This is a genomic window from Maritalea mobilis, assembly GCF_019800885.1.
Classification (GTDB): Bacteria; Pseudomonadota; Alphaproteobacteria; order Rhodobacterales; family Rhodobacteraceae; genus Roseibacterium; species Roseibacterium beibuensis.
Genome location: NZ_JAHVKE010000001.1, coordinates 277,412 through 391,610, shown reverse-complemented (window position 1 = coordinate 391,610; position 114,199 = coordinate 277,412). Strand labels below are relative to the sequence as shown.

The 114,199-nt window shown below is 65.0% G+C and carries 99 protein-coding genes and 6 tRNA genes (2 of these 105 cut by a window edge); 50 read left to right on the top strand and 55 right to left on the bottom strand.

The features are described 5' to 3' along the window. The 11 genes from lpxA to pyrH all read right to left on the bottom strand — a co-directional run. Window positions 1-693 carry the 5' portion of an acyl-ACP--UDP-N-acetylglucosamine O-acyltransferase gene (lpxA, locus tag KUV65_RS01935; RefSeq protein WP_374107063.1) on the bottom strand. It extends 111 nt beyond the left edge of the window, so the window shows 693 of its 804 coding nt (coding positions 1-693); its start codon is at window positions 691-693; the stop codon falls past the left edge of the window. Next, window positions 690-1,169, bottom strand: coding sequence for a 3-hydroxyacyl-ACP dehydratase FabZ (gene fabZ, locus KUV65_RS01930; protein WP_222187176.1), 480 nt, complete (start codon window positions 1,167-1,169; stop codon window positions 690-692). Before fabZ ends, lpxA begins: the two co-directional genes overlap by 4 nt. A 116-nt stretch (window positions 1,170-1,285) precedes the next feature. Continuing rightward, window positions 1,286-1,867 carry an OmpH family outer membrane protein gene (locus KUV65_RS01925; RefSeq protein WP_222187175.1) on the bottom strand — a complete coding sequence of 194 codons (582 nt, stop codon included), beginning with the start codon at window positions 1,865-1,867 and terminating at the stop codon, window positions 1,286-1,288. Window positions 1,868-1,988: 121 nt separating this feature from the next. Next, entirely contained in the window at window positions 1,989-4,352 is a 2,364-nt protein-coding gene (gene bamA, locus KUV65_RS01920) for an outer membrane protein assembly factor BamA (RefSeq protein WP_222187174.1), read from the bottom strand. Between the two features lie 221 nt (window positions 4,353-4,573). Continuing rightward, window positions 4,574-4,711, bottom strand: a complete 138-nt coding sequence (locus KUV65_RS01915) for a hypothetical protein (RefSeq protein ID WP_222187173.1) — start codon at window positions 4,709-4,711, stop codon at window positions 4,574-4,576. 109 nt (window positions 4,712-4,820) lie between these two features. Next, window positions 4,821-6,149 carry an RIP metalloprotease RseP gene (gene rseP, locus KUV65_RS01910; RefSeq protein ID WP_222187172.1) on the bottom strand — a complete coding sequence of 443 codons (1,329 nt, stop codon included), beginning with the start codon at window positions 6,147-6,149 and terminating at the stop codon, window positions 4,821-4,823. A gap of 3 nt (window positions 6,150-6,152) precedes the next feature. After that, window positions 6,153-7,331, bottom strand: coding sequence for a 1-deoxy-D-xylulose-5-phosphate reductoisomerase (gene dxr, locus KUV65_RS01905; protein ID WP_222187171.1), 1,179 nt, complete (start codon window positions 7,329-7,331; stop codon window positions 6,153-6,155). A gap of 2 nt (window positions 7,332-7,333) precedes the next feature. Beyond that, complete coding sequence (locus tag KUV65_RS01900) at window positions 7,334-8,131, bottom strand: phosphatidate cytidylyltransferase (RefSeq protein WP_222187170.1); 798 nt, start codon at window positions 8,129-8,131, stop codon at window positions 7,334-7,336. Window positions 8,132-8,138: 7 nt separating this feature from the next. After that, window positions 8,139-8,894: a polyprenyl diphosphate synthase gene (gene uppS, locus KUV65_RS01895; protein ID WP_374107062.1), complete on the bottom strand. Its 756-nt coding sequence runs from the start codon at window positions 8,892-8,894 to the stop codon at window positions 8,139-8,141. A gap of 26 nt (window positions 8,895-8,920) precedes the next feature. Next, on the bottom strand, window positions 8,921-9,487 hold the full coding sequence (gene frr / locus KUV65_RS01890; RefSeq protein ID WP_222187168.1) for a ribosome recycling factor: 567 nt from the start codon (window positions 9,485-9,487) through the stop codon (window positions 8,921-8,923). A gap of 179 nt (window positions 9,488-9,666) precedes the next feature. Then, window positions 9,667-10,419, bottom strand: coding sequence for a UMP kinase (pyrH, locus tag KUV65_RS01885; RefSeq protein ID WP_222187167.1), 753 nt, complete (start codon window positions 10,417-10,419; stop codon window positions 9,667-9,669). A gap of 119 nt (window positions 10,420-10,538) precedes the next feature. Here pyrH and miaA point away from each other — a divergent pair, with 119 nt between their 5' ends. The 9 genes from miaA (at window position 10,539) to KUV65_RS01840 (ending at window position 20,860) form a co-directional block, all read left to right on the top strand. After that, the gene (miaA, locus tag KUV65_RS01880) at window positions 10,539-11,432 is read left to right on the top strand and encodes a tRNA (adenosine(37)-N6)-dimethylallyltransferase MiaA (protein WP_222187166.1); all 894 of its coding nucleotides are present in this window, start codon (window positions 10,539-10,541) and stop codon (window positions 11,430-11,432) included. Between the two features lie 53 nt (window positions 11,433-11,485). Continuing rightward, complete coding sequence (locus KUV65_RS01875) at window positions 11,486-12,292, top strand: AraC family transcriptional regulator (RefSeq protein ID WP_222187165.1); 807 nt, start codon at window positions 11,486-11,488, stop codon at window positions 12,290-12,292. Between the two features lie 265 nt (window positions 12,293-12,557). Continuing rightward, window positions 12,558-14,201 carry an ABC transporter substrate-binding protein gene (locus KUV65_RS01870; RefSeq protein ID WP_222187164.1) on the top strand — a complete coding sequence of 548 codons (1,644 nt, stop codon included), beginning with the start codon at window positions 12,558-12,560 and terminating at the stop codon, window positions 14,199-14,201. Window positions 14,202-14,357: 156 nt separating this feature from the next. Beyond that, complete coding sequence (locus KUV65_RS01865) at window positions 14,358-15,443, top strand: ABC transporter permease (protein WP_222187163.1); 1,086 nt, start codon at window positions 14,358-14,360, stop codon at window positions 15,441-15,443. A 285-nt stretch (window positions 15,444-15,728) separates the two neighbouring features. Further along, window positions 15,729-16,880 carry an ABC transporter permease gene (locus KUV65_RS01860; RefSeq protein ID WP_222189538.1) on the top strand — a complete coding sequence of 384 codons (1,152 nt, stop codon included), beginning with the start codon at window positions 15,729-15,731 and terminating at the stop codon, window positions 16,878-16,880. A gap of 2 nt (window positions 16,881-16,882) precedes the next feature. Next, on the top strand, window positions 16,883-17,338 hold the full coding sequence (locus KUV65_RS01855; protein WP_222187162.1) for a hypothetical protein: 456 nt from the start codon (window positions 16,883-16,885) through the stop codon (window positions 17,336-17,338). A 48-nt stretch (window positions 17,339-17,386) separates the two neighbouring features. Then, on the top strand, window positions 17,387-19,474 hold the full coding sequence (locus KUV65_RS01850) for a dipeptide ABC transporter ATP-binding protein (RefSeq protein WP_222187161.1): 2,088 nt from the start codon (window positions 17,387-17,389) through the stop codon (window positions 19,472-19,474). A 128-nt stretch (window positions 19,475-19,602) separates the two neighbouring features. Continuing rightward, window positions 19,603-20,523, top strand: a complete 921-nt coding sequence (locus KUV65_RS01845) for an MBL fold metallo-hydrolase (protein WP_222187160.1) — start codon at window positions 19,603-19,605, stop codon at window positions 20,521-20,523. Between the two features lie 124 nt (window positions 20,524-20,647). Further along, complete coding sequence (locus KUV65_RS01840) at window positions 20,648-20,860, top strand: DUF6732 family protein (RefSeq protein WP_222187159.1); 213 nt, start codon at window positions 20,648-20,650, stop codon at window positions 20,858-20,860. Window positions 20,861-21,164: 304 nt separating this feature from the next. Here the strand turns inward: KUV65_RS01840 and KUV65_RS01835 are convergent, their stop codons facing one another. From KUV65_RS01835 to pdxH, 5 genes are all read right to left on the bottom strand, one after another. Then, window positions 21,165-24,839 (bottom strand): vitamin B12-dependent ribonucleotide reductase, encoded by a 3,675-nt coding sequence (locus tag KUV65_RS01835; protein WP_222187158.1) that lies wholly within the window; start codon window positions 24,837-24,839, stop codon window positions 21,165-21,167. A 574-nt stretch (window positions 24,840-25,413) separates the two neighbouring features. Further along, a tRNA-Pro gene (locus tag KUV65_RS01830) sits at window positions 25,414-25,490 on the bottom strand. Between the two features lie 51 nt (window positions 25,491-25,541). Beyond that, window positions 25,542-26,027, bottom strand: coding sequence for a DUF192 domain-containing protein (locus KUV65_RS01825; protein WP_222187157.1), 486 nt, complete (start codon window positions 26,025-26,027; stop codon window positions 25,542-25,544). Then, complete coding sequence (locus tag KUV65_RS01820; protein WP_222187156.1) at window positions 26,024-26,539, bottom strand: cold-shock protein; 516 nt, start codon at window positions 26,537-26,539, stop codon at window positions 26,024-26,026. Before KUV65_RS01820 ends, KUV65_RS01825 begins: the two co-directional genes overlap by 4 nt. 170 nt (window positions 26,540-26,709) lie before the next feature. Beyond that, entirely contained in the window at window positions 26,710-27,330 is a 621-nt protein-coding gene (gene pdxH / locus KUV65_RS01815) for a pyridoxamine 5'-phosphate oxidase (RefSeq protein WP_222187155.1), read from the bottom strand. 155 nt (window positions 27,331-27,485) lie between these two features. Between pdxH and fabI the strand changes: the two genes are divergently transcribed. The 3 genes from fabI to KUV65_RS01800 all read left to right on the top strand — a co-directional run bounded on the left by fabI (window position 27,486) and on the right by KUV65_RS01800 (window position 29,503). Continuing rightward, window positions 27,486-28,298, top strand: a complete 813-nt coding sequence (fabI, locus tag KUV65_RS01810) for an enoyl-ACP reductase FabI (protein WP_222187154.1) — start codon at window positions 27,486-27,488, stop codon at window positions 28,296-28,298. 3 nt (window positions 28,299-28,301) lie between these two features. Continuing rightward, window positions 28,302-28,823, top strand: coding sequence for a xanthine phosphoribosyltransferase (gpt, locus tag KUV65_RS01805; RefSeq protein ID WP_222187153.1), 522 nt, complete (start codon window positions 28,302-28,304; stop codon window positions 28,821-28,823). A gap of 263 nt (window positions 28,824-29,086) precedes the next feature. Beyond that, a complete protein-coding gene (locus KUV65_RS01800; RefSeq protein WP_222187152.1) occupies window positions 29,087-29,503 on the top strand; it encodes a hypothetical protein in 417 nt (138 codons plus the stop codon). A 9-nt stretch (window positions 29,504-29,512) separates the two neighbouring features. On the opposite strand, the gene aroB is transcribed toward KUV65_RS01800, so the two are convergent. Together aroB and KUV65_RS01790 are read right to left on the bottom strand one after the other, a co-directional pair. Continuing rightward, a complete protein-coding gene (gene aroB, locus KUV65_RS01795; RefSeq protein WP_222187151.1) occupies window positions 29,513-30,631 on the bottom strand; it encodes a 3-dehydroquinate synthase in 1,119 nt (372 codons plus the stop codon). Continuing rightward, complete coding sequence (locus KUV65_RS01790; protein WP_222187150.1) at window positions 30,628-31,227, bottom strand: shikimate kinase; 600 nt, start codon at window positions 31,225-31,227, stop codon at window positions 30,628-30,630. Before KUV65_RS01790 ends, aroB begins: the two co-directional genes overlap by 4 nt. Before the next feature lie 92 nt (window positions 31,228-31,319). Between KUV65_RS01790 and KUV65_RS18035 the strand changes: the two genes are divergently transcribed. From KUV65_RS18035 to KUV65_RS01765, 6 genes are all read left to right on the top strand, one after another. Continuing rightward, entirely contained in the window at window positions 31,320-31,454 is a 135-nt protein-coding gene (locus KUV65_RS18035; RefSeq protein ID WP_259554099.1) for a hypothetical protein, read from the top strand. A gap of 25 nt (window positions 31,455-31,479) precedes the next feature. Beyond that, entirely contained in the window at window positions 31,480-32,991 is a 1,512-nt protein-coding gene (locus KUV65_RS01785) for a hypothetical protein (RefSeq protein ID WP_222187149.1), read from the top strand. A gap of 3 nt (window positions 32,992-32,994) precedes the next feature. Continuing rightward, entirely contained in the window at window positions 32,995-33,945 is a 951-nt protein-coding gene (locus KUV65_RS01780; RefSeq protein ID WP_222187148.1) for a site-specific tyrosine recombinase XerD, read from the top strand. An 84-nt stretch (window positions 33,946-34,029) separates the two neighbouring features. Beyond that, window positions 34,030-35,358, top strand: coding sequence for an HlyC/CorC family transporter (locus tag KUV65_RS01775; protein ID WP_222187147.1), 1,329 nt, complete (start codon window positions 34,030-34,032; stop codon window positions 35,356-35,358). 117 nt (window positions 35,359-35,475) lie between these two features. Further along, entirely contained in the window at window positions 35,476-37,890 is a 2,415-nt protein-coding gene (locus KUV65_RS01770; protein ID WP_222187146.1) for a GcvT family protein, read from the top strand. A 54-nt stretch (window positions 37,891-37,944) separates the two neighbouring features. Next, window positions 37,945-38,541 carry a nucleotidyltransferase family protein gene (locus KUV65_RS01765; RefSeq protein ID WP_222187145.1) on the top strand — a complete coding sequence of 199 codons (597 nt, stop codon included), beginning with the start codon at window positions 37,945-37,947 and terminating at the stop codon, window positions 38,539-38,541. Between the two features lie 62 nt (window positions 38,542-38,603). On the opposite strand, the gene KUV65_RS01760 is transcribed toward KUV65_RS01765, so the two are convergent. The 4 genes from KUV65_RS01760 to KUV65_RS01745 form a co-directional block, all read right to left on the bottom strand. Further along, window positions 38,604-41,618, bottom strand: a complete 3,015-nt coding sequence (locus KUV65_RS01760) for a Hint domain-containing protein (protein WP_222187144.1) — start codon at window positions 41,616-41,618, stop codon at window positions 38,604-38,606. Between the two features lie 845 nt (window positions 41,619-42,463). Then, a tRNA-Leu gene (locus KUV65_RS01755) sits at window positions 42,464-42,548 on the bottom strand. A gap of 52 nt (window positions 42,549-42,600) precedes the next feature. After that, the gene (locus tag KUV65_RS01750) at window positions 42,601-43,971 is read right to left on the bottom strand and encodes a TRAP transporter large permease (RefSeq protein WP_222187143.1); all 1,371 of its coding nucleotides are present in this window, start codon (window positions 43,969-43,971) and stop codon (window positions 42,601-42,603) included. After that, the gene (locus KUV65_RS01745) at window positions 43,968-44,588 is read right to left on the bottom strand and encodes a TRAP transporter small permease (protein ID WP_222187142.1); all 621 of its coding nucleotides are present in this window, start codon (window positions 44,586-44,588) and stop codon (window positions 43,968-43,970) included. Before KUV65_RS01745 ends, KUV65_RS01750 begins: the two co-directional genes overlap by 4 nt. 166 nt (window positions 44,589-44,754) lie before the next feature. Between KUV65_RS01745 and KUV65_RS01740 the strand changes: the two genes are divergently transcribed. Both KUV65_RS01740 and KUV65_RS01735 read left to right on the top strand, forming a co-directional pair. After that, complete coding sequence (locus tag KUV65_RS01740) at window positions 44,755-45,369, top strand: exopolysaccharide biosynthesis protein (RefSeq protein ID WP_222187141.1); 615 nt, start codon at window positions 44,755-44,757, stop codon at window positions 45,367-45,369. 74 nt (window positions 45,370-45,443) lie between these two features. Next, window positions 45,444-45,929, top strand: coding sequence for a disulfide bond formation protein B (locus KUV65_RS01735; protein ID WP_222187140.1), 486 nt, complete (start codon window positions 45,444-45,446; stop codon window positions 45,927-45,929). Window positions 45,930-45,948: 19 nt separating this feature from the next. Here the strand turns inward: KUV65_RS01735 and KUV65_RS01730 are convergent, their stop codons facing one another. Next, the gene (locus KUV65_RS01730; protein ID WP_222187139.1) at window positions 45,949-46,218 is read right to left on the bottom strand and encodes an usg protein; all 270 of its coding nucleotides are present in this window, start codon (window positions 46,216-46,218) and stop codon (window positions 45,949-45,951) included. 196 nt (window positions 46,219-46,414) lie between these two features. Here KUV65_RS01730 and gyrA point away from each other — a divergent pair, with 196 nt between their 5' ends. The 8 genes from gyrA to gluQRS all read left to right on the top strand — a co-directional run bounded on the left by gyrA (window position 46,415) and on the right by gluQRS (window position 55,361). Beyond that, complete coding sequence (gyrA, locus tag KUV65_RS01725; protein ID WP_374107051.1) at window positions 46,415-49,189, top strand: DNA gyrase subunit A; 2,775 nt, start codon at window positions 46,415-46,417, stop codon at window positions 49,187-49,189. 435 nt (window positions 49,190-49,624) lie between these two features. Further along, on the top strand, window positions 49,625-50,494 hold the full coding sequence (locus KUV65_RS01720; RefSeq protein ID WP_222187138.1) for a LysR family transcriptional regulator: 870 nt from the start codon (window positions 49,625-49,627) through the stop codon (window positions 50,492-50,494). Between the two features lie 118 nt (window positions 50,495-50,612). Further along, the gene (locus tag KUV65_RS01715) at window positions 50,613-51,011 is read left to right on the top strand and encodes a hypothetical protein (RefSeq protein WP_222187137.1); all 399 of its coding nucleotides are present in this window, start codon (window positions 50,613-50,615) and stop codon (window positions 51,009-51,011) included. A gap of 202 nt (window positions 51,012-51,213) precedes the next feature. Beyond that, window positions 51,214-51,930, top strand: coding sequence for a hypothetical protein (locus KUV65_RS01710; protein ID WP_222187136.1), 717 nt, complete (start codon window positions 51,214-51,216; stop codon window positions 51,928-51,930). Window positions 51,931-52,013: 83 nt separating this feature from the next. Continuing rightward, on the top strand, window positions 52,014-52,466 hold the full coding sequence (locus KUV65_RS01705) for a hypothetical protein (RefSeq protein ID WP_222187135.1): 453 nt from the start codon (window positions 52,014-52,016) through the stop codon (window positions 52,464-52,466). Window positions 52,467-52,538: 72 nt separating this feature from the next. Continuing rightward, window positions 52,539-53,894 (top strand): methylenetetrahydrofolate--tRNA-(uracil(54)-C(5))-methyltransferase (FADH(2)-oxidizing) TrmFO, encoded by a 1,356-nt coding sequence (gene trmFO, locus KUV65_RS01700; RefSeq protein ID WP_222187134.1) that lies wholly within the window; start codon window positions 52,539-52,541, stop codon window positions 53,892-53,894. A 22-nt stretch (window positions 53,895-53,916) separates the two neighbouring features. Then, the gene (locus KUV65_RS01695; protein WP_222187133.1) at window positions 53,917-54,522 is read left to right on the top strand and encodes a class I SAM-dependent DNA methyltransferase; all 606 of its coding nucleotides are present in this window, start codon (window positions 53,917-53,919) and stop codon (window positions 54,520-54,522) included. Continuing rightward, window positions 54,519-55,361 (top strand): tRNA glutamyl-Q(34) synthetase GluQRS, encoded by an 843-nt coding sequence (gluQRS, locus tag KUV65_RS01690; RefSeq protein ID WP_222187132.1) that lies wholly within the window; start codon window positions 54,519-54,521, stop codon window positions 55,359-55,361. Before KUV65_RS01695 ends, gluQRS begins: the two co-directional genes overlap by 4 nt. Window positions 55,362-55,435: 74 nt before the next feature. Here the strand turns inward: gluQRS and hisI are convergent, their stop codons facing one another. Next, complete coding sequence (hisI, locus tag KUV65_RS01685; protein WP_222187131.1) at window positions 55,436-55,807, bottom strand: phosphoribosyl-AMP cyclohydrolase; 372 nt, start codon at window positions 55,805-55,807, stop codon at window positions 55,436-55,438. 69 nt (window positions 55,808-55,876) lie between these two features. On the opposite strand from hisI, the gene KUV65_RS01680 reads away from it, so the two are divergent. Next, window positions 55,877-56,332, top strand: coding sequence for an iron-sulfur cluster assembly scaffold protein (locus tag KUV65_RS01680; RefSeq protein ID WP_222187130.1), 456 nt, complete (start codon window positions 55,877-55,879; stop codon window positions 56,330-56,332). Between the two features lie 412 nt (window positions 56,333-56,744). On the opposite strand, the gene recG is transcribed toward KUV65_RS01680, so the two are convergent. The 4 genes from recG to sciP all read right to left on the bottom strand — a co-directional run bounded on the left by recG (window position 56,745) and on the right by sciP (window position 62,436). Beyond that, on the bottom strand, window positions 56,745-58,853 hold the full coding sequence (gene recG / locus KUV65_RS01675) for an ATP-dependent DNA helicase RecG (RefSeq protein WP_222187129.1): 2,109 nt from the start codon (window positions 58,851-58,853) through the stop codon (window positions 56,745-56,747). Next, window positions 58,846-61,140 carry an NAD-dependent DNA ligase LigA gene (ligA, locus tag KUV65_RS01670; RefSeq protein WP_261331564.1) on the bottom strand — a complete coding sequence of 765 codons (2,295 nt, stop codon included), beginning with the start codon at window positions 61,138-61,140 and terminating at the stop codon, window positions 58,846-58,848. Before ligA ends, recG begins: the two co-directional genes overlap by 8 nt. 187 nt (window positions 61,141-61,327) lie before the next feature. Next, window positions 61,328-62,038: a response regulator transcription factor CtrA gene (gene ctrA, locus KUV65_RS01665; RefSeq protein ID WP_222187128.1), complete on the bottom strand. Its 711-nt coding sequence runs from the start codon at window positions 62,036-62,038 to the stop codon at window positions 61,328-61,330. Window positions 62,039-62,157: 119 nt separating this feature from the next. Further along, the gene (gene sciP, locus KUV65_RS01660; protein WP_222187127.1) at window positions 62,158-62,436 is read right to left on the bottom strand and encodes a CtrA inhibitor SciP; all 279 of its coding nucleotides are present in this window, start codon (window positions 62,434-62,436) and stop codon (window positions 62,158-62,160) included. Window positions 62,437-62,579: 143 nt separating this feature from the next. Here sciP and mnmA point away from each other — a divergent pair, with 143 nt between their 5' ends. Beyond that, window positions 62,580-63,740, top strand: coding sequence for a tRNA 2-thiouridine(34) synthase MnmA (gene mnmA / locus KUV65_RS01655; protein WP_222187126.1), 1,161 nt, complete (start codon window positions 62,580-62,582; stop codon window positions 63,738-63,740). A gap of 173 nt (window positions 63,741-63,913) precedes the next feature. On the opposite strand, the gene yecR is transcribed toward mnmA, so the two are convergent. The 13 genes from yecR to KUV65_RS01590 form a co-directional block, all read right to left on the bottom strand. Then, window positions 63,914-64,168 carry a YecR family lipoprotein gene (yecR, locus tag KUV65_RS18250; RefSeq protein WP_374107061.1) on the bottom strand — a complete coding sequence of 85 codons (255 nt, stop codon included), beginning with the start codon at window positions 64,166-64,168 and terminating at the stop codon, window positions 63,914-63,916. A gap of 163 nt (window positions 64,169-64,331) precedes the next feature. Further along, window positions 64,332-64,408 (bottom strand) — tRNA-Asp (locus KUV65_RS01645). Between the two features lie 12 nt (window positions 64,409-64,420). Continuing rightward, window positions 64,421-65,071 carry a lysoplasmalogenase family protein gene (locus tag KUV65_RS01640; RefSeq protein WP_222187124.1) on the bottom strand — a complete coding sequence of 217 codons (651 nt, stop codon included), beginning with the start codon at window positions 65,069-65,071 and terminating at the stop codon, window positions 64,421-64,423. Between the two features lie 106 nt (window positions 65,072-65,177). Then, a tRNA-Asp gene (locus tag KUV65_RS01635) sits at window positions 65,178-65,254 on the bottom strand. A 108-nt stretch (window positions 65,255-65,362) separates the two neighbouring features. Next, entirely contained in the window at window positions 65,363-66,340 is a 978-nt protein-coding gene (locus KUV65_RS01630; RefSeq protein WP_222187123.1) for a DMT family transporter, read from the bottom strand. 22 nt (window positions 66,341-66,362) lie between these two features. Then, a complete protein-coding gene (locus KUV65_RS01625; RefSeq protein ID WP_222187122.1) occupies window positions 66,363-67,172 on the bottom strand; it encodes a hypothetical protein in 810 nt (269 codons plus the stop codon). A 59-nt stretch (window positions 67,173-67,231) separates the two neighbouring features. Next, the gene (locus KUV65_RS01620) at window positions 67,232-68,170 is read right to left on the bottom strand and encodes a pirin family protein (RefSeq protein ID WP_222187121.1); all 939 of its coding nucleotides are present in this window, start codon (window positions 68,168-68,170) and stop codon (window positions 67,232-67,234) included. 152 nt (window positions 68,171-68,322) lie between these two features. Continuing rightward, the gene (locus KUV65_RS01615; protein WP_222187120.1) at window positions 68,323-68,721 is read right to left on the bottom strand and encodes a DUF4870 family protein; all 399 of its coding nucleotides are present in this window, start codon (window positions 68,719-68,721) and stop codon (window positions 68,323-68,325) included. Window positions 68,722-68,892: 171 nt separating this feature from the next. Then, window positions 68,893-68,968: transfer RNA gene (locus KUV65_RS01610), tRNA-Val, on the bottom strand. 43 nt (window positions 68,969-69,011) lie between these two features. Continuing rightward, entirely contained in the window at window positions 69,012-69,599 is a 588-nt protein-coding gene (locus KUV65_RS01605; protein ID WP_222187119.1) for a histidine phosphatase family protein, read from the bottom strand. Between the two features lie 76 nt (window positions 69,600-69,675). Then, a tRNA-Val gene (locus KUV65_RS01600) sits at window positions 69,676-69,750 on the bottom strand. Between the two features lie 93 nt (window positions 69,751-69,843). Continuing rightward, entirely contained in the window at window positions 69,844-70,191 is a 348-nt protein-coding gene (locus KUV65_RS01595; RefSeq protein WP_222187118.1) for an HU family DNA-binding protein, read from the bottom strand. 286 nt (window positions 70,192-70,477) lie between these two features. Continuing rightward, window positions 70,478-71,275, bottom strand: coding sequence for a polysaccharide deacetylase family protein (locus tag KUV65_RS01590; RefSeq protein ID WP_222187117.1), 798 nt, complete (start codon window positions 71,273-71,275; stop codon window positions 70,478-70,480). Between the two features lie 289 nt (window positions 71,276-71,564). Here KUV65_RS01590 and KUV65_RS01585 point away from each other — a divergent pair, with 289 nt between their 5' ends. The 3 genes from KUV65_RS01585 (at window position 71,565) to KUV65_RS01575 (ending at window position 72,679) form a co-directional block, all read left to right on the top strand. Then, complete coding sequence (locus KUV65_RS01585) at window positions 71,565-71,996, top strand: tail fiber domain-containing protein (RefSeq protein ID WP_222187116.1); 432 nt, start codon at window positions 71,565-71,567, stop codon at window positions 71,994-71,996. Window positions 71,997-72,200: 204 nt separating this feature from the next. After that, on the top strand, window positions 72,201-72,422 hold the full coding sequence (locus tag KUV65_RS01580; protein WP_222187115.1) for a hypothetical protein: 222 nt from the start codon (window positions 72,201-72,203) through the stop codon (window positions 72,420-72,422). A 38-nt stretch (window positions 72,423-72,460) separates the two neighbouring features. Beyond that, the gene (locus tag KUV65_RS01575) at window positions 72,461-72,679 is read left to right on the top strand and encodes a hypothetical protein (protein ID WP_222187114.1); all 219 of its coding nucleotides are present in this window, start codon (window positions 72,461-72,463) and stop codon (window positions 72,677-72,679) included. 114 nt (window positions 72,680-72,793) lie between these two features. Here the strand turns inward: KUV65_RS01575 and lon are convergent, their stop codons facing one another. Next, complete coding sequence (gene lon / locus KUV65_RS01570) at window positions 72,794-75,193, bottom strand: endopeptidase La (RefSeq protein WP_222187113.1); 2,400 nt, start codon at window positions 75,191-75,193, stop codon at window positions 72,794-72,796. A gap of 338 nt (window positions 75,194-75,531) precedes the next feature. Here lon and KUV65_RS01565 point away from each other — a divergent pair, with 338 nt between their 5' ends. Further along, window positions 75,532-77,232, top strand: a complete 1,701-nt coding sequence (locus KUV65_RS01565; RefSeq protein WP_222187112.1) for a hypothetical protein — start codon at window positions 75,532-75,534, stop codon at window positions 77,230-77,232. A 56-nt stretch (window positions 77,233-77,288) separates the two neighbouring features. Here the strand turns inward: KUV65_RS01565 and tgt are convergent, their stop codons facing one another. Continuing rightward, window positions 77,289-78,419 (bottom strand): tRNA guanosine(34) transglycosylase Tgt, encoded by a 1,131-nt coding sequence (tgt, locus tag KUV65_RS01560; protein ID WP_222187111.1) that lies wholly within the window; start codon window positions 78,417-78,419, stop codon window positions 77,289-77,291. Between the two features lie 43 nt (window positions 78,420-78,462). After that, complete coding sequence (locus tag KUV65_RS01555) at window positions 78,463-79,533, bottom strand: hypothetical protein (protein ID WP_222187110.1); 1,071 nt, start codon at window positions 79,531-79,533, stop codon at window positions 78,463-78,465. Window positions 79,534-79,753: 220 nt separating this feature from the next. On the opposite strand from KUV65_RS01555, the gene rimK reads away from it, so the two are divergent. The 5 genes from rimK (at window position 79,754) to KUV65_RS01530 (ending at window position 83,186) form a co-directional block, all read left to right on the top strand. Continuing rightward, window positions 79,754-81,148: a 30S ribosomal protein S6--L-glutamate ligase gene (gene rimK / locus KUV65_RS01550; RefSeq protein WP_222187109.1), complete on the top strand. Its 1,395-nt coding sequence runs from the start codon at window positions 79,754-79,756 to the stop codon at window positions 81,146-81,148. A 99-nt stretch (window positions 81,149-81,247) separates the two neighbouring features. Continuing rightward, the gene (locus tag KUV65_RS01545) at window positions 81,248-81,610 is read left to right on the top strand and encodes an SUF system Fe-S cluster assembly protein (protein WP_222187108.1); all 363 of its coding nucleotides are present in this window, start codon (window positions 81,248-81,250) and stop codon (window positions 81,608-81,610) included. A gap of 125 nt (window positions 81,611-81,735) precedes the next feature. After that, window positions 81,736-82,419, top strand: a complete 684-nt coding sequence (locus tag KUV65_RS01540) for a DUF3307 domain-containing protein (protein WP_222187107.1) — start codon at window positions 81,736-81,738, stop codon at window positions 82,417-82,419. A gap of 52 nt (window positions 82,420-82,471) precedes the next feature. Beyond that, complete coding sequence (locus KUV65_RS01535; protein ID WP_222187106.1) at window positions 82,472-82,861, top strand: HesB/IscA family protein; 390 nt, start codon at window positions 82,472-82,474, stop codon at window positions 82,859-82,861. Further along, on the top strand, window positions 82,818-83,186 hold the full coding sequence (locus KUV65_RS01530; RefSeq protein WP_261331562.1) for a TfoX/Sxy family protein: 369 nt from the start codon (window positions 82,818-82,820) through the stop codon (window positions 83,184-83,186). The genes KUV65_RS01535 and KUV65_RS01530 overlap by 44 nt, the downstream gene beginning before the upstream one ends. 39 nt (window positions 83,187-83,225) lie before the next feature. On the opposite strand, the gene KUV65_RS01525 is transcribed toward KUV65_RS01530, so the two are convergent. After that, the gene (locus KUV65_RS01525; protein ID WP_222187104.1) at window positions 83,226-84,134 is read right to left on the bottom strand and encodes an isopenicillin N synthase family dioxygenase; all 909 of its coding nucleotides are present in this window, start codon (window positions 84,132-84,134) and stop codon (window positions 83,226-83,228) included. 86 nt (window positions 84,135-84,220) lie between these two features. Between KUV65_RS01525 and tpiA the strand changes: the two genes are divergently transcribed. After that, window positions 84,221-84,970, top strand: a complete 750-nt coding sequence (gene tpiA / locus KUV65_RS01520; protein WP_222187103.1) for a triose-phosphate isomerase — start codon at window positions 84,221-84,223, stop codon at window positions 84,968-84,970. 69 nt (window positions 84,971-85,039) lie between these two features. Here tpiA and KUV65_RS01515 read toward each other — a convergent pair whose 3' ends face one another. Further along, window positions 85,040-86,320 (bottom strand): pre-peptidase C-terminal domain-containing protein, encoded by a 1,281-nt coding sequence (locus KUV65_RS01515; RefSeq protein ID WP_222187102.1) that lies wholly within the window; start codon window positions 86,318-86,320, stop codon window positions 85,040-85,042. 150 nt (window positions 86,321-86,470) lie between these two features. Next, a complete protein-coding gene (locus KUV65_RS01510; RefSeq protein WP_222187101.1) occupies window positions 86,471-87,544 on the bottom strand; it encodes a tartrate dehydrogenase in 1,074 nt (357 codons plus the stop codon). A gap of 144 nt (window positions 87,545-87,688) precedes the next feature. Here KUV65_RS01510 and KUV65_RS01505 point away from each other — a divergent pair, with 144 nt between their 5' ends. The 4 genes from KUV65_RS01505 (at window position 87,689) to KUV65_RS01490 (ending at window position 93,481) form a co-directional block, all read left to right on the top strand. Beyond that, window positions 87,689-88,603: a LysR family transcriptional regulator gene (locus KUV65_RS01505; RefSeq protein WP_222187100.1), complete on the top strand. Its 915-nt coding sequence runs from the start codon at window positions 87,689-87,691 to the stop codon at window positions 88,601-88,603. Between the two features lie 164 nt (window positions 88,604-88,767). Beyond that, the gene (locus tag KUV65_RS01500; RefSeq protein WP_222187099.1) at window positions 88,768-89,772 is read left to right on the top strand and encodes a TAXI family TRAP transporter solute-binding subunit; all 1,005 of its coding nucleotides are present in this window, start codon (window positions 88,768-88,770) and stop codon (window positions 89,770-89,772) included. Between the two features lie 136 nt (window positions 89,773-89,908). Further along, complete coding sequence (locus tag KUV65_RS01495) at window positions 89,909-92,212, top strand: TRAP transporter permease (protein WP_222187098.1); 2,304 nt, start codon at window positions 89,909-89,911, stop codon at window positions 92,210-92,212. 105 nt (window positions 92,213-92,317) lie between these two features. Continuing rightward, a complete protein-coding gene (locus tag KUV65_RS01490) occupies window positions 92,318-93,481 on the top strand; it encodes a cytochrome P450 (RefSeq protein WP_222187097.1) in 1,164 nt (387 codons plus the stop codon). Here KUV65_RS01490 and KUV65_RS01485 read toward each other — a convergent pair. Together KUV65_RS01485 and uvrA are read right to left on the bottom strand one after the other, a co-directional pair. Then, entirely contained in the window at window positions 93,471-94,391 is a 921-nt protein-coding gene (locus tag KUV65_RS01485; protein ID WP_222187096.1) for a patatin-like phospholipase family protein, read from the bottom strand. The genes KUV65_RS01490 and KUV65_RS01485 overlap by 11 nt on opposite strands. A gap of 139 nt (window positions 94,392-94,530) precedes the next feature. Continuing rightward, a complete protein-coding gene (gene uvrA / locus KUV65_RS01480) occupies window positions 94,531-97,395 on the bottom strand; it encodes an excinuclease ABC subunit UvrA (protein ID WP_222187095.1) in 2,865 nt (954 codons plus the stop codon). 183 nt (window positions 97,396-97,578) lie between these two features. Here uvrA and KUV65_RS01475 point away from each other — a divergent pair, with 183 nt between their 5' ends. Next, on the top strand, window positions 97,579-98,199 hold the full coding sequence (locus KUV65_RS01475) for a hypothetical protein (protein ID WP_222187094.1): 621 nt from the start codon (window positions 97,579-97,581) through the stop codon (window positions 98,197-98,199). Here the strand turns inward: KUV65_RS01475 and KUV65_RS01470 are convergent. Further along, window positions 98,196-99,320: an MFS transporter gene (locus tag KUV65_RS01470; RefSeq protein WP_222187093.1), complete on the bottom strand. Its 1,125-nt coding sequence runs from the start codon at window positions 99,318-99,320 to the stop codon at window positions 98,196-98,198. The two genes, KUV65_RS01475 and KUV65_RS01470, sit on opposite strands and share 4 nt — an antisense overlap. A 171-nt stretch (window positions 99,321-99,491) precedes the next feature. Between KUV65_RS01470 and KUV65_RS01465 the strand changes: the two genes are divergently transcribed. Continuing rightward, window positions 99,492-102,755, top strand: a complete 3,264-nt coding sequence (locus KUV65_RS01465; RefSeq protein ID WP_222187092.1) for a VWA domain-containing protein — start codon at window positions 99,492-99,494, stop codon at window positions 102,753-102,755. A gap of 61 nt (window positions 102,756-102,816) precedes the next feature. Here KUV65_RS01465 and lpdA read toward each other — a convergent pair whose 3' ends face one another. The 5 genes from lpdA to KUV65_RS01440 form a co-directional block, all read right to left on the bottom strand. Then, complete coding sequence (gene lpdA, locus KUV65_RS01460) at window positions 102,817-104,214, bottom strand: dihydrolipoyl dehydrogenase (RefSeq protein ID WP_222187091.1); 1,398 nt, start codon at window positions 104,212-104,214, stop codon at window positions 102,817-102,819. 115 nt (window positions 104,215-104,329) lie between these two features. Continuing rightward, window positions 104,330-104,902 carry a DUF924 family protein gene (locus KUV65_RS01455; RefSeq protein WP_222187090.1) on the bottom strand — a complete coding sequence of 191 codons (573 nt, stop codon included), beginning with the start codon at window positions 104,900-104,902 and terminating at the stop codon, window positions 104,330-104,332. 60 nt (window positions 104,903-104,962) lie between these two features. Then, a complete protein-coding gene (locus tag KUV65_RS01450; protein ID WP_222187089.1) occupies window positions 104,963-106,258 on the bottom strand; it encodes an MFS transporter in 1,296 nt (431 codons plus the stop codon). A gap of 54 nt (window positions 106,259-106,312) precedes the next feature. Further along, on the bottom strand, window positions 106,313-107,368 hold the full coding sequence (gene queA / locus KUV65_RS01445; RefSeq protein ID WP_222187088.1) for a tRNA preQ1(34) S-adenosylmethionine ribosyltransferase-isomerase QueA: 1,056 nt from the start codon (window positions 107,366-107,368) through the stop codon (window positions 106,313-106,315). Next, window positions 107,365-110,577: an AsmA-like C-terminal region-containing protein gene (locus KUV65_RS01440; RefSeq protein ID WP_222187087.1), complete on the bottom strand. Its 3,213-nt coding sequence runs from the start codon at window positions 110,575-110,577 to the stop codon at window positions 107,365-107,367. Before KUV65_RS01440 ends, queA begins: the two co-directional genes overlap by 4 nt. A 269-nt stretch (window positions 110,578-110,846) precedes the next feature. On the opposite strand from KUV65_RS01440, the gene KUV65_RS01435 reads away from it, so the two are divergent. The 4 genes from KUV65_RS01435 to KUV65_RS01420 all read left to right on the top strand — a co-directional run. After that, the gene (locus tag KUV65_RS01435; protein ID WP_222187086.1) at window positions 110,847-111,308 is read left to right on the top strand and encodes a peroxiredoxin; all 462 of its coding nucleotides are present in this window, start codon (window positions 110,847-110,849) and stop codon (window positions 111,306-111,308) included. A 92-nt stretch (window positions 111,309-111,400) separates the two neighbouring features. Continuing rightward, complete coding sequence (locus KUV65_RS01430) at window positions 111,401-112,228, top strand: ferritin-like domain-containing protein (protein ID WP_222187085.1); 828 nt, start codon at window positions 111,401-111,403, stop codon at window positions 112,226-112,228. A gap of 209 nt (window positions 112,229-112,437) precedes the next feature. Next, window positions 112,438-113,778: a DUF5930 domain-containing protein gene (locus tag KUV65_RS01425; protein WP_222187084.1), complete on the top strand. Its 1,341-nt coding sequence runs from the start codon at window positions 112,438-112,440 to the stop codon at window positions 113,776-113,778. A 109-nt stretch (window positions 113,779-113,887) separates the two neighbouring features. Further along, window positions 113,888-114,199, top strand: partial view of a bactofilin family protein gene (locus KUV65_RS01420; RefSeq protein WP_222187083.1) — the 5' portion only. It continues 156 nt past the right edge of the window; 312 of the gene's 468 nt are visible here — the first part of the coding sequence; its start codon is at window positions 113,888-113,890; the stop codon falls past the right edge of the window.

Genomic DNA, 114,199 nt, shown 5'->3' with positions numbered 1-114,199 from the left:
AAACGCCCCCTCGCCTTGGGCCAGCGCCTGAAACGCAGCGCGCAGCGCGGTGATGTCGGCGCGGTCTACGCCGCGCCGCTTGAGACCGACGAGGTTGAGCCCATCGAGCCCCCCGCGCGGCCCCTGCACGAGGCCATAGGGGATCACGTCATTGGTCACCATCGTAACCGCGCCGATGATCGCGCCGCGCCCGATGCGCACCCATTGGTGCACGCCCGACAGGCCGCCGATGATCACGTCATCGTCGATCACGCAATGCCCCGCCACCGAGGCATTGTTCACAAGGATCACGCGGTCGCCAATCCGTGCATCATGGGCGACATGGGCGCCCGCCATGAACAGGCCGTCATCGCCGATCCGCGTCTCGCCGCCACCGCCCTCGGTGCCGGTGTTCATCGTCACGCCTTCGCGGATGCGGTTGCGCTTGCCGACGACCAGGCGCGTGCGCTCGCCCGCGTATTTCAGGTCCTGCGGGATGTCACCTATGTTTGCGAAGGGAAAGATCGTGCTGCCTTCGCCGATCTCGGTCCAGCCCGTGACGACGGCATGGGATTTCAGCGTGACCTGCGCATGCAGCGTCACTTCGGGACCGACAACGCAGAAGGGGCCGATGCGGCACCCTGCCCCGATCGTTGCGCCCTCCTCGACAACCGCCGAGGGGTGGATTTCTGCGCTGGGGTCGACGGCCATCACGCCGCCTCGGTCGGAAGATCCATCATCGCGGTAAACTCGCATTCCGCGGCCACCTCGCCCTCGACCGTGCCGCGCGCCGCGAATTTCCAGACCTTGCCGCCGGGCTTGCCGCGCGTGACCTCGATGGCCAGTTCCAGCACGTCGCCGGGGCCGACCTTGCGGCGGAACTTGCACTTGTCGATGCCCATGAAATAAACGAGCAGATCCTGGTCGGCGAGGTTCGAGCTGACCCCCACCATCACCGCGGCCGTCTGGGCCATCGCTTCGACGATCGTCACGCCGGGCATGATCGGCACGCCGGGGAAATGGCCTTGGAAGTGCGGCTCGTTATAGGTGACGTTCTTGATCCCGACGGCGGATTCGAAGGGCACGATATCGCGCACCTTGTCGATCAGCAGGAACGGATAGCGATGCGGCAGGATCCGCTGGATCATTTCGATATCAGCGATGGTCGGGGTCTCGGCCGTGCTCGTCATCGGCGGCTCTCCTCAAACTCGGGTCTCGGGCCGCAGCGGCGCCGGGTGGCGCGCATCAAGGCCAATGTCAGCCGGGGCTTAGCAACTTGGATGGGCCACGACAAGCACGGCTGCGCCTAGTCGGTCCCCTCTGCGCCCGACGGGGCGTCAGGGTCGGTTTCCAGTTCGACCGGCGGCGGCACGTCGGTGTCCTCCTGCGGGAGTACCGGGCTGTCCGGCGCCACCGGATACACGCCATCTACCGAGATCAACGGTGCGTCCCCGCCTTCCCCGAGTTCGCTGTCAATCCGCACGATGGCTGCGGCGGTGATATCCACGCTTTCGGCAGACAGGAGCACCGCGCGGCTGTCCATCAGGACGGCGGCGCCGCGGTCACGGACCAGTTCCAGCAGGATCGGAAAGCTCAGCTCGAAAAAGCGGCTTTGCGCCGCTTCGGCTTGAGCCTGCAGATCCCGTGCCTTGGCGGCCTGTGCGGCGCGAATTTCTTCGACACGGGTGTCGAATTCATCGGCCAGGGCCCGGAATTCCTCGGGGGCCATGGTGTCGCGCAACTCCGTGAGGTCGAGTTCCTCTTCGGTCAACTGTGCTTCGATGCGCCGGTTTTGCGCGGACAGGGCCGAAGACGCCGCCTCCAACTCGCGCTGGATGCGCTGCCCGAAGCGCGTGCCTGACACCAGTTGTTCCTGATTCAGGACCACCACCCCACCTTGCGGGGCGGGTGCTGCGCTTTCCTGGGCCGCCAGCGGGGCGGCCCAGAAAGCAGCGGCCGCCAAGATGGCGGCCGAGGCTGTTTTCGCAATAGGCCCCATGTCGTGCCGGTCAGAACCGCGCTTCGACCGAGAAATCGAAGGCTTGCGTTTCGTCGGTGTTTTGCTCGCCGAAGGCGTGGCTGAAGTTGAAGCGCAGCGGACCAAGGATGCTGTCCCAGAACAGCGACACACCGACGGCCTGGCGCCAATACAGATCGTCATCGACAGGGGTGTTGCCATCAATACCGCCACCGGTGTTGTCAAGGCCCCAGACGGTCCCGATATCGTAGAACACGCCCCCGGTGATGCCGTATTCATCGGGTAGCCCGATCGGGAAGCCAGCCTCGAACCGGGCCACAGCCATGTAGTTGCCGCCAAGCGCCTCTTCAGTTTCGGTATCGTATGGTCCGATGCTGCGGGACTCGTAACCGCGCATCTGACGCGAACTGAGGAAGAACCGGTCGGTCAGGCGGCTGTCACCGTCGAGAGAGAACAACGCGCCTGTTTCAAAGCTGGCCCGCAGGTTCACCTCTTCGCGCATCACGGATGTCTCGGCGATGGCCAGGGCGGTGGCGCGCAGGAATTCGGCATCACCGCCGAGGCCCGCGTATTCTGCCCCTACCCGCAGCAAGACGCCGGCATTGGGGTTCAGACCCACGTCACGGCTGTCATAGGTGTAGCTCAGGCCGATGATCGACGCGAGACGATCGCCCTCGTCGGCCTGAATGATAGCCGAGGTCTCAGTCACATCGTTGATCGAGATATCGTCCCACTCAAGATCATAAGACAGGCGCAGACGTCCCATCTCGCTCACCGGGAAGCTGACGGAGGTTCCCAGCGAGACCCGCTCGGTGTCATAGGTCAGATCGTCGTCATCGGTGACCGTGTAGCCGGCGGACAGACCAAGCCCCACATCGCGCGCCATGAAATTCGGCTCGATGAAGGAGAAGTTCACGCTTTGGGAATCCGCGACCGTACTGAACCCGAAGGCCAGGCGCTGTCCCCGCCCGAGGAAATTGCTTTCCGCGAAGTTCACGGCAAGGCCCGGCCCGCTATCGGTGGAGTAGTTGGCTGTGAAGCCAAGCGACCCGGTCGGCTGTTCCTCGACATCGACATCCACCACGACCTGTTGCGGCGAGCTGCCCTGGCGCCCCTCAACCTGCACGTCGGAAAAGAAGCCCGTGGCGCGGATGCGTTCGGCGGCCTGGCGGATCGCGCGGGGGTCGAACGGGTCGCCTTCCACCGTATCGAACTGGCGGCGGATCACCCGGTCAAGCGTTGTGGCGTTACCTTCGATGTCGATGCGCTCGACGAACACGCGTTCACCGCGCGAGATCACGAACTCGACATCCAGTGTCAGGCTGGCGGGGTTGCGCGTGATGCGCGGCTCGATGCGGACGAAGCGCAGGCCCTGTTGCGTCGCAAGGTTCTCCATCCGGCTGATCGCGTTGTCGATGGTGCGCGGGCTGTAGGTCGCCCCTTCGCGCGTCCGGATCACAGAGCGATACTCGTTGGCGTCGGCCTCGGGGATCTCGGACACGACCGAGACACGCCCGATATCGAAGCTCTGCCCTTCGCGGATGTTGAAGGTGACGAAATAGGCACCGCGATCACGCGAAAGTTCCGGCGTCACGGACAGGATCTCGAAATCGACATAGCCGCGATCAAGGTAGAAATTCGTCAGAAGCTCGCGGTCCAGCGCGATGCGGTCGTCGATGAACGTGTCCGACCGGATGATGGCACGGAAGATCCCGGCCTGCGTGCTTTCGAGCACCTGGCGCAAGCGGCGGTCGGAATATTCGCGATTGCCGACGAAGGCGATCCGCTCGGTTTCCACGACGCGGCCTTCGCTGACCTCGAACACCAGATCGACGCGATTGTCCTCGCGGCGGATAATAACGGGGTTCACCGTCGCGGTCAGGCGACCGGACTGACGGTAAGCGTCTGCAATGATCGCGGCATCCGCCTCGGCCACGGCGGGCGAGTAGACACGGCGCGGCGCCGACTCGATCTGGGCCAGCAGATCTTCGTCATCGAGACGACGGTTCCCCTCGATCGCGATCCGGTTGATCGCCGGGTATTCGCGCACCTGGATGACGAGCGTGTTCCCACGCGGCAGGATCTCGACCTCCTCGAAGAGGCCCGTCGTCTGCAACCGCTGCAACGCGTCGTTGACCTGTGCGGCGCTAACCGCGGTGCCGGGCTCGATCCCTGCATAGGCGAGTATCGTATCCGACTGGATCCGCTGGTTCCCTTCGACAAGGAAATTCGAGAACCGGAAATTCTGTGCCTGCGCCGTCACAGGAGCGAGGGCAACCGCCATCGCAATGGCCGTGGCCCCGATCGAGAAGGCTGGGATTCGAGGAGAGGCATCCTTCTCGACGAAAAGTCGGGAAACCAAGACGGCGATCAAAACGCGGACATGCCGGATCATCGAATCCAACCCCTAGAATTCTTGCAGACACGAATTGCCTAGCTACTAGGCGAAGGCTTGTCAAAACGATGGTGAGCAGGGATTGGGTCTGGGCGTGTCTTTATCACAACCTGTGGCCGTAGCGGCACGAAAACAGCCCCGCACGGACGTGTCCGAACGGGGGGACTTGACGTGTTTTCAGAAACTTCGGCGCTGAAACCGGGCGAGTCGCCCGACCTCGATCAGATGACCTGAAGGAGGGACACCGCCCAGCCGGCGAGGGTCAACGCGGCGACGATCAGAACGGGCACAAGCAGCCGGTCCGTGTTGAGACGAACGAACAGGGACAGCCCGCGATAGCTTTCGCTCATGAGTTTCATGACGCCCTCCTTCTGACGATGCGTTTACAGAGGGTTAATGGTCTCCGAACGTGGCACGATTGTGGCCTCGCGACGACGATTTAGCGAATGGCGGGCGGGTCCCCGACGCTTACGGACAGAACAGATCGTTGGTCAACGCGAACAGCATCAGGGACAGAAGCAGGGTAAGACCCGCCGTCATGAAGATGCGCAACGCCTTGTCCGACGGCGGCTTGCCCGCCACGGCCTCGTAAGCGTGGAAGACCAGGTGGCCACCATCGAGCACGGGGATGGGAAACAGGTTCAACAAGCCCACTGCCGTCGACAACACGGCAATGAACCAGATGAAATCGTCGAGGCCCTGGCTCGCCGCCGCGCCGCTGGTCTCGGCGATGCCGATGGGACCTTGCAGATTGCACGACGAAATCGCGCCGGTGATCATGTGCCAAAGCCCGGACAGAGACGAGCGGATGACAAAGATCGTCTGCTCGGCGCCGGCCATGAGCGCGCTTCCCGGCCCGACGCGTTCGGTCACCGGATCGAAGATCAGGCCGCCGGTGATGCCGATCAACCAGCGGGTTTCGAACCCGCCATCGGCCAGCGGCAGATCGGTGCGGCGCGGTGACAGGGTGATGTCGAGCGTGTTCCCCGCGCGCCACACGGTCAGGTCCAGCGGATCGCCGGCCGAGGCATCCACCGCTTCGCGCAGCTGGGAAAAGGCGTGGACGGCCACCCCGTCAATCGCCTGGATCACGTCACCTTCCTCGATCCCCGCGGCTATGGCGGCGGATTGCGGCGTGACCGACTGCACGATGGGCAGCAGCGGGAAGGAGGCGGTCACGGCCACTTCGTCTCCGCCCCTTTCGACGATGTAGCCGACGGTCGGGGTCGGCTCCAGGGCGCGGGCGACCGTGTAGACATCGGCCAGCGTTTCCACCGGCTCACCTTCGATCGACAGGATGCGATCGCCCTCGTCCAGGGTGACCATCTCGGCGGGCAGTGCGGCGGGTGTCCCCACGATGGGTGCCTCGACGGGCCGCCCGGCAATCATCAGGACACTGGCGAAAATCGCGATGGACAGGATGAAGTTGAAGACCGGCCCGGCCGCGACGGTCGCGGCCCGCGCCCACAGCGGCGCCCCGTGCATGGACCTGCGCCGTTCGTCGACATCCAGTGCGTCGATGGCCGCCGCGTCCTTGCCGCTGGCTGCGTCGGAATCGCCCAGGAATTTCACGTATCCGCCGAAAGGAAGCGCCGCGACCTGCCACTTCGTTCCGCGCCTGTCGACACGGCTGAACAGGACCGGCCCGAAGCCAAGCGAGAACACCTCTGCATGGATGCCCGACCAGCGCCCGACGATGTAGTGGCCGTATTCATGGATCGCCACGATGATCGAAAGCGCCGCGATGAACGCGATCAGGGTGAAGGCGAACCCGCCGAAATCGGGAATGAACTCCATGACTCAGGCTGTCTCCTTCTGTCTGATGCAGGACCACGCACGGTCTCGTGCCATGTGGTCCACTTCCAGCACCTCCTCAAGGGTAGATGGGGGAATTGTGAGGCTGAATTCCGTCGACATCGCGTCAAGGGTGGCCTCGACGATGCCGGACATGTCCATGAACCCGATCCGGCCCGCGATGAAGCCATCGAGCGCGATTTCCTTGGCGGCGTTGAAGATGCAGCCCGCACGCCCGCCGGTTTCCATGACAGCCTGCGCAATGCCGAGGGCGGGGTAGCGCCGCAAATCCGGGGCGCGGAATTCCAGTGTCGCGATCTGCGCAAGGTCGATGCGGTTGACGGGCAGCTCGCGCCGCTCGGGCCAGTTCAAGGCGTAGCCGATGGCGTGGCGCATGTCGGGCGCGCCCAGATGCGCCATGAGCGCGCCGTCGGTGAAGCCGACAAGGGCGTGGACGATGGATTGAGGATGCACCACGGCCTCGATCTTCTCGGGGCCGACGCCAAAGAATTCCTTGGTTTCAATCAGTTCCATCGCCTTGTTGAACATCGACGCGCTGTCGATGGTGATGCGCTGCCCCATGTCCCAATTCGGATGGGCGCCGGCATCGGCCACGGTGGCCTGGGCCAGCGCCTCCAGCGGCCAATCGCGCAAGCCCCCGCCAGAGGCGGTGATGATGATCCGCTCGACGGCGTCCATCTCCTCGCCCACCAGCGCCTGGAAGACGGCGGAATGTTCACTGTCGACCGGCAGGATCGTGGCGCCATGCGCGCGCGCCTCGGCCAGAAGAAGCGGGCCTGCAGTGACAAGGCTTTCCTTGTTTGCCAGGGCCAGCGTCGTTCCGTGACGCAAGGCGCGAAACCCCGGTGCCAGGCCCGCCGCGCCGACGATGGCCGACATGATCCAATCGGCGGGCCGGTCTGCGGCCTCGATCAAGGCCCCCTGCCCGGCTGCGGCCTCGACGCCCGATCCGTCCAACGCGGCGCGCAGGTCTTCGAGGCGATCCTCGAAACAGGTGACGGCGAGATCGGCGCCCAGCCGTTTCGCATCCTCGGCCAGTTGCGCGATATTCGCGCCGCCGGTCAGAGCGACGACGTCATAGGCATCCGGGTCGCGCGCGATTAGATCGACCGTGTTCTGCCCGATCGAGCCGGTGGCCCCGAAAATACTGACCCGACGCACCATGACTACATCCCTCCGGGAACGGGCGGAAACTGCGTCAGGCTTTCCACGATCAACAGCACCAGCGCCGCCCCCAACATTCCGTCGAAGCGGTCCCAAAGACCGCCATGTCCGGGCAGAAGGGCCGAGCTGTCCTTGACCCCGGCGCGGCGCTTGACCGCCGATTCCGCAATATCCCCCATCTGGCTGGCCATCGACAGCGCCACCGAGACGCCGATCAACTCGATGCCCGAGTTCGTGACCGCCATGAAGGCCCAGCCTACAACAGCCGCGCCGATCCAGCCCGCCGTCGTTCCCGACCAGGTTTTCTTGGGGCTGACGCGGGGCCAGAACTTGGGGCCGCCGAAAATGCGCCCGGCGAAATAGCCAAAAATATCCGTCACGGCGACCACGAGCACCAGCCAGAGCATCCATGTGACGCCGAACTCGTCGCGGTGGATCATCAGGCCGAAACTGGCCAGCATGATCAGAACCGTCAGCACCAGGAACAGCGTGCGGTTGCGGTCGAGCACGCCGATCCCCGCGATCCCCGCCAGCATCAGAAGCGGAAGACCCAGCCCCACCGGCAGCAGCTTGGCCGCCAGAAGCAGGCCCGCCGCCAAACCACCAAGCATCAGCGACCGCTTGGGGCCGGCATCCAGCATCCGCGCCAGTTCCCAGATCAGAACGGCCACGATCCCGACGACCAGCAGGCTGAACCACGGATGCCCCGCCCAGACCGCGGCCAACCCGACGGCCGCGATCAGCACACCTGTGACGAGACGGGTCAGAAGGTCGGAGAAACTGTCGCGCGACAGCGACATGGGCGCCTCAGACCGGCACTGCGCCGAAACGACGCTCGCGCGTGCCGAAGCGTTCCAGCACTTCGGCGAAAACCTCGGGGGTGAAGTCGGGCCAGAGCGTGTCGATGAACTCGTATTCCGAGTAGGCCGACTGCCACAGGAGGAAATTAGAGATGCGCGCCTCGCCGCTGGTGCGGATCACAAGGTCCGGGTCGGGCAGGACATGGGTATCGAGATAGCGCGGGAAGGTCTCGTCGCAGATCTTGCGCGGGTCGAGCTTGCCCATCTTGACGTCATTGGCCAGGCGCCGCGCCGCGCGGGTGACTTCGTCCCGGCCGCCGTAGTTCAGCGCGATTGTCAGGTTGGTGCCGGTGTTCTCGGCCGTCATCAGTTCGAGCCCGTCCATCAGATCGACCAGTGTCGGCTCCAGCCGGACGCGATCCCCGATGAACCGCACGCAGACGTTTTCCTCGAACAGCGACTGTGCCTCGCGGCGGATGTAGCGCTTGAACAGGCGCATGAGCCCCGCGACCTCGGTCTGGGTCCGCTTCCAGTTCTCGGTCGAGAAGGCGAAGACGGTCAGGTAATCCACCCCCAACTCGGGACAGGACCGCACGATTTCCTTGACGCGCCGCGCGCCGGCGTGATGACCGATCAAACGCGGGCGATTGCGCATCTGCGCCCAACGGCCATTGCCGTCCATGATGATGGCCACATGCGTGGGCGATGTGTCGGTCATGGCTTGGGATCCTGTCCTGAGAGGGCTCGGGCGCGTGGTGGGCAGCCGGGCTGACTGCCGAAAGCAAGCGCTCAGACCTGCATGATCTCTTGCTGCTTGTTTTCCAGCGCCTCATCGACCTTGGCGATATGCGCATCGGTCATTTCCTGCACCTCGGCTTCCCAGAGCTTCTGGTCATCTTCCGACATGCCGGCAGCTTTGGCCTTCTTCACCTGGTCCATGCCGTCGCGCCGCACGTTGCGAATGGCCACGCGGGCGTGCTCGGCATATTGCGCGGCCACTTTGGTCAGTTCGCGGCGGCGTTCCTCATTCAGCTCCGGGATCGGGAGCATGATGATGGTGCCATTCAGCTGCGGGTTGATGCCAAGGCCGCTTTCGCGGATGGCTTTCTCGACCTTGCCGACCATCGACTTGTCCCAGACGTTGATCGTGACCATGCGCGGTTCCGGGACGTTCACGGTTCCGACCTGGTTGATCGGGGTCGGCTGGCCATACGCTTCGACCATCACGGGGTCGAGCATCTGCGAGGATGCGCGGCCCGTCCTGAGGGACGCGAATTCCGTGCGCAACGCGGCCAATGCACCGTCCATGCGGCGCTGCAGGTCATCGGTGTCGATCTCGAGTTCATCCTCGGCCATGGTGTCTGCCCACTCCTCTTCAGGCTCTTTGCCCGGGGTGATAGCGCGCCCCGGGAAAAACTTCCAGAACTCGATTGTAGCTCGGTGAACGGAAACGGAAAACGCCCCGCGATGGGGCGCGGCGGTCACAGGCCTTTAAAGCGAGAGAGCAAAACCGCCGCGTGAGGCAGCGTGGTGGCTCAATCCCCAACGCGGGTGTACGTGCCTTCCCCGGCGAGGATGCCCCGGAACCCGCCCGGCTCATCGAGGCTGAAGACGATGATCGGCGTCGAGTTTTCGCGCGCCAACGCGATGGCCGAGGCGTCCATCACGCCGAGATGCTGGGCCAGCACCTCGTCATAGCTGATTTCCTCGTAGCGCTTGGCGTCTTCGTGCTTCTTGGGGTCCTTGTCATAGACCCCGTCCACCTTGGTGCCCTTGAAGATCGCCTCGCATTTCATCTCGTTGGCGCGCAGCGTGGCGGCGGTGTCGGTCGTGAAATACGGGTTGCCGGTTCCGGCGGCAAAGATCACCACGCGCTTTTTCTCGAGGTGGCGCACGGCGCGGCGGCGGATATAGGGCTCGCAAACCTGGTCCATCGGGATGGCGCTGATGACCCGGGTGAAGACCCCCATCGATTCCAGCGCCGACTGCATGGCCAGCGCGTTCATCACCGTGGCCAGCATCCCCATGTAATCGGCCGTCGTGCGCTCCATCCCCTGCGCGCTGCCTTGCAGGCCGCGGAAAATGTTGCCGCCGCCGATCACCATGCAGATCTCGACGCCGAGGTCGTGCACCGACTTCACCTCGCGCGCGATGCGCTCGACCGTTGGCGGGTGCAGGCCGAACCCCTGATCCCCCATCAGCGCCTCACCCGAGATCTTCAGCATCACGCGGTCGTAGAGAGGATCAACTGAAACTTGGACAGGCGAGGCGGGCGTTGTGTCGGACATGGTGGCAGCATCCTTTGGCGGCCTTTCGGCGATGGTCAGGCCGGCGGTGATTGAGTTCGGCGCAACATGGTCTAAAACCGGGCCCGGTTCAACGCCCTGCGGCGCGCCGTGCGGGCCAGATGAAGAAACGGCACACCACATTGACCACGCTTGACAGCATCCCTTCCGACCAGCCGGTCCTGATCGCCGGGCCGACGGCCTCGGGCAAATCGGCCCTGGCGCACCGGATCGTCTCCGAGGGCGGCGGGGTGATCGTGAATGCCGATGCGTTGCAAGTCTATGACGGCTGGCGAGTGTTGACCGCGCGCCCCTCCGTCGAGGAGGAAGCCGCCCTGCCCCACGCGCTCTATGGTCACGTGCCGTTCGAGGCGGAGTATTCCGTGGGGGCGTGGCTGCGCGATCTCAAACCGATCCTCGACCGTCCGCAGCGGCCCGTCATCGTGGGGGGGACCGGCCTCTATTTCCGGGCCTTGACCGAGGGGCTGGCCGAGATCCCCCCGGTTCCGCAGGCGGTGCGCGCCGAGGCCGATGCGATGGACGCGCAGTCCCTTCTGTCGGAGCTGGACCGCGTGGACCCGGTACTTGCAGGGCGCATCGACCGGGCCAACCGCGCGCGGGTGCAGCGCGGCTGGGAGGTGTGGCGCGCGACCGGCAAGCCCTTGAGCGCATGGCAGGATAAAACCGACCCGCCGCTTGTGCCGCGCGCGCAGGCCCGGGCCTTGCTGCTGGACGCTGACCGCGACTGGCTGGCCGACCGGATTGCGCACCGCTTCGACCAGATGCTGGCGCAGGGTGCCCTTGATGAGGCCCGCGCCAATCTCGATCGCTGGGACAGCGCGGGCGGCGCGCGCAAGGCGATCGGCGCGCCCGAGCTGATCGCGCATTTGCAGGGGCGGATGACACTGGACGAAGCGCGGGAGGCCGCAATCATCGCCAGCCGCCAATATGCCAAGCGCCAGCGCACGTGGTTCCGGGCCCGGATGGGCGATTGGGAAAAGATCCGCCTGCCGTGACAAGGGCTTGCTTCTCGGCTTGCCATCGCCGCGCAGAAGCGTAGCGTTAGCGCATGTTCGAACACTCCCGCCGCCCCCTCGTCCATTCCGTCCTGTCGCTTGGAAAGCTGCGGATGCAGGGCGCGTGGAAGCTGGAGCTGCTGCATTCCAGTCCGCGTCACCGGCTTTATTGGATCACACGCGGGCAAGGCCGCATCACCGTGAACGGGATCACGCGCGGCTATGGTCCGAATACGGCGGTTTTCGTGCCCGCGCGCTGCCAGCTGGCGTTGGAACTCCCCTCGCAGACGCAGGGGCTGGAGCTGTGCCTGCCACCCGATGACAGCCTTGGCGTGCCGAACGATCCGCTGCACTTGCGCGTCTCGAACATCGAGGCGCAGGGCAACCTCACCAGCCATCTCGAAAAGATCGAACGCGAGCTTGCGGCGCAGGCCCCGGCCATGGACCGTGCCCTGACGGCCTATTCGCTGCTGGTGTCGGTCTGGATCGCGCGCGAATTGACCCGTCAGGAAGGCAGCGTCCTGCGCGAGAAAAGCCACCGCCTGGTGGAACTCTTCGCCGAACGGATGGAGGCGCAGTTTCGCACCGGCAAGGGCGTTGCGGATTACGCGGCGCAATTGCAGGTAACGCCCACGCATCTGTCGCGCGTCTGCCGCGAAGCATCGGGGCGGCCGGCCCATGCGCTTCTGGTCGAACGGATCATGTCCGAGGCCCGGCGCCTGCTGATCGACACCGACATGCCCGCCCGCGAAATCGCCGAGCATCTCGGCTTTTCTTCGGCGGCCTATTTCACGCGGGCGTTCTCGCAGGCCACCGGGCAAACCCCGTCCGAGTTCCGCACCCCGGCCCGCCGCGCGTAAGCCGCGCACCGACCGTTTCCGACCAGAGAATTGGGTTGCTTCGGTGGCCAATGTCGTTTTTCTTCGATATTGATGTCGCAATTGGACAATTTCAGGTCGCGACTTACCGTTGACGCAACGGTCAGTCCACGCACCAATGGAGCAGAGGATCGGAGGTTTTACCTGACAATCGGGATGCAGCACGAAGAGCGCCGCGGCCCACAGCCACAACACCCGAGCCACCGATAAAAAAGAACACGCAATACGTCACAGGGAGACGACATACATGACGGACACACAGCACCGCGGCCTCACGACCCATCCGGTCGCGGAGATGTACGCCCAGGAATACAAGGACGGCAAACTCAGCCGTCGTGAATTCCTCGTGCGCTCGACCGCGCTCGGCGTCAGCGCCGCCGCGGCGTATTCGCTGATTGGCGCAACGCCGGTTGCCGCAGAGGCGCATCGCGCGACGCCGCCGATGGGTGGTACGCTGCGCATCCAGATGGAAGTGCGCGCGCTGAAGGACCCGCGCACCTATGACTGGTCGCAGATGGCCAATGTCAGCCGCGGCATCCTCGAATACCTGATTGAATACAACGCCGACGGCTCGTTCAACGGCGTCCTTCTCGACAGCTGGGAAGCCAACGAGGATGCCACCCAGTATACGCTGCGCCTGCGCGAAGGCGTGAAGTGGAACAACGGCGACGACTTCACCGCCGAGGACGTGGCGGCGAATTTCATCGGCTGGTGCGACTCGACCGTCGAGGGCAACTCCATGGCGGCCCGGATGGGCGGTCTGGTCGATCCCGACACGGGCGTCGCCCGCGAAGGTGCGATCGAGGTTGTCGATCCGCTGACCGTGCGCATCACCTACCCGGCGCCTGACATCACCCTCGTGCCCGGCATCGCCGACTACCCGTCTGCCGTGCAGCATCGCGACCTGATCGGGACGAACCCGCTGGATCATGGCGTGGGCACCGGCGCCTATCGCATCACCGATTACGAGGTCGGCGTTCAGGCGCGGCTCGAGAAGAACCCGGATCACGAATACTGGGGCAACACCTATCTCGACGAGGTGATCTTCATCGACCTGGGCCAGGACCCGGCGGCCTGGTTTGCCGGTGCCGAAGCCGACGAATTCGACATGACCTACGAAACGGTTGGCGAATTCATCGATCTCTTCTCGGCCATCGGCTGGACGCAGTCGGAAGTGACGACGGCGGCCACCGTGGTCATCCGTCCGAACCAGAACTCGGAGCCCTATGACAACCAGATGGTGCGCAAGGCGATCCAGATGGCGGTCGACCCGCAGGTCTGTCTCGACCTCGGCATCAATGGCCAGGGCACCCTCGGCGAGCATCACCATGTCTGCCCGATCCACCCGGAATACGCGGAACTGCCGCCGCTGACCGTGGACCCGGATGCAGCCTACGCGATGCTGCAGGAATCCGGCCACGCCGACCACGTGTTCGAGATCGTGTCGATTGACGACGACTATCGCCGCAACACGACCGATGCCGTCGCGGCACAGCTGCGCGATGCGGGCTTCAACGTGGAACGAACCGTCATCCCCGGCTCGACCTTCTGGAACGACTGGACGACCTACCCGTTCAGCTCGACCAACTGGAACCACCGCGAACTGGGCGTGATCATCTACAACCTCGCCTATCGTTCTGGCGTGGCGTGGAACGAGTTCGGCTATGCGAACCCGGAATTCGACGCGCTTCTGGACCAGGCCAACGGTATCCTCGACGCCGAGGCCCGCAGCGAGGTGATGGCGCAGTTGGAAAGCATCCTGCAAGAGGACGCCGTCACGTTGCAGCCCTACTGGCGGTCGCTCTTCCGGCACCACAAGCCAGAGGTCATCAACGCCGACATGCATCCGAAATTCGAGATCAACATCCACTATTTGGGCATCGAAGCCTGATCTCGGCCTGACCATCGGGGCGGTCCTTCCGGGCCGCCCCTTTCCCGCCAGTCCCGGCGGGACCCGATCCAGATCAACAGGACCCTCGCCAAGAAGAGGTCCGACCATCGGGACCGCGGCCCGGAGGCCGCGACACCCGGACAGACAGGGATACACATGGGACTTTTCATTCTCCGCCGGTTCGGCGTGATGATCCTGACGGCGCTCTGCCTCACCTTCGTGGTGTTCTTCCTCACGAACCTTTACCCGAACCTCGAAAAGCTCGCGAAAACGCAAGGCAACGCGCGGATGACCGATGCCGAGGTCGCCAGCTGGCTGGACCGCAACGGCTATGGCGGCCCGCTGATCGTGCGCTACGGCGAATGGCTGGGCGTGGTACCGGGCTGGACGCGCGAAGGCGCGGACGGAGAGGTCACGGGCCGCTGCATCGACGCCGCGACGCCCGCCGAGGAGGCCCCAACCTTTTGCGGCCTTCTGCAAGGCGACCTTGGCTACTCGACCGTGTCCGATGACGAAGTGTCCAACATCATCGGCGGACGCCTCGCCCTGACGGGCGTGCTGATGTTCTGGGCCTTCGCGGTCATGGTGCCGGCCGCGCTGATCATCGGGGTTCTGGCCGGAATGAAGGAAGGCTCGCGCCTCGACCGATCCCTCTCGACCGTCTCGATCGCCTCGACCGCGACGCCGGAATACGTGTCGGGTGTGATCTTCATCGTGCTCCTCGCCTCCTCGACTGCCGGCATCTCGCCCTGGCTGTCCGAGATGGGCTGGATCGAGGGGCGCACGCTATTCCTTGGCTCGGCCCGCTCGGCGATGGACGACGTGACGTTCTGGAACTTCACCCTGCCGGTGATGACCATCGCGCTCTACGGCATGGGCTATATCGCGCGGATGACGCGCGCCTCAATGGCCGAGGTGATGACGGCCCAGTACATCCGCACCGCGCGTCTGAAGGGTGTCAGCTTCCGCAACATCGTGCTGAAACACGCGCTCAGGAACGCGTTGATCGCGCCCTTCACGGTCATCATGCTGCAATTCCCGTGGCTGCTGACCGGGGTCGTGATCGTCGAGACCCTGTTCAACTACAACGGCTTTGGCTGGACGCTGGTGCAGGCGGCCTCGAACAACGATATCGAGCTGCTGCTGGCCTGTTCGATCGTCGCCGTCTTCGTGGTTCTGGTGACGCAGCTGATCTCGGATATCGGCTATGTCTTCCTCAACCCGCGCATCCGCATTTCGTAAGGGAGAGTGCCCATGGACCTTCTGACATGGACTGGCGCGCTTGGCCCCATCCTGAACCCGCTGATGCTGGCCGCGGTAGCGGTGTTCCTGCTTGGGTTGATCGGCAACTTCGTCCTGACCCTCGCCGGGCAACAGGCCGGGGAAGTCCAGATCAACGCGGACCACACGCTGACCATCAACCGCACTCCCGTCGACTACGCGTTGATGGCCATGAAATACGCGGTGCTGCTGTTTCTCGCCTGTTGCCTCGCCTACATCATCGGCGGGTTGGTGCAGTCGGACCCGATGGATCAAGGCATCCTTGGCGCGATGGGGCGGCGGTTCCTGCCGGTCTGGATCGCGCTGATCGTGCTCTTTGCCCTGTCGATCACCTTCAAGCGCAAGCTGGGCCTTTACGGCAAGCTCTTCGACAGCCTGATCGGCATGATCGGCTTCGGCCTGGTGATGTTCTGGATGTTCACCGCGATCTTCGCCGGGACGATCATCACCTTCGGCCCGATCGACGTGATCAGCCAGATGCGCAACGAGGTGCCGGGAACGCCACTGCCCAACCCCGATGACGGGGCGTACCTGTATTACCTGCTGGGCGGCGACAACCTTGGCCGCGACGTGTTCAGCCGCATGGTCATGGGCGCGCGCGAAGTGCTCAAGATCGCCCCGGCGGCGACGCTGTTCGCCTTCATGGTGGGGATCACGCTTGGCCTGCCTGCGGGATATTTCGGCGGCAAGCTGGACACGGTCCTGACCTTCATCGCCAACCTCGTGCTGGCCTTCCCGGTGATCCTGCTGTTCTACCTGCTGGTGACCCCCGAGATCGTGGATGCCGGTATCCCGACCTACATGGCCGCGGTGCTGTTCCTGTTCCCGATCATCTTCTTCGTGGTGTTGTTCAACTCGCGCTATCACACGCAGCCGACGAAAAGGTTGGCCTACATCGCCATCTCGCTGGTGATCGGGTTCTGGCTCTATTCGGGGCTGGCCTTCAACGCCGACCCGCTCGGCCTGATCTCGATGCCGGGCAACATCCTGATCGTCTTCGTCTCGGTGGTTTTCGTGAACAGCCCGACCGTGTTCCGCATCGTTCGCGGCATCGTGCTGGACATCAAGACCCGCGATTACGTGGCCGCCGGCCAGACCCGCGGCGAGGGGCCGTGGTACATCATGCTGTGGGAGATCCTGCCCAACGCCCGCGGGCCGCTGATCGTCGATTTCTGCCTGCGGATCGGCTACACGACGATCCTACTGGGAACCCTCGGCTTCTTCGGCCTCGGCGTCAGCCCGGAAAGCCCTGACTGGGGCTCGACGATCAACGAGGGCCGTCGGCTTCTGACGATCTATCCGCACCCCGCCCTTCCGCCCGCGCTTGCGCTGATGAGCCTCGTGCTAGGTCTGAACCTGCTGGCCGACGGCCTGCGCGAAGAAAGCCTGAAGGATTGAGGATGCGTAAGGGCCTCCTGACCTTGGCACTGATCGTATCCGGCGTTGAGATCGCGCCGGGACCGGTCGCGGCCCAGGCGACGCTGTCCCTTTATGACTGCGCCGCCTCGGCCCTTGCCCTTCGCAATGTCCAGCGCCGTACCATGGGGGCTGCCGGTGCCGATCAGGTCGCCGAAAGCAACCGTCGCATGGTTGTCCTGCTTTACGCTGCCGCCGAGGCAGAGGGGTGTCAGGGCGATTTCGGCACCATGCTGGACCAGGTGAACACGGCCCTGCCGGTCGCGCAAAGCCGGTTCGCAGGCAACGCGGCCAATATCGGCCTGGTCGAGGCATTCGACCGGCTGCACGACACGGTCGACGCCTGCGAAGCCACCGTCGCACCGCAAGACCTTGGCCGGCTGACGGCCATGGTCGCACATGGTGAGGTGATCTGCGGATGGGTGAACCCCGATGGCTGACCGTCGCTGCATAATAACGAAACAGAATAAACCGACAGGGATCTAGAGATGGCTGAACGCGAAGACTATGACGGCCCGATCCTGGAAATCGAGAACCTCTCGATCTCTTTCTTCACGCGGCTGCGCGAAATCCCCGCCGTGATGGATTTTTCCTGCAAGGTCATGCCCGGCGAGGCCATGGGCCTTGTGGGCGAGTCCGGCTGCGGCAAGTCCACTGTCGCGCTTGGCGTGATGCAGGACCTTGGCGTGAACGGCCGCATCGTCGGCGGCTCGATCAAGTTCAAGGGCCGCGACCTGAACGAGATGAGCCAGGAGGAGTTGCGCGCCATTCGCGGGTCCGAGATCGCCATGATCTACCAGGAACCGATGGCGTCGCTGAACCCGGCCATGCGCATCGGCAAGCAGCTGATGGAAGTGCCCATGATCCACGAGGGCAAATCCGAGGCCGAGGCCTACCAGATGGCGCTTGAGGTCGTGCAGGACGTACGCCTGCCCGACCCCGAGCGGATGCTGCGCAGCTACCCGCACCAGCTGTCGGGCGGTCAGCAGCAGCGCATCGTCATCGCCATGGCGCTGATGTCGAAGCCGTCGCTGTTGATCCTTGACGAACCGACCACCGCGCTGGACGTGACGGTCGAGGCCGGGATCGTGGACTTGGTGAAGGGTCTGGGCGAGAAATACGGCACCTCGATGCTGTTCATCTCGCACAACCTGGGCCTGGTTCTGGAAACCTGCGACCGTCTCTGCGTGATGTATTCCGGCGAGGCGGTCGAGACCGGCTCGATCGAGGATGTCTTCGACGAGATGCAGCACCCCTACACGCAGGCGCTGTTCCGCTCGATCCCCCTGCCCGGCGCCGACAAGAACGCGCGCCCCTTGGTGGCGATCCCCGGGAACTTCCCCCTGCCCCACGAACGCCCGCCGGGCTGCAATTTCGGCCCGCGCTGCAACTACTTCGAAGAGGGGCGCTGCAATTCCGGCGATATCCCCATGGCCCGGGTTCCAGGCAACGACCGGCACAGCACGCGCTGCCTGCGGTTCCAGGAAATCGACTGGAGCGCGCCGCCGGATGTGGGCGAGACCACTGAGAAGGCCGAGGTCGGCAATACCGTCCTCAAAGTCGAGAACCTCAAGAAATACTACGAAGTGGCCGCCAGCGCCCTGTTCAGCGGCGGCGACAAGAAGGTGGTCAAGGCCAACGAGACCATCAGCTTCGAGGCCCGCGAATCTGAGACGCTGGCCATCGTCGGCGAGTCCGGCTGCGGCAAGTCCACATTGGCCAAGGTTCTGATGGGGCTTGAAACGGCGACCGACGGGCAGGTGCTGCTCGACAACAAGAACATCGAGGGCACCGAGATCCAGAATCGCGACACGCGGACGATCTCCTCGGTGCAGATGGTGTTCCAGAACCCGTTCGACACGCTGAACCCCTCCATGACGGTGGGTCGCCAGATCATGCGCGCGCTGGAGGTCTTCGGGATCGGCAAAAACGACGCCGAGCGGCGCGAGAAGATGCTGGACCTGCTGGACCTCGTGAAACTGCCGCGCGCCTTTGCCGACCGGATGCCGCGCCAGTTGTCGGGGGGCCAGAAACAACGTGTCGGCATCGCCCGGGCCTTTGCCGGGGGCGCCCGGATCGTGGTGGCGGATGAGCCTGTCTCGGCGCTCGACGTGTCGGTGCAGGCCGCCGTGACCGACCTGTTGATGGAGATCCAGCGCCGTGAGAAGACCACGCTGCTGTTCATCAGCCATGACCTCTCGATCGTGCGGTATCTCAGCGACCGGGTGATGGTCATGTATCTGGGCCACGTGGTCGAGATCGGGGACACGGCGCAGGTCTTTGCCCCGCCCTATCACCCCTATACCGAGGCGCTGCTGTCTGCCGTGCCGATTGCCGATACATCCGTCGAGAAGAAACACATCGTACTCGAAGGCGATATCCCCTCGGCGATGAACCCGCCCTCGGGCTGTCCGTTCCAGACCCGGTGCAAGTGGAAATCCGAGGTGCCCGGCAATCTCTGCGAAACCGAGGTGCCGCCGATGAAACGGCTGGCCGAGGGGCACGAGATCAAGTGCCACCTCGCCGAGGATATCCTGCAGCGCATGGAACCGGTCATCGTCGTCACCGACGAATGATCCCGGCCATTTCCGGGAATAGTCGGACCGGCGCGGCCCACCCGCGCCGGTCTTTGCATGTCGCTTGCAAATATCCCCCTTTTTGAATGTGTCCGCCCGCGTTACCTTGATGCAAAGGGAGGACAACCATGACCATCACGAAACGTGCATTCCTGACCACCTCGGCCGCGGCCGCCGCCACGCTGGCCCTGCCCCGCCGCGGCTGGACGCAGACCACCGCCAGCATCGGCGGCATGGAGGTGACCACGCTCAGCGACGGCAACCTGATGCTGCCGGCCGAGTTCATCTTCGGCCCGATGCCGCAGGATGAACTGGCCGGGGTTCTGGCCCCGTTCGACATGATGCCCGACCAGGCGCTGACGCCACCCTGTAACGTCACGCTGCTGCGCCACGGCGACAATGTCGTGCTGTTCGATTGCGGCGCGGGCTTTGCCTTTCAGGACAGCGCGGGCCGGTTGGGCGATGCGTTGGCCGCCGCGGGTATCGACCCCCTGGACGTGACGCATGTCGTCGTCACCCATGGCCACCCCGATCACATCTGGGGGATGCTGGACGATTTCGACGAACCGCTGTTTTACAACGCGGAACACCTGATGGGAGAGACCGAGTTCACCTACTGGATGGACGACGCCACGGTGAACAGCATCGGCGAGGAACGCGCGAGTTTCGCAGTAGGCGCCAAGCGCCGGTTGGAGATGATGGAGGGCAACATGACCCTCTTCGCGGACGGGGCCGAGGTGCTGCCGGGCGTCACGGCACGGATGACGCCGGGCCACACGCCGGGGCATATGAGCTTCGTCATCGCCGATGGGAACGACGCGCTGATGGTCGTGGGCGATGCGATCGGCAACCACCATGTCGCCTTTGCCCGTCCAGCATGGGAATCCGGCTCGGACCAGGACCTTGCCATGGGGGCCGAGACGCGCACGGCGCTTTTGGACCAGATCGCGGCGGACAACATGACCCTGATCGGGTTCCATTTGCCGAATGGCGGCATCGGCACGGCTGAACGGGATGGCGAAGGCTACCGTTTCGTCCCATCTGCCTAATCGCTAGGCAAAAGGCGCTTGGAACAGCGCTTTTCGACGGGTTTCCTCCGGAAAGGCGCGCGCAGGCTTTTCCTTCTGCGCGCGCTTTGCTGTGATGGAGCAAATACTCAATCGTGGAGGCCCCATGACCCGCTTCATTCCGACCCTCGCATGCCTTGCGCTGGCGTCCCCCGCCCTGGCCCATCCCGGCCATGCCGGCGGCGCGACGCACTGGCTCGCGCTCGACCACCTCGCGATGCTCGGCACCCTCGCGGCGCTGGCCGGTGGCCTGATCTGGCGCAACCGGACGCAGGTGCGCATCCGCGCCGAGGATGAGGATAGGCAGCGAGACGCCTGATCTTTCAGAGCAATTTTACGATTGAAGGGGCCATAGGGCCCCTTTTTTCTTGCGCGGATCGCAAAAGAAAAGCGGGGGGCACGATGGCCCCCCGAGTTTCGCTGATCAGGCTCTGATATTTACTGCCCGAAGTGTTCTGCCTGCGGCCTGATCCGCGTCAGGGGCGAGCGCACCCGCCCCGGAAGTCGCGGGTTTCCCTTGGGAAACCCTGCGAAGTGGGACAGAGCGGAAATCCAGAGGATTTCCTGCGGAGTCCCACCCCGCCAACAGACTGGGCACCACCGGGGCGCCCAGCCCGATCCCTTTAGCTACACCCGCTCGTAGCGCCGCAGGTGTTGCACTTCATGCAGGTGCCGTTGCGCACCAGCGTGTAGTTTCCGCATTCGCCGCAGGCCTCGCCCTCGTAGCCCTGCATCTTGGCCTTGGTGCGGGCGTCCATGCCCACGGTCCCCGTCGTGACCGCGGTGGTCGATGCCGCTACCGCAATCGTGCCGCCGCCGCTCTTGGTTTCGGGAACCAGGGTTTCGAGCGTGGCGACCGGGTCGGCCCCGCCTTGCAGGACGGTGAATTCCGACGGCAGGCGCTTGCGCAGGTAGCCGGTCGAGCTGATCTGCTTGAGCACTTCCAGCGACTTGGTGGCCGCGCTTTCGCTCAGCTCCTGCAGGTTGGACACGCCCTCCTCCACGCCGCGGCCCAAGTCATCGAAGGTGGTCCCTTCGGGCGCCACATGGGCCAGGTCGGTGCGGTCGAGGTAGCTGACCGCCAGTTCACGGAAGATGTAGTCGAGGATCGACGTCGCGTTCTTGATCGAGTCGTTGCCCTGCACCATCCCCGAAGGTTCGAACTTGGTGAAGGTGAAGGCATCCACGAACTCTTCCAGCGGCACGCCGTATTGCAGGCCCACCGACACGGCGATGGCGAAGTTGTTCATCATCGCGCGGAAGCCGGCGCCTTCCTTGTGCATGTCGATGAAGATCTCGCCGAGCGAGCCGTCCTCGTATTCGCCCGTCCGCAGGTAGACCTTGTGGCCGCCCACGATGGCCTTCTGCGTGTAGCCCTTGCGGCGCTCGGGCATCTTCTCGCGGTTGGAGCGGACGATTTCCTTGACGATGACCTTCTCGATCACCTTCTCGGCCAGCACCTGCGCCTTTTCCTGCGCGCTGCCGCTTTCAAGGATCTCGGCAGCCTCGTCGTCATCCTCGACCAGCGCGGCGGCCAGCGGCTGCGACAGTTTCGAGCCGTCCCGGTAGAGCGCGTTGGCCTTCACCCCCAGCGACCAGCTGAGTTCGTAGGCTTTCTGGCAATCCTCGATCGTGGCGTGGTTGGCCATGTTGATCGTCTTGGAGATCGCCCCCGAGATGAAGGATTGCGCAGCCGCCATCATGCGGATGTGGGATTCGACGCTGAGGTAGCGCTTGCCCTTTTTGCCGCAGGGGTTGGCGCAGTCGAAGACCGCGTAATGCTCTTCCTTCAGGAAGGGCGCGCCTTCCAGCGTCATCGTCCCGCAAACATGGTCGTTGGCGGCTTCGACCTCGGCCTTGGAGAAGCCGAGATGACGCAGCATGTCGAAGGTGGGATCGTTCAGCTTCTCGGCCGGGATGCCGAGGGTCTGGGTGCAGAATTCTTCACCCAGCGTCCACTGGTTGAAGACGAAGCGGATGTCGAAGGCCGAAGGCAAGGCCGCCTCGATCTTCTCGATCTCCTTCTGACCGAAGCCGTGGCCTATCAGCGCCGTGTGGTTGATGCCCGGCGCATTGCCCAGGGTGCCATGACCCACGGCATAGCTGATGATCTCTTCGATCTGGCTGGAGCTGTAGCCCAGCTTTTCAAGGGCGGCCGGAACCGAGCGGTTGATGATCTTGAAGTAACCGCCGCCGGCCAGCTTCTTGAACTTCACCAGCGCGAAGTCGGGCTCGATCCCGGTGGTGTCGCAATCCATGACCAGCCCGATCGTCCCGGTGGGCGCGATCACGGTGGCCTGCGCGTTGCGGTAGCCGTGCTGTTCGCCCAGGGTCAGCGCCTCGTCCCAGGCCTGCTTGGCCAGATCGATCAGGCGCTGATCGGGGCAATTGCCGTGGTCCAGCGCCACCGGGTTCACGTTCAGACCCTCGTAGCCCTCGGTCTTGGCGTAGGCCGCCGCGCGGTGGTTGCGGATCACCCGCAGCATGTGCTCGCGGTTGTTGGCATAGCCCGGGAAGGCCCCCAGTTCCGAGGCGATCTCGGCCGAGGTAGCGTAGGCCACGCCAGTCATGATGGCGGTCAGCGCGCCGCACAGCGCCCGGCCCTCGGGGCTGTCGTAGCTATAGCCCATGTTCATCAGCAGGCCGCCGATATTGGCATAGCCAAGGCCGAGCGTGCGATAGTCGTAGCTGAGCTGCGCGATCTCCTTGGAGGGGAACTGCGCCATCATCACGCTGATTTCCAGCGTCAGCGTCCAAAGGCGGCTGGCATGGATGTAGCTTTCCGCGTCGAACTGGCCGCCCGAGAAGAAGGTCAGCAGGTTCATCGACGCCAGGTTACAGGCCGTGTCGTCGAGGAACATGTATTCCGAGCACGGGTTCGAGCCGCGGATCTCGCCATCCGCCGGACAGGTGTGCCAGGCGTTCACGGTGTCGTGGAACTGGATGCCCGGATCGGCACAGGCCCAGGCTGCGTGGCCCACCTTTTCCCACAGGTCGCGTGCCTTGATCGACTTGGCGACCGAGCCATCGACGCGGTTGACGAGGTGCCAATCTTCGTCGTTCTCGACGGCCTTCAGGAAGGCATCGGTGACGCGGATCGAGTTGTTGGAGTTCTGGCCCGAAACCGAGCTGTAGGCCTCGCTGTCCCAATCGGTGTCGTAGGTCGGGAACTCGATCGAGGTGTAGCCCTGCTTGGCGTAATCCAGCACGCGCTTGATGTAGGTTTCCGGCACGCTGGCCTGCTTGGCCGTGCGGATCGCCTTTTTCAGCGTGTCGTTCTTGGCCGGATCGACGGCGTCTTCAAGGCTGCCATCCCATTCGCGGATCGCGGTGAAGATGCCGTTGAGCGTTTTCTCATGCGCCTTGGAGCCTGCGACGAGGCTGGCGACCTTCTGCTCCTCGACTACCTTCCAGTCGATGAACTCCTCGATATCGGGGTGGTCGGCGTCGACGATGACCATCTTGGCCGCGCGGCGCGTGGTGCCGCCCGATTTGATCGCGCCCGCCGCGCGGTCGCCGATTTTCAGGAAGCCCATGAGGCCCGAGGACTTGCCACCGCCCGAGAGCTTCTCGCCCTCGCCGCGCAGGTGGCTGAAATTCGTGCCGGTGCCCGAACCATACTTGAACAGGCGCGCTTCGCGGACCCACAGGTCCATGATGCCGCCCTCGTTCACCAGATCGTCCTGCACGCCCTGGATGAAGCAGGCATGCGGCTGCGGGTGTTCGTAGGACGAGGTGGATTTCGTCAGCTTGCCGCTCTTGTAGTCGACATAGTAGTGGCCCTGCGCCGGACCATCGATCCCGTAGGCCCAGTGCAGGCCAGTGTTGAACCACTGCGGGCTGTTGGGCGCCGCCATCTGGCGCGCCAGCATCAGCTGCATCTCGTCGAAATAGGCGCGCGCGTCTTCCTCGGTGGTGAAATAGCCACCCTTCCAGCCCCAGTAGCACCACGCACCGGCAAGACGGCGGAACACTTGCTTGGCGCTGGTCTCGCCGCCGTAACGCTGGTCCTCGGGGAGCGCATCGAGCGCCTTGTCATCGGCCACATGGCGCCACAGAAACTCGGGCACGCCTTTTTCTTTGACCGGTTTCAGCGCGGCGGGCACACCAGCCTTGCGGAAGTATTTCTGCGCGATCACGTCCGAGGCCACCTGGCTCCAGCCCGCGGGCACTTCGACCTCGTCGAGGCGGAAGACGACCGTGCCATTCGGATTACGGATCTCGGAGCTGGTGGTGGTGAATTCCAGCTCGGCATAGGTGTCCGCGCCGGCCCGGGTGAATCTGCGTTCAATCTTCATGGCTGCCTCTCTCGCCCTGTGTTCCCCTGTGCGGCCTGCCAGCGTCTTGGAGCGCTCTGGCCGTCGTGTTCCTATCCCTGGGGCCCCCCTGACGACGCGCAATTCCCGATCCGCGCCGAAGCGCAGGTGTGTGAGCTTGTCGATGTCAGTGTGCGAGGAGATCCTCTGCCCCCGCCGGTCAGCACCTATATGTTGTGGCGCTTGATCCGACGAACACAAACTGACGTAGTTGGACCAACACCGTCAACGGGTTTTTCAGACTATCCACCGGATTTTTTCACTTGCCAAAACCCGGCTTTGCGAGTCCCCCCGATTGCGCCCGATTCACGGTCTGCCGCTACGTCACGCCGCGAAAACGTGATTTTTCACGTCGAAAGGCAGGGATAGGCGTTCTTGCTCAGGCGTTGCCTTTGCCCGATGGCGTCCGAACCCGGGCAACACGAGAAAAAGGAGTCCCAAGCTGCGATGGATCCACGACCACACCACATGTTGCGTGCAGGTCACGGACAAGGACGCAGATCAACCAGATACAGCGCCGCCCGCAAACAAGCCACAAGATGTAGAGGTGGGAAAATGGTCGGGGCGGCGAGATTCGAACTCACGACCCCCTGTACCCAAAACAGGTGCGCTACCAGACTGCGCCACGCCCCGACCGTGTGTCGCTCTTAGCGTTCCCCGGGGCTGCTGCGCAAGCCCGGTCGTTCACTCGGCATCGCACGGCCAGACCGCCAGATCCCCGGACACGGAGGGGTGGCGCAACTCGTCCCCTTCATCGATGCCAAGCTGCCGCGCCATGCCGCCATTGATCTCGAGCACGAACTGGACGCCATCGCCGCCAGGGATCGGCGTCCGGTCCAGCGGCACGGCATTCTCGTGGATGCGCGTGACCACGCCTGTCTCGTCGGCAAAGATCATGTCGAGCGGGATCAACGTATTTGCCATCCAGAACGACACGCTTTGCGGTCGCTCGTAGACGAAGAGCATGCCGGACATGCGCGGCATCTCGGGAACATGCATGAGGCCCTGCGAGCGTTCGCGCGGATCATCCGCCACCGCGACGCGGAAACGGACGGTTCCGAAATCGCCACGCAGTTCGACGCGATCATCGCTGCAGGCGGCATTAGCGGAAGGTGTGGAAACAAATACGGCCAAGGCCACGGCCATGCCCAAACGGGCGAAGTCACTCATACGACGTAATCCCAACTCCGAATCTCGGCGGCCAATTGCCCGCGCGGACCGTCGACCACCTTCATCGCGATGGCTTCCCCCGATTGAAGATCGGCAAATCCGTAGCGGCGCAGCACCTCGATATGCACAAAAACGTCTTCAGGGTGCCCGAAGATATTGGCGAAGCCAAACCCTTTCGCCTTGTCGAACCACTTGACGCGGGCTGCCACGAAGGGCGCATCCGCGGGCGCTTCCGGCAGGTCCACGGAGGGCGCTGCCTCATCGTCGCCGATTTCCGGCGGGACGATCTCGAGGATTTCGTTGGCTTGCAGGCCGCGCGGCGTGGAATGGGTGCGAACGGTTATCCCCGCGCCCTCGGCGACGGACCCCTGCCCGAAATTCCTGAGTACATTGGCGTGCAAGAGGATATCCGGACCGTCGCTTTCGGCGACAATGAACCCAAAACCCTTGCCCACATCGAACCACTTGACGCGGCCCCGGACGATTTCGCCCTGCGAGTCCGTATCGACCATACCGACACTTCCCGTTTGCGACCACCGGCCGCGATTTGCTGTCCCCACTTTGATAATGTGCTTCTGTGCCGTTGGGGCAACCGAATAATATTATTATAATTCAAAGGTATGAAAATTTTACGTTCGCAGATTTGTTGAGGATGCCACGAAACAGATGGGCAAAAACCGTTTCATGGATTCAGGCGCGTGACCTCCCATGAGGCCCCCGCCGCCTCGCGCCGCCACCGAAAACGGTCATGCAGGCGAAACGGGCCATCGGCCCAGAATTCGATCTCGACAGGCTGGATGCGAAAGCCGCCCCAGAACGGCGGACGCGACGGGTTGGTCCCTTGCTGCGCCGTGACCTTCGCCACTTCGGCCATCAGCGCCGCGCGGCCCGACAGCGGTTGCGATTGTTTCGATGCCCAGGCCCCCAAACGGCTCTTGAGCGAGCGCGAGGCGTAATAGGCATCCGCCTGCGCCCCGTTCTCACGCTCGACCGTGCCGCGCACCCGGATCTGGCGGCGCAGGCTTTTCCAGTGCATCACGAAGGCGGCCTTGCCCGACGCCGCAAGCTCCTGCCCCTTGGCGCTGTCGTAATTCGTGTAGAAGACGAAGGCCCCGTCCCCGCCGCCAGGCGCCTCGATCTCTTTCAGGAGCACCATGCGCACGTTGGGCAGACCGTCGGGATCGACCGTGGCCAATGCGATGGCATTGGGATCGTTAATTTCGCTCTTCTCGGCCTCGGCCAGCCAATCCTGCGCCAGCCGAAACGGGTCGTCGCCAGCAAAAATGCCGCTGCGGTCGCTCATGGGGTCGTCCCTCGCCTATCCTGTGCTGCGCGCAACCTAGCCACGTGGCCGCCGCCTGCAAGACATAGCACGCAGGTCCGTGCAATCTTGCGGCTCTGCGACCTTTGGCCTACACCGACGCCAACACGCAACGACAGCGACAAGTGAGGGTGGCGATGGGTCTTATGGCGGGCAAACGCGGGCTGATCATGGGCCTGGCTAACGACAAGTCCATTGCATGGGGCGTGGCCAAGGCCTTGGCAGCCGAAGGGGCGGAGCTGGCCTTTTCCTACCAGGGCGAGCAGCTGCTGAAGCGGGTCAAGCCGCTGGCCAACGAACTGGGCAGCGATCTGATGATCCCCTGCGACGTGGCCGACGAGGACAGCCTCGACACGCTCTTCGACACGTTGAAAGAGACCTGGGGCAGCCTCGACTTCGTGGTTCATGCCATCGGCTTCTCGGACAAGTCCGAGTTGCGTGGCCGTTACGTGGAAACGAGCCCCGCGAATTTCGCCATGACCATGAACATCTCGGTCTATTCCTTCACCGCCGTCTGCCAGCGCGCGGAAAAGATGATGCCGAATGGTGGCAGCCTCCTGACGCTGACCTATTACGGCGCGGAAAAGGTCATGCCGCATTACAACGTGATGGGTGTCGCCAAGGCCGCGCTGGAAGCGTCGGTGATGTATCTGGCCGAGGACCTGGGCCGCGATGGCATCCGCGTCAACGCGATCTCGGCTGGCACGATCAAGACGCTGGCCGCCTCGGGCATCGGCGATTTTCGCTACATCCTGAAATGGAACGAGAACAATGCCCCGCTGCGCCGCACCGTCACGCAGGACGAGGTGGGCAAATCCGCCCTCTACCTGCTGTCGGACCTGTCGAGTGCCGTGACAGGCGAAACCCACCATGTCGACGCCGGCTACAACGTCATCGGCATGAAGAACCCCGAGGCGCCGGACATGAGCCTCGAACGCAAGGGAGACTGAGCCATGGTCACGCCGCTGCCGCATGAAAAAGGGTTTCACGTATCCTGGGACCAGTTGCACCGCGACAGCCGCGCGTTGGCATGGCGTCTCGACAAGCACGGGCCCGACGAGGGCGGCGCATGGCGCGCCGTCGTGGCCATCACGCGCGGTGGCATGGCACCGGCGATGATCGTCGCGCGCGAGCTGGACATCCGCACCGTAGACACGATCAGCGTGAAATCCTACCACTCGGGCGGCGGCAAGGCCGACCAGCGCCGCGAGGCCGAGGTGCTGAAAAGCCCCGATGCCGAGATGATGGGCGACGGCGAAGGCGTGCTGATCGTCGACGACCTTGTCGATACGGGCAAAACGCTGGAACTGGTCCGGCAGCTCTACCCCAAGGCGCATTTCGCGACCGTCTACGCCAAGCCCAAGGGCGAACCGATGGTGGACACGTTCATCACGGGCGTCAGCCAGGACACCTGGATCTTCTTCCCCTGGGACATGGCCCTGCAATACGTGGAGCCCTATCGCGGCAAGGATTGACGGAGGAATCCCTCCATCGACGCGGATCGTGTATACTGTGACGATTAGATACCGGAAAAATTCGAATCCAATCGTTCCGACACGGGAGGGCCGCTGCCATGCCGACCATCGATTCCACGGACCGCGATTTTCACGACTACCTCACCGGCGCCAACACGGGCGTCGCATATAACGGAATGTCCGCCGCGGGGGCGGCGACACATACCTCGCCAACCTCCGCGCCACTGTCCACTGTGCGCCCCGGATCGCCGGCGTCCGGCGGAATGCAGAGTCTCTCCCTGCCCGACATCGATGCGCCGATCTGGCTGCGCATCGTCACCGGCGCAATCTTCGTCGAGGCGATCGAAGCCGTGACATTCGCCACGGGCGAGGCTTTGAAACATCGCCTGACGCTCTGGCTTGCCGTCATCTGCGGGGTCGCCGCGCTGATCTACGGGTTGGCAGTCGGCGTTCCCTTGATCGTGCAACAGACGCTGCCCTATGCAGAGGCGTCCTTTGCGGCCCTCGGCTTTGCGCTGCCCTACGGCGCGCTCATCGCGCTTTTCGTGACAGGCACCGTTCTCGGGACCTTGATGGCGGGTGTGCTGACGCTGGCGCTGAACCTGCTGCGGCTGGCCCTCGTTCTGGGCGTCGTCGCGGCGATCGGCTACGGGGCCTATTACATGTTGGTGCTTGCCTGAGGCGGGCGATCAGCGGTCGCGCAACGCATCCACGAGGACGCCCCGCACCACATCGCGGGGCACATCTGCCGTGACGAAGGCCTCGCCGATGCCGCGCGCAAGGATGAAACGCAGTTTTCCATCCACAACCTTCTTGTCCTGCGCCATCAGGTCCAGCAGGCCATCCGCGTCCGGTAATTCCCCAGGAATATCCGACAGATCGCGCTTGGCGTTCATGTCGGCTAGATGCGCCCGGACGCGGCTGGGGTCTTCCTGACTGCACAGGTTCATCCTCGCCGACAACTCAAAGGCGAGTGCACAACCGATGGCAACCCCCTCGCCATGCAAGAGCCGGCCAGAATAGCCGGTGGCGGCCTCCAGCGCGTGACAGAAGGTATGCCCGAGATTGAGGAGCGCGCGGTCGCCCTGCTCGGTTTCGTCCCGCTCGACGATATCGGCCTTCATCTGGACCGAGCGGCGCACCGCCTCGGCCCGCAGGGCCATGTCGCCCGCGGCCAACGCGGGGCCGTTCCGCTCCAACCAGCCGAAGAACTCCGCATCTCCCAGCAGGCCGTATTTCTGCACCTCGCCATAGCCGGCGAGGAAATCGCGCTCGGTCAAGGTGCCCAGCACACCGATATCTGCCAGAACGAGGCTTGGCTGATGGAACGCCCCGACAAGGTTCTTGCCATGCTCGGTATTGATGCCGGTCTTGCCGCCAACCGAGCTGTCGACCTGCGCGAGCAGGCTGGTTGGGATCTGCACGAAGCGCACGCCGCGGCGCAGGATCGCGGCGGCGAACCCTGCGAGATCCCCGATCACGCCACCGCCGAAGGCCACCACGATATCGCGGCGCTCGACCCGTTCGGACAGCAGCCATTCGACCACCCGGATCAGGTGCGGCCAGCTTTTCGTCGCCTCGCCCGGTGGCAGGATCAGGGCCTCGGCCTCGACGCCCGCTGCACCCAGTCCGGCACGCAGCGCGTCCAGATGCAGGCCCGCCACGGTGTCTTCGCTGACCACCCAGACTTTCGGACGCTTGAGCAGCGGGGCGATCTCTGCCCCCGCACGGTCGACAAGACCCGGACCGATCCGCACCTCGTAGCTGCGCGCGCCCAAGGGGACCTGCACGATATCCACACCGCTCATCCTGCATCCTCCGTCCGTGCCACGGCACCGTTCTCGATCAAGACATCCATCACGGCCTCGGCCGTCTCGTCGATCGACCAGCTCGGCTGCACCTTCAGGCGCAAGGGCGCAAGGGCATAGACCGGGTGCCGCGCGGTGAAAATCTCGGTCAGCGTCGCCTTCGGATCCTCGGTGCGCAGCAGGGGCCGCGTCGTCTTGTGGCGCACCCTGTTCCACAGCAGCTCCAGATCGGCGTCGAGCCAAAGGACGGCGGCCTTTCCGGTCAGGATCTGGCGGTTGCGCTCGGCCAGCCAGGCCCCGCCGCCCGTAGACAGGATGCAGGGCGGCCCATCCAGCAGGCGCTCGATCACCTGCGTTTCCTTCTCGCGAAAGAAAGCCTCTCCGTAGCGCTCGAATATCTCGGCGATGGTCAGTTGCGCGGCATCCACGATCTCGGCATCCGAATCCTTCAGCGCCGCCCCCAGCCGCGTGGCCAGGGCGCGCCCGATCGCCGTTTTGCCCGCGCCCATCATGCCGATCAGCACGACGGTGCGGCGCAACGCCAACCCCCTATCCGGCACGGTTTCGCCCATCCCCGAAAAATCTTTTCCCTTCACTGGCGTAATTCCGCCCGCCATGGCTTATAGTGAAAAGAAAGCGGCGGCAAACGCCGATGAGCAAGACCAAGGGCAGAAGGCAGAAGGACCGCATGGGCCGTCTTATCCGATTGATCCTGATCCTGATCCTGTTGGGGGTGATCGCCCTCGTGGGTTATGCCTATTCGGGCTACTTGCAGCCCGAACAGCGCAGCGTGACGCAACCGGTCGATCTGGATGTGGACTGACTCCACCCTTCGCAGGCTTCCCCGGATGATTGCGCTGGCCGTGGCGCTGTGCAGCCCCGCGCTTGCGCAAGAGCCGCCCCTGCCCGCGACCGAGGTTCCGGAGGTCGCGCCGCCCGATTGGCTTTCGGACACGGTGACCCGGCCCCACGCCAATATCGCGGCCAGTGCAAGCCGCCCCGGCTTCACGATCGAGCCGCTCGATGCCGTGCGCCTCGATGCGGTTGGCCTGCTGCCGCCGTCTATCACCGGCCTGCCCGCGGACCTTTGGGGGGCCTCGGACACGGAGACGCTGGCCCGCCTGTTCCGCGCCCAACCAAACCAGGGTTTGCCCGCCAGCCTCGCCTTCACCGAGATGCTGGCCCTGGCCGAGTTGGATGCACCGGCGGACGAGACGGGCGACGGGGCCGACCTGTTCCTCGCGCGGCTCGACATGCTGCTGGACCGGGGCGCCCTTGATCCCGCGCTGTCGCTGATGGAGCGCGCGGGCCCGACCGATCCGCAGGTCTTTCGCCGTTTTTTCGATGTCAGCCTGCTGACCGACCGGGCGGACCGGGCCTGCGCCGCGATGACGGCGAATCCCGATATCGCGCCAACGTTTCAGGCCCATATCTTCTGCCTTGCGCGGACCGGCGATTGGTCGGCGGCGGCGCTGTCGCTTGATACCGGGGCGGCGCTCGGGCGTATTTCGGATGCCGAGTATGACGTGATCGCCCGGTTTCTCGACCCGGAACTGTTCGAGGGCGAGGACGTGCTGCCCGCGGACATGAACCTGACGCCGCTGGCCTTCCAGATGCGCATGGCCGTCGGCGACCGGCCGGACCTGACCGGCCTGCCCCTCGCCTTTACCCATGCCGATCTCAGCCCCCTTGCGGGCTGGCGGGGCCAGATCGCCGCGGCGGAACGCCTGACCCGCTCAGGCGCGATCGAACCGCAGCAATGGTTCGCCATCTACACGCAGCGGGTGCCCGCGGCCTCGGGCGGGGCGTGGGACAGGGTTGCCGCCATCCAGGCGCTCGATGCCGCGATCCTTGCCCGCGACGCGACCGAGGTGGGCCGCGGCCTGCCACCGGCTTGGGCCGCGATGCAGGAGGCCAGCCTTGAAGTCGCCTTTGCCGATATTTTCGCCGAGCGTTTGCTTGCCCTGCCCCTGATCGGCGAGGCCGGCTTGCTGGCCCGCCGCGTGGGCCTGCTTTCGCCGCGCTACGAGCTTGTGGCGCAGGGCACCGTCGCGCAAACGCCCGAGGAGCGGTTCGCGTTCGACATCGCCCGCGGCCTGCCGACCGAACCGCCCGAGGATGCCGACATGCAGGCGCGGGCCATCGCCGCAGCCTTTGCCGACCCCCGCCCGCCGCATGGCTACCGGTGGTTCCTGCAAAACGACCGGCTGGGCGAGGCCCTGTTGCGGGCGTCCATCGTGCTGGGCGGTCCTGCACAGGATGGCGACGACCTGACCGAGGCGCTGACCCTTTTGCGCGAGGTCGGGCTTGAAGGGGTCGCGCGCCGGGCAGCGCTGCAACTCTTGCTGACGGACCGCTGAGCGATGGCGGCCGCCCCCGCCACGGACAGCGATTGGATTGCGCTGTTTCTTGACGCGCAGGCGGCGGAACTGGGCGCCGCGCGCAACACGCAACTGGCCTATGGCCGCGACCTGAAGGATGCGATGGCGTGGCTCGCGCGCCGGGGCAGCGGGTTCGGTGCCGCCGACCGCGCAAAGATCGAGGCCTATATCGCCGATCTCGAGGCGCAGGGACTGGCCCGCGCCACCCGTGCGCGGCGGCTGTCGTCGCTTCGGCAACTCTATCGCTTTGCCCATGAGGAAGGCTGGCGCGCGGACAATCCCACGCTCCAGATCACCGGCCCGGCGCGGCAAAAGAAACTGCCTGACACGCTCAGCATCGAGGAGGTGGACGCGCTGCTGTCCGCGGCGCGCAGCCACGGGCGCAGCGAAAGCGACCGGCTTCGCAACACCTGCCTGATGGAACTGCTCTATGCCACGGGGATGCGTGTCAGCGAATTGGTCACCCTGCCCGTCGCCGCCGTTCGGGGCGATCCGCAGATGGTGCTGGTCAAGGGCAAGGGCGGGAAGGAGCGCATGGTCCCCCTGTCGCCGCCCGCGCGCGCGGCGACCACCGCATGGCTTGCCCAGCGCGACGCGGTCGAGGATCTCGCCCGGACCGAACACGGCGCGCCGCCCTCGCCCTTCCTGTTCCCGTCGCGTGGGAAGGCCGGGCATCTGACCCGGATGCGGTTCTTCACCCTTGTGAAGGAGTTGAGCACCGCCGCCGGGATCGACCCCTCTCGTGTCACCCCGCATGTCCTGCGGCACGCTTTCGCGACGCATCTGCTACAGAACGGCGCGGACCTGCGCGCGATCCAGACCCTTCTGGGCCATACCGATATCGCCACGACCGAGATCTACACCCACATTCTCGATGAACGGCTGCGGCGCCTGGTGCTGGATCATCACCCGCTTGCGGGCGGCACCGGCTAAGCAAGCGCCGCCGAAACATCACAGCGCGCCCGCACCACACGCTTGCATCTTGAAGCGACAGCCCCCCGCCCCCATAACCGCCTCATGGACCCGACCCTTCCCGCCGCCGCGCCCTCGTCTCTTTCCGACCCGACCACATGGATCACCGCCGCGGTGATCCTGTTCCTGCTGTTCTGTTCGGGCTTCTTTTCAGGCAGCGAAACCGCGCTGACCGCAGCCTCGCGCGGAAAGCTGAAATCGCTGGCCGACAAGGGCGACGGCGGCGCGAAAGGGGCCGAACGCGCGCTGAGCCTCAAGGAGGACAATGAACGCCTGATCGGCGGCATCCTTCTGGGCAACAACCTCGTCAACATCCTTGCCACGTCGCTGGCCACGGCACTTTTCACCACGCTTCTGGGTGAAAGCGGCGTTGCCGTCGCAACGCTGGTGATGACCGCCCTTGTGCTGGTCTTTGCCGAGGTCCTGCCCAAAACCTACGCCATCAACGACCCCGAGACCTCGGCTGCCCGCGTGGCGCGGCCCATTGGGCTTGTGATCGCCGTCATGGCGCCGATCGTCGCGGTGGTGCGCGTGATCGTGCGGGGTGTGCTGCGCATCTTCGGCGTGCGCATCTCGGCAGGCGCCAACATGCTGTCGGTGCAGGAAGAGATCATGGGGGCACTGTCGATCGGTCACTCCGAGGGCTCGGTCGAAAAGGAACAGCGCGACCGCCTGCTGGGTGCGCTCGACCTGCACGAGCGGACAGTGGAGGAAATCATGCTCCACCGCTCCAAGATCGAGATGATCGATGCGGATGCCCCGCCCGAAGAAATCCTCAGCCAGGCGCTGCAGTCGCCGCATACCCGCCTGCCCGTCTACAAGGACGAGCACGAGAACATCATCGGCGTCGTCCACGCCAAGGACCTGCTGCGCGCCATCGACCGCCTGACCCGCGGCGAGAATGCCTCGGGGATCGAAGGGTTCCGCATCAGCGACGTGGCCATGAAGCCCTATTTCGTGCCGGAAACCTCTACGCTGGACGACCAGATGCGGCAGTTCCTGCGCCGCCATACGCATTTCGCCCTTGTCGTGGACGAATACGGTGCGCTGCGCGGTCTGATCACGCTGGAGGATATACTCGAAGAGATCGTCGGCGAGATCACCGACGAGATGGATGTCGAAGATGTCCCGATGCTGACCCCCGACGCGCATGGCAACTACCTCGTCGACGGGGCGATGACGATCCGCGACCTCAACCGCGCGGCCGACTGGGCCTTGCCCGACGACGAGGCGAACACCGTCGCGGGCCTTGTGATCCACGAGGCACAAACCATCCCCGAGACGGGCCAGACGTTTGCCTTTCATGGTTTCCGCTTCGAGGTCGCGGCGCGCGAAAATAACCGGCTGACACAGCTGAAGATCCGCAAACTGTAAGGCGTGCGGGAGGGAGGGGCCCCGGGCGGCCCCCTGCCCCGTCAAATGTCGCTTTCTGACATGAAGGCCGTGCCGCCGCGCCGTCACATGGCCCCGAAGCGACCTGCCGGAGGCCCCATGAAAACCACCACCCAAGTCTGTGTCATCGGCGGCGGCGTCGTCGGCTGTTCCGTGCTTTACCACCTGACGAAGCTGGGCTGGTCGGACGTGATGCTGTTGGAACGCTCGGAGCTGACCTCCGGCTCGACATGGCATGCCGCGGGCGGATTTCACACGCTGAACGGCGACACGAACATGGCGGCCCTTCAGGGCTATACGATCCGCCTGTATCGAGAGTTGGAAGAGCTGACGGGCATGTCCTGCGGGCTGCACCACGTCGGCGGCGTCACGCTGGCCGATACGCCCGAACGGCTGGATATGCTGAAAGCCGAGCGCGCCAAACATCGCTACATGGGACTGGAGACCGAGATCTTGGGACCGGAGGAGATCGCCAAGGTCGCGCCGATCACCAATCTCGACGGGATCCTCGGGGCGCTCTACGACCCGCTGGACGGCCATCTCGACCCGTCCGGCACAACCCATGCCTATGCCAAGGCCGCGCGGATGGGCGGGGCCGAGATCGTGCTTCACACCAAGGTGCAGGAGACCAACCCCCGCCCGGACGGCACATGGGACGTGGTGACGGACAAGGGCACGATCCACGCCGAACACGTGGTCAATGCCGCGGGGCTGTGGGCGCGCGAGGTCGGCGCCATGGTCGGTCTGCAACTGCCGCTGCACCCGATGGAGCATCAGTATATCGTCACCGACGATATTCCCGAGATCTTCGAGCGCGATGCCGAGCACCCCCATGTCATGGACCCCGCCGGCGAAAGCTACCTCCGGCAGGAAGGGCGCGGGTTGTGCATCGGGTTCTACGAACAATCCTGCCGCCCCTGGGCCGTGACCGGCACCCCGTGGGAGTTCGGGCACGAACTCCTGCCCGACGATTTCGACAAGATCGAGGACAGCATCGCGTTTGCCTACCGCCGCTTCCCGGTGCTGGAAACGGCGGGCGTCAAATCGGTGATCCACGGCCCCTTCACCTTCGCCCCCGATGGCAACCCGCTGGTCGGCCCGGTGCCGGGGCTGCGCAACTACTGGTCAGCTTGCGGCGTCATGGCTGGCTTTTCGCAGGGCGGCGGCGTGGGCCTGACGCTGGCACAATGGATGGTCGAGGGCGAGCCGGAACGCGACGTCTTCGCGATGGACGTGGCGCGGTTTGGCCGCTTCACCACGCCGGGCTACACGCTGCCCAAGGTGATCGAGAACTACCAGACACGTTTTTCGGTCAGCTACCCGAACGAGGAACTGCCCGCCGCGCGGCCCTGGCGGACGACCTCCATGTATGACGTCTTCGATGGCATGGGCGCGGTCTGGGGCCAGCAATACGGGCTGGAGGTGCCCAACTACTTCGCCCAAGGCGACGAACCGCGCCACGAGACGCCAAGCTTCCGCCGCTCGAACGCATGGGAGGCCACCGCGCGCGAGGTCGCCGCGGTGCGCCAGGCTGTCGGCATCAACGAGGTGCAGAATTTCGGGAAATACATCGTGCGGGGTGCGACTGCCCGCGCATGGCTCAACCGGATCATGGCGGGCCGCATCCCCGCACCGGGGCGGATCAGCCTGACGCCCATGCTGGCGCCCTCGGGCCGGATCATGGGGGATTTCACCGTCACCTGCCTGTCGGAGCAGGAATTCCGCCTGACCGCGAGCTATGGCGCGCAGGATTTCCACATGCGCTGGTTCGACCAGCATCTCGACGGCGATGTCTCCGTCGAAAACGTGTCAGACCGCATCACCGGGTTCCAGATCGCGGGGCCCCGCGCCCGCGACCTGCTGGCCAAGGTAACCGAGGCGGATGTCAGCGCAGAGGCGTTCCGGTTCCTCGATGCCAAGCGGATCATCATCGGCCTGTCCGAGGCGCTGGTTCAGCGCGTCAGCTACACGGGCGATCTCGGCTACGAGATCTATGTCGACGCGATGGAACAGCGCGGGCTTTGGCAGACGCTGTGGGACGCAGGCCAGGACTTCGGCCTGCGCCCCTTCGGCATGCGCGCGATGATGAGCCTGCGGCTCGACAAGTTCTTCGGCGCCTGGATGCGCGAGTTCTCGCCCGACTACACCCCGGGCGAAACCGGGTTGGATCGCTTCATCGCGTGGAAGAAGAACACCGATTTCATCGGACGCGCCGCGGCCGAGGCCGAGCGGGCGCGCGGGGCTGAGCGGCAGCTTTGCGCCTTCGTCGTCGATGCGCGGGATGCGGATGTGGTGGCCTATGAGCCGATCTGGCTGGAGGGCGAGGTCGTGGGGTTCTGCACCTCGGGCGGGTATTCGCACCACGCGCAGACATCCGTGGCGCTCGGCTTCATCCCCCGGAACCGTGTGGCCGAAGGGCTGGCGGTCGAGATCGAAATTCTCGGCGACATGCGTCCGGCGCAGCTGGTCACGACCCCGCTCTTCGATGCCGATGGGTCAAGGATGCGCGGGTGAGGGCCTGTGCGATGTCCTTGACCTGCCGCCCAACTCGCGGTCTGTGTCGCGATCATGGATGACCAGATCGATATAGTGCTGCTGGCGGCAGGACGGGCCACGCGGATGCGCGGCGCCGACAAGATGCTTGAAGACGTGCCCGCCATGCTGGGCACCGAACCGCTGATCCGCGCCATGGCGCGGCGCTGCGCGCGCGTCGGGCCCACGCGCGTCGTGATTGCACCGGGACAGGATGCGCGGCGCGCGGCGCTGGAGGGGGTCGAGGCCGAGATCGTCGAAGCCCCCGAGGGCGACGGCATGGCGGCCTCCATCGCGGCGGGAGTTCGCGGCCGCACGGGGCCGGTCATCCTGGTGCTGGCGGACATGCCGGGGATCACGGCGAACGACATCTACCTGCTTGCCGGCCTCTCCCGACAGGCCCCGGACGCCATCCTGCGCGCGGCATCTTCCGATGGCAGGCCGGGTCACCCGGTGCTGTTCCCGGCCGATCTGCGCCCTGAATTGGAAGACCTGCGCGGCGATACCGGCGCGCGCTCCGTTCTTCAGGCCCACAAAAGCCGCGTTCATCTCGTGCCGTTGAAGGATGACCGCGCGCTGGTGGACCTCGACACGCCCGAGGATTGGGCCGACTGGCGCGCAGCAACGCGTTGAACCCAAAAAGAACGGGCCGCCCTGATAGGGCGGCCCGTTTCGCCTGAGGGGGTCACCCCGCCTCAGAGCTGCAGCAATTTCGCCTCGTGCGCCTTGAGCGTCCGGCGCGCGGCGGCGTAGTCGTTCTGGCCCACATGGGTCTCCAGCTCGGGGAAAAGCGCGAGGATTTCGTCACGCTGCGCCTCGCCCATAGACCCCAGCGTCATGTCGCCGGGCTGGAAGCTCTCGGTCCAGGCGCCATCCGACAGGACGACCTCGTGGCGATCGAACATGAAGTGCACGTAGGTCGTGCGCATCGTGTCGATCTGCTGGATGCCTTCCATGCCGACCAGGTGCTTGGCCGCCACCAGAACCTCGCTTTCGGCGAAGTAGAGCTGGGTGGCCTGACCCGCCGCCAGCACGCGGTGCTGCGGGCTGACCAGCATGTCGCGCTCGGGCAAACCGTCACCGAGGCTCCCGGCCTTGATCAGGATCGGCCGCAGGTTCGGCGCCGTCAGAAGCTCGGGCCGCGTCAGGGTGCGGCTGCCGATCCAGCGGATCTCCTGGATGCCGTTGTCGCGGGTGAGCACCTTGTCGCCTTGGCGCAGAGTCTCGACCGGCACCTCGCCATGCGGCGTGGCGATCATCGCCCCCGGCGTGAAGCAGGGGATGACCGTCTCGATCTCGCTGAAGGTCAACTCGCCCGCGATCTCGGTTTGCGACGCATCGGTGTAGAAGATTACCTTGCCGCTTTCGCCCGGCTCACCGGTCGGATCGATCGCGTCGTCGTAGATGATCTTCAGCGGACCGGCGTTGGTCAGGTCGAGAACGTCATTGTCGCCGTCATCGGCATCCTCGCCGCCGACCACGCTGTCGCCCAGACCTTCGAGATAGGTATCGCCGAAGATCGGATCGGTGAACTGTCCGACCGTAAAGGTGTCGTCGCCCGTGCCGCCGGACATCGTGTCGGCACCTTGCCCGCCGACGATTGCATCGTCACCGGAGCCGCCGTCGATCACGTCATCGTCGATGCCGCCATCAAGCGTATCGTCTCCGGCACCGCCGAAGATGGTGTCATTGTCATCTTCGCCGAACACGAGGTCGTCGCCGTCCCCCGCATCGATCAGGTCGTCTCCATTGTCGAGGATCGGGTCGTTGTTGATCGGATTGACGTTGTCGTCGATCAGATTGACGAGCGGCTCGCCCTCGCCGCCGATGATGGTGTCATCGCCACCGCCCGAGGTTATGGTGTCATCGCCTTCGCCACCGACGATGAAGTCATTTCCGTCACCCGAGGTAATGACATCCTGATCAAAGCCGCCATCGATAACGTTGTCGCCATTTCCGGCATTGATCGTGTCGTTGTCGTCACCGGTATTGATCGTGTCGTTGCCGTTGCCGGTCGTGACCGAGTCGAGATCGTCCGCCGGGTTCGGGTCGACATTGCCCAGGAAGGGGAACCCCAAATCCGGCAGGCCTTCGCTGCCCGACGTGATCGAGTTGTCTCCATACTCGTCAAAGATGGTGTCGTTGCCATCACCGCCAATCAACGTGTCATTGCCGGTTTCCGCAGGGCCTTCGATCACGGCATCGAAATAGACGTCGGTGATGTTGATGCCGGAGTCGTCATGTCCGTCCTGGCTGTGCTCGATCACGATCTGCGACACCGGTCCCGGGATCTCGACCAGGATCGAGTACTCGGCCGCGCTGTCGTTGTCGTAGTCGCCGTCGCCCTCGGCGGTGTCGTCGCCCGGGACGCCATCGGTATCGCTGAGGTCGAGATTCGTATTGGCCGAGGCCGTCAGCACGATCTCGATCGGCTGATTGTTCGCGTCATAGGCCAGAACGCGCACGACGCCGTCGCCATCGATATCGTTGATGCGGAAGGCCACGTTCTCGACCGGCTCCGAGAAGTCCAGCGCATAGGTCTCGCTGTCGCCGCTATACTCGGCTTCGGAATAGAAGGACGAGGTCGCGTCGATCGTCTCGCCACCGGTGTCGATGCCCGCCACGTTCTGTGTCGAGGACTCGAAGCCCGCATCGACCGACGGGTCGTTGTTCAGGATCGAGAAGGTCACATCGACATTGCCGGTGTTCTGGGTGAAGCCGTTGGGGTTCGTTTCCTCGTTCCACTCCAGGCTTTCGCGCACCGTGGTCGTGGGGGTGTTCGGCGCCTCGCCGAGGCTGCTGTCGCCGTAGATCAGGTCGTCGCCCACTCCGCCCTCGACCGAGTCGGCACCCGAGCCGGCATAGACCGTGTCATCGGCCGCACCCGACAGGATGGTGTCGCCGCCCGCGCCGGCATCCACGAGGTCTTCATCGCCGCCGGTCTGGTTGTCGCCCGCGTCGATGCTGTCGTTTTCCGGATCGCCGGTATAGGCCACGTCGATAAGGTCGTCACCGCTGGTGCCCTCGACGATGAAATCGCCCTCTCCCTGGACGCTGTCATAGATCGCCACATAGTCGATCTTGCCGTCGAAATACTGGTCGTACTTGCCATCATCGACTTCGCGTGCGCCGAAGGTGAAGTTCTCGTCGTCATTGTCGCCGATATCCATCGTCAGGCCGGTCACGTCCGACTCGACCGTCTGGGAGGTGCCATCGGTGAGGTTTTCGACCGTCAGGGTCGCCCCCGTATCGGCATCCCAGCTGTAGGACACGTTGATGACGTCATGCGGATCAACGAGACCGGGGTCCGTCTTCAGCGTCGCGACCGTGCCATCCTTGGTGTAGTGGTCGACCAGAACCTCGCCATGCTCGGTGACGCGGATCGCGAACCAGCCCTCGCTGTGTTTGTCGTTGTACTCGCCACGGTTCACCAGAACATCGGGGCTGGAGCCGACCTGCTGGTCCTGCTGAAACTGAACCTCGATCGTCCCCTCGCTGAGGTCGAAGGGCGCATCGTTCCCGCTCACGTCGAAGTAATCGCAATGACCGTCCAGCTTCAGCTGGTCGCTCGACGCATAGGCATCGCCGTGGAAATGACCGTTTTGTGCGACCCCGTCATCCAGACCGGTGTCCTTGTTCTCTGCACCGCTGCGGAAATCCCAAAGGCCGATGAGGCCGTCCACGCTGCCGGGGTCACTGAAATTGGTCATCTTTACTGTCCTCCTGCCAGCCGGTCTTGCGGCCTTGCCCACGCGTGCGGGCGAAAAAATGAACAACAATATGAGAGCGATGAGCCGACCCGACAGGCGGCCGCATCACATGCGAGCGTCATCCAGATTCAAGGGAAGGTCCTGAGCGCCGGGCTCTGCGAGGCAAAGTCCCGAGCCGACGCGAAACGCCTCCAAAAGGCGTTTCGGACTGTGTGTTCCCGCTCGCGGCCATTCTTGCCGTCAGTACGCGACAACACCCTTCCCCGTATCTTTCGATACGCTTCGTGATGCGGCCGCCCCCGTGGCCTTGTGCAGACATCGCCCCCCAGTTGGGCTGAGGAATGAATAACGGCATTTTCTGGGCTGATGAAAGGGAATTTTCACCCTCATGCGTCAACTTTGAGGCGAAGACTGCCACGTTCCTGCCCTGATTTGGGCCTAAATAAGGCGAATTGTTCATAGCGCTTTGGGCCACGCAGCAACAAATTCTCTTGTTTTTTTGCCCCCACGTCAGCCGCACACGCTTTCGGCGAGTTTATTGTTTCTTCAACGGACACAACAAACCGCCCCAAAACGGAAACACATTGTTGCGCTTACTCGTGCGAATTTGGGCGCTTTTGCCCAATTTCAGAGCACGGGCGCAGTATCGAAAGACACCGAGATCGAATCTTGCGTCTCATTCTGGGCCCGATTGCATCACCTTTCGGAGGGTGCGGTCACATCGAAAGATGGGCCGCGATGCAGAGGTGAGGCGACAAGCAATATTCGAACCCAGCGCAGACCTGCGCCGATAGCGCCCCGAAGATGGCGTCAGCCATCACGGGTCGGTTGGGCATTTTCGCGGATGGTACCCGAGGTCGGACTCGAACCGACAAGCCTTGCGGCGGGGGATTTTGAATCCCCTGCGTCTACCAATTCCGCCACTCGGGCACGGCTGCGGACTTAGCCGTGCTTGCGCGCCGCGTCAATCACCCCCGGAGGCCTAGCCGAAGGTCACCCCGACCAGCCACAGCGTCAGCCCGGGAAACAGCACCAGAAGCGCCACGCGCAGAAGATCCGAGGCCACGAAAGGCGCCACGCCACGATAGGTCCGCACCATCGGGATGTCGGGCGCCATGGAGTTGATGATGAAAAGGTTCATCCCGACAGGTGGCGTGATCAGCCCCACCTCGACCACGATCAGCGCAAGGATGCCGAACCAGATCGCCGTTTCCTCGGGGCTGAGCGCCGTGCCCAGGATGACGAAGTCCTGCGCCACGATGATCGGCAGAAAGACCGGAATGGTAATCAGGATCATCGACAGCGAATCCATCACGCAGCCGAACAGCAGGTAGGCCAGCAGCATCACCGCAAGGATTGTCAGGGGCGCGAAGCCCGCCGCCTCGACCCAAGCGATCAACTGGTCAGGCGCGCGCGTGAGCGACAGGAAGGCCGAGAACAACTTGGCCGCCCAAACGATGAAAAAGATCATCGCGGTCGCCTGCGCTGTCTCCAACACGCTGTCGCGAAAGGTCCGCCAGGTCAGCCCCCCTGAGAGCCACCCGTAAAGGCCCACGGCAATCGCGCCCACAGCCGCGCCCTCGGTCGGGGTGAAAAGCGCCTGCACGCCGTCCCGGGTCCAGTTCCAGTCGGCCGCGATGCCGCCCATGATCAGGCCGAAGATCGCCACCACCGGCCAGACCCGCCACAAGGCGCGCATCCGCTGACGCATCGGCACACGCTCGGCCTGCCCTACGGCGTCCGGTCGCAGCCGTGCCACGATCGCCACCGTGACCATGTAGCCCAGCGCGGCCAGCACACCGGGCACCACGGCCGCCACGAACATCTTCACGATGTTCTGTTCGGCCAGGATCGCGTAGATGACCAGGATGATCGAGGGCGGGATCAGGATGCCCAGCGTCCCGCCCGCCGCCAGTACGCCGGTCGAGAGGCTGTCGGAATAGCCGCGCTTGCGCATCTCGGGCAGCGCAACCTGCCCCATGGTCGAGGCCGTCGCGAGGCTGGAGCCGCAAATCGCGCCGAACCCTGCACAAGCGCCCACCGCCGCCATCGCCACGCCGCCGCGCCGATGCCCCAGCCAATCGGAGGCTGCCTGGAACAGCGCCGCCGACAGGCCCGACTTGGTCGCGAACTGCCCCATCAGCAGGAACAGCGGCACGATGGACAGGTTATAGTCCTTGAACGTGTCATAGGTCAGCGACTTGAGCTGGCTCAGCGCCGGGTCCGGCCGACCGTAGACCACCCATGACCCCACGAAGCCGGTGATCGCCATCGCCGCCCCGATAGGCACGCGCAGGAAGATCGCGACCAGCATGAGGGCAAAGGCCGCAAGCGTCAGCTCAAGGCCGGTCACGGCGCCCCCTCCTGCCCCGTCAGCACCCAGTTCAGAGCCCGCCACACGGTGTAGAGCGCGGTGATACAGAACAGCACGGCCCCGAGAAGTGCCAGCGCGTAGGGAATCCAGATCGGCAGTTGCAACTCGTAGGTCGTCTCCGGGAAGAAGGGGCGATACCCCATGCCCAGCGCCGAACGCAGGGCGTCTGATCCATAGGGGAACTTCTCGCCGAACCCCGCCCAAAGCCGCCAGGCCATCACGAAGGACACCAGCGCGATCAGCGCATCCCCCAGCAGGCCCAGCGAAAGGCGCACACGCTCGGGCAAGCGGTTCGCGACCACGTCCACTGAAACATGCCCGCGTTTCACCTGGCACCACGGCAGGAAAGCGCAGACGGCGATGACACTGCCGATCTCGACCAGTTCGTAATCGCCACGGATCGGGCCGAAGATCCAGATCCCGTCCAGTTGCCGCCCGAGGATCGAGACACAGACCATCAGCGCAACGAGGCTCAAAAGCACCCCGCCCGCCAGCGCCATCGCCATCGCGATACGCTCGATGACACGCCCGACGGCCTGCTCGGCGCGCGGTGCCACTGCCGTCATGCTCCCTGCCCCCCAATCGCGAACGGCCATGGCGCCGGCCCCGTTTCAATGAAGTCGCGGCACTCTAGCGATGCAGCCCGGGCACGCAAGCCGCGCGGCAGCCCCCTGCCATCGCCCGACGCTTGACGCAACGGCCGGGTTGAGGCACCGGAGCGCAAGACTTCCCCGGGATTCCCGATGGACAGGAGACAGACCCATGACGGCGCAGTCCGAAGAGGCCATGGCCATCTCGCAACGCTTGACCGAATTGGCCAACACCGCCGAGGGCGACGAGGTCACGTTGGCCTGGATCCTGTCGCACCTGCATGAACGGGCGTTCGGCCTGTTCCTGCTGGTGCTTGCCCTGCCCTGCTGCATTCCGTTTCTCTACGGCGTGCCGCAGGTCGTCGCCTTGCCGCTCATGTTCGTCTCGGTCCAGATCCTGATGGGGCGAACCGTGCCATGGCTGCCGCAGAAACTGGCCGCCCGGACGGTGACGACGGCATCGCTGCAGAACCTCGCCAGCCGCGCAGGCCCATGGCTGCGCCGGATCGAGGCTGTCAGCCGACCGCGCCTGTCGGCGCTGACACGCCGCCCGATGGACCAGTTGGTGGGCCTCGCGCTGGTGCTGTTCAGCGCGTCGATCCTCGTCCCTCTCCCGGCCACCAACACCGTTCCCGGTTTTGCCGTCGTCATCATCTCGATGGGGCTGCTGCAACGCGACGGCATCCTCGTGACGCTGGGATCGATCATCGGGACCGCCTGGATCGGCACCCTGCTGTTCGCCGGGGCAACCCTGGCAAGCCTGATCCGCGGCTGGCTGGGTGTATAGGGCCCCTCGCCGCCCTTGCACCGGAACGGCGTTCGCGTAGACATCGGTGCAGCGACCATTCGAAGGACCCCGAGATGCTTCAGACGCTCTTCACGCCCAGCCGCCGCCAGTATATCGCGCTTGCCGGGGTCGGCTCGGTCGTCATCCTCGCCCTGGCCTTCGGTTTTCAATACATCGGCGGGCTCGCGCCCTGCGCCATGTGCCTGTGGCAGCGATGGCCCCATGCCATCGCCATCGGGCTGAGCGCCATTGGACTCGCCTTTCCCCGCGCGATCGTTGCCGTGGCGGGGGCGATCACCATGCTGGTGAACACCGGGCTCGGCATTTACCACACCGGGGTCGAGCGCGACTGGTGGGAAGGGCCGCAAAGCTGCACCGGGGGTGGTGGCGACCTTGGCTCCATGTCGGTCGAAGACCTGCTGAACCCCGAGGTCGGAACCGGCATCGTTCTGTGTGACGAGGTCGCGTGGGAGATGTTCGGCCTGTCCATGGCCAGCTACAACGCGCTTGCCTGCCTTGGTCTGGCCGTGATCTGGATCATGGCGGCGCGGCGTAGGTGATGCGCCGCGCCCCGAACGGCTAGTGATAGGTGAACTCTCCCGTCACGTTGCGCCACTCTCCCGGGCTGATCATCTTGCGATGGACAAACCGCACCGAGTGAAGCGGTCCGTCCAGCGATTCCTGCCAGAACTCGATGAAGTCGAAGAGTTTCGGATAGTCCGGCGCCAGATCATAGTCCTGCCAGACGAAGGTATTGAGAACGTTGCGATAATCGGGCATCCGATAGACCATCTCGGCGGTGGTCAGCCCGTATCCTTTCAACAACAGCCCGGTCTCGGTTTCGCGCATATGGCACCTCTTGCGTTGCCTCTTCCACGGAATCAGACTGCCCGATCCAGCGCAAAAATCAACGAAAACAGTATGTTGGCACTCCAATACCATGGCTGCCAGCAGGTCACCGGCGCTGCCATTGCACCCCATATCCCGGCCCTCTATACTGCGCGACAACAAGATATAGACATGTGACAGGACCAAGGCTCAGCCCGTGACCGACACCCCAGAACCGCCTGAAAACGAAGAAGAAATCGGCGCAGAGCCGCCCGCGCCCAGCGGGCCGTCGATCGACATCGCGGCCGAGATGAAGACCAGTTTCATCGACTACGCCATGTCGGTGATCATCAGCCGCGCCATTCCCGACCTGCGCGACGGGTTGAAACCGGTTCATCGCCGCATCCTGTTCGCGATGCACGAAACCGGGAACACCCACGAGAAACCCTATCGCAAATCCGCCCGTCCCGTGGGCGACGTGATGGGCCAATACCACCCGCACGGGGACTCGGCCATTTACGACGCGCTGGTGCGCATGGCGCAGGATTTCTCGATGTCGCTGCCGCTTCTGGATGGCCAGGGCAATTTCGGCTCGATGGACGGCGATAACGCGGCGGCCATGCGCTATACCGAGGTGCGGATGGACGCGCCCGCCGCCTACCTGTTGGCCGATATCGACAAGGACACCGTCGATTTCCAGGACAATTACGACGGCAAGCAGCAGGAACCGACCGTCCTACCCGCGCGCTTCCCCAACATGCTGGTCAATGGCGCGGGCGGAATCGCCGTCGGCATGGCCACCAATATCCCGCCGCACAACCTGGGCGAGGTGATCGATGCCTGCCAGGCGCTGATCGAGAACCCCGATCTCAGCTCGGAACAGCTGATCGATTATATCCCCGGCCCCGATTTCCCGACGGGCGGTTTGATCCTCGGTCGGTCCGGCGCGCGCAAGGCGTATCTTGAGGGGCGCGGCAGCGTCATCATCCGCGCAAAGACCCATATCGAGGAAATCCGCAAGGATCGCTACGCCATCGTCATCGACGAGATCCCCTACCAGGTGAACAAGGCCTCGATGATCGAACGCATCGCGGATCTTGTGCGCGAGAAGAAGCTCGAAGGCATTTCCGGCGTACAGGACGAATCCGACCGCGTCGGCGTGCGCGTGGTGATCGAGCTGAAACGCGACGCGACCCCCGAGGTGGTGCTGAACCAGCTGTTCCGCTTTACGCAGATGCAGACCAGCTTTGGCTGCAACATGCTGGCGCTGAATGGCGGCCGGCCCGAGCAGTTGACGCTGCGCGGCTTCCTCACCGCCTTCCTCGATTTCCGCGAGGAGGTGGTCGCGCGCCGCACGGCGTTTGAATTGCGCAAGGCCCGCGAACGCGCCCACGTCCTCTGCGGCCTTGCCGTTGCGGTGTCGAACGTGGACGAGGTCGTGGCCACGATCCGCGCCTCGGCCGACGCGGCGGAAGCGCGCGAGAAACTGATGACGCGCCGCTGGCCGGCCGCCGAGATCGCCGATTACATCCGCCTGATCGACGACCCGACCCACACGATGAACGAGGACGGGACCTATAACCTGTCCGAAACGCAGGCGCGTGCGATCCTTGAACTGCGCCTGCAACGCCTGACCCAGATCGGCGTCAAGGAAGTCACCGACGAGTTGGAAGAGCTTGCCGCCAAGATCAAGGATTACCTTGCCATCCTCGCCTCGCGTGAACGCATTCTGTCGATCATTTCCGAGGAGATGGCCGAGGTGCGCGAGAAATTCGCCGTCCCGCGCCGCACCGAGATCACCGAGTGGTCCGGCGACATGGACGACGAGGACCTGATCGAGCGCGAGGACATGGTCGTCACCATCACGCAGGGCGGCTACATCAAGCGCACGCCCCTGGCCGAGTTCCGCGCGCAGAAGCGCGGCGGCAAGGGGCTGTCGGGCGGTGGCTTGAAAGAGGATGACGTTGTCACCTCTCTCTTCGTGGCCAACACGCATACGCCCCTTCTCGTCTTCACCACCAACGGGATGGTCTACAAGCTCAAGACCTGGCGCCTGCCGCTTGGCAGCCGTGCCAGCCGGGGCAAGGCGCTGGTCAACATCCTGCCCATCGAGATCGGCACCGGCATCGCAGCCGTCATGCCGGTGGACCGCGATGAGGAGCACTGGGACGAGTTGCAGATCGTCTTCTGCACCGACCGCGGCACCGTGCGGCGCAACGCGCTCAGCGATTTCGCCAATGTCATGCGAAACGGCAAGATCGCCATGAAGTTCGAAGGCGACAGCGAGGGCTGGCGCATGATCAATGCGCGCATCGCCTCGAACGACGATGATGTGATGCTGGTCACCAGGATGGGCCGCGCGATCCGCTTCCCGGCGACCGATGTGCGCGTCTTCAACTCGCGCTCCTCGACCGGGGTGCGCGGCGTCAAGCTCGGTGCCGAGGACGAGGTCGTGTCGATGTCGATCATCCGCCATTTCGACGCCACCGCCGAAGAACGCGCCGCCTATCTCAAGCAGCGCCGCCTGATGGCCGGTGCGCCCGAGGATGACGGCGATGCAGATGACGAGGAGGCCGTGGCCGAAGGCCAGCTTTCCCCCGAACGCTACGCCGAGATGTCGGCGGCCGAGGACCTGATCCTGACCATCACGGCGCAGGGTTTGGGCAAGCTCTCGTCTTCGCATGACTACCCGGTGCGCGGGCGCGGCGGCATGGGTGTCGCGGCGATCGACAAGGCCATGCGCGGCGGGCCCGTCGTGGCCTGTTTCCCGGTCGACCTGGAAGATCAGATCATGCTGGCCACCTCTACCGGGCAATCCATCCGCGTCCCCGTCGACGGAATCTCGTTCCGGTCGCGCAGCGCAGGCGGTGTGAAAGTGTTCAACACCGGCAAAGGCGAAGAGGTCGTCTCGGTGGCCTGGATTGCGGATCAGGGTGAGGACGACACAGACGAGATCGTCGCAGACGACGCAACCGACCCCTCGCAGGAATAGGTCCGCAGGTCACGCATAAAAGTGCAGAGCGATCTGGAAAGAATCGGTGCCCCCGACAGTCGGGGCACCCTTTCACGGGCGCATCCTTGGCCACCCAAAGACTGCGCTACGGTCCGGTGGATTTCATTGAGTGTGCAATTTTTCTGGCATGCAGGGTTGCAGGATTTGCAACGCTCGGCAAATCGGGAAAATACTACCAAAAATCAGCGCTTTCTTACGCATTCTAAGGTTTGATGCCCGAATGGACTGTCGATGTACGTTGCGCAATGGTGACAATGCGCAGCCATTGTTTGCGCTAACGTATACGAACCAAACAACTCATATGTAACGATCACGATCCGTTTTGCCGTTAGGGCAATGGCGGACCACCGGTACAGTAGTGTGTAACCGCACGTGCGGCAGGTCATTTTCTGCTACTTCATAAAGGTAAGGCCCATGAATTGGGACGACTTGCGGTATCTGGTCGCCATCAAGCGGCACAAGACGCTCACACGCGCTGCGACTGCGCTTGGCACGAACGTCGCGACGGTCTCGCGCCGGATCGACAAGATCGGCGAAAAACTGGGGAGTCCCGCCTTCGTCCGCACCGCGGACGGATGGCTCCCGTCCCCCCGGATCGAACATCTCCTGTCGGTCGCCGAGGAATTCGACCAGCGCATCGAAGCTGCGCGCAACAATCTCGATAGCGATGGGCAGCACATCAAGCTGACGATCGGTGCGGCGCCTCTGTTGAACACGCATGTGCTGTTTCCCGCCCTGCCCGACTTGCAGGAAGAAGCCCCCGAGCTCGAGCTCGAATTCCGCAACCGGATCTTCAAGAACGGCTTGGGCGATTGCGATATCGTGCTGGTCCAGCATCGGCCTGAAAGCGGACGCCTGATCGCGGCCCGCGTCGTCACCCTGCCGTTCCGGATTTACGCCCATGCGAATGCTGATCTGGACGGCGACTGGATCGGAATGCCGGACGAGTTCGAACAGATCGGCCCTCAGGCGATGGCGAGCGCCTGGTTCAAGCGTCCGCCACGCATACGGGTCGAGCATTTCGACCAGTTGGCCGAAGTGATCCAGGTGACCGAAACGATGGGGCCGCTTCCCGACATCGTGGCAAAGCGGTATCCGGATCTGCGCCCGATCTCGTGCCCCGACGACAGTTATTACGCGCCCATCTATGCCGCCTACCATGCCAGCCGCCGAGGCGACCGTGCCGTGGCCACAGTGCTGGACTGGGTACGGCATGCGTTTGCCACCAGCACGAAACAGAACAGCCGCACCTGTTTCCCCGTTCCGGAGAGCGACATCGCCTGAGACCTTGCGCAAACGCAAACACGGGTTTGCGTGGATGTCACTGGCGGCCTCGGAAAGCCAAGTCTAGCCTCAAGTAACAAGCGATCAAGAAGTTCGCATCGAGGCAGGAGACCAGAGCATGAAAACCATTGACGGCGCAGGCTGTCTATTGGCCCGAGTGTACCTCGGGGCGAGCTACATCGGCATTGCCGCCCTCGAGATTACAGACACCGAAACGGTTGCAGGACAACACTTTATTCACCTGCAACCCTCGGTCGCCGCAGATCTTTTCAACAACGTGGGAATGATCTTGCTGGCCGTCATCGCGTCATGGCTCATCCTGGGGATCCGCACTCGGGTTACGGCCCTTCTGGGCTTGGCGCTGATGCTGGCGACAGCCTGGTCGAACCAATACCTTCAGGCGAGTTCCACCTGGGCGGTGTATGCGGCATCTGCGGCACTCATGACCGTGCCCTTGCTGCTGTGTGGCGGCGGACACTACGCGCTCGTGCGGCGCGGCTGGCAAGGCCTCGTCTGAAACACGGACACAAGACGCGTTTTGCGGCCCGGCGCCTTTTCAGGCCCGGGCCGCTTCATCTTGATTTTGCCTCAATTTGGAACGGACTTTTCCACGCTTCGCCCGAAGTGCCGCCGCTTTGCGGGCGCAGCATGACGAAGTAACGCGTGCGCGAGTAACCGAGTCAGCACCCCAGCAGTAGCAGCTTCCTTCGAGGATCAGGATGAGAAACGGAACCGCAGAACGCGTCACGCTCAACACAGCCGCCGAGGCTACGTTGCGGATATTGATCGCGTCCTACTTCATCGCGGTCGCGCTGAGGATCATTCCCGGCACAGACCTTGCGCTGCTGTTCAGCTGGGCCATGCCCGGTATCGCGGCAACGGCTCTTTCGGCCGGGCTGGTCTTCCTGCTGGCCTTCATGATCATGATCGCGGTCTATACTCGCGTCGCCGCCCTGATCCTCGGTATGATGACCTTTTACGCCAGCTACCTGGCGATGGTGGAAATGGGCGTCGAAACCGAACTTGGCAGCTTCTGGCGCGACCTGGCGCTTATCGCCGCCTTGCTGTTGACCTATAGCGATCATGGCCCCGCGGCCCATCGGCGTCGCGCGCCCATCCAGCGCCGGGTCGCCCCCCGTCGCGTCGCCTCCATCCTGGCCCGTGTCGAGGCCGAGGGCATGGTGGCCTCGCGCCGCCCTGCCCCCGCCGAGGCCGCCGTCGCGCTTCCGACATTCAAGGCGGCCCCTCGCCCCGGCCGAACCAAGGGCACACACGCCATTCTCAACCGTGTCGAAGCGCACATGGCCGGTGCCACGCCGTCCCATGCGCCGTCCCCCTCACTCGAACAGCGGTTGTCCCAGCGCATCGCACGCAGCCCGGTCGAGCCGGAAATCGAGAACATCTTCAGTATCACTGATGGGGATTGTCCCGCCTGACCGGCAACCCCTACAGCCCCGGTGAAACGTGACGAAACGGTTGGCCCAAAAATGAGCAGTAGAAAATTCCATGAGGCAGACAAATGAGAGACCTGACTGAATGGCTCCGCCTGAATATGAGGGTTTGCCTTGCGGCGACCCTGATCATCGAGGCCGCCATCGGGCTTTTGCCCCAACTGGCCAATTGCGCCGTCCCGTCCGTGATCGGCGGTATGGATCAACGGCTGGCCATCCAATCCACCGCGCTATCCGCGCTCTATTTCGTGCTGAGCATCTGGCTGATGCTCGGGATCAGGACATCCATCACCTCGGCGATCGCGGCCGTCCTGCTGATCGGGCCGGCGATCCTGACCACGCCCGAGGGGAACCCCGACCTCGCCGTGAAAATCACGCTGATCACCGTCTTCTCGGTGCCGCTCATCCTGTATGGCGGCGGGCGCTACACGGTGCTTGAAACGCATGAGCCGTGGATGCTGGACGAAGAGGACGACGCCGAGGAGCGCGCGCCCGAATCCGAGAGCTACGCACGCGCCTGACACCGATTTGTTCGATCAAACACGCGCGTCCCGGCCTTGAGGCTTGGGGCGCGCTTCTCTATGTCCCGCGACATGACACGCGAACTCCATATCATCGGTGGCGGCATGGCCGGGTCCGAAGCCGCCTGGCAAGCCGCCCATCTCGGCCTCGACGTGGTGATCCACGAAATGCGGCCCAAGGTCGAAACCTTCGCCCACCAGACCGGCAAGCTTGCCGAGATGGTCTGCTCGAATTCCTTCCGCTCGGATGATGACGAACAGAATGCCGTGGGCCTGCTCCATTGGGAGATGCGGCAAGCCGGCGGGCTGATCATGGAAATGGCCGATACCCACCGCCTGCCCGCGGGCGGCGCCCTGGCCGTGGACCGCGAGGCCTTTGCCGAAGGCGTCACGGAACGGCTGCTGGCCCATCCGCGCATTCGTGTCGAGACGGGTGAAATCACCGCCCTGCCCGACAATGGCCACTGGATCATCGCGACCGGCCCGCTGACCTCTGGCGGCCTTGCACAGGCCATCGCCACCGAGGCGGGTCAGGACAGCCTCGCCTTCTTCGACGCCATCGCCCCCATCGTCTATGCCGACACGATCGACATGGACACCGCCTGGCGCCAGTCGCGCTACGACAAGGGCGAGACCGAGGAAGAACGCACCGCCTATCTCAACTGCCCGATGACCCGCGACGAATACGAGGCCTTCATCGACGCGCTGCTTGCCGCCGAGAAGACGGAGTTCAAGCCGGGCGAAACGGCTGGCTATTTCGACGGGTGCCTGCCCATCGAGGTGATGGCCGAACGCGGGCGCGAAACGCTGCGCCACGGGCCGATGAAACCCGTGGGCCTGACCAATCCGCATGACCCGCAGACCAAGCCCTGGGCCGTGGTTCAACTGCGTCGCGACAACAAGCTCGGCACGCTCTACAACATCGTCGGCTTCCAGACGAAGATGAAATACGGCGCGCAAACCGAGGTATTCCGGATGATCCCCGGCCTTCAGGATGCGAAATTCGCGCGGCTCGGCGGCATTCACCGCAATACCTTCATCAACTCGCCCACGCTGCTGGACGACCAGATGCGCCTGCGCTCGAAGCCACACATCCGCCTTGCAGGACAGATCACCGGCGTCGAGGGGTATGTCGAATCTGCCGCGATGGGTCTGCTTGCCGGCCGCATGGCCGCCGCCGAGGTCACGGGAGCCGCCCTGCCGCCGGTTCCTGCGACAACGGCCATGGGCGCGCTTGTCACGCACATCACCGGCGGGGCCGAGGCCAAGACATTCCAGCCGATGAACGTCAATTTCGGTCTGTTCCCCCCGGTCGAAGGCCTGAAAGGCGGGCGTCGCGGACGGCGCGATCGCTACAAGGCCTATACCGACCGGGCCAAGGCGGATTGGACCGGCTGGCTTTCGGCCTCGGCGCTGGACGCCGCCTGAGCAGGCCGATAGCCTTTGACCCATGACGGATGACTATCTCGACAAGGTCTACGCGCTGAAGACCGACGCCGACCGCCGCGCGCTCTATGACGACTGGGCCGAGCAGTATGACAACGACCTGGCATCGCAGGGCTACGTCACGCCAGCCCGCTGCGCCGCGACCCTTGCGACAAGCCCCCTGCCCAAGGACGCCCCGATGCTCGACATGGGCTGCGGCACGGGGCTCTTGGGTCGGGCGCTGGCGGCCCAAGGGTTCACGCAGATCGACGGCGCCGACGTCTCTGCCAGGATGATGGAGGAGGCCCGGAAACGCGGCGTCTATGGCCGGCTGCTCGACCTGTCCGAGACCAGTGCGCCGAAAGGCCACTACGAGGCCGTGGCCGCCGCCGGCGTGATCGGAACCGGGGCCGCGCCGCCCAGCGTGTTCGATCAGTGTCTCGACCTGCTGCCCAAGGGCGGGTTGTTCTGCTTTTCCTTCAACGACCACACGCTTGAAGAGCCTGCCTACACGGATCGTTTGAACGCGGCTGTCGCGGACGGCAAGGCGCGCATCCTGTCCGAGGAGATCGGGGACCACATCAAGGGCCTCGGCTCCAGGGCGATGGTCTACCTGCTGGAACGCCAGTGACCCTTCGCACCCGCTTCGCGCCCTCGCCCACCGGCCCCTTGCACCTGGGCCATGCCTTCTCGGCCATCACCGCCCATGACATGGCTCGGGCCGCCGGCGGGCAATTCCTGCTGCGCATAGACGATATCGACCAATCCCGCGCCCGCCCGGACTGGGAAGAGCTCATCTACGAAGACCTCTCCTGGCTCGGCCTGACATGGGACGAACCGCCGTGGCGCCAGTCCGAGCATCTCTCGGATTACCGCGCCGCTGTCGAACATCTCGCCGGGCGCGGCCTCTGCTATCCCTGCTCCTGCTCGCGGCGCGACATCGCCGAGGCCGCCTCCGCCCCGCAGGAAGGAACGCCCGAGTTTGGCCCCGACGGGCGCATCTATCCCGGAACCTGTCGCGGGCGGCCCATGTCGGACTGGACCGAGGGGATGGCCATCCGCCTCGATCTGGCCAAGGCGCTGCCGGATCTCGACGTGACCTTCACCGAAACCGGCCCGGCCCATCCCGGCGCCCACCGCGTCACCGTCGACACGCTGCTCACGCAGGTCGGCGACCCGGTCCTGGCCCGGCCCCATATGGCGGCGAGCTACCACCTGTCTGTCGTGCTCGACGATGCGGCGCAGGCCATCTCCCATGTCATTCGTGGCGAAGACCTGTTCGACGCAACGCAATTGCAGCGCGCGCTTCAGGCGCTGCTCGGCCTGCCCACGCCGACCTACCACCACCACCGGCTGATCCGGGACGAGGCCGGCAAACGCCTGGCCAAGCGCGACGATGCGCGTGCGATCCGAAACTATCGCGAGGACGGCGCCAGCCCGGACGATATCCGGCGCATGGCCGGCCTCTAGCGCACCGACCTGCCCCTTCATCTTGGCCAAAAAACCTCCGGGGGAGTCGCCGCAGGCGACGGGGGCAGAGCCCCCTAATCCGCCATCGGCTCCATCAGCTCCACTTCGACCCCATCGCGCACGGCCGTATAGAAACACACCCGCCGATTGGTGTGACAGGCGGGCCCCTCTTGCCGCACCACGGCCAGAAGGCAGTCGCGGTCGCAATCGATGCGCAGATCGACCAGCTCCTGCACGTGCCCGCTGGTTTCGCCCTTGATCCAGAAGGCCTGTCGCGAGCGGCTCCAATAGGTCACACGGCCTGTTTCCAGCGTTTTCGCGACGGCCTCGGCATTCATCCAGGCCATCATCAACACCTCGCCCGTGCGCTCGTCCTGCGCGATGCAGGGGATCAGGCCATTGGCGTCGTAACGCAGGGTTGATGGGTCGAAACGGGTCTCGGTCATGGCAGGACTCTTTGCAAAAGGCGGCTTGGCCGCTACCTATTGGGAAAGGCAGCGAAAGGCAAAGCGCCCATGTCCGCGAACAGCGACCTGATCGACCTCTACTCGCAGAAGATCCTCGGCCTTGCCGCGGATATCCCCCATCGCGGGCGGCTGGAGGGGGCGCAGGCCACGGTCAAGAAACGGGCTCCGCTCTGCGGGTCGACCGTGACGGTGGACCTCGATCTCGACGCGGATGGCCGCATTGCGCGGTTCGCCCAGGACGTGAAAGCCTGCGCGCTTGGCCAGGCCTCGGCGGCGCTTTTTGGGCGCAATGCGATTGGACGGACACGGCCCGAGGTCGAGGCCGCACGCGATGCCCTCCGCGCGATGCTGAAAGAGGGGGGCGACCCGCCCGGCGACCCGTTCGACGGCTACGAGGTTCTCGCGCCCGCGCGCGACTACAAGAACCGTCACGCGTCGATCATGCTGGCGCTCGAGGCCACCGCCGAGGCGATGGCCGAAGCCGAGCGCGCCGCCTGCGCCTGACCTACTGACCTCCTGACAAAAAAACCGCCGCGCATCCGTTGGGATGGCGGCGGAAGGATGCGTATCCATCGGGCAAGGCGTCGCTTCCGGAGCACGGAAACCAGTGACGAGGCAGGTCATGGGCGCATCAAGGGGACAGGCGATGCGCCGGTGGCCCTGCCCGGACCGCAGGCAGAAACAGGATCTCCTCAGATCAGGCCGGGCAGATGCAGCAGGCCCATCATGAAAACGGCAAGCGCCAAGACACCGGCAGTATCGGCCAGAAGCGTCTCGCGCGATTGGCGCAGGATGGTGGCGATGCGGGTCATTTTGGCGTCCTCCGTTCTCGGGTGTTGATGCTTTGTTCTCATATCCGTTCCCATTTGTCGAGAACTTTTTAAGAACATTTGAGAACAAAGCGGCATTTCACCGCTCAGCCGGCCCCGATCAAGGCAATCGCCTTGTCCTGTTCCATCAACCACAGAAGGGTGCGTGCGGCCTGCCCCTGTGGGCTCTCCAGCCCCGGATCGCGGGCCAGCAGGGCCCGGGCCCCGGATTGCGCCAAGGCCATCAGCGCGGTCTGGCTCTCCAGGTCCGCGATGAGGAACCGGGGAACACCGGACTGCGCCGTGCCGATCAGATCGCCCGCACCGCGAATCGCGAGATCTTCCTCGGCGATGCGGAACCCGTCTTCGGTTTCGCGCAGGACCATCAGCCGCCGCTTCGCCGTTTCGCCCAGGGGCGAGCGATACATCAGCAGGCAGGTCGACTCCGCCGCGCCCCGCCCCACGCGGCCCCGCAACTGGTGCAACTGGGCCAGACCGAACATGTCGGCCTGCTCGATCACCATGATCGAGGCATTGGGCACATCGACCCCGACCTCGATCACCGTGGTCGCCACCAGCACCCGCGTTCGCCCCGATTTGAAAGCGGCCATCGCTGCGTCCTTCTCGGCCACCGGCATCCGGCCATGGACAAGGCCCACCACCCCCTCGCCCAGTTCCGCGCGCAGATGCTTGAACCGCTCCTCGGCCGCCACCGCGTCATAGACCTCGGACTCTTCGACCAGCGGGCAGACCCAATAGGCCTGCCGCCCCTCGGCGATGGCCTCGCGCAGGTGCTGCACCACCTCTTCCATCCGCGCGGTCGAGATCAGCGCGGTCTTGACCGGCGTGCGACCGGGCGGTTTCTCGTCCAGCACACTGACATCCATGTCGCCATATTGCGCAAGGCTGAGCGTGCGGGGGATCGGCGTTGCCGTCATCACCAGCATGTCCGCCGCCTGCCCCTTGCGGCTGAGCCGGATGCGCTGCGTCACGCCGAACCGATGCTGCTCGTCCACGATGGCAAGGCGCAGGTCGCGGAATTCCACGTCGTCCTGGAACACCGCATGCGTGCCCACCAGCACCTGGATGTCGCCACGCGCCAGCGCAGCTAGCTTGGCCTTGCGCTCGGCCCCCTTGTCATTGCCCGTCAGCATCTCGATCACGACGCCCGCCTCTTCGGCAAGCGGCTTGAGGTTCGCGAAATGCTGCCCCGCAAGGATCGAGGTCGGCGCCATCATCACGCCCTGCCCGCCGGATTCGACCGCGATGAGCAGCGCCATCAGCGCGACCAGCGTCTTGCCGGCCCCCACGTCGCCCTGCAAAAGCCGGCTCATCCGGGTCGGCGCGCCCATGTCGGCCTCGATCTCGGAGATCGCCCGCAGCTGCGCGCCGGTCGGCGAAAAAGGCAGCGCCTCCAAAACCTTTGCCCGCAACCGCCCGTCGCCTTGCGTGACGAAGCCCTTTTTCTTGCGCCGCGTCTGGCGGGCCAGCGCCAGCGTCATCTGGTGGGCGAACAACTCGTCAAAGGCCAACCGCTCCCGCGCCTTGGCCGAGCGGCTCAGATCCTCGGGGCCCTCGGGGCTATGAGCTTCCAAAACCGCGTCGTGCCAGTCTGGCCAGCCCTTCTGCCGCTTCAACTCGGCATCGCACCATTCGGGCAGGTCCGGCACGCGCTTGAGCGCCGAGGCCACGGCCTTCTGCATGCCCTTTTGCGTCACCCCGGCCGTCAGCGGGTAGACAGGCTCGAACGGGGGGATCTCGCCCGCCTCCTCGACCGGCAGGATGTGGTCGGGATGCGCCATCTGCGCCACCCCGTCGAAGAGCTCCAGCTTGCCCGAGACGACGCGGCGCTGACCGGTCGGCAGGATGCGCTGCAGGTAGTCGCCCTTGGCGTGGAAGAAGACCAGCTGAAACGAGGTTTGCGCATCCTCGACCTCGACCCGGTACGGCCCGCGCCCGGCGGGCGGGCGGTGGCGACCGACCGTGACCTCGACCGTTGCGGCCCCCGGCAGCGCCACCTCGCGGATCGAGGCCCGCCGCGACCGGTCCACGCCGCCCACAGGCAGCGTCAGGATCAGGTCCTTCGGCGTCTCAACCGCCAGCCCCTTGAAATTCTTTGCCGTTTTCGGGCCGATCCCGTCCAGCGTTTCCAGCCCCGCGAAAAGCGGGAACAGGATCTCGGGGCGTCCCCGGGGCTTTGCCGGTGCGTCAACCATCGCCGATCAGGGCCAGCCAGCCGTCTTCGTCGATCATCTCGATGCCCAGATCCTCGGCCTTCTTGGCCTTCGATCCCGCCCCCGGTCCCGCCACGACCAGATCGGTCTTGGCCGACACGCTGCCCGACACCTTGGCCCCCAGCGACTCCGCGCGCGCCTTGGCCTCGGCGCGCGTCATCTTTTCAAGGCTGCCGGTGAACACCACGGTCTTGCCCGCCACGGGGCTGCCCTCCGTCGCGCGGGCTTCGGGCGGCTGGATGTCGAGATGAGCGATCAGCCGGTCGATCGAGGCGCGCTCGGCCTCCTGCGCGAAGGTGTCGGTCAGGGACAGGGCGACCGTCGCGCCGATCCCGTCGATGCCCACAAGGTCATCCCAGGCGGCTTTTGCCTCGGACGGGACCTCGGCCCCTTCCCATGCCTTGCGACGCGCATCGCTGATCTGCGCGCGGCGGCCTTCGGACTTGGCGGCGGCCTGTTCGGCGGCCACGGCCTCTTCACCCGCGCGATGGGCCGCAGCGGCAGGGATCGCCTGCACCACCGCCGTCTCGAACGCGTCCCACCGACCGAAATGGCGCGCCAGATCGTCGGCAGCCACTTCGCCGACATGGCGGATACCAAGCGCGAAAATCACGCGCTTGAGCGAAATTTTCCTCTTTTCATCAATGGCATCAAAGAGGTTTTTCGCGCTTTTCTCGCCCCAGCCCTCCCGGTTCTTTAACTGCTGCAGGCCGGATCCATAATTGTCTTTTAATTCAAAGATATCCGCGGGCTCTTTCATCCATCCGTCGCCGTAGAAGGCCTCGACCTGCTTGGCCCCCAGCCCCTCGATGTCGAACGCTGCCCGGCTGACGAAATGTTTCAGCTTTTCAACGGCCTGCGCGGGGCAGATCAAGCCACCCGTGCAGCGGCGCACACTGTCGCCCTCCTCGCGGACGGCGTCCGAGCCGCATTCGGGGCAGACGGTCGGGAAGTCGTAGGGCACCGAGTCCTCGGGCCGTTTCGACAAGTCCACGTCCGCCACTTTCGGAATCACGTCGCCCGCGCGATAGACCTGCACCCAATCGCCGACGCGAATGTCCTTGCCGTCGCGGATCGGCTGGCCGCGATTGTCCCGGCCGGCAATGTAATCCTCGTTATGGAGCGTCGCGTTGGAGACCACGACGCCGCCGACCGTCACCGGCGTCAGGCGCGCCACCGGGGACAGGGCACCGGTGCGCCCGACCTGGATGTCGATGGCCTCCAGCCGTGTCCAGGCCAGTTCGGCGGGGAATTTATGCGCGATCGCCCAGCGCGGCGTGGTCGAGCGCATGCCCAGGCGGCGTTGCAGGGACAGGTCGTTCAGTTTGTAGACGACCCCGTCGATATCATAGCCGAGCGTCGCGCGGTCCTGTTCGATGGTGCGGTAATGCGCCAGCATCTCGTCCACGCTTTCACAGGCCTGGGTCCGGTCATTGATGGTGAAGCCGAACGCCCGAAGCCGCGCGAGCGCCTCGATCTGGGTCTCGCCGAGCGGCTCGGACAGCTCGCCCCAGGAATACGCGAAAAAGCGCAAGGGCCGCGCGCGCGTGATCTCGGCATCAAGTTGCCTCAGCGATCCCGCCGCGGCGTTGCGCGGGTTGGCGAAGGTCTTTCCGCCCGCCGCCTCCTGCCGCTGGTTCAGCGCCTCGAAATCGGCGTGGCTCATGTAGACCTCGCCGCGCACCTCCAGCACGTCGGGCGCGCCGTCGAGATGCTCGGGGATATCGGCGATGGTTCGGGCGTTGGCGGTGACATTCTCGCCCACCGATCCATCGCCCCGGGTGGCCGCCGTCACCAGCGCGCCCTTTTCATAGCGAAGCGACAGGGAAAGACCGTCGATCTTTGGCTCTGCCGTGAAGGACAAGGGCGCGTCCTCCGCAAGACCGAGATAGCGGCGGATGCCGGCCACGAAATCCACAACATCCGCATCGTCGAACGCATTGGCCAGCGACAGCATGCGTTCGGAATGGGTGACCTTGGCAAAGCCCTCGGACGGGGCGGCGCCGACCTGTTCCGTCGGGCTGTCGGCCCGCTTGAGATGCGGAAAGCGCGCTTCGATCGCGGCGTTTTCGCGTTTCAACGCATCGTACTGCGCATCGGACAGGGTCGGCGCATCCTCGGCATAATAGGCGGTATTGGCCGATTGCAGGGCCTCGGCCAGCTCTGCAAGCCGGGCGCGCGCCTCCTCCTCGGTCAGGGTCGCGGCTGCCTTTTCGGCGTCCCGTATCTCCTCGGCCATGTCACCCTCGCGCGGCTGCTCGTCCTGCATTGGTGATAGGTCTCGTTCACGGTCGGGTCCAGCCGGATCAGGGGATCAGGCCGCTATACGCCAGCAGATCTACAGCGCTTCCGCAGCCCGTGCGACGCGAAAGGGGGGCGCGCTCCTCCGGACGCCCCGGCCAAACGCGCATGGCACATCCGATCAAGCCCCCTTGCGGATGTGCCGAGATGCGCCGTCAGGCCGTCGCGGCCATGTCGGCCCCGGTCTGCGCTGCCGGGTCGCGCAGCACGTAGCCACGCCCCCAGACCGTTTCGATATAGTTGTCGCCGCCCGTGGCCTCGGACAGTTTTTTGCGCAGCTTGCAGATGAAGACGTCGATGATCTTGAGTTCGGGCTCGTCCATGCCGCCATAAAGGTGGTTGAGGAACATCTCTTTCGTCAGGGTGGTGCCCTTGCGCAGGCTCAGCAGCTCCAGCATCTGGTACTCCTTGCCGGTCAGATGCACCGGCGCGCCGCCCACATCGACCGTCTTGGCATCGAGATTGACCGAGATCTGCCCGGTATGGATCACCGACTGGGCGTGCCCCTGGCTGCGGCGGATTATGGCGTGGATTCGCGCGACCAGTTCTTCGCGATGGAACGGTTTGGTCAGGTAATCGTCGGCGCCGAAGCCGAACCCCTTCAGCTTGTTCTCGGGGTCGTCGAAGCCCGAGAGGATCAAGATCGGCGTCGTGATCCGGGCGGTGCGCAACTGGCGCAACACCTCGTGCCCCGTGATATCGGGCAAGTTCAGATCGAGAAGGATGATGTCGTAATCATAAAGCTTCGCAAGATCGACGCCCTCTTCGCCCATGTCGGTCGAATACACGTTCAGATTAGCGTGCTTGAGCATCATCTCGATGCTGCGGGACGTGGTAAGATCGTCTTCAACAAGCAAAACGCGCATCTTTTTTCTCTCCGAATCTCGCCTTGGTCGACACCCACCCTCGGTTCAAATGGTTAATTACAAGTTACCCGTTTCGGCAGGCGCCCCCGCAAAAACCATGCAATTTCACGAGGATCCGGTCATGCGTTGCGAAAACGCTGCACCGAAGTTGCTTTCAAAGCTGCAACACCGTGCCGGGCGACGGCATCGCGCCAGCTATCAAGCTCTTCCTCGGAGAGGTCCCAGGTGCGAATCGCCTCCTCTGCCGTGATCAGCCCGCCTTCGACCGCGTGCACCACCACTGCCTTGCGGCTGGCAACCCAGCGCCGGGTGTCCGGGTCCGGCAGATCGGCGCGGGTCAGCACACGGCCGTCGGGCAGTGTCACGCTATGGGGTCCCTTGATCCGTCGGATATACATCGGCGCCTCGTCATCATGGTCACTTCGTCGACCGGCACTCTGACGCAGAGTGTTTAATTCGCGGTTAGCGCGCGGCTTGTGAAAAGGGTCGGTTTTCCTATATTCCGCCCATTCGGCTCATTTCCCGGAACAGGATGCCTGCCATGGCCCTCGATCGGCCCCACGGACTCAATTCGCTTGGCTTTGCCAAGGCCCCTGCCGACACGCGCGTCGTCGTGGCGATGTCGGGTGGCGTGGATTCCTCGGTCGTGGCCGCGCAACTGGCCGAGGAAGGCTATGACGTCGTGGGCGTCACGCTACAGCTCTACGACCACGGCGCGGCGCTGGCCAAGAAAGGCGCCTGCTGCGCCGGGCGCGACATCCACGATGCGCGCCGCGTGGCCGAGGAGATGGGCTTTCCCCACTATGTCCTCGATTACGAGAACACCTTTCGCGAGGCCGTGATCGACGAGTTCGCCGACAGCTACCTTGCCGGCGCGACGCCCGTGCCCTGTATCCGTTGCAACGAGCGGGTGAAGTTCAAGGACCTGCTGGCCACGGCCAAGGATCTCGACGCCGATTGCATGGCGACGGGCCATTACATCCAGCGCCTCATGGGGCCGGAGCGAGCAGAGTTGCACCGCGCCGCCGACATGAACCGCGACCAGTCCTATTTCCTGTTCTCCACCACGCAGGAGCAGCTGGATTTCCTGCGGTTCCCGCTGGGGCATCTGCCCTCCAAGGCCGAGACGCGCGCCTTGGCGGCGAAATACGGGCTGCCGGTGGCTGACAAGCCCGACAGCCAGGACATCTGCTTCGTGCCGAACGGCGATTATGCCAGCGTGATCGAGAAACTGCGCCCCGGCGCGGCCGATCCGGGCGAGATCGTGGATATGGAGGGCACCGTTCTGGGCGAGCATCGCGGTGTGATCCACTACACGATCGGCCAGCGGCGCGGCCTCGGGATCGGTGGCCTGGCGGACCCGCTTTACGTGGTGAAGCTGGACCCGGACGCGCGGCAGGTCGTGGTCGGCCCGAAAGAGGCGCTGGCCAAACGCACGGTCCCGGTGCGCGAGATCAACTGGCTGGGTGATGCGCCCTTCACCTCGCGCCCGGAATGGGAGGTCGAGGTGCGCATCCGCTCCACCCGCCCGCCCGCGCCCGCCGTGATCCGCCCGATCTCGGAGACCGAGGCCGAGGTGGAGCTGGCCACGCCCGAACAAGGGGTCAGCCCCGGGCAGGCCTGCGTGTTCTACGATCCCGACAGCACCCGCGTCTTCGGCGGCGGCTGGATTCACAAGGGGGTAAGCACCGATCCGGCCTGACAAGGCCGGCGGGCGCCGCAGCGGGGCGAACGAGGTGCGAACGGGCGGAGCGTTAGAGCGCCCGCTCACATGCAGCCGGTTATCAGCAAGCAGCGAACCCAGATCGCTTGGTGGCTAACGGCAACTCTATCCGGGCGCTATCAAGCCGGATCATGTCGACGCGTCAGAAGACTCTAACCGCGCCCAAGACACTGGTAAGTGCGCGAATATGTCGTCAACACGCAGCCTCCATAGGCATCAGTTTGCTCACACGTACGCTGAGTTCCTTCAAAAGGATCCGCACGAGAGTAACCCCATGCCCGACAACGCGCATCCGCCCCCGCTTGAGCGCCTTCCCAATCGGGTGTGACAATTTCGAAGGCACCTTGCTGGTACGAAAGGACAACACTCGCATCTGCACGACTACCGCCTGTAGGCTGAGGCACCATCACTACCTCAGAGCAAGCGCTAAGGGAAACAACCGCAGCCGCAGCTAGAAACAAAGAACGCATGACTCCTCCACGAGTCTTTAACAAACAAGATTGTTGCGAGATGAAATCACATGACGCAAGCCGCCACAAGAGCGTCAAGTATAAATAAAAAATAGGAAAATGGCGCGGTTGACGGGGCTCGAACCCGCGACCCCCGGCGTGACAGGCCGGTACTCTAACCAACTGAGCTACAACCGCGTGAGGGCCTGATTAGGCAAATCCCGGGGCGGCGTCAATGCCGGAAGCGGCGGTTTTCATCCCCCACAGGATCGCCGCCTGCCCCAGCCAGTACAGCGCCCAGAGGCCACGCGCGAAGAGCGGTTTCCAGCGGCTCTCGGGCGGCAAGAGGAACAGCTCGATGGCCAGCACGATATCCGAGGCGATGAAGGCCAGCGCGCCCGCCGTGATCCAGACGGCCGCGTCCGGCAAGGCAAGCGCCAGCGCCCCAAGCACGACCGACAGCCCCGCGTAGATCGCCACGGGCAGCCGAAGATCGCCAAGGACCGGCCAGAGCCGCACCAGCAATACCGCCGACACCGCCGCAAGGACCAGAACGGGCACCACCGGAACCGAACCGGCCAAGGGCCAGAGAACGGCAATGTAGATCGCATGTCCAAGGGCGAACGCCGCCAGACCGGGCAGGAACCCGGACTTCGGATCGCGCGACAGGAAGAAATCGCCCACCGCCCCCAGCCCCAAGGCCATGGCCAGGATCGGCAGCCCGTGCCACGCGGCGGCCAGCGCCAGAAGGACGGTGGAGCCGGTCTTGATCGCGGACCTAGCCCAAGACACGGGCCGCAACGTCCAGACCGCGCCATAGGCAAGCGCAAGGGCACCAGCGGGAAGAAGAAAACCGATCATGCGCCTGTCTAGATCAGCGCCCCCGCGAGGGAAAGCGCAGGGTGGCAAAAAGAAAAAACCGGCCCCGAGGGGCCGGCATTTTCGCGCATCGCTGCGAAACGGGTGGTGGCGCGGTTGACGGGGCTCGAACCCGCGACCCCCGGCGTGACAGGCCGGTACTCTAACCAACTGAGCTACAACCGCTCACCCTTCCGCTTCGGGGAGATCCCCTTTGCGTGGGGGGCGTATTAGGCCCCCGCCCGCCTCCCGTCAAGCGCGGTTTTGCGCTTTCCGCCGCCTTTTTCTCGGCGCTCACGGTCGGCGCTGTGGACGGGCGGCAGACAGCGGGCGCGCGCGCTGCCGTTCGCGCGCGAATACGTAAAGCCCCGCCCCCGCGATCAGCGCCGTTCCGGCCAGCATCGGCAGGCTCGGGATCTCGCCGAACACGATCCAGCCCCAGAAGATCGCGATGGGCAGGCCGGTGTATTCGTAGGAGGCCACGGTCGCCGCATCCCCGATCCGGTAGGCCTGGCTAAGCGCGTAGCCGACAACCGCGGACAACACCCCCAGCAAGCCAAATTTCCACCAATCCTCGACCGGCGGCCAGACCCAGGCGCGCAGCAGGAAGACGAGGCTTTCACTCTCCACCCCCTCGGCAAACCGCCCGTCGCCGGCCACCACGAAGAAACAGACGCTGACAAGGATGAAGGTCGCCTGAATGTAGACCGCCATGGCCGAGGCCGCCGATTTTGCCCCCAGTTTGCGCGTCAGCACCTGCATGCCAGCGTAGCAGAATGCCGCCGCGACCGGCAAAAGCAGGCTGAGGCGCGGGATGCCGCCCCAATCGACACCGGGCGCCATCATCACCGCCACGCCCAACAGGCCGATCAGGATCGCCGTCATGCGGTGCTTGCCCACCGTCTCGCCCAGGACCGGGATCGCCAGAAGCGTGATGAAGAGCGGCGCGACGAAGAAAAGCGCCGTGGCCGCGCCCAGGGGCATCACCGCCAGCGCGGCGAAAAAGGTCATGTTGGCGATGACGATCAACAGCGCGCGCACAAGGTGCAGACCGGGCGTGCTGGTCCGCAGCATAGCGACCCCGCCCTCGTAGCGCAGGATGACCAGCGACACGCAGATCCCGATGGCCGAGCGCACGAAGACCATCTGGTGCAGCGGGTAGCCCCCCGACAGCAGCTTGATCAGCATGTCGTTGATCGAGATGAAGAAAACACCCGCCAGGATGAACAGGATGGCGCGGGCATTGTTCGCTGTGTCGTCGCTCGGCGCCATGTGCTGCCCCTGACCTCGCGCGCTACTCGGCGGCGCCAAGCATTAGCTCTTCCAGTCGGAAATGCACGAGCAGCGCCGTGTTCACTTCACCGGCCGAGCGCTCCAGCGTCTGGTCGCGGTCACGGCCATCCTCGGACAGGCGCAAGCGTAAGCGCAGGGCCGGTGTGGCCTCGATCAAGCGGCGCGCAAAGCTGCGGGTCTCGTCCGGGGTGGCGACGCGGTAGCGCGCCCCCTGGGGCGTCAGGGCAAGGTCATAGGTCGGGCCGTCTGGCAGCACCTCGATCGTCACGCCGCGCGCCTCGGGCGGGGCGTCGAAGAAGCGTGCCTGTGACAGGGCGTCGGCAAAGGTCCGCGTTTCGTCGAGATAGATGCCGAACTGCATCAGGTCGCCGTTCGCCGCGATCAGGCGGTCGAACATCACCCCGCTTCCCATGAAAAGGTCCGTGCGGCACCGGATCGCCCCGTCCGTGTCGCGGCCGCATTCGGTGATCGTGCGCGCCCGCTCGGTCACCCGGTTGAAGCTGAGCGCCTCGACCCCGTCGGCCCGGTAGAGGACGTGCAGTTCATGCACGTCGTCGGCCCCCGGCACACGCTCCAGAACGGTCACGGTCTGCGCCCCACCCTCGGTCGCTGACCCGCCGCTCAGGATGCAATCGACCCGTCCGCCGAATTGCGACGGCTCGGCGATCAGTTCGGGCACCGCGCCGCGCAGGTCTTCGCCCTCCACGGCATCGGCGGAGAGAACGCGGTCACAGCTATCGGCATCGAAGGCAACGGCGGGGGCAGGCAGAAGGACAAGGGCAGCCAAGGCCGCCCATTTCCACGATGTCATGGCGAAATATCCCGAACAGGCAGACATGGGCCTGCCGCTAGCACGAGACGGCGGCGCTGTCACCTTTCGGGCAGGGGAATGAACTCCTCCTGGTCGGTGGGCGGCAATTGGAAGCGGCCATGCTCCCAATCGCCCCGACGCCACGCTTCTTTCGCCTCGTCGATGCGCTCCTTGGAGGAGGCGACGAAATTCCACCAGATATGGCGTGGCCCCTCCAGCGTTTCGCCGCCCAAGAGCATCACGCGCGCGCCCGCCTCTCCGGCGGTCAACGACACGCGGTCGCCGGGGCGGAACACCATCATCTGCCCCTTGTCGAAGCGCTCGCCCGCGATCTCGACCGAGCCATCCATGACGTAGACGCCGCGATCCTCGTGATCGTCGGGCATCGGCAGTTTCGCGCCCGCCTCCAGCAAGGCGTCGGCGTAGAACATCTCGGACGGGGTCGAGACGGGGGCCTTGGCCCCAAAGGCCGTCCCCAGGATCAGGCGGACACGCTTGCCCTCGCCCTCAAGCAGCGGCAGCTCCCCCTTGGCGGCATGGACGAAATCCGGTGCGCCATCCTCGGCCCCTTTCGGCAAGGCGATCCAGGTCTGGATGCCCGACAGTTTGTAGGGCGCGCGCAGCATCTCGCCGTCGATCCGCTCGGAATGGGTGATGCCGTGGCCTGCCGTCATCAGGTTCACCGCGCCGGGTTCGATCCACTGGTCCGTGCCCAGGCTGTCGCGGTGATGGAATTTGCCCTCGAACAGGTAGGTGACGGTGGCGAGGCCGATATGCGGGTGCGGACGGATATCCACCCCCTGCCCCGTGATGAACTCGGCCGGGCCCATCTGGTCGAAGAAGATGAACGGGCCGACCATCTGGCGTTTCGGCGCCGGGAGCGCGCGGCGCACCTCGAAATCCCCAAGGTCTCGGGCGCGGGGAACGATCACGGTTTCAATGGCATCGACATCGTCACCGGTGGGGCAATGCGGGTCGAGGGCGGGGTTCCAGCTCATGGCAGAGGCTCCAGCTTGGTCGTTGCGGGTCCCAACAAAGCTAGGGCGTTCGGCGATCCGGTCCTATTCGATGCAATCACACCATTTTTGTTCATAAATGCACACTGAAAAGGTCAAAAACAATAATAAATGCACTGCCGCACATTAAGCGCCTAAACCGCTTTCATCCCCCAAACCTGCACCGACCGGATCGGTTGACGGTTCTGCGCCAGTTGCAGGCCGGTCACGATGCGGATGCCTGTCCAGACAAGCCAGAACAGAAAGACGAGGAAACCCACCAGCACGAAGGTCAGCACGAAGCCGATCACCATCATCAAGACACCCCACCAGAAGGTGCGGATCTGGAAGGTCAGGTGACTGTCCAATTCGGGTGATTTGCCCCGCTCGATATAGGCATAGATCAGCCCGCCAAGGGCTGCGAAGGGCACGACGAACCCCACGATGTAAGTGATATAGATGATAAAAGCGGGCTCCAGCGGGTTGGGCGGGGGCGCTTGGTAGGGCTGCCCCTGGTTGTACTGGGGTGGTGGCGGCGGCGGTGTGTCCTGCATGAAAAGCGTCCTTTTCTAAATGGCAGCGATGCTGTCGCTCGCGCCCCCTAGCGTCAAGAACCCATGCGCCGGCCCTTGAAACGCCAAGCCTGGGCATGCGTCCGATCGGGGCGCAGGTCGCCCAAGCCTGGTACGAACCCCAACGTCACGCGGCGCTTATGATAGGGAAACTGGTGGGTGGTGAGGGGCTCGAACCCCCGACATCTTCGGTGTAAACGAAGCGCTCTACCAACTGAGCTAACCACCCGCCGGGGCGCCTCATAGCCCGGTCCGGGGCGTGGGGGCAAGCCTCAATCGGCGTCTGACGCGGCCCCGAGCAACCGGGCCGTTCCCTGCTCCACGACATGCACCACGCCCTGCCCGCCCGGCAGCGTCGACAGGTCTTCGGGCGGCAGGCCAAGGGCGAGGCAGCGCAACACCCGCGACGTGATCCCGTGGGTCACAAGGACGGTGGGGCCTTGCAGGGAGGCCAGCAACGATTGGCACCGCGCTGCCATCTGGGCCAGACGCTCGCCGCGGGGAGCTGTGAACTTCCACAGGTGCGGGTCCGTGGCCGCGGCGATCTCGGGGTAGTCCGCGCGGATTTCGGACAGGAAACGCCCGGCCCAATCCCCAAGGTCGATTTCCAGCAGGCGGCTATCCTGCGTGATGGGGTGCTCCGGCAAGGCGATCTCGGCCGTGCGCAGCGCCCTTGGCGACGGGCTGGACATCACTGTCACATCCGCGGCGGGCAGCAGTTCGGAGAGGATCTCGCGCTGTTCGCGCGCCTGCGACCTGCCCCTTTGGGTCAACGGGCTGTCGAGGTGGCCCTGCAACCGCTCGGCGCGGTTCCACTCGGTTTCCCCGTGGCGCAGGATGTAGAGGGGCGGAAAAGCCATGCGAGCAACCTCGTCTTTCGCCCGGCCGGACCGCAAGGGTCGCTCACCGCAGGTCGAAATTCATGGAGAAGGGAAATGGTGGGTGATGAGAGATTTGAACTCCCGACATCTTCGATGTGAACGAAGCGCTCTACCACTGAGCTAATCACCCGCCGAATGCGCGGTATTTAGCCCCAAGCCCAAGGCTCTGCAAGAGGGGTTTGCCCCATTTTCGAGCGCTCCGACCGAAGCCGACGCGCCCGGTTCAGTCGCTGTCTTTCGCGGGCTTGTCCACGGTGGTGCCGGACGCGCCATCGGCTCCGCCAGTCACACGCTTGAGCTTGAGCGTCAGCATGTCGCCGCCTGGCTTTTCCATCCGCTTCTTGACCATCAGCTTGCCGAGCGGCGGCACCGCCACCTCTTCATGGGTGTCGAGCAGCTTGCCCATCTCGTCCAGCATCAGGTCCATCACCAGCTTGACCTCAGATCGCTTCAACGCGCTGCGCGATGCGATGGCGTCCAGCAGGTCGGGACGCTTGGCGCGATCCGCACTGTCGCTGTCGCTCTGCGCCGGGGTCTCGGGCGCGGCCGTGTTCTTTGTCGCGCTCTCCACCGCGCGCAACGGTGCCGGAGCGGGGGCCGTCCTGGGAGTGGGCGAAGTCTTCTTTTCCTTGGTGCTTTCGTCTGAGGACGTCGGAGTGGCCGCCTTTGCCGTGGTCGTGCGGCTGCGCGACCGCCCGGCGGGCGTCGATTTGCGCTTGCTTCTGCTGGTGGTAGATTTCGTCGTCATGGCTCTGCTCTCCCCGTCCCCAATACTCTGCAATCTGGGATTATTGTTTACTATCAGTGGACAGTGTACCGCAACGGACGGCCCCTTTCCAGTGGACGCGCCGGTTTAATCAGCTGCGCGGGCTGCGCGCGGCGATGCGGATGCGGCGCTGGTCCCAGCGCGGCCAGCCGATGAGTTCCGACACCGTCAGGAAGCGGAACCCCCGCGCGGCGAGGCCTTCGATGGTCGCGGGCATCGCGCGCACGGTCGGGCTGTGGATGTCATGGGCCAGCACCACTGCGCCGGGATGAGCTGACCCTACGATCCGCTGGCGGACGACCGAGCTGCCCGGGCGCTGCCAATCCTGCGGGTCGACGGACCAGAGCACCGTCGGCATGTTGCGCTCGGCATAGAGCATCAGGCGCTGGCGGTCATAGAGATTGCCGTAAGGCGGTCGCATGGTGACCGGCGGGCGGCCAACAGCGTTCTGGATGGCAAGGCTGGTGCGGTCGATCTCGTTCAGGACACCGGCGTCGGAACGGCCATAGAGGCTGGGATGCGACCAGGTATGGTTTCCGATCTCGTGCCCCTCTGCGGCCACGCGGGCGACAAGCTGCGGATACCGCGCGACGTTGCGCCCGATCATGTAGAAGGTCGCGCGCACGTTGGCCGCGCGCAGAATATCGAGGAGTTGCGGCGTCAGGCGCGGATGGGGACCGTCATCGAACGTCAGCGCGACGACGGGCTGGCGGGTATTCACACGCTGCACCGTGACGTCGGCCCCGCGCGTGACGGGCCCGTTTCCGGTAAAGCTCGCCGGAATGGCCTGCGCTTCGGCCCGCCCGATCACGGCTGGACAGGCCAGAACCGCGCCGAGCCCCAGCAGGACCCCGCGTCGGTCGGCAAACTGGCCTGAAAACTTCGGCATGCCGCAAGTCCCAACAGAGAATCTTTGAAGCACAATGGGTAAAGCGTGCGAATCGACTCAAGCCTCGCGGCCAAGTCCGTCCGCTTCCATCCACAACCGTGCCTTGCAAGACACGCAATCAGGCCATGCAGTGGCAACAAAACGGCAACACCCGGCAAGCAGCGCCGTCATGCCCTCTTGCGGCGGGTCTTCGCGCAGAACAACGTTCACACATTGTCGTCAGGCCGCTTGAAGCCTGCCCCCACTTACCGGACCGGGACAGCGGCCAATCATCCGGAGGGTTCGTTTCATGCCTCGTCTCTTGACCGCCACCGCCCTGAGCCTGACGCTCGCCACCTCGACCGCTTTCGCCGGGGGCACCGCCCCGCAACCCGCGATGCCGCCCGCGGTCATCATCGAGGACACGGCCGACAGCTCGCACCAGATCCTCGTTCCGATCTTTGCCGTGCTCCTGATCGCCGCCGCGCTGCATTCGGGCGGCGGAAACCCGGGCCTGCAACCCAGCGACGCGCGCCTGAAGCGCGACATCACACCTGTCGGAACCGCCGGGAACGGCCTGACGCTTTACGAGTACCGCTATCTCTGGTCCGACGAGGTGCACACCGGCGTCTTGGCGCAAGAGGTGCTTGCCCACACGCCCGAGGCGGTGGTGGCCCTGCCTTACGGCTACATGGCGGTGAACTACGAGCAGCTGGGGCTTGTCCCGCCGGTCGCGGATTGATCGCCGGGCGAAGTGTAGGATTCCGGTCACAGGAGCTAGGCAAAAACGCAACAAAGCGGTGTGTGGGAATGGCTTTACAGGAAGAATCGCCTTTTTCCTACGGGCGAGCGGCTGGGGGAGTTGCTCAGGTTATCGAGCTTTTTGGCTGTGCACCTCCTCCGGACAAAATTTGAAGGCCTCAGGCCCGACACGAGAGGGGATGTCATGAAGAAACTGCTCGCCACCGTCGCAATCGCGGCGACGCTCACCACAGGCACCGTCGCCCAGGCCGAAGCGCCGGAACTGGTGCCGCAGATGTCGACCCAGACGATCTACGATGATGTTGAGACGCGCACCCATCACCTTATCGTGCCGATCCTGGCGATGATCCTGTTTATCTTCGCAGCATCCGGCAGCACCGGTAACGGTTACATCGAAGGTTTCTAATTTTCTCGGATGCAAGCCGCATTGAAAGGGTCTGAACCATGAAGAAATTGCTCGCCACCGTCGCAGTCGCTGCGACACTCACCACGGGCACCGTCGCCCAAGCCGAAGCGCCGGAACTGGTGCCGCAGATGTCGACCCAGACGATCTACGATGATGTCGAGACGCGCACCCATCACCTGATCGTTCCGATCCTGGCGATGATCCTGTTTATCTTCGCAGCATCCGGCAGCACCGGTAATGGATACATGCCGCAATAGGCTTGGGGGCTTGCGTCGCTCTAGCCACCGGACCAAGCTTCTGATTGTGTAAAGAAAAACCCCCGCCGGACCGATCCGGCGGGGGTTTTCTTTTTGTCTGCGAAGGCCGCGAGGTCAGTGCGCAGTCGCGCCCTGCCCCTTGTTGTCCAGCGCGGCTTGGGCGGCGGCGGCCTCTTCGGCCTCCTCGTCCCAGTCGATGCTGTCCGGCTTGGCCGTCAAGGCCTGCTCCAGAACCTCCGAGACGTGGCTGACGGGGATGATGGTCAGCCCCTTCTTCACGTTGTCGGGGATCTCGGGCAGGTCCTTTTCATTCTCTGCCGGGATCAGCACCGTGGTGATGCCCCCGCGAAGCGCGGCCAGCAGCTTTTCCTTCAACCCACCGATGGGCAGCACGTTGCCGCGCAGCGTGACCTCGCCGGTCATGGCGATGTCCTTTTTCACCGGGATCTGGGTCAGCACCGACACGATGGACGTGACCATCGCGATGCCGGCACTCGGCCCGTCCTTGGGCGTGGCGCCCTCGGGGACGTGGACGTGGATATCCCACTTGTCCAGACGCGGCGGCTTTACCCCGATGGACGGCGCGATGGACCGCACGTAGCTGGCGGCGGCGTCGATCGATTCCTTCATCACGTCGCCCAGCTTGCCGGTGGTCTTCATCCGGCCCTTGCCCGGCAGGCGCAACGCCTCGATCGACAACAGGTCCCCGCCGACGCTGGTCCAGGCCAGCCCGGTCACGACACCGATCTGGTCCGCTTCTTCGGCGAGGCCGAACTTGAAGCGGCGCACGCCAAGGAAATCCTCGAGATTGGCGGGGGTGACGGTCACCGTCTCCTCCTCCTTCTTCAGGATCTTGGTCAGCGCCTTGCGGCAGATCTTGGCGATCTCGCGTTCGAGGTTCCGAACGCCCGCTTCACGCGTGTAGTAGCGGATCGCGTCGGTCAGCGCGGCCTCGGTCAGCTCGAATTCCTTGGACTTCAGGCCGTGATCCTTCACCTGCTTGGGGATCAGGTGGCGGATCGCGATCTCGCGCTTTTCATCCTCGGTGTAGCCGGCCAGCGGGATGATCTCCATCCGGTCCAGAAGCGGCCCGGGCATGTTGTAGGAGTTCGCCGTGGTCAGGAACATCACGTTCGACAGGTCGTATTCCACCTCGAGATAGTGGTCGACGAAGGTCGAGTTCTGTTCGGGGTCCAGCACCTCAAGCATGGCCGAGGCAGGGTCGCCCCGGAAATCCTGGCCCATCTTGTCGATCTCATCGAGCAGGATCAGCGGGTTCGTCGTCTTGGCCTTTTTCAAGGCCTGGATGATCTTGCCCGGCATCGAGCCGATATAGGTCCGGCGGTGGCCACGGATCTCGGATTCGTCACGCACGCCGCCCAGGCTGATGCGAATGAATTCGCGTCCGGTGGCCTTGGCGACCGATTTGCCAAGCGACGTCTTGCCGACGCCCGGCGGGCCGACGAGGCACATGATCGGCCCCTTCAGCTTTTTCGAGCGCTGTTGCACGGCAAGGTATTCGACGATGCGTTCCTTGACCTTTTCCAGCCCGTAGTGATCGGCGTCGAGAATGTCCTGCGCCCGGCCAAGGTCTTTCTTCACGCGCGACTTGACGCCCCACGGGATGGACAGCATCCAGTCGAGGTAGTTGCGTACGACGGTGGCCTCGGCCGACATGGGCGACATGTTCTTGAGCTTCTTCAGCTCGGCCTCGGCCTTTTCGCGCGCCTCTTTCGACAGCTTGGTGGCGGCGACCTTTTCTTCGAGTTCGGCCACTTCGCCGCCCTCTTCACCGTCGCCCAGCTCGCGCTGGATCGCCTTCATCTGTTCGTTGAGGTAGTATTCGCGCTGCGTGCGCTCCATCTGCGATTTCACGCGCGTCTTGATCTTCTTCTCGACCTGCAGGACCGACATTTCGCCCTGCATCAGGCCAAAGACCTTCTCCAGCCGTTCGGCCACGTCGAGCGTTTCCAGAAGATCCTGCTTCTGGTCCACCTCGATGCCGAGGTGACCGGCCACGAGGTCGGCCAGCATCTCGGGGTCCTGCGCCTCGGCGACGGAGGCAAGCGCATCCTCGGGGACGTTCTTTTTGACCTTGGCGTATTTCTCGAATTCCTCGGAAACCGACCGGGTCAGCGCCGCGACCGAGGTCGGATCGCCAAGGCGTTCCTCAAGCTCGATCACGCGGGCTTCGAAATAATCGTCGGTGGCGGTGAATTCCTCGATGCGCACACGCTTCTGGCCTTCGACCAGCACCTTCACGGTGCCATCAGGCAGCTTGAGCAATTGCAGCACGTTGGCGAGCACACCGGCGCGGTAGATCCCCTCGGGCGTGGGGTCGTCCACCGACGGGTCGATCTGGCTCGACAGGAGGATCTGCTTGTCGTCCTGCATCACCTCTTCCAGGGCGCGGACGGATTTCTCGCGGCCGACGAAGAGCGGCACGATCATGTGGGGGAACACCACGATGTCGCGCAGAGGAAGGACGGGATAGGTCGAGTTCTGGTCTGGCATGTTGCCTTCCTTGGTTCTTGGCAAGGGGGCCCGGCCCTGACTTGGCAGCAGCCCCGGCCCCTTCCGGGTAAGGATGTCATAACTTGGGGCGCGCATTGGGGTGTTTCAAGCGGTCCAAGGCGCCGGTTTGCCCATCAGCATGCTCCGCCACCGCCCGCCACGCAAGGGAGGGATAGCGGTTTTGCACGGCGCGCACACAAAATGCTGTGGAAAGCGCCCCCTGCACGCCTGCCCCGGCCATCCGGCCCGCCACCGCCGCACATTGACCCAAGTCATGCGCCTGAAATTGTTTCCAGTGTAATATTTGCGCCGTGCTCACACTCTCTGGGAGGAATGACATGCGCATTAGAACATCGGTCCTTTTCGGGGCCGCGTTGGGTCTGTTGGGCGCGGGAGGTGCCCTCGCCTGCCCCAATCTCGCCTATACCGGCGCAACGGCCAGCTACACCGGCAGCCAACTTTACAGCCGGCAGGTTCTGTCGACCACGGCGACGGGGGGCTACCAGCTGTCGTCCTGCGGCATCCCGGGCGCGCGGGGCTATGCCGCCGCGCAGCCCAATTTCACCTTTTTCCTGAGCCAGATGCAGGGCTATCGGCTGAATTTCGACGTGGACAGCAGCTGCGACTCGACGCTTCTGATCAATGCCGCGGACGGGTCGTGGCATTTCAACGATGACGGCGGCGAGGGGCTGACGCCCGAGATGGACCTGACCCTGCCGCAGCATCTGGAGGGGCGCGTCGATGTCTGGGTCGGCACCTATTCCAACACATCCTGCGCTGCGACACTTGCCCTTGAAACCTTCCTCAGCGGGCCGCAACCGCAGCCGGTGCCGCCGCAACCGCCGCAGGTGGCCGGATGTCCGAACCCGAACTATGGCGGGCAGGCGGTCAGCTACACGGCCAGCCAGTTGTTCAACGGCCAAAGCCTTGGCGTTCTTGCGGCGGGATCGACCCCGCTGTCGTCTTGCCCCGGGATCGACGGGCGGGGCTACGTGAACGCCGCACCGGACTACAATCTCTACCTGTCGGGGATGGGGTCCTACCCGCTGTTCCTCGACGTGGATGCCTCCTGCGACTCGACGATGCTGGTGCGCGCCGCCGATGGCAGCTGGCATTTCGACGATGACAGCAACGGCAACCTCGATCCGAGCCTGTCGCTGACCTCGCCCTCGCAGGTGAACGGGCGTGTCGATGTCTGGGTCGGAACCTATGGCGGCAACAGCTGTAGCGGGACGCTGAACCTGCGCGCAGGCGGCGCCATCACACCGGTTCCGCCACAGCCGCAACCCCCGCAGCCGCAACCTCCGCAGGCTGGCGGCTGTCCCAACCCGGCATTCAACGGCACCGTCCTGAACTACACCGGCAGCCAGCTGTATTCGCGTCAAAGCCTCGGCGTCCTTGCCGGCGGATCGACCCGCGTTTCGACTTGCGGCATCGGCGGTGGCGGATATGCCAACGCGCAGCCGGATTACACGCTGAACCTGTCGGGGATGCAGAACTATCGCCTGGTGCTGGATGTCGATGCGTCCTGCGACTCGACGATGCTGGTCTATGCCGCCGACGGAAGCTGGCATTACAACGACGACGGGGATGGCAACCTTGATCCGCGGATCGAACTGACCCAACCCTCGCAGTTGAATGGCCAACTCGACATCTGGGTCGGCACCTTCGGCGGCAACAGCTGCAACGCGACGCTGAACCTCGAAACCTTCGCCTCGGGTTCGGGCACGCCGCAACCCCAGCCGCCGCAACCGCAACCCCCGGCCACGGGCTTTGGCCGGATCAACGTGCTGTCGGCAACTTATGGCGCCAATTGCGGCGTGCCGCAGGGCAATGTCACCGGCCATATCGCGGGTCAGTGCAACGGGCAGGCCACCTGCGATTACCGCGTGGATTACACGGTGATCGGCGATCCGGCTGTCGGCTGCGCCAAGGAGTATGACGTGGTCTATGACTGCGGCGACGGTATCAGCCGGGCGGCCCATGCCGATGCCGAGGCTGGCTACGGCTCCGTCGTGCGCCTGCAATGCACGCCGTGACCCCGGCGTGATCCGATTTGCGCCCGCCGGTCCAAGGGATGGGCGGGCGTTTTTCGTCAAAGGGGGTCGATATCGCCCTCGGCCCGCAGAGCGTGAAAGTCGCCCTCCCACGCATCGAAGCGCCCGTCCGAGATGGCGGCGCGCATGCCTGCCATCAGCTCCTGGTAGTAATGCAGGTTGTGCCATGTCAGGAGCATCGAGCTGATGATCTCTCCCGCGCGGAAGACGTGGTGCAGGTAGGCCCGCGAATACCCGGTGCAGGCGGGGCATGTGCAGGCCTCGTCCAGCGGGCGCGGATCATCGGCATGGCGCGCGTTCTTGATGTTGACGACGCCGCGGCGGGTAAAGGCCTGCCCTGTCCGTCCCGAGCGTGACGGCAGGACGCAATCCATCATGTCGATCCCGCGCTTGACCGCGCCGACGATGTCGTCAGGCTTGCCCACGCCCATCAGGTAGCGCGGCTTGTCGGTGGGCAGCATCTCGGGCGCGTAGTCGAGGCAGCCGAACATCGCCTCCTGCCCCTCGCCCACGGCAAGGCCGCCCACGGCGTAGCCGTCGAAGCCGATCTCCTTCAGCGCCTCGGCGCTTTCTTCGCGCAGGTCTTGTTCAAGCCCCCCCTGCTGGATGCCGAAGAGCGCGTGTCCAGGCCGATCGCCAAAGGCTTCTTTTGAGCGCTCGGCCCAGCGCATCGACAGACGCATGGACTGCGCGATGCGGTCGCGATCGGCCGGCAGCGCGGGGCATTCGTCGAAACACATCACGATGTCGGAGCCCAGAAGCCTCTGGATCTCCATCGAGCGTTCCGGGCTGAGCATGTGTTTTGAGCCGTCGATATGGGAGCGGAAGGTCACCCCCTCTTCGGTCAGCTTGCGCAGGTCGGCGAGGCTCATCACCTGGAAACCGCCCGAGTCCGTCAGGATCGGGCCGGACCAGTTCATGAACCTGTGCAAGCCCCCCAGCGCCGCGATGCGTTCAGCGGTCGGGCGCAGCATCAGGTGATAGGTGTTGCCCAACAGGATATCGGCGCCGGTGGCCGCGACGCTTTCGGGCATCATCGCCTTGACGGTCGCCGCCGTGCCCACGGGCATGAAGGCCGGTGTGCGGATCTGGCCACGGGGCGTATCGATCACGCCGGTGCGGGCACGCCCATCAGTGGCCTTGAGGGTGAAGGAGAAACGCTCTGTCATGGCCGCTCTGTGGCGTATCGGACCGCGCTTGCCAAGCCCTGCCCTAGTGTTCCAGCACCAGCGCCGCGACGCCGCCCGGGTCGGCGATCCGCCGCACCGGAAAGCGCGCCGCCCAGTCGCGCGCGCGCCCTGCCGCCCGTCCGATCAGCGGATCGCTTTCCGGCAGCATCCGGGAAAAGCGCCAATCCCCGTCGCCGGAGAGACCCGCGCGCGGCGCCACAAGGGCCGCGAATACCGCCTCTCCATCCGGCAGACGCAGATCCTCGGCCTCTGGCCCGGCCCACGGGTCGCGCAACAAGCGCAGCAGGGACACGGGCCGCGCAGGGACGTGTCCCGACAGGCCCGGTGGCCGGTACGGGTTCACGCCGTCCCGAACCGCGCGCAGGCCGACAAGGTCCGAGGGGATGGGCACCTGACGATAGATCCTTTCGCTGGCAAGCACGGGAAGGCCTGCGGCGTCGGCGAGATACGCGCCGAAACTGAGGCACCCCGCGCCGCCGCCATTCCAGGGGTCTTCCAGCAGACCGTAGCGCCGGGCGCGCTCGGAGGTTGCGAACCCTGCCAGCCGTTGGCGCATCGCGTGGCAGTCGGTGCTCTCCACCTCGACGGCCAGAACCGCACCACGCCCGGTGGCGAAGGCCCTGTCCTGCGCCGCCGGGAAATCGGCCTCGGGCACCATCCCGCCGGTATCGTAAGTCGCCAAGACCGCCGACAGGCCCCAGCCCTGCGCCATCAGGCGCAGCGCCCGGCGGTCCCTGTCCCCGCTATGCGAGGTCACGCCCTGACGGCCATCGCACTGCCATGCCACCGCGAGGTGCCCGATCCAGGCCGGGGACATCGCCACCGCCACCGGGTTCGACAGAAGCCGCACGAGGCTTTGCCGCGCGAGGTCCGGGCCGCGCATGTCGAAGGGCACGCGCGGCGGAAGGTACGCCAGGATGACGTAATCGCGCGACGGGTCGAGCGAGATGCGGTTCAGGAAATCGGGCCAAAGCGCCTCTTCGAAGGGCGCAAGGGTCAGGTCGGTGGCATCGCGTGCCACGACCGGCGTGCCGTGCATCTCGCTGGCTACGGCACGGGCGTCATGGCCGGCCTCGGGGCCCGCTGGCCCCATAGCGCATCCTGATAGCGACAGGGCCAATAGCCCGGAGATCACACCGCGCCGGATTGCCCGTCTTGTCCTGTTGCGCCGCATGTGCCCCCGTGCTTTTGTCGCGCCGAACCCGCCTTCGATCCTGACGAGCGATTCCGCCCCCGCCAAGCCATCGACATGTCGCACGGCCCGCACCGCGCCCGCCGTGGCCTTGGCACAACGCCCCTGCAAAGGACACCGCATGACCGAGAGTGACACGCCCCTTCGACTTGGATGGGAAGAATGGGTCGCCCTGCCCGGCCTCGGCCTGCCCGCGCTGAAGGCCAAGGTCGATACCGGCGCGCGGACCTCGGCCCTTCATGCCTTCGATATCGAAACTTTCGGCTCCATCAACCGCCCCAAGGTGCGCTTCGCCGTGCATCCCGTCCCCGGCCGCACGGACCTGACCATCGCCTGCTCGGCCCCCATCAAGGACCGGCGCGAGGTGACAAGTTCCAACGGCGAGGCGGAACTGCGCTACGTGATCGAGACGGACCTTGCCGTTGGCGGCACCTCGACCCCGATCGAGGTGACGCTTACCGACCGGGGTACGATGGCCTACCGGATGTTGCTGGGACGGCAGGCGATCCAGTCCGACTGGGTCGTCGCGCCGGCCGAGAGTTTCTGCCAGGAAAAGCTAAGCTACGACATCTACAGCACGGCCCGCGTGAAACAGGCCGCGCCGAAGCGCGCACTCCGCATCGCCGTCCTCAGCCGCGAGGACAATTACTCGACCCGCCGCCTTGTCGCCGAGGGCGAGGAACGCGGCCATACGATCGAGGTGATCGACACGACGCGCTGCTACATGGCGATCAATGCGCTGGCCCCCGAAATCCACTACGACGGCGCCCGCCTGCCCCGCTATGACGCGGTGATCCCGCGCATCGGGGCCAGCGTCACCTCCTACGGCACCGCCGTTCTGCGCCAGTTCGAGACCATCGGCACCTATTGCGTGAACGGATCGGCCGGGATCACCGCCAGCCGTGACAAGCTGCATGCCCACCAGTTGCTGGCGCGCCACAAGATCGGCATGCCGCAGACCGCCTTCGCCGCTTCGCCCAAGGATACCGACAATATCATCGGGCTGGTCGGCAGCGGACCTTTGATCATCAAGCTGCTGGAATCGACGCAAGGAAAAGGCGTCGTGCTGGCGGAAACCAAAAAGGCCGCGCAATCGGTGATCGACGCCTTTCGCGGGCTGAAGGCGAATTTCCTTGTGCAAAGCTTCGTGAAAGAAGCCGCCGGAGAGGATATCCGCTGCCTCGTGGTCGACGGAAAGGTCGTCGCCGCCATGAAACGCACCGCGGGCGGCGACGATTTCCGCTCGAACCTGCATCGCGGCGGCAAGGCAAGCGCCGTGCGGATCACCAAGGCCGAGCGCGAGGCGGCGTTGAAATCGGCCAAGCTGTTCGGACTCGGTTTGGCCGGGGTCGACCTGCTGCGCTCGGAAGACGGGCCGAAACTGCTTGAGGTGAACTCTTCCCCCGGCCTGCAAGGCATCGAGGAAGCGACGGGCAAGAACGTCGCGGCGCATCTGTTCGACGCGATCGAGAAACATGTACGGCCACAACCCGTGCGCAAACGGCGGGGCGCTTAACCCTTTCCCCTTCGCCGCATTCAAACGCGTCTCGCGCGGGTTTACGCCCCCGGAGATACTCCTTATATAAATGGTCGGATACTCAATGAGGCACAGAGCATGAGCGACCAGCAAGAGCATCTCGAAGGCACGCCGCTGATCAAGCCGTCGTCGACGGATCATCCTCTCTACGACCAGGTCGTCGAGGCCTGCCGCTCGGTCTATGACCCGGAGATTCCGGTGAATATCTATGACCTCGGCCTCATCTACACGATCGACATCTCGCCCGAGAACGAGGTTCACGTGACCATGACGCTGACCGCCCCGGGCTGCCCGGTGGCCGGCGACATGCCCGGCTGGCTGGCCGACTCGATCGAACCGCTCGATGGCGTCAAACAGGTTGATGTCGAGATCACCTGGGATCCGCCCTGGGGTATGGACATGATGTCCGACGAGGCCCGCCTCGAACTGGGCTTCATGTAAACAGCGGAAAACCTTAGTCTTTCAGCGCCCCGCCAAGACTGGACGGGGCGTTTCCTGCACGCCATGATCAGGTCGCAAGACGGAGGTGCGCCACGCGTGCCGCGACGGAGGACCTTGATCCAGACATGGCCACACAGACCTTCGCCGCACTGTTTCTCGCCCACGTGATCGCCGACTACCTCGCGCAGACGACATGGCTGGTCGAGAACAAGCGCCGCCCCCTCGCCCTCGGCACGCATATCACTTTGGTTTTCCTCGCCATGCTGCTGACAACATGGACGTTTTCGCCATGGTTCCTGGCGCTGACCGGGGCACATCTGCTGATCGACCTACTCAAGACCTTTGGCCTGCCCAAGGGTCTGCCGGCCTATATCGCGGACCAGGTGCTGCATCTTACTTCGATCGTGGGGGTGACACTGCTTGCCCCGGGCCTCTGGGCTGAAAGCCCGCTCTCGAACACTTCAACCTTGCCCATTATCTACCTGGTATTGGCCGGAATCATCTTCGCAGCACGTGGCGGACAATATGCCGTTCTGACCCTTGTCGCGCGCAAGGCGCCGCCCTCCCACGAAGGTATTCTGCTGGGCTGGATGGAACGCGCGGCCTTTTGCGTCGTGCTTCTGATGGGGCTGCCGGTTCTTGTTCTGCCGGTCATCGGCATCAAGCTGATCTACGCCTGGCGCAGTTGGGCAGAGCGTAATTCCGAGGCGCGGCGGCGCCTTGTCCTGGGGACCCTCGTCAGTTTCGCCTGGGGCCTTGGTACCGCGATCCCCTTGGCCATGTTTGCGCCCACCCTTCTCGCCGGTTGAGCGGCGCGGCCACAGCCCCTACATTCAGCGTGACACGCGCAGGAGTTTTCCGATGTTCTCTATTCCCGGCAAGCAGGCCGTCACCCTTACCCCATCCGCGACCAAGCAGATCGCGAAGCTTATGGCGCAGGGCGGCACGAAGGGGCTGCGCATCGGAATCAAGAAAGGCGGGTGCGCGGGCATGGAATACACCATGGATTACGTGACCGAGATCGACGCCAATGACGAGGTGGTCGAACAGGATGGCGCGCGGGTGATGATCGCCCCCATGGCGCAGATGTTCCTGTTCGGGACCGAGATCGACTACGAGGTGTCGTTGTTGGAAGCGTCCTTCAAGTTCCGCAACCCGAACGTGACCGATGCCTGCGGCTGCGGCGAGTCGATCAAGTTCAAGGAACTTGACGAGTTGGAAGCCGAACGCGCCGCCGCGCAAGGCGACTGACTTGGCCGTCGGCCGGGCCGATATCGACCACGCGGTCGAATTGTTCTCGGACCTTGGCAACATCACCACGCGAAAGATGATGGGCGGGTTGTGCCTGTATCACGAGGGCACGATCTTCGCGATCCTGATGAGCGACGGTTCGCTCTGGCTGAAGGGCGCAGGCGAGATGATCGACGTTCTGGAGGCCGAGGGCTGCACGCGCTGGACCTACCAGCGCGAGGGGAAAGCGCCTACGCAGATGCCGTATTGGTCTATGCCGGACGCGGCGCTGGACGATCCCGATCTTGCCTGCGACTGGGCGCGCCGCGCGCTGACGCATCTTTAGACTGGACAAACACGGCGCGCCTCTGCGCACCGCCCCCGGTTACCCTTTTGCCTGCAAATGGACGTAGGTCTCGTTGTAGCGCCGCGAGAGATGCTCTCCGGCAAGGATCACGTCGCTCGACCCCATCGGAGCGACATTCGTGTCATGGTTGGGGTTGAAGAACAGCGGCACCGAGATCCGTTCGTCCGGCCCGCCAACGACACGATGAAGCGTGGCGCGCACGCGCCCGCCGGTCCACATCTCCAGCATTTCGCCGAAATTCACCACGAAGGTGCCCGGGTCGGCCAGCACGCCCAGCCACGAGCCGTCGCGCATTTCAACCTCCAGCCCCGGCTGACCATCGGTCGCCAGCAGCGTGACACAGCCATAGTCGGTATGGGCGGCGATGCCGAAATCCTTGTCGCCCGCCCAACCGGGCCGCGCCGGATAGTAATTGCCGCGCAAAAGCGCCATGGGACGCGAGAACTTGTCCGCGAAATAGTCGCCATCCTCGCCGATGGCCCGCGCGATCCCCGACAGCAGGTCCAGCGCGACGCCGCGCGCAGCCTCGAAATACCCCTCGACCACGGCCCGGAAGCCGTCGGGCGCATCCGGCCATCGGTTCGGGGCGTAGAACTGCATGCTGGTCAGCGGATCGCCCTCGGGCAGCGTGATGCCGCAGTCGAACACCTCCTTGTAATCCGGGTTCGCGGTCGGATCGACCTGCTCGGATCGCGAGGCGCCCCATCCCCGGTTCGATCCGGTGGCGGCCATGTCGACACCGGCCTTCTCGGCCTCGGGCAGGTGAAAGAAGGCGCGGTAGGTCTCAATCACCCGCGACACGCGCTCGGGCGTCAGCGCCGTGTTTTCCAGCGTGAGAAAGCCGGTCTCGAAAGCCCCTTCGCGCACCTGCGCCATGGCCTCGGCCTCCCCGCGCGCCAGTGCCGCCGCGTCGATTTTCGGGATCATCGTATCATTCCCCTGCCTCATGGCCGCCTTGACCACTTGGCGCTTCCTTGCCATCCCAAGGGGACAAAGGACAAGGAGTGAGTGGCATGCGCGTCAAGCTGGCGGCTGGAAACTGGAAGATGAACGGCACCCGCGCGGCGTTGGCCGAGGTGGACACGCTGGTGGCCGAACATGGCGCGGCCTCTGTCGAGGTACTGCTTTGCCCGCCCGCGACGCTGCTTGGCGCGATGGCCGAGCGGATCGGCGATGCGCAGATCGCCGTCGGCGGCCAGACCTGCCATCCCGAAGCCTCGGGCGCGCATACCGGCGACATCTCGGCCGAGATGCTGGCCGATGCGGGGGCGACCTATGTCATCCTCGGCCATTCCGAACGCCGCGCCGACCATGGCGAGAGCAACGACATGGTCCGGGCACAGGCCCGCGCCGCGCTGGCGGCCGGTCTGAAATGCGTCATCTGCGTGGGCGAGACCGAGGCCGAGCGCGATGCCGCCAACACGCTCGACATCATCTCGGGGCAATTGGCCGGGTCGATCCCCGACCTGTCGACTGGGGAAAGCCTTGTCGTGGCCTATGAGCCCGTCTGGGCGATCGGCACCGGCCGCACGCCGACGCTGGACCAGATCGGCGAGGTGCATGACTACATCCGGGCCGAGCTGGAGCGCCGTTTCGGCACCGGCGTCGGGCGCTCGGTCCGTCTGCTTTACGGCGGGTCGGTGAAACCCTCGAACGCGGCCGACATCTTTGCCGTCTCGAATGTCGACGGTGCGCTGGTCGGGGGCGCCTCGTTGAAGGCCGCGGATTTCGGCGGGATCATCGACGCGCTGGAACAGGCCTGAGCCAAGGTACAGTCCAACGAAAAGGGCCGTCCGCTTTCGTCGCGGGCGGCCCTTTCTGGTTTTGCCGGCTTACTCGGTCGCGGGGACGAACCGTTCCGTCGCGATCCGGATGATGCCCTGGTAACCCTCGGAATACTGCACCACCGACAGCAAGTAGCGGCCCGGATCGAGGCGGACGGCCAATTGGCTGTTGAGCGTCCCGTTCGCGTCATCGTTGAAGGCGATCTCGCGACCCAGATCATCGAACAGGGCGATCATCGGGTCGCTGTCGGTCACCTCGACCGCGTCGATCAGGAGCATCCCGCGCGATGGCATCTCGAAGGCGAACCATTCGGCGTTGCGGCCAGACACCTGTGCGTCGCGCACCGCGCGCGGCGGCAGCGGCCCCATGTCGACGAAAGGCCAGGAGCCGTCCATCGGCGGCGCGGCCTCGCCCGACGCATAAAGCTCGTTGAGCGCAGCCTGCTGGTCGTAACGCATCACGCGCACGGTCACCGGCAAGTCCGGGTTGGAGAGCGCCCGGATCCCGATGCAATAGTCGCCCGCCGGCAGCGGCTCGGTGAAATCGATCCGGCTGTTGAGGCTCTGGTAATCGTCGTTCTCGGCCAGCAGCGTCCCCTGCCCGTCGAAGATGTAGATATAGGGATCGGCGCTGGGGTTCTCGGCCCGGATCGTCAGGGGTTCCGGCGCGCCAAGCGTGAAGCGGTAATAGGGAACACCGCTGATCGTGTTGGTCGCCTCGGCCCCGCCCTCGTCCAGAACAGGCGCAAGCGGTCCGGCCCCCAGCATCGTGGCGGGCGTGTCGGGAAGACACGGGTCAATGCCTACGAAAATCGGGCCATCCGGCGGGAAGACATCGCCACCGCCGACGAACCCGCCCGAGAGGCCCTCGGTGATCGCGGCATGCGTCAGTTGGCCGACAGCGATATCCGCGACCAGGCCGGTACCGCCGAAACCGCGCGTGGCAAGGCAATACTCGCCCGGCTGAAGCGGGGTTTCCGCGCGCGAGGCCAGCCCCCCGCCCGAGTCGTCGTCGGTCACAACCAGCGCCCCCGAGGCGTCGTAAAGCTCGATCACCGAGTCGCCGCCGGGCGCCGGTTGCGCCTCGACCCGGATTTCCATGGGCTGGCTCAGCGAGAACAGGGCCACGGCATTGCCGCCCGAGGGGACCTCTTGCCCCGTCAACACGAGAGCGCCCGTCGCGGCAGCGATATCGGATTGCTCCGGCGACCCGCCGATCCAGGTGCCCCCCGGACCGATGCCGCCGCACTCGACGCCTTGAGCCATCACGGGCGCACCGGCAAAGGCCAGAATGGCCCCGGCTGCGGCTGCGCTCAAATTCAATTTCATCGCAATTCCTCCAATGAGCCGGGGCGTGGTCAGTCCACCGGCCCAGGGAGCCTAACAAGGGCCGCCGCGCCAGCGCCAGAAAAAGCGGCGCGGCGCGGCGGGGAATTTTCTACCTTTGATGACGCAGCTTTGCCGGGCGCAGGGATCGGGTCAGAGGTTTTCGCCGCGGATCGCCTCGCACACGGCGTCCGTCACCTCTTGCGTGGTGGCGCTGCCGCCCACATCCGGCGTCAGGATGCCATCGGCGCAGACCTTTTCGACGGCCCGCATCAGGCGCGCGGCGGCGTCCGCCTCGCCCAAATGCTCCAGCATCTGGCTCGCCGTCCAGAAGGTCGCCACCGGGTTGGCGATGCCCTTGCCGGTGATGTCGAAGGCCGAGCCGTGGATCGGCTCGAACATGGACGGGTTGCGGCGTTCGGGGTCGATGTTTCCGGTGGGCGCGACGCCAAGGCTGCCCGCCAGCGCCCCGGCGAGGTCGGACAGGATGTCGGCATGCAGGTTGGTCGCCACGATCGTGTCGAGGCTTTGCGGGTTCTTCACCATGCGCACGGTCATGGCATCGACCAGCATCTTGTCCCATGTCACGTCCGGGAAGTCCTTGCTGACCTCGGCCGCGATTTCATCCCACATCACCATGCCGAAACGCTGAGCGTTCGATTTCGTGACCACGGTCAAAAGCTTGCGGGGGCGGCTTTGGGCAAGGGCAAAGGCATAGCGCATGATCCGCTCGACCCCGGTGCGGGTGAAGATCGAGACCTCGGTCGCCACTTCCTCGGGCTGACCCTGGTGCGCGCGGCCGCCAACGCCGGAATACTCGCCTTCGGAGTTTTCGCGCACGATCACCCAGTCGAGGTCACCGGGGCCGACACCGGCCAGCGGCGAGGTGATACCGGGCAGGATCTTGGTTGGGCGCACATTGGCGTATTGGTCGAAGCCTTGGCAGATCGGCAGGCGCAGGCCCCAGAGCGTGACGTGGTCGGGCACATCCGGCGCGCCGACGGCCCCGAAGAAGATCGCGTCGAACGCCTTGATCTGGTCGCGGCCATCCTCGGGCATCAGCGCGCCTTCACGCTTGTAGCGCTCCGACCCCCAGTCGAACTCGGTGACGTCCAACTCGAACCCGCCATCGCGCCGCGCCAGGGCCTCCAGCGCCTGAAGCCCTGCGGCAATCACCTCGGGGCCAATGCCGTCGGCGGGAATGGCTGCGATCTTGTAGGTTTTCATCTTGAGGGTCCTTGCTGCAGGCGCGGAGGAGCTTGCGATGGTCGCAACGCCGCGCGGGTCATCGTCCGCGCGACATGTCGCAACTCTGCCCTGCAACGGCAATATCTGCTCGATCATATAAAAATTTGATATTATTAGGGGCGTATGGAACTTCGCCAACTCAGATGCCTGATCGCCGTCGCCGACACGCTGCATTTCGGCCGCGCGGCCCAGAAGATGGATATGCTGCCCGCCTCGTTCGGACGGCAGATCAAGCTGCTAGAAGACAGCCTCGGCAGCCGCCTGCTGGTGCGCACGACGCGCCATGTCTCGCTGACCGAGGCCGGGCGCAGTTTCGTCGAGGGCGCGCGCGATATCGTGGCCCGCGCCGACCGGCTGGAAGCAGCCTTTCGCGCCGAGGAGCTGGATCGCCGGGCCGTCTTGCGCATCGGGGCGATTGACAGCGCGGCGGCGGGCCTGCTGCCGCAACTGCTGCCGCATCTGCGCCAGGCCCACCCCGAGATCGAGGTCGAGATCTTCGAACAGAAGACCATCCGGCTCTTGCCGCGTCTTCTGTCGGGCCGACTGGACATCGCGCTCGTGCGCCCACCCGAGAGCCGCGATCCCCGCCTGCGGTTTCGCGCGCTCTTCCACGAGACCGCCGTCGTCGCGGTGCCCGAGGAGCACAGGCTGGCTGGGCGGGACGCCGTCACGGTTGGCGACATGGCCGACGAGCCGTTGATCGTGCCCGACCGGCGGTCGCGCCCGCACAGCCATGACCTGACGATGAAACTGTTTCTCGAAGCCGGCTACAGCGCGCGCGTTGTCCAGATCGCCGAAGAAAAACAGACGATTGTCAGCCTCGTCGGCACCGGTGTAGGCCTTGCCATCGTGCCGAAATGGGCATCCCGGCTGGCCATCGATGGCGTTGCGTTCGTGCCGCTGACGCTGCCGTCTGACGCGGTACGGGACAAGCTGTCGCTATCGGCTGTCTGGTTGCGGGATACCCGCCACCCCGCCCGGAGCGCATTTCTCGACGTGCTTGAAGCACAGTTGGGCGATCTGGCCGAAACCGCGTAGGTTTATTCAAGAATATTATATATTCACACTTTCCCCATCGCTCCCGTTTTTACCTTGAGCGACGCACCGCGTGCTCTATACCTTCACCGCAATGCGCCTCGGAGGGGTGCATGCCGCGAAAGACAGGGCCTGAGGCCCGGCGGCAAAGAACAGTGGAGGACTACATGAAAACGAACGCATTTGCGAAATTCACCGTCGTTGCGACGGCGACGGCCTTGACGACGGGCATGGCCTTTGCCGAAGCGCACGCGGACCGCGAAGGTTGGCCGGAAAGCTTCACCGTCGGCACCGGCTCGCAGGGTGGCACCTATTTCGGCTACGGCTCGGGCTGGGCCGGTATCGTGTCGGAAGAACTGGGTGTGTCCGGCGGCGCCGAAGTCACCGGTGGCCCGATGCAGAACATGGCGCTGGTTCACACCGGCGAGCTGCCCTTCGGCATGACCACCATGGGCCCCGCGGCTGAATCGATCGCCGGTGGCAACCCGATCGCGCCCGGTCTGCAGATGACCAATGCCTGCGCGATGTTCCCGATGTACCAGACGCCCTTCTCGATCACGGCGCTGTCCTCTTCGGGTATCACCACGGTCGCGGATATCCCGGACGGTGCGCGCATCGGCTTCGGCCCCGCAGGCTCGACCTCGGACACCTACTTCCCGCGCATGATGGAAGAACTGGGCGTCAACTTCGAGCGCCGCAACGGCGGCTGGTCGGACCTTGGCGGTCAGCTTCAGGATGGCCTGCTTGACGTCATCGCCTTCGCCGCGGGCGTGCCGGTTCCCGCCGTGTCGCAGCTCGAAGTGCAGACCGACATCAACATCATCGAGTTCACCGAAGAGGAACAGGCCCAGATCATCGAGGCCTTCCCCGTGGCAGCCTTCGACATCGCGGCCGATGCCTACACCACGCTGGAAGAGCCGGCCCGCTCGGTGTCGATGTGGAACTTCGCCATCGCCAACTGCGACCTGCCGGAAACCTTCGTCTACGCCGTCGTGGACGCGGTCATGTCGGATAACGAGCGCATGGTGAACACCCACCGCGCCGCCCGTTCGACCCTGCCCGAGTTCTGGGATCGCAACACGGTGATGATGTGGCACCCCGGTGCCGCGCGCTGGTTCGAAGAGAACGCAGGCGCCGACATCTCCGATGACATGATCCACGGCGACATGTAAAACGTCCGGACCGGGTGGAACGGCCCGTCCGGTCCGACACGAAAAAGGGCCGCGTCCAACTCTGGGCGCGGCCTCTTTACAAGCCCCGACGGACAGGGGCATGACGACCGAAACTAGGGTCACGGGGGGACAGGACATGAGCGATCAGGACAAGAAGGTCGAAGACGACCAGATCGAGGGAACCGTCCTCGCCGAAGGCGTCGATGAAGAACCGATCGAGTCCAACCGTCGGCTGTTCGAGGGCAAGGGGTACCTTGTCATCGCCACGCTCTCCACGATCTATGCCGCGTTCCACATGATCGCGCTGAACGGCGTTTCGATTTCCGATTGGACGGGGATCGAGATCCCGTTCCTGCCGCAATTCCCGATGGAGACGTGGAATTTCCGGATCGTCCACATCGCCGGCGCGCTGGCGCTCGGATTCCTGTTGTTTTCCGCCCATACCTTCGACGGCAAGGAGCACAAGGACACGCCGTGGCTGTCCATCATCGCCGCGATCCTGTTGATCCCTGCGGGCGTCGCGGGCTTCACTGCCATCGGCTTCATGCAGACCATCGCCTCGGGCGAGCTGCCGCAGATGGGCGGTCTGACCACATGGGCCGCCTTCCCCGGAACCGAGATCTACCAGACCGAGATCCGGTGGTTCGGCATCCCGCTGCTGATCGCAACCGGCGGGGCCATCGTGACCGGCTGGCTGGAACGGCGCGGGCGCGAACGCTACGCCGCCTCGGACGTGGTTCTGGCCGCCTGTGCGGTCGTCGTCGGCATCTACCTCGTCGCCATCTACGGCACAGCCGCGCGCAACTCGGTCGGCACCCCCTTTGTGCCCATCGGGGTCGCCTTTGCCGCAACCGCCGGGGCCGCGATGATCCTCGAACTGACGCGCCGCGTGGCGGGCCTCGCGCTGGTGGTCATCACGGGCATCTTCCTGCTCTACACGTTCACGGCGCACCTGCTGCCCGGCATCCTCGCCGTGTCGAACGCCTATAGCTGGCAGCGCTTCTTCGGCCATGTCTATTCGGACGCGGGCATCCTTGGGCCGACGACGGCCGTGTCCTCGACCTACATCATCCTTTTCATCATTTTCGCCGCCTTCCTGCAGGCCTCGAAAGTGGGCGACTATTTCGTCAACTTCGCCTTTGCCGCCGCAGGGCGCGCGCGCGGCGGCCCCGCCAAGGTGGCGATCTTCGCCTCGGGCCTGATGGGGATGATCAACGGCACCTCGGCTGGCAACGTGGTCGCCACCGGGTCCCTGACCATCCCGCTGATGAAGCGGGTCGGCTACCAGAAGAAGACCTCGGGTGCGATCGAGGCCGCGGCCTCGACCGGTGGGCAGATCATGCCGCCAATCATGGGCGCAGGCGCCTTCATCATGGCCGAGATCACCGGCATTCCCTACCAGGAGATCGCCATTGCCGCGATCATCCCGGCGATCCTCTATTTCGCGTCGATCTACTTCATGGTCGATTTCGAGGCTGCCAAGCTGCACATGCGCGGCATGCGTGAAGACGAGCTTCCCAAGTTCCGCGCCCTGGTGAAACAGATCTACCTGTTCGTGCCGATCGTGATCCTGATCGTGGCGCTGTTCCTTGGCTATTCCGTGATCCGGGCCGGAACGCTCGCAACGGTCGCAGCGGCCGTGGTCAGTTGGCTGACGCCGCACCGGATGGGGCTAAGGTCGATCCTCAAGGCGTTTGAACTGGCCGGTGTCATGTCGATCCAGATCATCGCGGTCTGTGCGGCGGCAGGCATCATCGTGGGCGTCATCAGCCTGACCGGCGTCGGCGCACGATTCTCGGCGGTTCTGCTCGATCTGGCGGGCGCATCGAACCTGCTGGCCCTGATCTTCGCCATGGGCATTGCGATCCTGCTTGGCATGGGCATGCCCACGACGGCCGCCTACGCCGTGGCGGCCTCGGTCGTTGCGCCGGGTCTTGTCAGCCTCTTCGTCGAGAACGGCATGGAGCAAAGCACCGCCACGCTGACGGCGCATTTCTTCGTCTTCTACTTCGCCGTGGTCTCGGCCATCACGCCACCCGTGGCGCTGGCCAGTTACGCCGCCGCCGGCATCTCGGGGGCCAACCCGATGGAAACCTCGGTTGCGTCCTTCAAGATCGGCATCGCGGCCTTCATCGTGCCCTTCATGTTCTTCTACAACAGCGCCATCCTGATGGAGGGCAGCGCGTTCGAGATCATCCGTGCCGGCATTACCGCGACCTTCGGCGTGTTCCTTCTGTCCTCGGGCGTGCAGGGCTGGTTCATGGGCGGGCGCACCGCGTGGTTCCTGCGCGTGGGCCTGATTGTCGCCGCCCTGTTCATGATCGAGGGCGGCCTGGTCAGTGACGTGATCGGCATCGGTGCCGCGGTCGGCATCTTCTTCATCCAGAAGGTCATCCGTCCGGACCCGAACGCGACCATCTCGGTGCGCGGCGCCGACTGACCGTCCACCTGGACACCCAAGCAAACCGGCGGTGCCTAAGGGCGCGGCCGGTTTTCTTTTGGCGGGGGCTGGGAACCGGACGGCCTTTGCGCCACAACCACGGTCATGAAGACCTTGCACCAATCCCCCACCGACGACGCGTTCGTCCAGAACCCCTACCCGTTCTATGCCCGCGCGCGCGCTGTCGGTCCGCTTGTGGTCTGGGCCGAGTACGACATGCCGGTGGCCACGACGCATGAGGCCGTGAACGCGTTCCTGCGCGACCGGCGGTTCGGGCGCGAACCGATCACCGCCTTGCCGATCCCCGACCACCTCGCGCCGTTCTACGCCGTCGAGGCACATTCGATGCTGGAGCTTGAGCCGCCACGCCATACGCGGCTGCGCGGCCTCGTCCTGCGCGCCTTCACCTCGCGCCGGATCAAGGCCATGGCGCCCGAGATCGACACCCTGTCCCGCGACCTGATCGCGCAATTTCCCGACGCGCCCTTCGACCTGCTCGATGCCTTCTGCCGCCCGATCCCGGTGATCGTCATCGCCCGGCTGCTGGGGGTGCCCGAAGAGATGGCCCCCGATCTGCTGCGCTGGTCCAACGCGATGGTCATGATGTACCAGGCCGGGCGCACACGGGCGGACGAAGACCTTGCCGTCGCCGCCACGGAAGAGTTCGTCGCCTTCATGCGCGACTATATCGACCGCCGCAGGACCGACCCGCGCGATGACCTGATCTCGGCCCTGATCGCGGCAGAGGAGGACGGCGCCAAGCTCTCGACGGACGAGATGATCACCACCTGCATCCTGCTCCTGAATGCCGGGCACGAGGCGACGGTTCACACGATGGGCAATGGGGTGAACCTCGCGCTCGACCGCGGCCTTCGCCCGGCGGGCGATGCCGAGGGCTTCGTCGAAGAGATCCTGCGCCTCGATCCGCCGCTGCATCTGTTCACGCGTTGGGCCTACGAAGATGTCGCGTGTTTCGGCCACCAGTTCCGGCGCGGCGACCAGGTGGGCCTTCTGCTGGCCTCGGCAGGGCAGGACGACAGGGCCTATCCCGATGCGACCCGTTTCGACCCGACCCGCGCCGGCCCGGCCAACCTCGCCTTCGGTGCGGGGCTGCATTTCTGCGTCGGAGCGCCCCTCGCACGGCTGGAGCTACAGATTGCCCTGCGCAACCTTTTCGCGCTTTGCCCGGACCTGCGATTGGCCGACCCCGCACGCTACGCGGATATCTACCATTTCCACGGGCTGGAGCGCCTGATGGTCACGCGTTGAGGGTCAGACCCGCCGCCTCCAGCGCAGCCGCGATCTGATCGCGCTTGGCCAGCGCAGCCTTGCGCCCCGCCTCAATCGCCTTTTCCGCCTCGAAGAAGGACAGGGCCGACAGGTCCGTCAGATCGACCTCGATGCTCACATCCGGCGGATCGGCCGCCGCGCGGGTCCGGCGCAGGTATTCGGTCAGCATGTCGAGCGCCGCGTTGACCGCTTCGATGGCTTGCGGGGCCGGCTGGTCGGCGGCCTCGTCCGGCTCCGGACGCCAGTCCTGCGGGAGCAAATCCATGAATCGCTGCTCCAGCGCGGCCCAGATCCCCGCGCCCTCTTCGGCCTCCGGCACCCAGACCCGCCCTGAGGGTTTCGCATTCGGGTTGACGGCAATGATCACATCCGCCCCGCGCGCCCGCGCCACGGAGACAGGGACGGGGTTGGTCAGGCCACCATCGACCAGCCAATGCCCGTCGATGGACTGCGGCGTGAATAGCCCCGGAATGGCCAGGGACGCCCGGACAGCGGGCAGCAACGGCCCCTGCCCCAGCCAGATCTCGCGCCCGTTATCCAGCCGGGTCGCCACGGCGGTGAAAGAGCGCGACAGGCTCTCGATCTCGCAATCGAGGCCCCATTCGGACAGGACATTGGCGATCTCGCGCCCCGCCACCAGCCCGCCCGCGGACAGGCGCAGGTCGACAAGGCTGAGAAACCTGGAATGGGTCAGCGCCAAGGCCCAGTCCGTCAGGTTTGACCGGACACCGCCCGCCTCTGCCGCGCCCACCAGCGCCCCCATCGAGCAGCCCGCCACGATATCAGCCTCGACGCCCATCTCGTCCAGAACGGACAGAACCCCGAGGTGGCACCACCCCCGCGCGCCACCCGACCCAAGCGCCAACCCGATTTTCGGCCGTCGTGCCATCGCACCACCCCCGGTGACCAGTTCGCCCGATCTTTATCCTGAAAAATATGCCCGCCGGAGGCAAGCCGCGGAGGGGGCTCAAGGCCCCCGCCGTGGCTTCACCGGGCGACGCGTGACACGCGGCGCGCCCATGGGCCGGTCACTCGGCGGCGTGCTTGCGGGGCTGCAACATCGGCTTGAGATAGCGCCCGGTATGCGAGCGTTCGACCTCGGCCACCTCTTCCGGCGTGCCTTCGGCCACGATCTGGCCGCCGCCATCGCCGCCTTCCGGGCCGATATCGACAATCCAGTCGGCGGTCTTGATGACGTCGAGGTTGTGCTCGATCACCACCACGGTGTTGCCCTGCTCCACCAGTTCATGCAGCACCTCGAGCAGCTTCTTCACATCCTCGAAATGCAGGCCCGTCGTCGGCTCGTCGAGGATATAGAGCGTGCGTCCCGTGGACCGCTTGGCCAGTTCCTTCGACAGCTTGACCCGCTGCGCCTCGCCGCCCGAAAGCGTCGTCGCCTGCTGGCCCACCTTGATATAGCCCAGCCCGACCCGCACCAGCGCGTCCATCTTTTCGCGGATCGAGGGCACCGCCTTGAAGAATTCCTGCGCGTCCTCGACCGTCATGTCGAGCACATCGGCAATCGATTTGCCCTTGAACTTGATCTCCAGCGTCTCGCGGTTGTAGCGCGCGCCCTTGCAGGTCTCGCAGGTGACGTAGACGTCCGGCAGGAAGTGCATCTCGATCTTGATGACCCCGTCGCCCTGGCACGCCTCGCAGCGCCCGCCCTTGACGTTGAAGCTGAAGCGCCCGGGCTTGTAGCCCCGCGCCTTGGCCTCGGGCAGGCCTGCGAACCAATCGCGGATCGGCGTGAAGGCGCCGGTATAGGTCGCCGGGTTCGACCGCGGCGTGCGCCCGATGGGCCGCTGGTCGATGTCGATCACCTTGTCGAGATGTTCCAGCCCCTTGATCGTCTCGCAGGGCGCAGGCGTCTGGCGCGCGCCGTTCAGCTTCATCGAGGCGGTCTTGAACAGCGTTTCGATGGTCAGGGTCGACTTGCCGCCGCCGGAGACGCCGGTCACGCAGACGAACTTGCCCAAGGGGAACTTGGCCGTCACCTCCTTGAGGTTGTTGCCGGTCGCCTTGACCACGGTCAAGGATTTCCCATTTCCCTTGCGGCGCTTGGCCGGCACCGAAATTTCGCGCGTGCCCGACAGGTATTGCCCGGTGATCGAGGCCGGATCGGCGGCGATTTCCGCCGGCGTGCCCTGTGCCACGATCTGGCCGCCATGCACACCGGCTCCGGGGCCGATGTCAAAGACGTAATCGGCCTCGCGCACGGCCTCTTCGTCATGTTCGACCACGATGACCGTGTTTCCCTGGTCCCGCAGGTTCTTCAGCGTCGTCAGCAGCCGGTCGTTGTCGCGCTGGTGCAGACCGATGGAGGGTTCGTCCAGCACGTAAAGCACCCCGGTCAGGCCGGACCCGATCTGGCTGGCCAAGCGGATACGCTGGCTTTCGCCGCCCGAGAGCGTCCCGGCATTGCGGCTGAGCGTCAGGTATTCGAGGCCGACATTGTTCAGGAACCCAAGCCGCTCGCGGATTTCCTTGAGGATCGCCCGGGCGATTTCGTTCTTCTGTTGGGTCAGGTGCGCGGGCACCGTCTCGCACCACTTGAACGCCTCCTTGATCGACATCTGCACGACCTGCCCGACATGCAGGCCCGCGATCTTCACCGCCAATGCCTCTTCGCGCAGCCGGTACCCGCCACAGGCGCCGCAGGGGCGGTTGTTCTGGTAGCGTTCGAACTCTTCGCGGATCCAGGCGCTGTCGGTCTCGCGATAGCGGCGCTCCATGTTGGGGATCACCCCTTCGAAGCTGCGCTCGACCTGGTAGACGCGCCCGCCCTCGTCGTAGCGGAACTTGATTTCCGTCTCGCCCGACCCGCGCAGGAACACCTGCTGCACGTCAGACGGCAGGTCCTTCCACTTGGTCTTGGGGTCGAACCCGTAGTGTTTGGCGATGGCCTGGATCGTTTGCAGGAAATAAGGCGACTTGCCCTTGCGCCACGGCGCGATTGCCCCGTCTTCCAGCGACAGCGCCGCGTCGGGCACCATCAGGCGCTCGTCGAAGAACAGCTCGACGCCAAGCCCGTCGCATTTCGGGCAGGCCCCGAAGGGCGCGTTGAAGGAAAACAGCCGCGGCTCGATCTCGGGGATGGTGAAACCCGAAACCGGGCAGGCGAAATTCTCGGAGAAGGTGATGCGTTCGGGCTCCCCCTCTTCCTCGCGCGGGGCGGTTTCGAGAATGGCGATCCCGTCGGCGAGATCCAGCGCGGTGCGGAAACTGTCGGCCAGCCGCGTCTCGGCGCCCTCGCGCACCACGATACGGTCGACCACGACGTCGATGTCATGGCGAAATTTCTTGTCCAGCGTCGGCGGTTCGTCCAACTCGTAGAAGGACCCATCCACCTTCACCCGCTGGAAGCCCTGCTTGCGCAGTTCGAGGAATTCCTTGCGATACTCGCCCTTGCGATCGCGCACGATGGGGGCCAGCAGGTAGGCGCGCGTCCCCTCCTCCATCGCCATGACCCGGTCGACCATGTCCTGCACCTGCTGCGCTTCGATGGGCTGGCCGGTGGCGGGCGAATAGGGCGTGCCCGCCCGCGCGAACAACAGGCGCAGGTAGTCGTAGATCTCGGTCACCGTGCCGACCGTCGAGCGCGGGTTCTTGCTGGTGGTCTTCTGCTCGATGGAAATCGCGGGGCTCAGGCCGCTGATGTGATCGACATCGGGCTTTTCCATCATGTCGAGGAATTGCCGTGCATAGGCCGACAAGCTTTCGACATAGCGCCGCTGCCCCTCGGCATAGATCGTGTCGAAGGCAAGCGAGGATTTGCCCGAGCCGGACAGGCCCGTGATCACCACCAACTGGTCGCGCGGAATATCGAGGTCGATATTCTTGAGGTTGTGCTCGCGCGCGCCGCGCACCTCGATCTGCTTCAACTCGGGCATGGGGGAACCTGTCGTTAACCGTCTACGGGTAAATAGGGGAGCGGCGGTGAGTCTCCAACTGAATTTTGAGAACATTGCGGGAACACGAGCCGCGCGTGATGCCGAAATCCGCAGAATGAGATTTCATTGGGCGGACCCGTTTCGCCCTGCCTGCGTTTGGAGGTTGCACCGCGCGGAGGCACCATGACGGATTTCATTGCACAGCACGCCCAGGCCATCTCTCCCCTGGCCAATCTGGCCATGGTGGCGATCTGGTTGATCTACCTGCAGGTTTTCCTCACGACCTATCGCCGCCAAAGGCGCAGTTCGATCCACATCGACCGCGGCGCGGCCAAGGGCGAAAACGCGCGCTGCCTCGTCACCAATATGGGACAGGAGCCGATCTACCTGCTGGCGGTGGTCGTGGATTTCGGCCAGCGGGACAGCACATCGCGCGCTGTTGTGACGGATCGCGATGAATTGAACGATGAGGCCGTGACATCCCCGTTGGAGCGTACGACGCAAGGCCCCCTGTGTCAGGGCGAGGTACGCGACCTCGGCAGCCTGGCGGATTTGATGAACCGGGCCCGCGCGCGCCTGAACGTGGAAATCGAGCGTGATGCGCTCAGGTCCATGTGGGTCACGGTGGTCGCGATTTCGGATCAGGGGACTCATCTGGTGGCAGCCAGCAAGTGCTTCGAAGCCAAGCATTTCGAGAGCGACGCGCCGATCTTCGTGCCGCAAACGATCTTGACGAAGCAGGTCCGGTCCCGGTGGCAGCGCCGAACGCTGCGGAATTGGCTGGAAGACCGCGACGAGCTTTAGCCCCGGACGGGCAAGGCCCGTGTCGCGGCGCGGTATGCCACCAGCGTCGCCGCGCCGCCCAACACTCCGATCGCGATCGCAAAGGGCAAGGAGGCGCCGGCGCCCAGGGCGGCGAGGAGCGGGGTGCCCGAAAAGGTGCCGACATTGCCAAGCTGCGCCAAGGCCCCGTTGGAAAGCGCGCGGTCGGACGCCGTTTCGTTCAACCAAGGCACGGCGGCGAACCCGGCCCCGGCCACGACACCGCTGACCGCCATGGCGATCACGGCCAGACCCGGCGCCAGCGGCCCGGCCGCCCATGTCGCCGCGAAAAGGATCGCCATGAGGAAAAACCCGAACGGGACCAGACGACCCGGCGCGATGCGACGCGCCAGAACGCCCGCCGCCAGGGACCCGGCCAACCCGGCAAGGGGCAGGACGGCCGCCAGCCAGCCGGCCCCAAGGGCTTGGGGGAGATAGGTGACCAAGGCGAGGAACAGGGCCGCGTAGATGCCGTGGCCGAGCGCCGGGGCGAACAGGCGCGGCGTGGCATAGATCGCCAGGTGATCGGCAAGGCCCGGCGCGGCGCGACGCTCCCCGCTAACACCGCGCGGCAGCATGCGCCAAAGGACAAAGGCAATAAGCCCGGCAAGCCCGGCATGGACGCCGTAAACCCAACCGGCGGATTCGCCTGCCAGAACCGCCGTCAGGCTAAAGCCCACGCCGAAGAAGGTCGCCCAAAGCCCCATGACCATCGGGCGGTCGCGGTCACTGGCCAGCCCCGCCATCAGCGTGGGGATCGCGACAACAAGGCCGAGATGCCCCGCGCCTTCAAACACGCGTAGCCCCATCAAAACGGGAAAGGGCGGCAAACTCGCCTGCAACGCCCCGGCCGCAGCCGAGACACCAAGCGCGATCAGGATCGCGCGTCGCGGTCCGAGGCTGGCCACGACACCCCCGGCCAGCACACCGAAAAGCACCCCAATCACCGCCACGCCGGACACGGCAAAGGCGACGGGCGCGCCGGGATAGGCACGCTCCAGCGCGTCGAGGGTGACGGAAACCTTGGCGAACTGCGCGGCGGCCACCAGCCCGGCAAGGTACAGCGCCCCGATAAGGGGCCAGGGGGTGGCTTGACGCGTCATGTGGCGGGCTTCGCACCGCGCCGCATGGCCGTCAAGCAAGCATGCGATGACGCTGCGGAAATCCCGACCTTTGCGGAAATGGCGACTCGGCCTAGCCTGCGGACGAGGCCGTGGTGTCCCACTGCCAATGCGCAAGCCAAATTACATTCTCGACGATAAGGACATCTTCAGATGCGCCGCATATTTTACGCCCTTCTCACCTTGCTTCTTCTGCCCTTCGCCGCCGTGGCGCAAGCTCCTGACCGGGCGAACACGATCCTCGTGCTGGACGGATCGGGGTCGATGTGGGGCCAGATCGACGGCGTGAACAAGATCGTCATCGCCCGCGAGGTCATTGCGGATTTGCTTGGGGATATGCCGGACGAGCAATCGCTGGGGCTGACCGTTTACGGGCACCGCCAGCGCGGCAGTTGCACCGATATCGAGACCATCGTCGAGCCTGCCCCCTTCACGCAGGACCGCATCCTGGAGGCGGTCAATGCCATCAACCCGCGCGGACGCACGCCGATGACGGATGCCGTTGTCGCCGCGGCCCAGTCGCTGCGGCATACCGAGGAACCGGCGACCGTCATCCTCGTCTCGGACGGGATCGAGAACTGCAACCCCGACCCCTGCGCCATGGCCGCCGAGCTCGAGGCCGCAGGCGTGGGCTTCACCGCGCATGTCATCGGCTTCGACGTCGCCTCTGAACCCGAGGCGCGGGCGCAGATGCAGTGCATCGCCGACAATACCGGCGGCCTGTTCCTGACCGCCGACAACGCGTCGGAGCTGTCGGCGGCCCTTGAGCAAGTCGTCATGGCCCCGGCGATGCGACCCACGGCCCTGCGGATCGAGGCGCGGCTGACCCCCTCGGGCGGCGTGCCGGCGCGGCCCATTGGCTGGACGCTCCTGTCCGGCGCGGGCGAGGTTCTGTCGACCGGCACGCAAGGCCCCGCGATCACGACCGAGCTGATGCCCGGCGACTACGTGGCCCGCGCCACCCGCGCAGAAGCCGATGGCCCGGCCACCTACCAGACGGCGTTCAGTGTGATTGAGGGCATGCCCGGCCCCATCGTCGTGTCCATGCCCGACATCGTGGAAACCGTGCCCGTGACCTTTACCGCGCGGGTCGAACCGGACATGACCGTTCCTGCCTCGCCCTTGATCTGGACCCTGTTCGACGGCGCGGGGCAGCAATTGCTCGGGCCGGTCGAGGCGCCGGGCGGCAATGTCGCGCTGTTGCCAGGCGATTACCGCCTGTCGGTCTATCGCGTGGCGCAGGAAACCACGCATGAGGCCAGCTTCACCGTCGCCGCGAACACCCCGCAAGAGGTGATCATCCCCCTGCCCGCGCTGATGGTCGACGTGACCTTCTCGGCCCGGATCGGCGGCGAGGCGGGCCCCCTGATCACCGACCCGGTCATCTGGGAGGTGACGCCCCTTGCCACCGCGACCGAGATCGCACCGGCGAACCCGGCCGCGTTGGGCCTGACGCGCGGGGCCTACCGCGTCACCGCCTACTGGACGGCTCAGGAAATCGAACAGAGCGTTGATTTCGTCATCGTGGATCAGCCGCGCGAGATCGCCGTGGTCTTCCCTGAACCGCAACAGCGCGCGACGATCACCGCGCCGGCCAGCGCCGTGGCAGGCTCGACCATCGAGGTTGGCTGGGACGGCCCGAACGAGGCCAATGACTATATCGGCATCGGTCGCGCCGACGGCGAAGGCTCGGCCTGGGTGAACTACACCGAAACCAGCCGTGGCAACCCCGTCAGCCTTCTGATGCCAATCGAAGCGGGCGACTACGTGATCCAGTATTTCCTGCGCGACGGGCGCACGCCCATTGCCAGTGCGCCCATCACCGTCACACCGGTCGAGGCGTCGATCACGGCACCCGGCACCGCCGTGGCCGGCTCGACCATCGAGGTCGGATGGACCGGCCCCGCCTATGACGGCGACTATATCGGGATCGGACGGGCCGATGGCGGGGGCAGCGGCTGGGAGAACTATGTCGAGGCGCGCAACGGCTCTCCGATCCAGCTTCTGGTGCCCGTGACTCCGGGGGAATACCTGATCAGCTACTATGCCCGTCAGGACCGCACCCGGATCACCTCGGTGCCGATTACGGTCACGCCGGTCGAGGCCAGCATCACGGCCCCTGAGACCGCCGCTGCCGGATCGACCATCGAGGTCGGGTGGACCGGGCCTGGCTACCTCGACGATTACATCGGCATCGGACGCGCGGACGGCCAAGGCTCGGCCTGGGAGAATTACTTCAACGTCTCAGACGGCAATCCCGGCCAACTGCTCGTGCCGGAAACGCCGGGGGACTACGTGATCCAATATTTCCTTCGGCAGGACAGAACGCCCATCGCCAGCGCCACCATCACCGTGTCCGAGGTCGCCGCGTCGATCACGGCGCCGGCCACGGCAACGGTCGGATCGACCATCGAGGTCGGCTGGACCGGGCCGAACTACCGCGACGACTACATCGGCATCGGGCGCGCGGATGGGCAAGGCTCCGCCTGGGAGAATTACGCCTACACCCGCGACGGGACCCCGGCGCGCATCCTGATCCCGACGGAGCCGGGCGATTATCTGATCCAGTATTTCCTGCGACAGGATCGCACCCCCATCGCCAGCGCCCCCATCACCGTGTCCGAGGTGGGCGCGTCGATCACGGCTCCGGCCAGCGCCACGGCCGGATCCATGATCGAGGTCGGATGGACCGGACCCAACTATGCCGATGACTATATCGGCATAGGGCGGGCCGATGGGCAGGGTTCGGCCTGGGCCAATTACAGCTACACCCGCGACGGAAACCCGCTGAGCCTTCTGGTCCCCGCAGAACCCGGGGAGTACGTGATCCAGTATTTCCTGAACCAGGATCGCACCTCCATCGCGTCGGTTCCGATCACGGTCAGCGCCGTCGAGGCATCCTTGAGCGCGCCCGCAAGCGCCGTGGCGGGCTCGACCATCGAAGTGGGGTGGACGGGGCCGGATTACCGCGACGATTACATCGGTATCGGACGCGCCGATGGACAGGGGTCCGCTTGGGCGAACTACGCCTACACCCGAGACGGCAGCCCCGCCCGCCTTGTCATGCCGCCGGAACCGGGGGCCTACGTAATCCGCTATTTCCTCAACCAGGATCGAACCGCGATCGCCGAGGTTCCGATCACGCTCAGCCCGGTCGAGGCCTCGCTAACGGTGCCCGACACGGCGCAGGCCGGCACTACGATCGAGGTTGGTTGGACCGGACCGAATTACGACGGCGATTATATCGGGATCGGGCGGGCCGACGGGCAAGGCAGCCAGTGGGCACGATACGCCTACACCCGTGATGGTTCGCCGGCGCAGCTTCAATTGCCCGAGGAGCCGGGCGCCTACGTGATCCGCTATTTCCTCGACCAGGACCGCACCGCCGTGGCGTCGGTGCCGATCACGCTGGAGTAAGGGACGAAAAAGAAAAGGGCGGCCCCAATCGGGCCGCCCTTTGTCCTGAGCGCCGTGGCCTTCAGATGTGGATCACGCGGTCGAAGGCGTCGAGCACGGATTCGTGCATCATCTCGCTGAGCGTCGGGTGCGGGAAGACGGTTTCCATCAGGTCCTCTTCCGTGGTCTCCAGCTTCTGCCCCACGACATAGCCCTGGATCAGCTCGGTCACCTCGGCTCCGATCATGTGCGCGCCCAGCAGTTCGCCCGTCTTGGCGTCGAACACCGTCTTGATCATCCCCTCGGGTTCGCCCAGCGCGATGGCCTTGCCGTTGCCGATGAAGGGGAAGCGACCGACCTTGACCTGATGGCCCTTCTCCTTGGCTTTCGCCTCGGTCAGGCCGACGCTGGCGACCTGCGGATGGCAATAGGTGCAGCCTGCGATGCTTTCGGGTTTCACGGGGTGGACGTTGTTCTTGCCCGAGATCAGCTCGGCCACCATGACGCCCTCGTGCGACGCCTTGTGGGCCAGCCACGGCGCGCCGGCGATATCGCCGATGGCGTAGAGCCCCTCGACACCCGTGCGGCAGTAGGCGTCCGTCACGACATGGGTGCGGTCGATCTTCACGCCCAGCTTCTCAAGCCCGAGCCCCTCGGTGTTGCCGACGATGCCCACGGCCGAGATCACCGTGTCGAACTCGTGCTTTTCGACCTTGCCGTCCACCTCGATATGGGCGGTCACCTTGTCGGCCCCGCGATCGAGTTGCTTGACCATCGCCTTTTGCAGGATCTTCATCCCCTGCTTTTCAAAGGACTTCTTGGCGAAGGCGCTGATCTCGGCGTCTTCGACCGGCAGGATGCGGTCCATCACCTCGACCACGGTCGTCTCGGCGCCCAGCGTGTTGTAGAAGCTGGCGAACTCGATGCCGATGGCGCCCGAGCCGATAACCAGCAGTTTCTCGGGCATATGCGGCGGGGTCAGGGCCGTTTTGTAGGTCCAGACCCGCTTGCCATCGCCCTCCAGCCCGGGCAATTCGCGGGCCCGCGCCCCGGTGGCGAGGATGATGTTCTTGGCGGACAACTCCTCTGTGCCCTTGTCGGTCTTGACCGAGACCTTGCCCTTGGCAGGGATCGTGGCCTCGCCCATCACGACGGTGACCTTGTTCTTCTTCATCAGGTGCGCCACGCCGGAGCTGAGCTGCTTGGCCACCCCGCGCGAGCGTTTGACCACCGCGTCGATATCATACCCGATACCATCGGCCTTAAGGCCGAACTCCTTGGCGCGGTGCATCAGGTGGAACACCTCGGCCGAGCGCAGCATCGCCTTGGTGGGGATGCAGCCCCAGTTCAGGCAGATGCCGCCCATATGTTCGCGTTCAACGATGGCCACTTTCAGGCCAAGCTGGCTGGCGCGGATCGCGGCGACATAGCCGCCCGGCCCCGCCCCGATCACCACAACGTCAAAAGTCTCTCCGGCCACGGTCTGTCCTCCCGGCGAAATCCGATTTGTTCAACGTTAAACAAATTGGTCGCAGGACGCAAAGCCACGAAATTGCGCGCAAGGCAGGTTTTCCTGTCACGCAAGGCCCCCCGGGTCAGGCCGCCTGCACCTCGGACAGGATCGCGGCGTAGCCACCGTTCTCAAGGAAATCGCGCTCGGCCTCGGTCGAGACACGGCCAAGGGCCGCGTTCCGGTAGGGAAAGCGGTTGAAACGGCGGATGATCTCGCGATGCACCCGTGCATGCAGCAGGTTGTCCGTGCCCTCCATCCGCTCGGCCATCAGGCGCACGCAATGATCCTGATCGGTCAGCCGTTCAGAATGCATGAAGGGCATGTAGAAGAACTGCCGCATCGGCCCATCGACACGCATGTCCCAACCCCGTTCCAGCGCGTAGCAGGCAATCGTACGGGCGCGATCATCGGTGGCGAAGGCGCGCGGATCCTCGCGGAACATATTGCGCGGGAACTGGTCCAGCAGGATGATGAGGGACAGCGCCCCCGCCGGATTGGTCGCCCAGCCTTCATCCAGCGCGCCGCCAGCGGCCTCTTCCCACAAGGCCCCGAAAAGCTCGGTAATCTGCGCGTCGAACCCGTCGTCTTTCTTGTACCACATCTCTGGACCGGCCTTTTCCCAAAAGGCCAGCACCTTGTCTGCTCGATCGTCCATCTGCCGTGTCTCCTCCTCCAACAGGTGCCCGGTCTCGTCCTTTGGGACATGAAGCCGGCATCACTCCCCCGTCGCCGCCTCCTCCTCTGCGGCTTCGGCCAGTTCCTCGGCCGCTTCGACATACAACTCCTGCGCGGTCTCGACCGCAACCGGCGACGCGGCACCGGGCAGGATCGCGGCGTAGGAGACGGCCTCGTAATCCCCTTCATCGGCATAGGCCGACACACGTTGCGTCATCCGCCAGACCCCGTAGACTGCGACGAGGAACAGGATCACCGACATGAAGGACCAGAAGGCCGCGGGCCCCACCTGCCCCATGATCAGACCCATGACAGGCGGACCGGCGATGGCGCCCAGACCGTTCACGAAGATCAACCCGCCAGAGGCGGCGGCCATGTCCTCGGGTTCGAGGTAGTCGTTGGTATAGGCGATGATGAGCGCGTAAAGCGGTTGCACGAACCCGCCGGAGACGACGCCAACCGCCAGAACGACGGTGAAGACGTCCCCGAACATGGCCCCGACCAGCCCTGCCACCCCGGCCACGACAGCAGCCCCAATGATCAGCAGGCGTCGGTCCATCCGGTCCGACATCCAGCCGATGGGGTATTGGAACAGGATCGCCCCGATGAAGAAGCTCGACACGAAAAGCGACAGTTGCCCAAGGCCAAAGCCCGCCTCGGTCGCATAGACAGCGGCCATCGCGTATTGCCCGGCAAAGACGGCCCCCAGCATCAGCATGCCGACGACGCCGAAGGGCGACGCGGTGTAAAGCTGGCGCAGCGTCATCGGGCGCGCCGCCTCGAAAGCCGGGGTCGGCGTCGCGGACAACAGGATCGGCGCAAAGCTGAGCGAGACGAGGATCGACGGGATCACGAACAAGAGCCAGCCGGACGGATCGCCCGCCGACAGGATACCCTGCGCCGCGACGAAGCCGAGCATCTGAACCAGCATGTAGGCCGACAGGGATTGCCCGCGCGTTTCATTGGTCGCGGAATTGTTCAGCCAGCTCTCCGCGGTCACGTAGACACCGGACAAAGAAAACCCGATCACGACCCGAAGGGCCATCCAGACATAGGGATCACTGACGATCGGATAAGAGATCACCACCGCCGAGATCAGCGAGCCCAGTGCCGCGAAAACCCGCACATGTCCGACGCGCGCGATGAATTTGGGCGCGATGGACGAGCCGCCGAGGAACCCCAGGAAATACGCCGAGCCGATCAGCGACAGCTGGAAGGTGGTGAACCCCTCCAACGCCCCGCGCACGCCCATCAGCGAGCCCTGCAACCCGTTTCCGACCTGCAAAAGGAACATTCCGAAGAGCAGGGCCCAAGAGGCCCGGATCACGTTCAACATGGCGCATTTCCTTCGCTTTCCGGCAGGCTCCCCCACCGATAGCGCCGCCGTCTGTCAGATTCGCGACGGAATCAAAAGCGATGCGTCGCCATAGGAAAAGAAGCGGTACTTGTTCGCCAGGGCATGGGCGTAGATCTGCTTGATCCGTTCCTGCCCCATCAGCGCCGAAACCAGCATCATCAGCGTCGATTTCGGAAGGTGGAAATTCGTCATCAACGCATCGGTCACGCGCCAGGCATACCCCGGATAGATGAAGATATCGGTATCCCCCTCGAAGGGCCGCATGGTGCCGTCCGCGTCCGCCGCCGTCTCGATCAGGCGCAGCGCGGTGGTGCCGACGGGAATGATGCGACCGCCCGCCGCGCGGGTCGCGTTGATCTCGTCGGCCGCCTTTTCGCGCACCTCGCCCCATTCGGCGTGCATCTTGTGGGTGGTTACATCCTCGACCGTGACCGGCAGGAAGGTGCCCGCGCCGACATGCAGGGTGACGAAGGTGAAATCGACCCCGCGCGCGGTCAGCGCCGCGATCAACGCCTCGTCGAAATGAAGGCTCGCCGTGGGGGCCGCAACGGCCCCGGCGCGCTTGGCCCAGATCGTCTGGTAATCTTCGCGGTCACGTTCATCCGGGGCGCGCTTGCCCGCGATATAGGGGGGCAGCGGCATGGCGCCGGCCGCGTTCAGCGCCGTGTCGAAATCGGCGCCCGACAGGTTGAAGCGCAGCCGCAAGCCCCCCTCCAGCCCCACGACATCGGCGCTCAGATCCTCGGAGAACACCACCGTTTCGCCCAGGGCGAGCTTGCGCAGCGGCTTGGCCAGCGCCGACCACGCCCCGTCCGGCTGCGGCTCCATCAGCGTGACCTCGATCTTCGCCGAGACCGGGCCTTGCGCGGTATCGCGGTGCCGCCGCCCGGTCAGGCGCGCGGGGATGACCCGCGTGTCGTTCAGAACCAGCCGGTCACCGGGCTGCAACAGGTCCGGCAGGTCGTAGACATGGCAGTCCCGCGTCTCGGGTCCGTCGGCCACCAGCAGTTTGGCCGAGGACCGTGGCCGCGCGGGCCGGGTCGCGATGCGATCCTCGGGAAGGTCGAAGTCGAAATCGTCCAGTTTCATTGGCCTTGGTCCTCGTCCGAGAAATCGGGCGGCGGCGCGCGAAAGATCTCGCGGAAGATGCCCGGCGTCAGGATCGAAAGCGGGTTCACCGTGACGTTCGTCGCGCCCCGCGCTCCGGTCAGCTGGTAGGAGAACCCGAACAGCCCCTCCCGACGCGGCGAAAAGATCGCGCCGAACAGCCCGTTGACCATGTAGAACGGCGAAATGACACCCTGCATCTCGAATTGCCGGGTGGCGATGTCATATTCGCCGTCCATCGACAAGCCGAGAGACGGGCCGAGGGCCGTTCCCTCGCGCAGGCGAATGCGTTCCGGGCTCAACCGGAAGCGCGCGTTGACATCGCCGAGGCTGATCCCCTCGCCGCTGAGTTGTTCCAACAGGCCCACGACCGAGATCAGGTTCAGCAACTCGGCCACGGCGGGCGCATTGCGCAATCGGGGGCCGTCGATCGACAGGCGTCCGTTGTAATGGCCCGGCTCACCCGTCGCCCGCAGGATCAGGTCCATGTCACCGCCATAGGCATCGTTATAGATGCCGGCGGCCCGCATGACCGCACCGCCATCGGCGGATTGCAAGCGTACGGATGTGCCCTCGGCCGAGGAGACCAGCACGCCCGAGACCTGCGCCGCCCCGTTGATCGCCCCGCGAAACTGGCCCTGGAGCCCGCCGACGCTGGTCAGATCGGCCCTGAGACCGGTCAAGGCGATGCCGTCGGCCACCTGCAACCGGTCCAGTGCGACTGAAATCGGCCCCGATGCCTGATCGTTCGCACCGGCTCCGCCAGCGCCCTGCCCGGCACTGCCACCGGCGACCGCGGCAAGGTTGCGCATGTCGACGATGCCGCCCGTGATGTCGATCAGGGGCGGGCCGCCGCTTCGCGCGACAAGCGCCCCTTGCACGTCAAGCCAGCTTGCGATGCTGAACCGGTCGGCGACGAGACGCCCGAACCCGCCTGCCGTGGACAGGCGCACCGCACCGTTCAGCGTCAGCCCGGCGGCGTCGAGGTCCAGCCGCGTGATTTCGGCATCGTCCCCAAGGCGGGCCTCGACCTCGAGACTGCCCGTGCCATCCCGGCCAAGCTGCCAGCCGAGCGACGGAATGGCGAGGCTGATCCCGGCCAGATCCGATTGCAAAGTCAGGGCGGGCGGCGCGTCGGGCATCAGGCGCAGATCGACCGCCGCGCTGCCGCGCCCCGCGATCAGCCACTCGGGCAAGACCACACCGAGAGAGGCCAAGCCGTCCCGGCTTACCTCGGCCATCGCGTCGAGCCGCGATCCCGGTTCGGCACCGCGCCCGATCTCGCGCTGCCAACTGCCGGTGATCTGCACACCGTCAAAGCTGGCGCGACCTGACACGACAAGCTGCCTGTCCGCGATCGCAACATCCAACCGATCCGCAGCCAGCCTGCGCCCGGTGACAAGGGTATCCGTGCGGTACGTTTCCACCGCACCGGTCACGGTCAGATCTACCCCCGCCAGCGGGTCGCTGCCTTCCGGGCGGCGCTGCAGCCGGGTGACGATCTGCGTGCGTGCGCTGAGTTGTCCGCGCCCAATCCGTTCCGGCGTCATGGTGCCGCTGCGCAGCACGTTGAACGGGGGCGCATCGAGAACGTGCATCACCTCGACCAGATCGCCCGAAATGCTCAGGTCCATTTCCGCCGTGGCAGGTCTGAGGGATGTGTCGGGGATCACGAACTCCGATCCGGCAAGCGACACGCTGTCCTGTCGCCCGTCCGCCATGATGCGCCCCTCGTCGAGACGAATGACAAGCCGCCGGCCTTCAAGCTGCAGGTAGCCCGCGCCGTCCGTGATGGGCGGACCGACCCGAAAGGAATTCCACTCGGCGTCTGAGAAATCGAACTGCACCATGTGGCGTGGCTCAGCTCCGGGCGCGTGGCGCAGAGCGAAATCCACCCCCTCCAGACGCCCGGCGTGAACACGGTCGGACACCCAGTTTCGCGGCTGCGACAGGGCCGTTGCGGGCCAATAGGACAGAACGGTGGCCAAATCCGTTTCCGGCACATGCGCATCGACCGAGATCGCCAGACCGTCGGGCAAGGACACCACTTCGCCGCTTGCGGCCACCCGCAGCGGGCCGTCATGGAGCACGGCCCGACCGATCTCGAGCCTGATGTCCGGCGCGAGGGTCAGGCGCAGATCGACCGCCGCGCCGTCAAGGGCAAGCGGCGCGTCGTAGAAGCCCTCGGGCGCCGCCGTGATCTCGCTCAGGCGCAATTGCCCGACGAAGCTGTTGCCATCCTCCGAGACATCCGCATGACCGGCCGCGACGAAATTGAGCTGCGATGCCGTCAGCGCAAGCGTGCCGAATTCCATCCGGCGGCGCTGCGCGTTGTAGCTCAGCGTCGCATCGATCGCGTCGAACCCCAGCGGCGGCGCCTCGGGGCCCAAGGTCAGCTCCCCTGCGCCGATTGCCAGGGTGCCGCCGAAATCCGACAGGGAACCGTCATCGTCCAGCCGCGCGGTCATCGCGCCCGAGATCGGCGCGCGCATCAGGTCCAGCCAGGCAAGCGACGGGTCGAGCGCGGCAATGTCCCGCGCACCGAGCGAGGCGAAGCGCATCGCGATCGAGGTTTCGCGCGCCCCGGTGCGCCGCGCGAACTCCATGTCGACCGTCGCGTCCCGACGCCCCGAGAGATCGCCCGACACCGACAGGGCCACGCCCTCGGCATCGCGCGTCAGCGTGGCGGTCGCGTTTCTCATGCGCAGGACGGGGCCAGAGCGCGCGTCCTCCATCTCCAGCGTCACGTCCGTCGCCGTGATGGCCTGCAGTTCCGAGAAGGTGGGCGTCGAGAACATCGCGTCGAGGCGCGCCATCGTGTCCGTCAAAGGCGCCTCGGAGACGGGGATCGGATCGTCCGTCGCACCACCGATGAAATCGACATCGAACCGGCCCGTCTCGTCCCGGCTGAGCCGCATGCCGGGGCCGATCACGAAGATCTGGCGGGGGCGCACCTGCCCACGCAACAGCGGCCCCGGCGCCATGCGCACGCGCAGCACGGGAAAGGCCGCGCGCTCCGCTCCGGACAGATCGGTCATGACCACGTCGCGCAATTCGAAAGCCGGGGCGCGCCCCCCCTCAGGCAGGGCCAGCGCCATGTCGCCGATCTCGACATGATTGGCGGCCATGGCGCCGTCGATCCGCGCCTCGATCCGGTCTTGCAGACCCGCGGGCAGGCTCAGGGGGGACATGGTCAAGCGCCACCAGAGACCGGCCGCCCCCAAGGCGACCGCGAGGGGCAGGACTGCCAACAGGATCAGGCCCGCGAGCCGCCAGAGACCGCGGGCGGCGCGCCCGCCTCTTCCGTGGGCCTCGCCCGTCTGGGGAGGAGGAACTGACATATCTGCCCGCGCTGTCCTGATCTGCCTGTCGCGTTATGGGCCTTTATCTTCGCGCCAAACCGCCTAGCTTGCAATCCGCCGCAACGTCGGCTCACCCATGGCCAAAGAGGAGACCCGCGATGCCCGAAGCCGGAGACATGGCGCCCGATTTCACCCTGCCCCGCGACGGGGGCGACACGATCACCCTGTCGGGCCTGCGCCCCAAGCCGGTGGTCGTCTATTTCTACCCGCGCGACGACACCTCCGGCTGCACCAAGGAGGCATTGGCCTTCACCGAGCTTTCCGGCGAATTCGAGGCCGCCGGTGCCGTCGTGATCGGGATCTCGAAGGACAGCGTCGCCAAGCATGACAAGTTCATCGCCAAGCACGGGCTTGGGGTGATCCTCGCCTCGGACGAGGAGAGCGACACCTGCGAGCGCTACGGCGCTTGGAAGGAAAAGAGCATGTACGGCAAGAAGTTCATGGGCATCGAACGCTCGACCTTCCTTGTCGATGGCGAGGGCAAGATCGCGCGCGCCTGGCCCAAGGTGAAAGTGCCCGGTCACGCCGAAGAGGTTCTGGAGGCCGTCCGCGCCCTGTGACGCGAGACCGGTCGGCGCCCACCTGTCCGGGCGCCGACCGCACCGCCGCTTGTGTCTTGACCGCAGGACCACGGTCTTTCACACCGCATCCCATGACCGAGATGCTCCCCCTTGCCGAGATGGCCGACGCGGTGCTGCGCACAGCGGATGGTCGGGAAAAAACCGCCCTGTCCCGGCACTATGCCGGGCTTTGGCAAGCGGCCCGCGCCCGCGGGGAAACGCCCGAGATCGGCACGGCCAGCCCGCCCGATCGCCCCGCCCGGCCCGCGCGCCCAGAGCTTCTGGACCCGCGCGACGTGCCGCGCAGGCGGCCCGGAAGCCCGCAGGGGCGGCGCGCCATCCTGCACGCGGTCGCCCATATCGAGTTGAACGCGGTCGACCTGCACTGGGATATCGTCGCGCGCTTCACCCATATCCCCATGCCCATCGGCTTCTACGATGACTGGGTGAAATCGGCCGATGAAGAATCCAAGCATTTCAACCTGATCTGCGACGTCCTTGATGCCATGGACTGCCCCTATGGCACCCTGCCCGCCCATGCCGGGATGTGGCGCGCGGCCGAGGATACGAAGGACGATCTGATGGGCCGCCTCGCTGTGGTGCCAATGGTGCTGGAGGCGCGCGGCCTGGACGTGACACCGGGCATGATCGAGATTTTCGAAAAGGCGAAAAAGGACGAACCGGCCGCCGCGCAAGCTGTCGACGCCATGCACGTGATCTATGCCGAAGAGGTGCACCACGTCGCCTATGGCTCCAAGTGGTTCCACTTCCTCTGCGGCCGCCACGACACCGACCCGAAAGACGCCTTCCACGACCTCGTGCGCCGCTATTTCCACGGCGCCCTGAAACCGCCCTTCAACGAGGAAAAACGCGCCGAGGCCGGCTTGCCCCCCGATTTCTATTGGCCACTTGCGGATTAATGCGGCGAAAGGCGCAATTCGAATCGCAAATTCGCCATGCGCAATCGGCGGTTTTTTGCCCAATACGGCAGAATTTTGCTGCCTTTTATGCCCAATGTGGGTAGTGTGTTGCCCAATGAAACGGCTTGTCCTATTCCCCGGACAGTCGTTGCCGCTACCGGGACAGGGTGGGACGGCGATAAAAACTGGGGAAGACGAGGCATAGGATAGTGACATCTCGGCTAATCAGCCGCGTGAATGCGGCGCTAGAGCGGCACTTGCCGGAACAACGGCTTTTCCTGAAATCGGACGAAGGCACTCGGTTCGTGCGTCTGCGTCCCGCGACACAAGCGGGCATGATCCTCGGATCCGCTGCGCTGGTCGGATGGACGATCATCGTGACGTCCTTTTTCCTGATCGACACCATCTCGGCCGGCAATGTGCGTGAGCAGGCACAGCGCGAACAGATGATGTACCAGGAGCGTCTGAACACCCTCGCCGGAGAGCGGGATCTTCGCGCCGCCGAAGCGCGCATGGCCCAGCAACGCTTTACCCTCGCGATGGACCAGGTGTCGGAAATGCAGACGCGCCTGCTCGATGCCGAGGAACGCAGCCGCGAGCTTGAAACCGCCGTCGACGTGATCCAGTCGACCCTGCGCACGACCATCGAGGAACGCGACAGCGCCCGGCTCGAGGTCGCAACGCTCCAGGCAGAGCTTCAGGCGGACACCGGCACCATGCAGACCGCCGCCGCCCGCGAGCGCGAGTTGAACCGCACGCTGGCCTTCCTGACCGAAGCGCTTGAGGAAACCGCGGAAGATCGTGACCTGACGCTTCTGGCAATGGCCGATGCCGCACAAACCATCGATGAACTGAATTTCCGCGCCGCCCTCTCGGCCGAGCGGCAGGAGCGCGTGTTCAGCCAGATCGAAGATGCCGTAGCCCTGTCGATGGAGCCGCTGGACGAGATGTTCCGCGCCGCCGGCCTCGCCACCGAAGATATCATCGGTCAGGTCCGCGCAACATATTCCGGCCAGGGCGGACCGCTCATGCCCATCGCGATGTCCACCTCGGGCGGCACGCCCGACCGTTTGTCGGCCCGCGCCAACGAGGTTCTGTCCGACCTCGACGAATTGAACCTCTTCCGCATCGCGGCCGAGCAGCTTCCCTTCTCGATGCCCGTGGGCGGCAGCTATCGCATGACCTCCGGGTTCGGGTATCGCCGCGATCCCATCAACGGTGGTGGTCGTATGCACAACGGCACGGATTTCGCCGGGTCGCGCGGCACGCCCATCCTTGCCGGAGGGGACGGGATCGTCACCCACGCGGGTCGCATGTCAGGCTACGGAAATCTGGTGGAAATCCGCCATTCCTACGGCATCACCACCCGCTACGCCCACTTGTCGCGCATCCGGGTCTCCGAGGGCGAAAGGGTCTCGCGCGGGCAACTCATCGGTGATATGGGCAATACTGGGCGGTCCACGGGCACGCATCTCCACTACGAGGTGCGCAGGAACGACGAGCCCTTGAACCCCATGACCTTCATTACGGCAGGACGCGATGTTTTCTAAATCCAAGATCAACGAACCCGGGCCGAAGCAGGGCGCTGGCGACGGCACGCCCGCCGCTTCCGGGAGCTCGGCATCGTCTGGCTCGACCTCGACCACATCGGGAGACCCCATGAACAAACCCACGAACGCCCCCGCAAAGTCCAAGCCGAGCCCTTCGGTGCTCAGCTCCGACCTGACGGTTGTCGGCAACCTGCGCACTTCGGGCGACATCCAGGTCGAAGGCACGGTGCAGGGCGATATCCGCGCCCATCTGCTGACCGTGGGGGAAAGCGCGAATATCGAGGGTGAGATCGTCGCCGATGATATCGTCGTGACCGGCAAGGTCGTGGGGCGCGTGCGCGGCCTGAAGGTGCGTCTGACCTCGACCGCGCGCGTCGAAGGCGACATTATCCACAAGACGATCGCCATCGAGAGCGGCGCC

What these genes read in the sequence shown, in the direction of transcription:
- KUV65_RS01470 (WP_222187093.1), bottom strand. Translation starts at nt 99,320, where the DNA reads ATGACGCGTCAAGCCACCCCCTGGCCCCTTATCGGGGCGCTGTACCTT.
- KUV65_RS01870 (WP_222187164.1), top strand. Translation starts at nt 12,558, where the DNA reads ATGACGGACACACAGCACCGCGGCCTCACGACCCATCCGGTCGCGGAG.
- KUV65_RS01730 (WP_222187139.1), bottom strand. Translation starts at nt 46,218, where the DNA reads ATGCGCGAAACCGAGACCGGGCTGTTGTTGAAAGGATACGGGCTGACC.
- KUV65_RS01710 (WP_222187136.1), top strand. Translation starts at nt 51,214, where the DNA reads ATGAGAAACGGAACCGCAGAACGCGTCACGCTCAACACAGCCGCCGAG.
- KUV65_RS01430 (WP_222187085.1), top strand. Translation starts at nt 111,401, where the DNA reads ATGACCGAGATGCTCCCCCTTGCCGAGATGGCCGACGCGGTGCTGCGC.
- KUV65_RS01745 (WP_222187142.1), bottom strand. Translation starts at nt 44,588, where the DNA reads ATGGCCGTTCGCGATTGGGGGGCAGGGAGCATGACGGCAGTGGCACCG.
- KUV65_RS01695 (WP_222187133.1), top strand. Translation starts at nt 53,917, where the DNA reads ATGACGGATGACTATCTCGACAAGGTCTACGCGCTGAAGACCGACGCC.
- recG (WP_222187129.1), bottom strand. Translation starts at nt 58,853, where the DNA reads ATGGTTGACGCACCGGCAAAGCCCCGGGGACGCCCCGAGATCCTGTTC.
- KUV65_RS01740 (WP_222187141.1), top strand. Translation starts at nt 44,755, where the DNA reads ATGACGGCGCAGTCCGAAGAGGCCATGGCCATCTCGCAACGCTTGACC.
- KUV65_RS01680 (WP_222187130.1), top strand. Translation starts at nt 55,877, where the DNA reads ATGTCCGCGAACAGCGACCTGATCGACCTCTACTCGCAGAAGATCCTC.
- KUV65_RS01640 (WP_222187124.1), bottom strand. Translation starts at nt 65,071, where the DNA reads ATGATCGGTTTTCTTCTTCCCGCTGGTGCCCTTGCGCTTGCCTATGGC.
- ligA (WP_261331564.1), bottom strand. Translation starts at nt 61,140, where the DNA reads ATGCAGGACGAGCAGCCGCGCGAGGGTGACATGGCCGAGGAGATACGG.
- KUV65_RS01705 (WP_222187135.1), top strand. Translation starts at nt 52,014, where the DNA reads ATGAGAGACCTGACTGAATGGCTCCGCCTGAATATGAGGGTTTGCCTT.
- KUV65_RS01450 (WP_222187089.1), bottom strand. Translation starts at nt 106,258, where the DNA reads ATGTTGAACGTGATCCGGGCCTCTTGGGCCCTGCTCTTCGGAATGTTC.
- KUV65_RS01490 (WP_222187097.1), top strand. Translation starts at nt 92,318, where the DNA reads ATGAAGACCTTGCACCAATCCCCCACCGACGACGCGTTCGTCCAGAAC.
- KUV65_RS01575 (WP_222187114.1), top strand. Translation starts at nt 72,461, where the DNA reads ATGAAGAAATTGCTCGCCACCGTCGCAGTCGCTGCGACACTCACCACG.
- KUV65_RS01585 (WP_222187116.1), top strand. Translation starts at nt 71,565, where the DNA reads ATGCCTCGTCTCTTGACCGCCACCGCCCTGAGCCTGACGCTCGCCACC.
- tgt (WP_222187111.1), bottom strand. Translation starts at nt 78,419, where the DNA reads ATGACAGAGCGTTTCTCCTTCACCCTCAAGGCCACTGATGGGCGTGCC.
- KUV65_RS01735 (WP_222187140.1), top strand. Translation starts at nt 45,444, where the DNA reads ATGCTTCAGACGCTCTTCACGCCCAGCCGCCGCCAGTATATCGCGCTT.
- KUV65_RS01555 (WP_222187110.1), bottom strand. Translation starts at nt 79,533, where the DNA reads ATGGGGCCAGCGGGCCCCGAGGCCGGCCATGACGCCCGTGCCGTAGCC.
- KUV65_RS01840 (WP_222187159.1), top strand. Translation starts at nt 20,648, where the DNA reads ATGACCCGCTTCATTCCGACCCTCGCATGCCTTGCGCTGGCGTCCCCC.
- KUV65_RS01780 (WP_222187148.1), top strand. Translation starts at nt 32,995, where the DNA reads ATGGCGGCCGCCCCCGCCACGGACAGCGATTGGATTGCGCTGTTTCTT.
- KUV65_RS01630 (WP_222187123.1), bottom strand. Translation starts at nt 66,340, where the DNA reads ATGGCGCCGAGCGACGACACAGCGAACAATGCCCGCGCCATCCTGTTC.
- KUV65_RS01495 (WP_222187098.1), top strand. Translation starts at nt 89,909, where the DNA reads ATGAGCGATCAGGACAAGAAGGTCGAAGACGACCAGATCGAGGGAACC.
- fabZ (WP_222187176.1), bottom strand. Translation starts at nt 1,169, where the DNA reads ATGACGAGCACGGCCGAGACCCCGACCATCGCTGATATCGAAATGATC.
- KUV65_RS01800 (WP_222187152.1), top strand. Translation starts at nt 29,087, where the DNA reads ATGCAGAGTCTCTCCCTGCCCGACATCGATGCGCCGATCTGGCTGCGC.
- KUV65_RS01510 (WP_222187101.1), bottom strand. Translation starts at nt 87,544, where the DNA reads ATGAAAACCTACAAGATCGCAGCCATTCCCGCCGACGGCATTGGCCCC.
- KUV65_RS01760 (WP_222187144.1), bottom strand. Translation starts at nt 41,618, where the DNA reads ATGACCAATTTCAGTGACCCCGGCAGCGTGGACGGCCTCATCGGCCTT.
- KUV65_RS01565 (WP_222187112.1), top strand. Translation starts at nt 75,532, where the DNA reads ATGCGCATTAGAACATCGGTCCTTTTCGGGGCCGCGTTGGGTCTGTTG.
- KUV65_RS01455 (WP_222187090.1), bottom strand. Translation starts at nt 104,902, where the DNA reads ATGGACGATCGAGCAGACAAGGTGCTGGCCTTTTGGGAAAAGGCCGGT.
- KUV65_RS01590 (WP_222187117.1), bottom strand. Translation starts at nt 71,275, where the DNA reads ATGCCGAAGTTTTCAGGCCAGTTTGCCGACCGACGCGGGGTCCTGCTG.
- queA (WP_222187088.1), bottom strand. Translation starts at nt 107,368, where the DNA reads ATGAAACTGGACGATTTCGACTTCGACCTTCCCGAGGATCGCATCGCG.
- KUV65_RS01775 (WP_222187147.1), top strand. Translation starts at nt 34,030, where the DNA reads ATGGACCCGACCCTTCCCGCCGCCGCGCCCTCGTCTCTTTCCGACCCG.
- aroB (WP_222187151.1), bottom strand. Translation starts at nt 30,631, where the DNA reads ATGAGCGGTGTGGATATCGTGCAGGTCCCCTTGGGCGCGCGCAGCTAC.
- KUV65_RS01540 (WP_222187107.1), top strand. Translation starts at nt 81,736, where the DNA reads ATGGCCACACAGACCTTCGCCGCACTGTTTCTCGCCCACGTGATCGCC.
- KUV65_RS01720 (WP_222187138.1), top strand. Translation starts at nt 49,625, where the DNA reads ATGAATTGGGACGACTTGCGGTATCTGGTCGCCATCAAGCGGCACAAG.
- lon (WP_222187113.1), bottom strand. Translation starts at nt 75,193, where the DNA reads ATGCCAGACCAGAACTCGACCTATCCCGTCCTTCCTCTGCGCGACATC.
- KUV65_RS01605 (WP_222187119.1), bottom strand. Translation starts at nt 69,599, where the DNA reads ATGGCTTTTCCGCCCCTCTACATCCTGCGCCACGGGGAAACCGAGTGG.
- rseP (WP_222187172.1), bottom strand. Translation starts at nt 6,149, where the DNA reads ATGGAGTTCATTCCCGATTTCGGCGGGTTCGCCTTCACCCTGATCGCG.
- KUV65_RS01505 (WP_222187100.1), top strand. Translation starts at nt 87,689, where the DNA reads ATGGAACTTCGCCAACTCAGATGCCTGATCGCCGTCGCCGACACGCTG.
- pyrH (WP_222187167.1), bottom strand. Translation starts at nt 10,419, where the DNA reads ATGTCCGACACAACGCCCGCCTCGCCTGTCCAAGTTTCAGTTGATCCT.
- rimK (WP_222187109.1), top strand. Translation starts at nt 79,754, where the DNA reads ATGACCGAGAGTGACACGCCCCTTCGACTTGGATGGGAAGAATGGGTC.
- KUV65_RS01825 (WP_222187157.1), bottom strand. Translation starts at nt 26,027, where the DNA reads ATGAGTGACTTCGCCCGTTTGGGCATGGCCGTGGCCTTGGCCGTATTT.
- fabI (WP_222187154.1), top strand. Translation starts at nt 27,486, where the DNA reads ATGGGTCTTATGGCGGGCAAACGCGGGCTGATCATGGGCCTGGCTAAC.
- KUV65_RS01465 (WP_222187092.1), top strand. Translation starts at nt 99,492, where the DNA reads ATGCGCCGCATATTTTACGCCCTTCTCACCTTGCTTCTTCTGCCCTTC.
- uvrA (WP_222187095.1), bottom strand. Translation starts at nt 97,395, where the DNA reads ATGCCCGAGTTGAAGCAGATCGAGGTGCGCGGCGCGCGCGAGCACAAC.
- KUV65_RS01615 (WP_222187120.1), bottom strand. Translation starts at nt 68,721, where the DNA reads ATGCAGGACACACCGCCGCCGCCACCACCCCAGTACAACCAGGGGCAG.
- hisI (WP_222187131.1), bottom strand. Translation starts at nt 55,807, where the DNA reads ATGACCGAGACCCGTTTCGACCCATCAACCCTGCGTTACGACGCCAAT.
- trmFO (WP_222187134.1), top strand. Translation starts at nt 52,539, where the DNA reads ATGACACGCGAACTCCATATCATCGGTGGCGGCATGGCCGGGTCCGAA.
- tpiA (WP_222187103.1), top strand. Translation starts at nt 84,221, where the DNA reads ATGCGCGTCAAGCTGGCGGCTGGAAACTGGAAGATGAACGGCACCCGC.
- KUV65_RS01515 (WP_222187102.1), bottom strand. Translation starts at nt 86,320, where the DNA reads ATGAAATTGAATTTGAGCGCAGCCGCAGCCGGGGCCATTCTGGCCTTT.
- KUV65_RS01485 (WP_222187096.1), bottom strand. Translation starts at nt 94,391, where the DNA reads ATGGCACGACGGCCGAAAATCGGGTTGGCGCTTGGGTCGGGTGGCGCG.
- frr (WP_222187168.1), bottom strand. Translation starts at nt 9,487, where the DNA reads ATGGCCGAGGATGAACTCGAGATCGACACCGATGACCTGCAGCGCCGC.
- pdxH (WP_222187155.1), bottom strand. Translation starts at nt 27,330, where the DNA reads ATGAGCGACCGCAGCGGCATTTTTGCTGGCGACGACCCGTTTCGGCTG.
- KUV65_RS01860 (WP_222189538.1), top strand. Translation starts at nt 15,729, where the DNA reads ATGGATCAAGGCATCCTTGGCGCGATGGGGCGGCGGTTCCTGCCGGTC.
- KUV65_RS01440 (WP_222187087.1), bottom strand. Translation starts at nt 110,577, where the DNA reads ATGTCCCCCCTGAGCCTGCCCGCGGGTCTGCAAGACCGGATCGAGGCG.
- KUV65_RS01435 (WP_222187086.1), top strand. Translation starts at nt 110,847, where the DNA reads ATGCCCGAAGCCGGAGACATGGCGCCCGATTTCACCCTGCCCCGCGAC.
- bamA (WP_222187174.1), bottom strand. Translation starts at nt 4,352, where the DNA reads ATGATCCGGCATGTCCGCGTTTTGATCGCCGTCTTGGTTTCCCGACTT.
- KUV65_RS01875 (WP_222187165.1), top strand. Translation starts at nt 11,486, where the DNA reads ATGTTCGAACACTCCCGCCGCCCCCTCGTCCATTCCGTCCTGTCGCTT.
- KUV65_RS01855 (WP_222187162.1), top strand. Translation starts at nt 16,883, where the DNA reads ATGCGTAAGGGCCTCCTGACCTTGGCACTGATCGTATCCGGCGTTGAG.
- miaA (WP_222187166.1), top strand. Translation starts at nt 10,539, where the DNA reads ATGAAGAAACGGCACACCACATTGACCACGCTTGACAGCATCCCTTCC.
- KUV65_RS01525 (WP_222187104.1), bottom strand. Translation starts at nt 84,134, where the DNA reads ATGATCCCGAAAATCGACGCGGCGGCACTGGCGCGCGGGGAGGCCGAG.
- KUV65_RS01850 (WP_222187161.1), top strand. Translation starts at nt 17,387, where the DNA reads ATGGCTGAACGCGAAGACTATGACGGCCCGATCCTGGAAATCGAGAAC.
- KUV65_RS01915 (WP_222187173.1), bottom strand. Translation starts at nt 4,711, where the DNA reads ATGAAACTCATGAGCGAAAGCTATCGCGGGCTGTCCCTGTTCGTTCGT.
- KUV65_RS01535 (WP_222187106.1), top strand. Translation starts at nt 82,472, where the DNA reads ATGTTCTCTATTCCCGGCAAGCAGGCCGTCACCCTTACCCCATCCGCG.
- KUV65_RS01785 (WP_222187149.1), top strand. Translation starts at nt 31,480, where the DNA reads ATGATTGCGCTGGCCGTGGCGCTGTGCAGCCCCGCGCTTGCGCAAGAG.
- KUV65_RS01500 (WP_222187099.1), top strand. Translation starts at nt 88,768, where the DNA reads ATGAAAACGAACGCATTTGCGAAATTCACCGTCGTTGCGACGGCGACG.
- gpt (WP_222187153.1), top strand. Translation starts at nt 28,302, where the DNA reads ATGGTCACGCCGCTGCCGCATGAAAAAGGGTTTCACGTATCCTGGGAC.
- KUV65_RS01865 (WP_222187163.1), top strand. Translation starts at nt 14,358, where the DNA reads ATGGGACTTTTCATTCTCCGCCGGTTCGGCGTGATGATCCTGACGGCG.
- KUV65_RS01845 (WP_222187160.1), top strand. Translation starts at nt 19,603, where the DNA reads ATGACCATCACGAAACGTGCATTCCTGACCACCTCGGCCGCGGCCGCC.
- KUV65_RS18035 (WP_259554099.1), top strand. Translation starts at nt 31,320, where the DNA reads ATGGGCCGTCTTATCCGATTGATCCTGATCCTGATCCTGTTGGGGGTG.
- KUV65_RS01580 (WP_222187115.1), top strand. Translation starts at nt 72,201, where the DNA reads ATGAAGAAACTGCTCGCCACCGTCGCAATCGCGGCGACGCTCACCACA.
- KUV65_RS01900 (WP_222187170.1), bottom strand. Translation starts at nt 8,131, where the DNA reads ATGTCGCTGTCGCGCGACAGTTTCTCCGACCTTCTGACCCGTCTCGTC.
- KUV65_RS01625 (WP_222187122.1), bottom strand. Translation starts at nt 67,172, where the DNA reads ATGACATCGTGGAAATGGGCGGCCTTGGCTGCCCTTGTCCTTCTGCCT.
- KUV65_RS01545 (WP_222187108.1), top strand. Translation starts at nt 81,248, where the DNA reads ATGAGCGACCAGCAAGAGCATCTCGAAGGCACGCCGCTGATCAAGCCG.
- ctrA (WP_222187128.1), bottom strand. Translation starts at nt 62,038, where the DNA reads ATGCGCGTTTTGCTTGTTGAAGACGATCTTACCACGTCCCGCAGCATC.
- KUV65_RS01770 (WP_222187146.1), top strand. Translation starts at nt 35,476, where the DNA reads ATGAAAACCACCACCCAAGTCTGTGTCATCGGCGGCGGCGTCGTCGGC.
- KUV65_RS01715 (WP_222187137.1), top strand. Translation starts at nt 50,613, where the DNA reads ATGAAAACCATTGACGGCGCAGGCTGTCTATTGGCCCGAGTGTACCTC.
- mnmA (WP_222187126.1), top strand. Translation starts at nt 62,580, where the DNA reads ATGGCCCTCGATCGGCCCCACGGACTCAATTCGCTTGGCTTTGCCAAG.
- KUV65_RS01835 (WP_222187158.1), bottom strand. Translation starts at nt 24,839, where the DNA reads ATGAAGATTGAACGCAGATTCACCCGGGCCGGCGCGGACACCTATGCC.
- yecR (WP_374107061.1), bottom strand. Translation starts at nt 64,168, where the DNA reads ATGGTGCCTCAGCCTACAGGCGGTAGTCGTGCAGATGCGAGTGTTGTC.
- KUV65_RS01475 (WP_222187094.1), top strand. Translation starts at nt 97,579, where the DNA reads ATGACGGATTTCATTGCACAGCACGCCCAGGCCATCTCTCCCCTGGCC.
- KUV65_RS01820 (WP_222187156.1), bottom strand. Translation starts at nt 26,539, where the DNA reads ATGGTCGATACGGACTCGCAGGGCGAAATCGTCCGGGGCCGCGTCAAG.
- KUV65_RS01620 (WP_222187121.1), bottom strand. Translation starts at nt 68,170, where the DNA reads ATGAGCTGGAACCCCGCCCTCGACCCGCATTGCCCCACCGGTGACGAT.
- sciP (WP_222187127.1), bottom strand. Translation starts at nt 62,436, where the DNA reads ATGTATATCCGACGGATCAAGGGACCCCATAGCGTGACACTGCCCGAC.
- dxr (WP_222187171.1), bottom strand. Translation starts at nt 7,331, where the DNA reads ATGGTGCGTCGGGTCAGTATTTTCGGGGCCACCGGCTCGATCGGGCAG.
- KUV65_RS01765 (WP_222187145.1), top strand. Translation starts at nt 37,945, where the DNA reads ATGGATGACCAGATCGATATAGTGCTGCTGGCGGCAGGACGGGCCACG.